Raw genomic sequence first — 112,269 nt, 5'->3', positions numbered from 1 at the left:
TAGCCGTGCCCGCGCAGGGTGGTGATGCGGGGCAGGCTGACGGGGTGGACCGAGGCGTCGGCGGCCTGCGCGAGGCGTCGGCGCAGGCCGGCCATGGTGACGTCGAGGGTCTTGGTGGAGCCGAACCAGTTCTCGTCCCAGACCTCGGCCATCAGGGTTTCCCGGGAGACGGCCTCCCCGGCGTGCCGGGCCAGGGCGGCGAGCAGGTCGAACTCCTTGGGACGCAGGTCGATGTTCTCGTCGTGCAACGTGCAGCGGCGGGCCACGACGTCGAGGACGAGGTCGGCCAGCCGGACGGGTTCCTGTGGTGGTGCGGCGACGACCCGGCGGCGCAGATGGGCGCGGATCCGGGCGAGCAGCACGGTCAGGCTGAACGGCTTGACGAGGTAGTCGTCGGCCCCCGCGTCCAGCCCGGCGATGACGTCGATGTCGTCGTTGCGGGCGGTCAGGACGACGATCAGCAGGTCCGGGTGGCGGGCTCGCAGGGTGCGGGCGACGTCCAGACCGTCCATGTCGGGCAGCCCCAGGTCGAGCAACAGCACGTCGTACGGGGTTCGCGCGGCCTCGGTCAGAGCGGCGGAACCCGTCCGGCTCCAGGTCGGGGTGTAGCCGTTGCCGCGCAGGCCGGTCTCCAGGTGGCGGCCGATGGTGTCGTCGTCCTCGACGACGAGGACGCGGTGGCGGCTGGGGTCGGCGGTCGCGGGCGTACGCATGCTGGACAGCGTAGGAGCGGGCGACGAGCTCGGCCCGCCCGCTCCCGGCCGCTCACAGGTCGCGCAGCTCCTCCACGGCGGGTCGGCCGGCGCTGCGGATGCCGTTCAGCGCGGCCGCCAGTACGGCGACGACGGCCGCGCAGGCCGTCAGGGCCAGGTAGCCGCCCGGCACCGACAGGCCGGCGGGCGGCGGATCGAAGACGCCCGTCAGGACCTTCACGAGCATGTCGGACAGGGCCCAGCCGATCAGGGCGCCGCCCCCCAGGCCGCCGGCGGCCAGCAGCAGGGCCTCGGTGAGGACCATGCCGCGCAGCTGGCCGCTCCGAGCGCCCAGGACGGTGGCCACGGCGAAGGTACGGCGACGTTCGGCGAGGCCCAGGGCGAGGACGAGCCCTCCCGCCCCGGCGGCCAGCAGCACCGCGAAGCCCAGCTCGATCCGGGTGAGCCCGGCCAGGTCGACGGAGGTCAGGCTGGTGCCGACCGTGCCGCGTGTCTGCGTCAGGTCGGTGACCGTGGCGCCGGTGCCCAACTGCTTGCGCAGATGTCCGGCGATCTGCTGCTGGTGGCTGCCCCCCGTGTCGAGCAGGAAGGCGCCGACCGCGTCGCTGCCGGTCGCCTTCGCCACGTAGGCGGCGTTGGCGACGAAGAAGCTGTCCTTCGGCGCGGTCGGGAACTCCTTGACGATCCCGGCGTAGTGGAAGGGCACGGTGCGCAGGGCCTTCGTACGGGCGTCCTGGACCCGGAGGTTGACGGTGTCGCCGGGGGAGAGCTGGAAGTCGTGCACGGTCTCCGCGCTGACCAGCAGGTCGTCGGGGTGCTGGGCGAGCCGGCGCATCAGCTGCCCGGCCGTGCCGCCCGCGAAGTAGGCGTCCTGGAGCGAGGTCGCCTCGGCGACGGTGGCGGGCCGGACGCCGTAGAGGTCCTGGAGGTCGGAGCCGACGTAGGCGTAACGGTGCTGGAGGGGCTCGACGTGCCGGACGCCCGAGACCTTCAGCGTGCCCGCCGCGCTCGCCCGGACCTGGGCGCCGGGCGGTTCGGTGACGGTGACGTCCGCGCCGTTGGTGAGGCGGGCGTCGACCTCGGACTGCTGCCGGTAGGTGGAGTTGAAGACGGCCGTGGAGATCGCGAACGACACGGCGAGGGCGAGCAGCACCACCGAGCGGGCGAGCGGACGTCGACGACGGGACAGCACGGCCGCCGTGGTCGTGGCGAGGGTCGCGGTCAGCGGTCGGGCGAGGCGGGCCAGCGCCGGGCGGCCGTGTTCGAGGACCAGCAGGGCCAGCCGCCACAGCAGCAGGGCCGCGCCCAGCCACAGCAGGGCCGGGCCGAGGAACGCCCAGTAGGAGACGGAGACGCTGGGCACGCCCTCCGGGGCGAGGACGAGGGCGTACTGGTTGCCGGAGGAGGCGCGGAAGACCAGCCACGAGCCGATCAGCAGCGCGAAGTCCAGGCCGTACCACAGCCACCAGGGCGAACGCGACCCGCGCGGCTCCCGCCTGGTGTCGGCGACGGTCACCGTGCGCAGATCCCGCAGGGCGGGCACGAGCACGGCGGCGGCGGCGGCGGCCACGCCGAGGACGAAGGCGACGGCGTACCAGACCACCCAGGCACCCGCGCTCGCGCCGTAGGAGGTGGCGCCGAAGGCGAGGCGGCCGGTCAGCGCGGCGAGCCCGAGACCCGCGAGGCCACCGACGACGCCGACCAGCGCGGCCTCCAGGCCCGCGAGCGCGGTGATCTGGCGGGGCCGCAGCCCGCGCAGCCGCAGCAGGCCCTGTTCCCGGCGGCGCCGGTCACCGCCCGCCGAGGCGACCGCCACGGTCAGGGCGGCGGCCAGGACGGCGCCGGGGACGCCGAGGAAGAGGAAGAGGATCTGGGCGTAGAGGGCGTCCTGGCGGGCGGAGTCGAGGGCCGCGGCGAGGTTGTTCCCGACGAGCACGGTGCCGGCCGACTTGGCTTCCAGGTGGTGCGCGGCGCCGGTGACCGAGGTGAAGGCGGCGGCCGGGTCGGCCGGCGGTCGCGCGTCGCGGGCCACGTGGATCTGGGTCGTGACGTCGGTGGCTCCCCGGGTGAGGGAGGCGAACCGGGCGGCGGGCAGGAGGACGACGTTGTCCGGGGGCGCGGCCGGCTGGGACTGTGGGGGCGCGCCGACCTTCTGGAACAGCGAGTCGGCCTGGGGCAGGTCGACCACGCCGTCCACCCGCACCTGCCGCGGTCCGGCGCCGGGCAGTCGCACGCCGATGGTGTCGCCGGGGGCCGCGTGCAGGTTGGAGGCGGTCTGCTGGGCGAGCAGGACGCCGGCGCCGGAGCCGGAGAGCGTGCGCAGTTCGTCGGGGAAGCGGCTGCGGTAGTCGGCCGGAAGGCCGAGCGCGACCCCCGGTCCGGTGGTCTGGGTACTGCCTCCCACGGTGGCGGTGAAGCCGGTGGTGCGGGCGAAGCCGACGGGCAGTGCGGCCCGGGTGCCGGCAGCGGCCCGCACCAGCGACCGGACGGCGTTCGGGTCGGCGCCCGGCTCTACCTCGACCTGCCAGTCCACGGCGACCGAGCGGACCGCGCGCTGGGTCATGGTGGCCTTGGACGCGGTGAGGAAGGAGCCGAGCGCGGCGACCAGTGCGACGGCGAGGGCGATCCCGGCGACGGCGGCGAGCAGCCGTCCGATGCGGTGGCGGGCCAGTCCGCCCGCCCAGGCGGTGATCATGACAGGCTCCCTCCTGGGTCCGGAACTCCCACTGCCTCGGCTGCGAGCAGCCGGCCGTCGCGCATGCCCCGCCGCACGGTGAGCCGGGCGGCGACGGCCGGATCGTGGGTGGTGACGACGAGGGCCGCGCCCGTCCGGTCTGCCGCCGCGAGCAGGGCGTCCAGGACGCGGGCGCCGGTGGCATGGTCGAGGCGGCCGGTGGGCTCGTCGGCGAGGATCAGCCGCGGAGCCTGCGCCAGTACGCGGGCCACGGCCACCCGCTGGGCCTGGCCGCCGGAGATCTCGTCCGGCAGCCGGTCGGCCAGCCCGGCCGCGCCGACCGCGTCGAGCGCCTCGGCGACCGGCCGGCGGGCCTCCTCCTGCGGGCGTCCTGCGAGGACGAGCGGCAGCGCGGTGTTCTCCGTGACGTCCAGGGCGGGGATGAGGCTGTCGGCCTGGAAGACCAGGCCGATGTCCCGGGGCCCGTGGAGTCCGGGCCGGGTGATCGTGCCGCTGGTGGGGCGTTCGAGCCCGGCCAGCAGATGCAGCAGGGACGACTTCCCCGACCCGGACGGGCCGACGATCGCCAGCCGGTCGCCGGAGCGGACGTCCAGGTCGGCGCCGTGCACGGCCACCACGGCGGTGGGGCCCCGGCCGAAGGTGAGCGCGACGCCCCGGCAGGAGACGAGCAGATCAACGGAGGACATGGCCGTACTCCCTGGCATGAGCAGTGCCCTCGGGTCCCTCGTTTCCCTCGTGCGCCCGCCCGTCGTCCAGTGTGATCACTCGGTCGGCGCCCCGCACGGCCGCCGCGCTGTGCGTCACGATCAGCACCGCGCCACCGTCCGCCGCCCGGTCCCGCAGCATCCGCAGCACCAACTCCTCGGTCACACCGTCGAGTTCACCGGTCGGCTCGTCGGCCAGCAGCACCGCCGGGGAGTTGGCCAGCGCGACAGCCAGCCCGGCGCGCGCCAGCTCACCGCCGGACAGCTGCCGCGGCAACGCGCCCGACCGCCGCCCGAGCCCCACCTGCTCCAGCAGCGTCCCGGCCCTCACGGCTGGACGGCCGCGCACCGCGTGCTGGGCGAGCCGGATGTTGTCGCGCACGGTCAGATGCGGCAGGAGGTTGCGGGACTGCAGAAGCACCCCCACGTGCCGGGCGCGCAGCCGGGCGCGTTCGGTCTCGGGCCGGTGGCTGATGCGCACGCCCGCCACCCGGACCTCGCCGCCCGACGGCTCGTCGAGACCGGCCAGGCACGCCAGCAGGGTCGACTTGCCCGCCCCCGACGGACCGACGACAGCGACCGTCTCCCCCTGCCGCACCCGCAGTGACACCCCGCGCAACGCGAGCGTCTCCTCCTCGCCGGCCCGGTAGAAGCGGTACAGCTCCCGTGCGGCCAGCACCACGTCGTCGTCCGGCGGTCCGGCGGGCATCGCACTCACCGCCACGCGAACGAGTCGCTCACGGTCCGCCACGGATCGACGTTGTCGGCGTTGACCGGGCCGGACAACGTCAGGTCCACCTCATGGCCCTGCCGGTAGAAGGCGTACCGCTCGAACGCGTCCCGCACCACCTTGCCGGTGACCGGGTCCTTCGCCGAGTCGCCCCGATAGGTGAGAAGGACGACGCGGCCTGCCTTACGGGTGACCTGCGACACCTTCGGCGATGCGAACTTCTTCACGTGGCCGCTCAGTTGGGGGACGACAGTGTTCTTGACCGAGGCGACGGTCGGGGCGGTGGAGGCGGTGGCCGTCCTGATCGTGACACTGTTGAGCTTGTCCGTGAACACGGTCGTACCGCCCCTGTCGGTGCGGGCCCAGCCCTCCGGCACCTTCACCGTGAACCCGGTAAAACCGCCAGTGGGCCGGTAGGCCACGAACACCTGGTTGTCGGGGATGTCCCCGGGCGGGTTCGACTCGGTGGGCGCCGCGGCCACCGGTGCCGGGGCCGTCGAACCCGACCCGGAATGCGCCCCGGACGACGATCCGGAGCACCCCGCGATCACCGCGGCGATCACCGTCACTGCGACGACGCCTGCGGAATTACGTACGTACGACATGCCTACCGCCCTCCCGAGGAACTGCCGAGGAGCTGTCTTCCGGTCATGCCACCGACGCTAGGAAGCCGTCGGTTAACGCCCCGCCCGCCGACGGTTAGGCGACGGCAAAAGCGCGTGGCGGACCGTCCTCGGGCCGGTCAGGGGCCAGCAAGATGGGGGCATGAGACAGCGCGTGGTGCGAGTCGCCCTCACCGCCGCCCTGGTCGCCGTCGTCCTCCTCGCCGTCCCGCTGGCCCTGGCGATCAGGTCGTCCCTGTACGCCGACCAGCGCGACACCCTGGAACGGGCGGCTCTGTCGGGGGCCGTACGCGTCAGCCCGGACTACGTGACAGGCGACCCGGTGGAGCTGCCCGCGCCCCCGCCCGGCGGACGCCTCGGTCTGTACGACCCCGCGCCGCGCCTGCGGGCCGGCACCGGTCCCCGCGCCGGCGACGCGGCGGTGCGCAGGGCGCTGGGCGCGGTGGCGGTGCGCGGCCGTTCGGGCGGTGACCTGGTCATCGCCGTGCCCGTGTCGCACGCCGAACGCGTGATCGGCGTCGTACGGGCCTCCTCGCCCGCAGCCGCCGTACGCGACCGTGTCCTGACCGCCTGGGCGGTCCTGGCCGGGGTCTGCGTCCTCGCGCTGACCGTGGCCGTCCTCGTCGCCCGCCGACAGGCGCGGGTGCTGGCCGCACCGCTGGAGGACCTCTCCCGGCACTGCCGGGCCGTCACCGCCGGCGACCTGAGCGCCCGGGCCGCGCCCAGCAGCATCGCCGAAATCGACCAGGTCGCCCGCACGCACAACGAGATGCTGCACAGCTTGACCGAACTCCTGCGTTACGAGCGCGACTTCACCGCCAACGTCTCCCACCAGCTGCGCACCCCGCTCACCGGGCTCCAGCTGACGCTGGAGGCGGGGCTCGCCCAGGACGACGCTCGAACTCGGCCCGCCCTGGAGGAGGCCCTGGCCACCTCTCGCCGCCTGCACACCACGGTGGAGGAAGTGCTGCGTCTGTCCCGCTTTCACGGCCTGCCGCGTAGGCCCGCACCGGACACGCCCGTGCCGCAACTGCTGCGCGAGGCCGAGGAGCGCCGGCACGGACTGTTCGCCCGCGACGGCAGACGCCTGGAGTGCGGGACTCTCGAGGCGGCGGACGACATCCGTGTCCCCGGCGCCCCCGTCACCGAGATCCTCGGCGTCCTGCTCGACAACGCGCGCGTCCACGGGCGCGGCACTGTACGCCTCACGGCCCGCGACCTCGGCGAAGCCGTCGCCTTCGACGTCACCGACGAGGGTGCCGTCCACGGTGAGGCGGCTCAGCTGTTCGACCGCGGCCGCACGGGCGCGGCACCGGGCTCCGGCATCGGCCTGTCCCTCGCCCGCGACCTGGCCGTCTCTCTGGGCGGCAGACTCTCCCTGACCGGCCGCCGTCCTGCCACGTTCACTCTGCTCGTTCCCGTACGCCAGGAGGAGGCCCACCCGGCGGGCGGCGGCTGAGCATCGGTCAGGGGCCTGCGGCGGGAACGGGGTCGCGCCGCAGGCGGGCGACGATGCGGCTCGCGGCGGTTTTCTGGAGCAGGCCGTAGGCGAGGACCGGCAGCAGCAGGTGGGGTTTGTCGGGCAGGGACGCGGTGATCAGGACCGCGCTGGCGCTGCTGTTGTTCATGCCGCAGGCGAGGGTGAGCGACGAGGCGGTGCCCGCCTCCAGTCGCAGGACGCGGGCGGCGGCCCGGCCGAGGGCGAAGGAGAGCACGCAGACCAGGGCGGCCACGGCCAGGGCGGCGGCGAACAGCAGAGGGCGGGGCCGAGTGAGGACGGAGCCGAGGGCCCCGCTGGCGTTGACGTAGGTCAGCAGCAGCGAGCCGGTCAGGGCCAAGGGCGTCACCGCCGACAGGAGACGGTGTAACGGGCGCGCGGGCAGGACGAGCGCGCCCAGGAGGCCCGCGGCACAGGGAAGAACCACGGCGGTGAGGGCGAATCCGCCCTGCGCCAGCCGGCCGGTGACGGCGAGGGTGTGCGCGTAGCCGCCGCTGAGCAGCGGCGACAGCGTCGCCAGCAGCAAGGGGGTGGTGAGCGGACTGAGGAGAGTGGAGGCCAGGACGAGGCCCACCATCGTCGGCTGGTCGCCGTCGCCCTTGTCGGTCCACACGGTGGCGCCGGCGGCGACGGGCATAGCCACGACGAGGATCATCGCGGTGAGCAGTCCGCTGCCGCCGTCGGTGTCGGGGGTGCGCCGCAGCAGGAAGGCGACGAGCGGCACGACCGCCAGCGGGATCGCGAGGTGCAGCACGAGTCCGGCGAGCAGGGCCTTGGGCCATCGCAGCAGGCGGCCCAGCGCGCGGACAGGTACCTGGAGCCCGGCCGAGAACAGCACCAGGGACAGCAGCAGCGGTGGGGTGTGCAGCGTCAGATGCGTCGGCGGCAGCGGTAAGGGATGGGGGCGGCGCAGCCACAGGCCGGGGCCGGGCAGGAACAGAGCGAGGGCGTAGGACATGACGACGACGCGGCCGAGCCGGTGCCGCAGCCAGGCCGCGGCGCGAGTGTGCATGGCACCATCGTGATCAGGCCGGACCCGGCGGGCGGGGAAAGCCGCGCGGCAGTCAGGATGCGTTCAGGTAACCGCTGGCAACGTCCTGCCCATGACCTACGAACTCTCCGAGACTCCCGAGGCCGAACCGGGCACGAGTGCCTCCGCTCGCCCCTCCCACCGTCTGCGCTGGAACAAGGTCCCCGAGGTCACCGCCTACTTCTGGATCATCAAGGTGCTGTGCACGACGGTCGGCGAGACCGCTGCCGACCTGCTCAACGAGAAGGCCGGCCTGGGCCTGACCGGCGTGTCCGTGCTCATGAGCGCGCTGCTCGCTGTGGTCCTCGTCGTCCAGTTCCGCACCACGGCGTACCGCGCGGGCGTGTACTGGCTCGCCGTCGCCCTCATCAGCGTCGTCGGCACGCTGATCAGCGACAACCTCACCGACAACATGGGTGTGCCGCTGGAGACGACCACCGCGGTGTTCGCCGTTCTTCTCGCCGTCGTGTTCGTCGTCTGGTACCGGCGCGAGCGCACCCTCTCCATCCACAGCATCGACACCACCAGCCGCGAGGCGTACTACTGGCTGGCCGTACTGTTCACCTTCGCCCTCGGAACGGCGGGCGGCGACCTGGTCTCCGAACGCATGGACCTGGGCTACTGGCTCGCGGCGGTCCTGTTCGCGCTGGCCATCGCCGCCGTGGCGATCGCGCACTTCGCGCTGGGCCTGGACGCGGTGTGGAGCTTCTGGATCGCCTACATCCTGACCCGCCCGCTCGGCGCCTCGATCGGCGACTACCTGTCCCAGCCGGCCGGCGACGGCGGCCTCGGGTTCGGCACCGTCGTCACGAGCGTGCTCTTCCTGGCGGTCATCCTCGGCCTGGTGGTGTACCTGATGGTGACCCGCAAGGACGTCGCGGACCCCGCGCGCGTGACGCGGCAGACGGCCTGACTGCTGGGAACGCGCTCGTCCGGCGGGCGCGGGAGAGCGTCCTGCGCCCGCCTCGGCATCTGACTGCTACAACGTGGCGCGAGGGGATGCGCCTGCCGGACGCGTCCGGTGAAGAGGAGAGCGCCACAGGAGGTGGGCCGATGTTCACGAGGCCAGGTCCGGCCTGCCAGGCACGCGAAACCCGGGGGAGGAGTTCGTGAATCCCGCCCGGAGCACGTCTGCCGGGCCAGAACCCTCGGGCGGACCCGCCCGGGGGCTCTCGGCGTGGCGGTTCGTGTTGGTGTTCGGGGGCGTCAGTCTGCTGATGGACTTCGTCTACGAGGGCGCTCGCTCCGTCACCGGCCCGCTGCTCGCCCACCTGGGCGCCTCCGCGGCCGTCGTCGGCGTGGTCACGGGGGCGGGCGAGGCCGCCGCGCTCGGACTGCGTCTGGCCTCGGGACCGCTGGCCGATCGCAGCCGCCGGTTCTGGGCGTGGACGATCGCCGGTTACGTGCTGACCGCGGCCACCGTCCCGGTTCTCGGTCTGACCGGCGTGCTGTGGGTGGCCTGCACCCTGGTGATCGCGGAACGCGTCGGCAAGGCCGTGCGGTCCCCGGCCAAGGACACGCTGCTCTCGCACGCCACCGCCGCCACCGGACGGGGCCGCGGCTTCGCGGTCCACGAGGCGATGGACCAGGTCGGCGCGCTTGTCGGTCCGCTCACGGTGGCCGGGGTCCTCGCTCTCACGGGCGACGACTACGCCCCGGCGCTCGGGGTGCTCGCGCTGCCCGGCGTGGCCGCCGTCGCGCTGCTGCTCTGGTTGCGTGCCAGGGTTCCCGATCCGATCGGCTACGAGACGACCGTCGGCACGGCGGCGCCCGAGGAGCAGTCGCCTCCCGCCGGATCCCGCGAGAGGAAGCTGCCGCGGGCCTTCTGGGCCTATGCGGTATTCACCGCGGCGACCCTGACCGGTTTCGCCACCTTCGGTGTGCTCTCCTACCACCTGGTCGCCCGGCACCTGGTGCCGACCGCGATGGTGCCGGTGGTGTACGCGGCGGCCATGGCCGCGGACGCGGTGGCGGCGCTGGCCACGGGCTGGCTGTACGACCGGTTCGGCGCCCAGGTCCTGGTCGTCCTGCCGCTGCTGTCCGCCGCCGTTCCGGCCCTGGCCTTCACCGACACGGTGGGAGTCGCCGTGGCGGGCGCCCTGGTGTGGGGCGCCGCGGTCGGCGTTCAGGAGTCCACGCTGCGTGCCACCGTCGCCGACCTCGTACCCGTGGGCCGCCGGGCCACCGCGTACGGCGTCTTCGCCGGGATCATGGGTGCGGCCGCGCTGGTCGGCGGCGCCTTGGCCGGGGTCCTGTACGACGTCTCCGTCCCCCTTCTGATCGTCGTCGTCGCCTGCATCCAGGCCGCCGCGCTCGTTCTGCTGTGGGTCACCCGAGCCGTGCGCTCCACGCCCGCCCACTGAGCGGCGAACGCGCGGGCATGCACGGGGCGTTCTCGTCACCACGCTGCGGCGAACGCACATGTAGCACGACGTGAGGTTCGGGGCTGGCCTCTCTCGCAGGGCCCTCGGTTGATCACGCCGGCGTCGATCGCATGACGGGCGGGGCTGAATCGATGATCGCCCGACAGATGCGGGCCGTCCCCACGGTGGAGGGGCTGGTGACGGAGCCGCTACCTGGTTGCGGAGGTGGGCTGCTCGGTCACGTCGGCGGCTGTGGCGTGGACGGGCAGGAGTGAGTCGACACCGGTCATCCTGAGCATGCGCATCAGGCGGTCGGGGACGGCGGCGAGGCTGAGCGAGCCGCCCGCTCCCTGGGCCGCGTGCCAGATGCCGATGATCGCGCTGAGACCGGCGGAGTCGCAGAAGCCGACCTGTGCCAGGTCCAGGGCCAGGCACGGGTGTCCTTGTTCGATGATCTCCAGGGCCCCGGAGCGCAGGGTGGGCGCGGTCCGCACGTCCATGTCTCCGACGATCGTGGCGATGGCGAGGCCGGGGTGAGGGTAGTGAACGGTCAGGTGAAGTGTATGGGTCACGTCGGTCATCGCTTCTGGCCGAAGTGTTCGGGTGCGGCGGTGCTGTGGGCGGTTGCGGCGCCGCCGGTGTCGGGCGCGATTTCGGAGTCAGGCACGGACAGGGCCAGCAGGGCCACGTCGTCGCCGACTCCGTCGGGCAGTGAGGCCAGCAACGTGACGGTTTCCTCGACCAGGGCGGTGGCGGTCACGGGCCCTGTGCGCTGGTGGAGGAAGCCGGTCAGGCCGTCCTCGCCGAGCATGGCGCCCTGGGGAGTGTGGGCTTCGGTCAGCCCGTCGGTGTAGAGGAACAGACCCTCCCCGGGGGCCAGGGAGAAGGTGGCCTGGGCGAAGTGTGCCTGGGGAAAGGCTCCGATGAGCATGCCGCCCTTGGGGCGTACCGACTTGACCCATACCGCGCCGCTGTCGTCGGGGCGCAGGTGGTAGGCCGGCGGGTGGCCGCCGGTGGCCACTGTGACGCTGAAGCCACCGTCCTCGCGGGGTGCCAGGAGGCCGAAGACGGCGGTGCAGAAGCGGCTTCCGGCGGTGACGTCGGTGAGCAGGGTGGTATTGAGTGTGCTCAGGACGGTGACCGGTTCCGGGTCGATCTGGGCCGCGACGCGCAGGGTATGGCGGGTCAGAGCAGTGACGGTCGCCGCCTCGGGGCCCTTGCCGCACACGTCACCGAGGAAGAACGCCCACCGGCTGGCGTCGACGGGGAAGACATCGTAGAAGTCGCCGCCCACATCGTGTACGGAGGCGGTGTGGTAGTGGCAGGCCAGCTCCAGGCCGGGCACCACGGGAAGCGCCGGGGGCAGCAGGGTTCGCTGGAGAGTGGAGGCGAACGCGGCGATGGCGGTCTTGTCCTTCTCCGCCTGTTCCCGCGCCGCCCGTTCCACCTCCCGCCGCTTCTGCTCGTCGCGCAGTGCGCGCAGCGCCGAGAGCCGCAGCTCCATCTCGTCCAGCACGATCGCCGCGAGGTCGGCCAGTGTGGCGGTGTCGTCCTCGCTGATGGAGCGCGGCTTGGTGTCGAGGACGTTGACGGTGCCCAGTCGGTGACCGTCGGAGGTGGTGATCGGCGCGGCGGCGTAGAAGCGCACCCCCATCTCTCCGGCGACCAGCGGATTGTTCGCCGCCACGGGATCAAGAAGGGTGTCGGGAATGACCAGCGCGTCATCGCGCAGAATCGCTGAGCCGCACAGGCCCGGATCGCGGCCGATCTCCTGGACGCCCTCAAGACCGTGTGCGGCCTTGAACCAGATGCGGTCGCTGTCCACGATCGTGACCGTGGCCACAGGGACATCGAAGAGGCGGGCGGCCATCGCCGCCACCCGGTCGAACGCCCCGTCGGGCGGAGTGTCGAGGATGTCGTAGCGGCGTACCGCAGCCATACGGGCCGCTTCCACCCCAGGGTCCGGGACCAGCTCGGGCCGCCGCCCGGGCACCAGGGCTGCCGCAGCAGCGTGCTGGGTCATCGGCTTGCCTCTCCGTCGATGGGCCGCGGCGAGCGGCACGAACCGACGCAGCCTAGATCGAGTACACGTCCGAACGCCAATGCCGCATAAATGCCGGATTTGGGCGGTGTCCTATGGGGTGAGGCGGACGTACCGCATGTAGCAGCAGATGGCCGCGGCCTCCGAGAAATGCCAGCCGGCCGGCTTCAGCCGTTGGGGCGGTGTTGAAGCAGCGGCCGTCAGAGGGGTCGTGTCTCGTTTGGTGGCCCTCGACCCTCGACCCTCGACGCTCGACCCTGGGCTTGAGGCCTTCGCTGTCGTGGACGCAGGCGCCGGGGACGCCGACGAGCAGGGGCAGCCCTTCCCAGGGCTACCTCAACCTTGCCCTCGGTGCTTTCGAGCCGTAGCTGCCGCACGGTCGGCGCGGGGCAGCTACGGGCCTCCGCTGCTGGGCCCGCACCGCGGTTTCCGATCGCCGCGAAGCGGGCCTGCCCCGCCAACGGGCCGGGGTCTCCGCCGAAGGGCGGGTCCGTCAGGGGTGGTCGCCGGTGCCGCCGTCGGTGGGGGCGGAGGTGCGCTGGTGGCCGCCGGGACGTGGGGCCTGGCGGGTGTCGCGGATGCTGTCGTGGGCGGCTTCGGCAACCGCCTGTGGGGTGATGCCGAACTCGGCGTACAGGCGCTGGTAGTCGGCGGAGGCGCCGTAGTGCTCCAGGCTCACGATCCGCCCCCCGTCGCCGACCACCTCGCGCCAGCCCTGTCCGACCGCGGCCTCGACGCTGACCCGGGCGCGCACGTCCGGCGGCAGGACCTGGTCCTGGTAGGCGGGCGGCTGGGCGGCGAACCACTCCCGGCAGGGCATCGACACGACGCGCACCGCGAGTCCGTTGGCCGCCAGCAGCTCGCGGGCGTCCAGAGCGATCTGCACCTCGGAGCCCGTCGCGATCAGGATGACGTCCGGTTCGGCGCCGCCCGCCGTGTCGGCGAGGACGTAACCGCCTCGGGCCGCCTCCCGCGCGGGGGCGTACTGCCCGCCGTCACGATCCAGGACGGGCAGGTTCTGCCGGGTGAGGATCAGCCCGGCGGGCCGGTCCCTGTGTTCCAGGACGGTGCGCCAGCAGACCGCTGTCTCGTTCGCGTCCGCGGGACGCACCACGTCCAGGCCGGGGATGGCGCGCAGGGCGGCCAGGTGTTCCACGGGCTGGTGCGTGGGGCCGTCCTCGCCCAGGCCGATGGAGTCATGGGTCCACACGTAGATGGCGGGCAGCTTCATCAGCGCGGCCAGCCGTACGGCGGGGCGCATGTAGTCGGAGAACGTCAGGAACGTGCCGCCGTAGGGGCGGGTCAGGCTCTGCAGGGCGATGCCGTTGAGGATGGCGCCCATGGCGTGCTCGCGGATGCCGAAGTGCAGGGTGCGCCCGTACGGGCCGCCCTTCCACTCCTTGGTCTGCCGATCGGCGGGAACGAAGGAAGGCTCGCCGCTCATGGTGGTGTTGTTGCTCTCCGCCAGGTCCGCCGAGCCGCCCCACAGCTCCGGCAGCACCGGTGCCAGCGCACTCAGGACCTGGCCGGACGCCTTGCGGGTGGCCATGCCCTTCGGGTCGGCAGGGAACGTCGGCAGCGCGTCGGCCCAGCCGTCGGGCAGTTCCTGCGCCTGGAGTCGGTCGAGCAGGGCTGCGCGGTCCGGGTTCGCCTCGCGCCACGTCGTGAAACCGCGCTCCCACTCGGCGTGCGCTGCGCGACCCCGGTCGGCCACCGCCCGGGCCCGGCTCAGCACCTCGTCCTCGACGGTGAACGTGTGCTCCGGTTCGAAGCCGAGCACCCGCTTGGTGGCGGCGACCTCGTCGTCGCCGAGCGCCGAGCCGTGCGCCTTGCCCGTGTTCTGCTTGTTCGGAGCAGGCCAGCCGATCAGCGTGCGCAGCATGATCAGCGACGGGCGGTCGGTGCGGCGCTTGGCCTCCTCGATCGCGGCCAGTACCGCGTCGACATCCTCGACATAGGAGCCGGTTCGGGTCCAGTCCACGGTCTGCACGTGCCAGCCGTAGGCGGCGTAACGGGCGGGAACGTCCTCACTGAAGGAGACGTCGGTGTCGTCCTCGATGGAGATGTGGTTGGAGTCGTAGAACGTGATCAGGTTGCCCAGCTCCTGATGGCCGGCCAGCGAAGCGGCCTCGGAGGTGACGCCCTCCATCATGTCGCCGTCCGAGGCGACCACGTAGACGTGGTGGTCGAACGGACTGTCGCCCGGGGCGGCGTCGGGATCCAGCAGGCCGCGCTCGCGGCGGGCGGCCATCGCCATGCCCACCGCGCTCGCCAGACCCTGGCCCAGCGGACCGGTGGTGATCTCCACACCGCGGGTGTGCCGGTACTCCGGGTGGCCGGGGGTGGCCGAGCCCCAGGTCCGGTACGCCTCCAGGTCGGACAGCTCCAGCCCGTACCCGGACAGGTAGAGCTGGATGTAGAGAGTCAGGCTCGAGTGTCCGCAGGAGAGCACGAACCGGTCCCGCCCCAGCCACTGGTCGTCGTCCGGGTCGTGTCGCATGACGTGTTGGAACAGCAGGTACGCCAGCGGGGCCAGGCTCATCGCCGTCCCGGGATGGCCGTTGCCGACCTTCTGCACCGCGTCGGCCGCCAGCAGCCGCGCGGTGTCGACCGCTCGCACGTCGGTCGCGTCCCAGCCGGCCTGGTCCGCCACCGGCATGGGGACCGACCTGCTCCGCTGGATGCTCGAGTACTTGCTTGCCATGCCAGTTGCTCCTAACGAAACGGTTTACCGGATTTCCCGTCCGGACTTCCTGCAAGTGACGAAAAGCCGCTCTCCGTATGAACAGAGAGAAAGCCCGCCTGGCGCTTCGCGTCGGGAGGCGAGCCTTGTACGTGGTAGGCGGGAGGCCGTCCCCGCGTCCTGGGTTTCTGCGGCCATGACTGGTGAAGGGGCGCTCACCGGTTGTCGTCGTAGGAGTCGCGGCTGCCGGGCCTGGCCAGTCCTCGGCTGATCATGTGACCGACGGTCAGGACCACAAGGTACGGCCACGCCTTGTCGGCGCGGAAGTAATCGGCGTGACCGTCGTCGTCTCCGACGACGATGGAGGCGATCAGCACCGCGACGACGGAAGCCAGGCAGATGAAGAACCCGGTGGCCTTCAGCGCTGGTTTCGTTTCGGCCGAAAGCCTGCGGACGGCGTGGGCCGTCGAGTCGTTGCCTGCGCGGTGGGCCGGGTGGCCGGCCGGGTTCACAGTGGTCATGGGCCGCGTCCTCAAAAGGTTGTGAAGTACTGGCTGCACTCCACCGGGGCACTGCCGAAAAGATCGGCGTGCCCCCTCCGAGTACCCCTGAACGGGGGCGGAAACGACACTTGTGCCGCGGGCGGCCCTCCGGCTCCCGGGGTCACGGCCGTCCGGGCCGTCCCCTGTCCTTCTTCGGTGGGTGGCCGGTCGGCGGGCGAGGGGGGTCAGTCTTCGGAGAGGACGTCCTTGACCGTCTCGTGCAGGGGCAGGACGGAAGTGAGGCGGGTGAGTTCGAGGATCCGTCTGACCTCCGGCTGGACCCCGGTCAACGCGAACCGGCGCCCGGCGCCGGAACGGCGGCGGTGGATGTCGACAAAGGCTCCCAGAGCACTGGAGTCGCAGAAGTCCACACGGGTCAGGTCCAGGATCAGCAGCGGGACGTTCCGCATCTCGGTGGTGGTGAGATGGCCCAACAGCTGGGGCGCGGTGTGGTAGTCGATGGGACCGTCCACGGTGACGACCGCGTGTCGCGGACCGCGGTGCGATGCGAGGGTCAGCGTCGGGCCGGCGGGGAGCAGGCTGTTGGAGTCGACCTGTGGTGCGCTGTCGGTGGGCTTGTGCGCCTCGGGGCCGGGGGAGGGGGTCATCGGGGGTGGCTCTCCTGTGTCCGGGGCGAAGGGGTGGGCTGGTTGTCCTGGTGCCGGTCGAGGAGTCGACCGGGGTACGTGGTCATGAGGTCTTGACCTCCGCCCACACGACTTTCCCTCCGTCGATCAGACGGGTGCCCCATCGTGTCGCGATGGCGTCGATGAGGAAGATGCCCCGGTGTCCGAACTCCCCGGGCTGGGAAACGATGAGACGAGGCTCCTCGCGGCTGCTGTCCGTGACCTCCAGGACGACGCGTTCACCGGCTCTGCGCAGCTCGACGCGCAGCGGTGTCCTGGCGTGGCGGACGGCGTTGGCGACCATCTCGTCCGCGATGAGCATCATGTCGTTCGCCAGGTGCTGCAGGCCCCACTCGCGCATGACCTTGGAGACCAGGTCGCGGGCGTCGGGGACCGCGCTGGAGACCGGCGGGTAGTCACGTGCGACCGCCACCACCTGGTGCGCGGCATCCTCGGGCCGGTGCAGGTACAGCAGGGCGATGTCGTCGTCGTGCTGACCGCCGGCCAGCGCGTCCAGCCAGGAGTCGCAGTCCGCCTCGATCTCGCCCACGGGCCCGCCCAGCAGCTCCCGCAGGTGCCGCAGCCCCTCGTCGATGGGGCGGCCGCGGCGTTCGACCAGGCCGTCGGTGTACAGCAGCAGCCGTGATCCGGGCGGCAGCGAGACCTCCTGCTCCGCATACCGGCGCCTGCCCACTCCCAACGGCGGTCCGACCGTCTCGTCCAGGAACGTCACGCCGCCTGCCGGGTCGCGCCGGGCCGGCGGCAAGTGCCCGGCGACGGCGGCGCGCAACCGGTCCCGGCGCGGGTCGAGCACCGCGTACACGCACGTGGCGATGGAGCCGGGAGCGATGTCGTCCACCAGGACGCTCAGCTGCTCCAACACGTCGGCGGGAGCGAGACCGAGCTGGGCGTAGGCCCGGCAGGCCGTGCGGATCTGACCCATGACCGCCGCGGCCCTGACGCCCTTGCCCATCACGTCGCCGACGGCCAGCGCCACCTCGCCGTCCGGGAGCGGTATGAGGTCCACCCAGTCACCGCCGGCGCCGCGATCCCGTGCGGCGGGCAGGTAGCGTGACGTGCTGGCGATCCCGTCGACGTGTGGCAGAGCCGGCAGAAGGTGGCGTTGCAGCTCTGCGGCCGCCTCCCGCTCCTGGCGGTACGTCTGCGCGTTCTGCAACGCCACGGCGGTCTGCGCGGCGAGGCCGGTGACCAGGCGTTCGTGTCGCTCCGTGAAGACTCCCCGCTCGGGATGGCCGAAGAAGAACCCGCCGAGCACCGTCCCCCGGGACATCACCGGAACGGCCAGATAGCTGCGTACCGGCAGATGGCCTTCCGGCATGCCGTGGTGCGGTGCGTTGTGCCCGTACCGCGGATCCGCGGTGATGTCCTCGGATCGCACCACGCCGAGGCCCCGGAAGGTCTGCTCGAACACCTGGGTGTTGCGCGGCATGGGGAACTTGTCGAAGGCCGACCGGTCGACGCCGGAGATCACGTAGAGCAGATACGACTCCCCGGTCTCGCCCAGGACGTTGTAGAAGAACGCGCCGAACGCCGCTCCGGCCAGGCGGGTGGCGGCGTCGACCGCGCGCTGGACCAGCGCGTCGAGGTCGAGTTCCGCCGCCAGGACACTGCCGACCTCCTGCAGCAGCTCGACGATCACCGCCTCCTCGCGCAGCTCGCGCCCCCGCTGCTCCAGCTCCTGCTGAGAGCGGCGCAGCTCCGTCGTGGCGGAGCTCAACTCGGCCACGACCGTCTGCAGGTGGGCGGCCCGCTGCCCCACCAGGCTCTCCATGCTCTCCAGGAGAAGGCGAGCCGCGTCCGCCTCCTCCGCGGGCGAGGTCCGGCCGGCCGACAGCAGGGCCAGACGCGTTCCGGCGGTCACGGTGCGGAAGAGCGCGGTGACCTCGGCGGGCAGGGGAACGCGGGAGAACAGCACCACCGCGAACCCCTCGCCCGGCGACAGGGCGCCCCCGAAGGCCAGTGCGCACCGGACGCCCTGCCCCGGAAGAAGCTCCTCCAGCCCCTCCACCTGACTGCCGGACAGACGCACGACCTCGACGTCGTCCCCCGGTGGCACCGCGCCGTCCGCCTCCCGGGGTGCGACTCCCAGGCGTTCGAGCAGCCGGTGCACCCACGGTGTCGCGCGGGCGGCGCCGGACGACGGCAGCGGACCGGAGCCCTCCGCGCCGGGCCAGCGGACGTCCGCGCCACCGAATCCGGCCAGGGTCAGACGCCGCGCGTGCTCGGCGGGGGCTCCCGCGGCTGCCGGTGCCCCGGTGACGGCGTTCCATGGCCCCGCGAGAAAGACGCCCACGGCAGGACAGGCCCGTCCGTCATGACCGTCGTCCAGGCTGTCGTAGAAGAAGTCGGCGACGATCTGCGCCGCCGCGTGCGGTGACGGCGCACCACTGACGGCCGCCCGCAGCAGGGCACTGCATCGGGCCGTTTCGCTGAGACCGAAAGCCGACAGGTCGAACCGGACGTCCTGCACGCTGTGTCACACCTCGAATAGCTGAAGAGGGGGTAGGCCATGGATGAGAGCAGGACCATGGGCATCAAAGATTAACCTCGGGCCGATTCTGGTTCGTCCCGGTCCGTGCTTCCCTCGCGTACCCCGGCCGATCCGTGCCGATGCGGTGTGAGTCGAGGTCAGTGGCGTGGTGCCGTGACGGCGTCCTCGACAGTGGGGTGGACGGTGAACACCTGATCGAGGCCCACGGTCTGGAAGAGGCGGGTGAAGTAGAGACTGAGTCCGGTCAGGCTGAGGGAACAGCCGGCGGCCTCAGCGCGATGGTACGCGGTCACGAGGACGGTGATGCCCGTGGAGTCGCAGTAGGAGACACCGCCGAGGTCGATCACCAGGGGCGCGCCCGGAGCGAACGGGACGCCGTCCAGCGCCTGGGTGAGCTGTGGTGCGGTGTGGTGGTCGAGTTCGCCGGTCACCCGCAACACGACGGGGCCGGCCTCGTGGATCTGCTGTACGACGGTCAGAATGGGCTCACTCACCGGTTCTCCTGATGGGGTGATGCGGGCGGTACGGGTTCGGACAGGGCGAGCAGAGCGGTGTCGTCGCCGCGTGCAGACCCGGGACCACGGGCAGAGCCGGGGCAGGAGGGGTGATCCACGGTACGTGGATCGGTGGCGGCATCGGTGATCACGTAGGGGTACGGCTGCGGGACGGCGGAGGCCGGCAGTCCCGGGACGCGGACCGTCTGGGTGGCTCCGACGGGGCCGTGCGACGCGATGAGCCGCACCCGATCGCTGTCCACGATCGCCACACCGGCCATCGGGGCGCCGAAGATCCGGGCCGCGAGGCAGGCGATCTTGTCGAGGGCATGGCCGGACGAGGTGTCGATGGAGTACTTGCGGACGGCGGCTGTGCGTCTGTCCTCGTCGGACATCGGGGCGAGCTGACGCGGCGGCGCACTCGAAGCCACAGCTTGCCTCCCGCGTCAGTGGTTTCCTCGCCATGCCGAGTTCTGGTGCCCCACCTGGTGGGCCTATCCTACGAAGCGATCGTTTTCCGGAGGACAGGACCATCACGCTACCAAGCGGAAGAACGTGCCCGATGGGCGCTGCCCGTGCCGGAGGGCCTGCGGAAGTGCCGCCCCGGTTCGGACGGGGACGAAGTGGGCCTTCGGGGGCGGCGGACGCGGCGGGTGGTCTGGACGGCGTGAAGGAAAGGTGTGGGCTGTGGCGGGTTCCGCGGACGCTGAACACGCGCCGCCGACTGCGGCGGCCGGTGTGTTCGCCGCCGACGCGGAGGTCGGCGAAGATCTCGCCGCGGTGGACTGGACCGCGACCCCGCTCGGGCCTCCGGACGGCTGGCCGCAGAGCTTGCAGACGGCCGTCAGCATCCTGTTGTCGTCCCGGTTTCCCATGTGGATGGCCTGGGGGCCCGAGCTGACGTTCTTCTGCAACGCCGCCTACCGCCGGGACACCCTGGGGCAGAAGTACCCGTGGGCGCTGGGCCGTCCGGCGAGCGAGGTCTGGGCGGAGATCTGGGACGACATCGGCCCGCGTATCGACGCCGTGCTGGCCGCGGGCAAGGCCACGTGGGACGAGGCGCTGCTGCTGTTCCTGGAGCGCTCGGGCTATCCGGAGGAGTCGTACCACACCTTCTCCTACAGCCCGCTGCGGGACGATTCCGGCGCGGTGGTCGGGATGCTGTGCGTGGTGAGCGAGGACACCGAGCGGGTCATCGGTGAACGGCGGATGGCGACGCTGCGGGACCTGGGCTCGGATCCGAGCGTCGTGCGGACCGAGGAGGAGATGTTGGCCTTCGCCGGTCAGCAACTCGGTCGCAACCTGCGGGACCTGCCCTTCACCCTGACGTACCTCTTCCAGTCGGACGGCGCCGCCCGACTGGCGGGATGCACCGGGCTGACGGCGGGGCACGCCGTGGCGCAGGCCACTGTGCCGGCTGACGCGGAGGACGCGCTCTGGCCGACCGCCGCCCTGGCACGAGGGGAGTCGGCGGTGACCGACCTCGACGGAGCCCCGTTCACCACGCTCCCCGTCGGGCCGTGGCCAGAGCCGCCGGCCCGGGCACTGGTCGTTCCCCTGCTGCAACAGGGCAGTGCCCCTTACGGGTTCCTGGTGGCCGGACTCAACCGCTACCGGCCCCTGGACGCGGGCTACCGCGGCTTCGTCGAACTGGTAGCCGGCCACATAGCGGCCGGGATCTCCAGCGCGCGCAGTTACCAGGCCCAGCAGCGCCGGGCGGAGGAACTGGCGGAGCTGGACCGGGCGAAGACCACCTTCTTCTCCAACATCAGCCACGAGTTCCGCACCCCGCTCACACTGATCATGGGGCCGGTGGAAGAGCTCCGCACGCAGTTCGCCGGGGGCGATTCTCGGGTGCGCGACGAACTGGAGGCCATTCATCGCAACGGCCTCCGGCTCGGAAAACTCGTCAACAGTCTGCTGGACTTCTCCCGCATCGAGGCGGGACGGATGCAGGCCAGGTACGAGCCCGTCGACCTGTCGGCGGTCACCGCCGAGCTGGCCAGCGTCTTCCGCTCGGCAGTGGACAAGGCAGGTCTCGCCTTCGAGGTCGACTGCCCCGCGCTGCACGAGCCGGTGCACATCGACCGGGGCATGTGGGAGAAGGTGGTCCTGAACCTCATCAGCAACGCGCTGAAGTTCACCTTCGAGGGGTCCATCCGCGTCTCGGTCCGCGCCGAGGGCGAAAACGCGGTGATCACGGTCGCCGACACCGGCATCGGCGTGCCCAGCGAGGAGATGCCGAGGCTCTTCGAGCGTTTCCACCGCATCGAGAGCGCCCGCTCGCGGTCCAACGAGGGCAGCGGTATCGGTCTCGCGCTGGTCAGGGAGCTCGTCGGCCTCCACGGCGGGACGATCACCGCGGACAGCACGCTGGGTCAGGGCACCCGCTTCACCATCCGTCTGCCCTTCGGCGCGCAGCACCTGGCGGCCGACGCGCTCGCGCCGGCCGCCTCCACCCCCGCCCCCTCGGCCACGGCCGAGCCGTATGTGCTGGAGGCGCTGCGCTGGCTCCCGCCGGACACGTCCGGCGCGGAGACACCGGTGGCGCCGACGCCGAGCGACACCGCCTACACCTCGGGTCCGGCGGTACAGGCGCGGGTGTTGATCGCGGACGACAACGCCGACATGCGTGAGTACCTGACGCGGATCCTGCGCAGCGCCGGATACCACGTACAGGCGGTCCCCGACGGGCAGGAGGCGCTGCGAGCCGTCCGCGCGGACGCTCCCGACCTCGTGGTCAGCGACGTCATGATGCCCCGTCTGGACGGGCTCTCCCTGGTGCGGGAGCTGCGCGCCGACCCGCGCACCGCTGCCGTGCCCGTGCTGCTGCTGTCCGCCCGGGCAGGACAGGAAGCCTCCATCGAGGGCCTCCAGGCCGGTGCGGACGACTACCTCGTCAAGCCGTTCGCGGCGGCTGAACTGCTCGCACGGGTGCGGGCCAACGTGGAACTGGCCCGGCTACGCACGCACCACGTCCGCTGGCGCACCGCGCTGGTCGACTCCCTGCAGGAGGCGTTCTTCGTCTGTGACGAGGAGGGCGCGGTGGTCGAGATCAACGCGGCGTTCACCGACATCCTCGGATACGGTCCCCAAGAGCTGCCCTACCAGCCGATCCATCCCTGGTGGCCGGAGGCCGGCAGTGATCCGGAGGGCCACGCGGAGGTCGCCCGCGCCTTCGCCGGACTGATGGAGGAGGGACACGGCCGCTACACCATCCCCGTCACCCACCGCGACGGGCACCGGCTGTGGATCGACGTCGCCTTCAACCACGCCAAGGACCCCGACACGGGCCGACGTGTGGTCGTCGGCACCTTCCGGGACGTCACCGCCGAGCACTACGCCGTCCAGCGCGATGGCGCCCTGGCGGCGCTGAGTCTGCGCCTGTCCCGGGCCACCAGCCTGTCCGAGGCTTTGAACGGTGCCCTGAGTGAACTCAAGGAGCTCTGGCGAGCACGGCAGGTCCTGGCCGTCGTCTTCGGCCATCACACGGATCCCCTCCTGGCCGCCACCGACCCCGCACCCAACTGGCCGGACCTTCCGGCCGACCGGCGAGAGGCGCTGACCTTGCTGCGCGAGCGGCCTGCGCTCACCCCGGTCACCGATCACACCAGCGCGGGCATCTCCCTGGAGCATCCCGACGGCCCCATGGTGCTGTGGGTGGACCTGGGCGCCGACCGGCCGTTCACCGCCGAGGATCAGTTGTTGCTGTCGCTGCTGGCGGGGCACCTGGCCCAGGGCATGGTCCGCGTCCACCAGATCGATCAGCAGCGCGAGACCGCCATCGCCCTGCAGCGGGCCATCCTCGGCCCCTCCCGCCTGCCCGAAGGCTTCGCCGTCCGCTACGAACCGGCCACCCCACCGCTGGAGGTGGGCGGCGACTGGTACGACACCGTGGCGCTGCCCGACGGACGCATCGGCATCGTCGTCGGGGACTGCGTCGGCCGGGGACTGGAAGCGGCCACCGTCATGGGCCAGCTGCGCAGCGCCTGCCGGGCGCTGCTTTTGCAGGACGCCAACCCGGCCCGGACCCTCATGGCGCTGGACCACTTCGCGGCCGGCATTCCCGGAGCGCTGTGCACCACCGCCTTCTGCGGGGTCCTCGACCCGGAGACCGGTCATCTGGCCTATGCCAGCGCCGGGCACCCGCCGGGCATACTCGCCCACCACGACGGCACGCTCCGCCTGCTGGAGGACGGGCGGTCGCTTCCCCTCGCTGTCCGCCCCGGCCGGCCACGCCCTGAGGGCGAATGCACCATCCCGGCCCGCGCGACCCTGCTGCTGTACACCGACGGTCTCGTCGAGCGCCGCCGACGCCCGCTGAGCGTGGGCATCGATCAGGCGGGCGCAGCCGTTCAGGACGGCAGGGACGCCACCGTCGACGAACTCGCAACCCAGGTGATGACCCGCCTGGCCCCCGAGAACGGCTACGACGACGACGTCGCCCTGCTGCTGTACCGGCACCCCGCCCCGCTGGAGATGACCTTCCCCGCCGAGTCCTCGCAGCTCGCACCGGTCCGCCAGGCCCTGCGAACCTGGCTCGAACGGTGCCAGCTCCCTCCGCAGACCGCGCAGAGCGTTCTGGTCGCCGCCGGCGAGGCCTGCGCCAACGCCATCGAGCACGGCCACCGTCACACCCCGGGCCGGCCCGTCCGGCTGCGCGCCGAGGCGTACGTGGACGACCTGCGCCTGATCATTGCCGACACCGGACAGTGGAAGACCCCGCAACCCGAGTCAAACGGCCACCGCGGTCGCGGCATGACCCTGATGAAGGCCATGATGCAGGATGTCACCGTCAGCTCCGGCGCCGCCGGCACCACCGTCCAGATGCGCACAAGGATCGCCTCATGACCACCCCGCTCGCCCTGACCCCGGGCCGGCGGCCCGACGGCACCCTCCTGCTCACAGCCGTCGGTGAGATCGACATGACCAACACCGGCGCCCTCTGCGAGGCCCTGGACGCCACCCACGGGCCGGTCGTCCTCGACCTCACCGGCGTCGAATACCTGGACAGCGCCGGAATCAACGCGCTGTTCGCCCGCGCCGACCGGATCGAACTCGTGGCGACGCCTCTGCTCGCTCCCGTGCTGACGATCTCGGGACTGGCCGAGCTCACCACCGTCCACGGCCTGTGACGGACGCCGACCCACGGGTTCACGTACCCGTGGGTCGAAGGGGCCTGGTATGTGTGTACGAGGCGGTCTTGGTGTGCTCCGGCTCGCCGTTCTCGACGGCGCGGGGATGTGCCCTGGCCACCGCGAGGTGTATTCCGGACCCGCTGCCTGACCACCAGCGAAAGCAGCGGGTGCGGCGGCGCACGACTTACGGTGAGAGGAGGAGGTCCCGCGTTCGGCGGTGACCCCGAAGCCCGCAGACAGGCGGACACGCCATGAACGAATCCGACACCCCTCGCGCCCCCGGGCTCCTGCCGGACGCGATCCATCGGGCCGCGAAACCCGGGACAGTTCTTGTGCGGCTGGAGACGACACAGTCCCGGGAGGGCAACCTCGACGGCGCGTGGTGGCCGCGTTCCCGCGACATCGGCGCTGAGTTGCCCGACCTCATCCACGTGCTGACCGGGCACCTCGGCCCCATCACGCGCGTCGGCCTGGACGCCACAGCATGGGATGAACTTCCCACGCGCCTGGTCATCGACGACCAGGTCGTCCATATCGACTCCTGCCCGGTCGGTGACGACACCGTCCTGCTCACTCGGGGCGACCAGGACCACTTCTCCCTTCTCGTGGTCCCGCCGCACGCGACACCCGATGCCGCCCGTGTCGCGATGGCCAGGGCCGTCCGAGCCGACAACGTCACCGACGCCGCACAGATCCTCATCGCCACCGGCACCCATCAGACACACCCGATCCCCACGGAGGACCCCCGCACCGGCGAGCAACGTCACGTGCCCGAGGCATGATTTCCGCAGGTCCGGGCGCCCGTGGGGCTGTCTTTGCTGGGCGGCCCCCCGAGTTCAACGCGATCCAGGCGGTGCCGCCCGTCGGAGTGGATGCCCGGCAGCGCCGTCCGCTGATGTTCCGCCAGTGCCGTTAGGGTGCGCGACATGGCCCGTACTCGGCTGTACCGCGACGGTTCCCTGGTCGAGGAGGACTTCCCGGTCCGGGACATCTCCCAGCATCTGGCGGACCGGTCTTCGACCGTGTGGTTGGACCTGTACCGCCCCGACCGCGCCGAGTTCACGGCGGTCGGCGAGGAACTCGGCCTCCACGAGCTGGCTCTCGAGGACGCGCTGCACGAGGGACAACGGGCGAAACTCGACAACTACCGCACCCATCACTTCCTCAGTGTGTACGCGGTCGCCGTCGACCCGGATGGCGCAGGACTGACGATGAGCGAGCTCGCGGTCATCCTCACGCCACAGGCGCTGATCACCGTCCGCAAGGACGCCGCGTTCGCCCTCGACGAGCTGGTCGCCCGCTGGGACCGTACCCCGGCTCTGGCGGCACACGGGGTCGCCTTTCTGCTCCACGGCCTGCTCGACCATGTCGTCGACGGGCACTTCGCCGCGGTACGGCAGCTCGACGAACGCATCGAGGAACTGGACGCTCTTCTCTTCGCCGAAGGCGGTCGGCAGATCCAGACCGTACAGCGCCAGTCCTACGCCCTGCGGAAATCACTGGTCCGGCTCCGTCGCGTGGTCCTGCCCATGCGCGAGGTCGTCAACGCCCTCATGCGCCCCGACCTCGACGTCGTCGACGGTCCCTTGCTGCCTTACTACCGAGATGTGTACGACCACGTGCTGCGGGCCGGCGAGTGGACGGAGTCGCTGCGCGACATGGTGGCCTCGGTGATGGAGACCAACTTGTCGGTGCAGGCGAACCGGATGAATCTGATCATGAAGAAGGTGACGAGCTGGGCCGCGATCATCGCCGTGCCCACGGCGATCACTGGCTTCTACGGACAGAACCTTCCCTACCCCGGCTTGGGACACCAGTCGGGATTCATCGTGTCCAGCGCCGTCATCGTCGTTGCCTCTCTGACGCTGTACCTCGCTTTCAAGCACTGGGACTGGCTCTGACCACACGCTCCCGCGCTCTCGTCGGCGGACGGGGGTGGGAGCCGGTACCAGAAGTCGGCTCCCAAGCGGCTCCCCGAGACCGCGGGCTGTGTGCCCGCGGCGCGGGATCGCCGCGTCGACGTCCTTTACGGCGACGGCGACCCGGAATCGGGGGGACTTCGATAGGTCGACCCTCACCATGTGCCGGGTGATGATGCAGCGATGACGCCCTGGAACTGGGTAGGCATGGTGGCGCCTTGTTCGTCGACAACCGGGGCGGGGTGCCGACGAACGAGAAGTACGAGCCGCACGTTATGACGGCTGCCTCACCTGCCGATGACCAGGCGGCCGGCGTCACCGGCCTTTGCCGGCACCGCTGCGGGCGTCAAGCAGGAACCGCCCTCGTACTCCCAAGCCTCGTCCGGATCGAGTGACCGGTCGGCCGCGGAGACTGCGCGCCCGGCTCGCTCCGCGGCGATGAGTGCGCTCGCGGTCAGCGGCGGGCCGTCGTAGTCGGATGCGGCGGCCATCAGGCGGGCCGCCGACCGCGCCCCGGTCTCGGGTGGGATGACGAGCAGATCCCAGCGTCCGGTGCCGTAGGAGAGCAGCAGCAGCTTGTGCGGGTCGATCTCCCGCGTGAACCAGCCGACCTTCACGACGTGACCGTTGACGGGAACCTTGCGCGGGATGACCGGCCAGTGCTCGGGGTTGACGGCGACACGGGTGATGCGGCCCCAGACGGGGTCCAAAGCGTCGGTCAGTGCGGGCAGTTCGCGCAGCAGGTCGCGCGAGCGCGGCCACCAGGCGCCGTCCAGGAGTCCACGGGAGGGGCCGTCCGTCTTCAGTACGAGGCGGGCGGGAGGGACTGCGACGGGTACGGGCCGCGGCAGGGTCGCTTCGAAGGTCGCGGTCATGATGCGGACCCGTCTCCGGGCCGCCCCTGGGGTTACGGCCCGGGTTTCATCTCTCGCCGAGAACGACCCGGCGTGGAAGCCGGTGTGCGAAATGCCCTCGGTTTCTCCATCCTACTCCTGGCACCGCGCGCCGCGGCGGCCTTCGTACGGGGCGGCTGCCCCGAACGGCAGGAGTAGGCTGGAACCGTCGAGGGCACGTCGTACACCAGGTGTCCGGACCGGTCTCGTCCTCGTCGCACGACAGATATGGGCCGCTCAGGTCCGGGCCAGGTTCCGCCCTATGACATCCGAAGCCCCGCACCGCAACGCCCGTCCCGAGGCCGAGGCCGAGCACGAACCGAGCGGGCAGGTCCTCGTGGAGGTCCGCCTGGTCTCCGCGGACCCCGAAGCGGCCCGACGTGTCGCGGACGCCCTCCGGCTGCTGTTCGCCGCCGATGAACAGCGCAGCTATCCCGACTCCTCGGGAACCGGCACGCGGCTGCACCTCACACTGGACGCCTGTCGCGCCGCCAGTCCGCTCGGCTCCTGGCTCGACTCGAGCAGACCGCGCGCCGATCGCACCCATCAGGGCGAGACCGCCTGACGGCCCCGCCGCCCACTCTCCACGTCCTCACCAGCCCAAGCCCCCGCAGCTCCCGTATCCACCGTCCGTGCGACTCGCATCCGCTCTCAGCGATGCCGTCACGCACCCACGTCGAAGAGGCGCAGCCCAAGACCCCGGCCGCACTGCCGTCACCGAGGTCAAGGACCGCGCATGCACCTCCGTAACCTCCGCTCCCCGTCCGCCGCCGTCCCGCCGGAAGGGCCCCCGCCGTGCCCGGAGTACGACGGGAGAGCAGCCTTCCCGCGCCAGGGAACGGCTGCCGGGCGCACCGGCGGCGAGCGACCGTCCCCTGAGATCACGGGGTTGATCGTCCTTCTCCCGTTCCTGACACTCGGTCCGGCCCTCTGGCTGCTGTGGGGGCGCCTGACCCACCCCGTCGAGGTCCTTCTCGTCCTTCTCGCCGCGGTGCTCTACCCGGTCACGGGCCTCGGCGTCACGGTCGCATTCCACCTGCGCCTGACACAGCGTCGAGCGCGGCCGGCTCGATCCGTCCGCCGCCGGGATCCGCTTCTTCGCGGCCTCGGTCGGGTCAGGGACGTGCGCTGGCCCATCCCGGACCGTATCGCCGCCCGCCGCGTGTGAACCCGCGCGACCGCATCCCCTTCAGGAGTCTCCATGACACTCGCCCCACCGCCCCCGCTCTCCTCGACGTCCGCCGTCCGCCTGCGCCTGGTGTCCCAGCCGGCACAGGGCCACATGCCCCGGCTCATCGACGGCGCCTGGTGGCCACGCTCGCCCGATCTGGCGTCCGAACTGCCCAGGCTGCTGGCCGGACTGCCGCCCGCCTGGGGACAGGTCACCAGCGTCCTCGTGGACGAGGCCGTGTGGTCCCCGTTCCCGGGCCGGCTGCTCGTCGCCGACCAGGTGGTACGCCTGCGCCGGACGACCACCCAGCACTCCCCGTCCACCGTCTGCCTGCTGGCGCCCGGCCGGGGCCGTTGGGACCTGCTGGTGGTGCCGCCCGCCGCCACGGACGCCGAGGCCGGACGGCTCATGGAGCGTGCGGCCACCGCTGTGAAGGACGGCATGGGGCGGGGAGTTGCGGTCCGTTGACGGTGGCAGTCGGACCACTCGCGGGTCCGCCCTCCGGGTGCGGGCCTGGGAGTGTCGCGGCCGGACCCGGCTGGGCAGGCCCACGTGCCCGGTCCCGGCCGGCCGGGCGTCCCGGGCCGGCCGTGCTGCACCGACGGGGAGTCCGCTCGGACCGTCGGCGGAGTAGGCTGGTGTTACCGAGGGTATTTCGTACACCGGCTTCGACGTCGTTGTCGCTTTCGGCGATCTGACAACGCCGGGCCGCCTCCGGTCGGCCCGGAGCAGGGTTCGCGTCATGACTGCGACCGTTCCCCCCACGCCGATCCGCGGAAGCACGCCCTCCACCTCACTCCGGATCTCTTCCGCGCCCCTCGGGCCCTCGCCGACGGCCGTGCTCGATCCGCTGTCGGGGCTGATCACCGGGGGCCTGTCGAACCACGCGTACCGGCCGCCCGCCCCGGGTGCGGGACCCTACTGCGGACAGGCGCAGCCGACCCCGGTCTCGGCCCTCTGGCTGATGGCCGCCGGCCGGGACTGCCTGCGCACCTCGCACGTGCACCGGCTGATGGCGGAGGCGGCGCTCCTGCGCACGATGCCGGAGACCGACTCGCTCGTTCAGGCGGCCTGGGACTCCGAGGAAGACCACGAAGTCCGCGATCCCGCGGCACGCCCGCAGATCCCGGCCGTTTCCGCTCCGCCGACGGCGAGGTGAGGGCCGTGCGCACCCCAGCGGCCACCGGGGCCACGGTCGGCGGAGCCCGGACCGGCCTACCGCGGAGTTCTTCCGGCTGAGCCGGGCCGACACACCACAGCCTCAACAGCAGCCCGAGACCCCGGCCGCACCTCAGACGACAGGCCGGGGTCCTCCCGTGCCGTGCGCTTCCCGGACCGCTCGGGTCCGGGACCGTCATCGACGTAAGGAAAGTGAGAACCATGGGTGTTCTGATCACCGTGCTGGCGGTGTGCGCCGTGGCCGGGCTGGTGCTGCTCGCGCTGAGCGTGCGCAACGTCCAGCAGTACGAGAAGGGCGTGGTGTTCCGCTTCGGGCGGCTGCTGCCGGACATCCGCGGGCCGGGCCTGCGGGTCATCCGGCCGATCGGGGACCGGATGCGGAAGGTGTCCGTACAGACCGAGGTCCTCGGCATCCCGCCACAGGGGTCCATCACCGCCGACAACGTGACGCTCACCGTCGACGCGGTCGTCTACTTCAAGGTCATCGACCCCGTCAAGGCCCTGGTGAACGTGCGCAACTACCCCGCCGCCGTCTCCCAGATCGCCCAGACGTCGCTCCGCTCGGTCATCGGCAGGGCCGACCTGGACACGCTGCTCTCCGACCGCGACCACATCAACGCGGAACTGAAGAAGGTGATGGACGCCCCCACCGAGGAGCCCTGGGGGCTGCGCATCGAGCGCGTCGAGATCAAGGACATCGCTCTCCCGGAGTCGATGATGCGCTCGATGTCCAAGCAGGCCGAGGCCGAGCGGGAACGCCGCGCGCGGGTCATCGCGGCCGACGGAGAGTTCCAGGCGTCCCAGCGGCTGACCGACGCCGCCGCGACCATGGCCGACACTCCCGGAGCACTCCAACTGCGCCTGCTGCAGACCGTGGTGGACGTCTCCGCCGAGAAGAACAGCACCCTCGTGATGCCGTTCCCCGTGGAGATGCTCCGCTTCTTCGAGCACCAGAGCAGGGACAGCGACGGCGAGTCCGACGGGCGGCTCGTGCGCCGGAGCGACCGGCACGCCGCGCTCTCCGCAGGGGCCGTGATCCCCGAGCCCGTGATCCCCGAGCCCGCCATCCCCGCGCCGGCCCTCGCTCCGTCGGTCTCCGTGTCCGGAGAGCGGGTCGGCGGTCGTGCGGAGGTGGCCCGGGAGCGCCGGGACAACTGGCCGACCCGGCGGGACGCCGAGGAGGCACTGAGCGGCTGATGGTCCCGGCTGCCCGGGGCGACAGGATCGTCCCGGTGCGGCGCGGTGCCGCTGATGGCCCCGGTGACGTCCTGTCACCGGGGTCGCAGCGGTCCGGGGTGGCTGAAGCGGCCGGCCCGGCGCTGGATGCGGTGACGGCGGGTGCGGCGGCGTACCGGCGGCTGTGCGGCCCGCGCGTCGAGGCGGGCGTAGAAGACGTGCTTGGCGCCCTCGATCAGCACCAGGTAGCTCACGACCATCAGGGCCAGGGCGAGGAGGAGCCCGAGAGGCAGGGTCTGGAAACCGAGCGGCCCCGCGAGCGGGGACATCGGCAGCGCGACACCGACGGCGACGACGCCGATGGCGCTGACCAGCAGGGGGCGGCTGGGCCGGCTGCGGTAGAACGGCACCCGTCGGGTACGGATCGCGAAGACGACCAGCGCCTGCGTGGCGAGGGACTCCACGAACCAGCCGGAGCGGAACAGCGAGGCGCCGGTGTGGAAGATCTCGATCATGACCGCGAAGGTGAGGAAGTCGAAGGCGGAGCTGACAGGCCCGAAGAAGAACATGAAGCGACGGATGAAGGCGATGTCCCAGTGTGAGGGCGCGCGCAGCTGCTCCGCGTCGACGTGGTCGGTGGGGATGGTCAACTGCCCTGCGTCGTAGAGGAGGTTGTTGAGCAGGATCTGCGAGGGCAGCATCGGCAGGAAGGGCAGTACCAGGGAGGCTCCGGCCGCGCTGAACATGTTGCCGAAGTTGCTGGAGGTGCCCATCAGGACGTACTTGATGGTGTTGGCGAAGATCCGGCGGCCCTCGGCGACGCCGTCGGCGAGGACGCCGAGGTCCTTCTCCAGGAGCAGCACGTCGGCCGCGTCCTTGGCCACGTCGGTCGCGGTGTCCACGGACAGCCCCACGTCGGCGGCGTGCAGGGCCAGCGCGTCGTTCACGCCGTCGCCCAGGAAGCCGATGTCCCGGCCCCGACGGCGCAGGGCCCGTACGACTCGGGCCTTGTCCTGGGGCGAGACGCGGGCGAAGACGGTGGTGGTCTCGGCCGCCCTGGTCAGCTGGTCGTCGTCCAGCTCCCCGATGTCCCGGCCGGTCAGGGCGCGGCCTGGCGGCAGGCCGAGGTCGGCGCAGACCTTCTGGGCGACGAGCGCGTTGTCGCCCGTGCAGATCTTGACGGTGATGCCGAGGTCGGCCAGGCGGCGCAGTGAGGCGGCGGCACCGGCCTTGGGCGGGTCGAGGAAGACCAGGAAGCCGGCCAGGTGCAGCCGGTACTCGTCGGCGGGGGTGAGGGACGTCTGCCCGTCCGCGTCCCGGGTGGCCACGGCGACCACCCGGCTGCCCGCCGCGAAGTGCTCCTGGAGCACCGCCGCGGCCGCTCCCGGTACGTGACCGCAGCGGGCCAGGACGGCCTCCGGCGCGCCCTTGGCGACGAGCAGGCGGCTGCCGTCCGGACGCTCGACGAGCGCGGAGCCCAGCTGCCGGTCGTGGTCGAAGGGCAGCAGCGCGAGCCGGTGGTGTCTGGCCGGGGGTGTGCCCGTGGCCTGCCACAGCGCGCTGTCCAGCGCGTTGCCGCCGACGTGGTCGAGGTCGCCCTCGGTGGCCAGCAGGCCGAGCTTCAGCACCGTGTCGGAGAGTGCGCCGGCCGGGTCGAGGGCCGCCTCGAAACGGATGCGGCCCTCGGTGAGCGTGCCGGTCTTGTCGGTGATCAGGACGTCCATGTCACCGAGGTCCTCGATGCACACCAGCCGTTTGACGAGGACCTTGCGCCGCGCCAGCCGGCGTGAGCCGGTGGCCAGGCTCGTGCTCACCACGGCGGGCAGCAGCTGTGGGGTGATGCCCACCGCGATGGCCAGCGAGAACAGCAGGGCGTCGAGCAGCGGCCGGTGGAGCAGGAGGTTGATGACGAAGATCCCGGTGGTGAGGGCGGCGGCGACTTTGAGGAGCAGCATGGAGAAGCGGCGCAACCCCGCCTGGAAGTCGGTCTCCGGCTGCCGTTCTCCCAGACCCAGCGCGATCCGCCCGAACTCGGCACGGCCCCCGGTGGCGACGACCACTCCGGTCGCGCTGCCCCCGTGCACCACCGTCCCCATCAGCGCACAGGAGGTCAGCTCGGCCAGGGCCGCCCCCGCGGCGACCGGCTCCGGTTTCTTGTCGGCGGGGGCGGACTCCCCGGTGAGGACGCTCTCGTCGCAGGTGAACGCGGTGCATTCCAGCAGGCGCAGGTCCGCCGGGACCACCTGTCCCAGCGCCAGGCGTACGACGTCTCCCGGTACCAGCTCGGTCACGTCGACCTCGGTGGCCGCGCCGTCCCTGACCACGACGGCCGTGTGCCGCACCCGCGAGTGCAGGGCCTGCGCCGCCCTCTCCGCCCGGTACTCGTTGACGAATCCCAGCGCCACGCTCAGCACCAGAATCCCCGCGATGATGAGCGCGCCGGTCCGCTCGCCGAAGAAGTACGAGACCCCGGCCGTCACCGCGAGCAGGATCAGCAGGGCGCTGCGCAGCTGCCGCCCCAGAACCGCCAGGACGCGGACGTGGTGCGTGCGCACGGCGTTGGGCCCGACGGCTGCGAGCCGTTCGGCGGCCTCACCCGTCTCGCCCCCCGACAGGCCGTCGGGGCTGCTCGCGAGCGCGGCCAGCACAGCCTCCGCGTCCTCTGCGGCGGCGTCCCCCACCCGCAGCTCAGCCGCACGGGTGGTCACCGACTCCGTGGTCACTGACTCCAGGTCCATTCGGCGACCTCGGGCAGGTCCGCCCCATGGGCGCGGATCCAGTCGTGATGGCGGTAGCGGACGTCGACCATCCGCTGCCGTAGCGCCGCCGCGCGGACCGCGAGGCCCGGCACCCGGTCGATGACGTCCATGACCAGCCGGTAGCGGTCGAGGTCGTTGCGTACGACCATGTCGAACGGGGTCGTGGTGGTGCCCTCTTCCTTGTAACCGCGCACGTGCAGGTGCGGGTGGTTGGCGCGGCGGTAGGCGAGCCGGTGGATCAGCCACGGATAGCCGTGGTAGGCGAAGACGACGGGTTTGTCGGGGGTGAACAGGGCGTCGTACTCACTGTCGGGCATGCCGTGCGGGTGTTCCTCCGCGGGCAGCAGCCGGGCGATGTCCACGACGTTGACCACCCGCACCGCGAGTTCGGGCAGGTGGCGCCGGAGCAGCGAGGCCGCGGCCAGCACTTCGAGGGTGGGTACGTCGCCCGCGCAGGCGAGCACCACGTCGGGCTCGCCGGGCTCGGACTCGGTGCCGGCCCAGTCCCAGATGCCGGCGCCGCGGGCGCAGTGCGCGCGGGCGGCGTCGAGGTCGAGCCAGTCGAAGCAGGGCTGCTTGCCCGCGACGACGACGTTGACGTAGTCGCGGCTGCGCAGCACATGATCCGCGACGCACAGCAGGGTGTTGGCGTCCGGCGGATAGTAGACCCGCACTACCTCCGGCGACTTGTTGAGCACGTGATCGACGAAACCGGGGTCCTGATGCGAGAAACCGTTGTTGTCCTGGCGCCACACGTGCGAGGTGAGCAGGTAGTTGAGGGAGGCGATCGGGCGCCGCCAGGGCAGCCGACGGGCGACGCGAAGCCACTTGATGTGCTGGTTCGCCATGGAGTCGACGATGTGGACGAATGCCTCGTAGCAGGAGAACAGGCCATGCCGGCCGGTGAGGAGATAGCCCTCCAGCCAGCCCTGACAGGTGTGTTCGGACAGGATCTCCATCACCCGGCCGCCGCGCTCCAGGTGCTCGTCCGTGGCCAGGACCTGGGCCTCCCACGCCTTGCCGCTCGCCTCGTACACGGCCTGGAGCCGGTTGGAGGCCGTCTCGTCCGGGCCGACCAGCCGGAAGTCGCGCCGCTCGCCGGTGTCGGCCATCACCTGAGCCAGCAGGTCGCCGAGGACGCGGGTCGGTTCGTGCGCCGTCGCGCCGGGCTTGTCGACCGGGACGGCGAACCGCTCCAGGGGCGGCACGGGCAGGTCGCGCAGCAGCAGGCCGCCGTTGGCGTGCGGGTTGGCGCCCAGGCGGTGTGCACCGCCTGGGACACAGGCGAGGACCTGTTCCCGGGGACGGCCGTGGTCGTCGAAGAGTTCCTCAGGACGGTACGAGCGCAGCCATCGCTCCAACTGCCGCAAATGGTCCGGGTTCTCGCGCACGGCCGGCAGCGGCACCTGGTGCGCTCGCCAGGTGCCCTCCACCGGGAGGCCGTCCACCTCGGCGGGCCCGGTCCAGCCCTTCGGCGTACGCAGGACGATCACCGGCCACCGTGGGCGTTCGGCAGCGCCCTGCGTGCGGGCGGCGTGCTGGAAGGCGGCGATACGGTCCAGGGCCTCGTCCATGGCACGAGCCATCGTCTGGTGGACGGTGTGAGGGTCGTCCCCGGTGACGTGGAGGGGCTCGTGGCCGTATCCCCTGAGCAGGGAGTCGAGTTCGGGCTCCGGTATCCGGGCCAGGACCGTCGGGTTGGCGATCTTGTAGCCGTTCAGGTGCAGGATCGGCAGGACGGCACCGTCCCGTACCGGGTCGAGGAACTTGTTCGAGTGCCAGGACGCGGCCAGCGGGCCCGTCTCGGCCTCACCGTCGCCGATCACGCAGGCCACCAGGAGCCCCGGGTTGTCGAACGCGGCCCCATAGGCGTGCGAGAGGGAGTACCCCAGCTCGCCGCCCTCGTGGATCGATCCGGGGGTCTCGGGCGCGACATGGCTGGGGATGCCGCCCGGGAAGGAGAACTGCCGGAAGAGGCGGGTCATGCCGGCCGCGTCCCGCGTGATGTCCGGGTAGGTCTCGGTGTAGCTGCCCTCCAGCCAGGAGTTCGCCACCACGGCCGGCCCGCCGTGACCGGGCCCCCAGACACAGATCGCGTCCAAGTCTCTTGCCTTGACGACCCTGTTGAGGTGGGTGTGCACCAGGTTCAGCCCCGGTGAGGTGCCCCAGTGCCCGAGCAGCCGCGGCTTGACGTGCTCGGGCGTCAGCGGCTCGGTCAGCAGTGGGTTGGACATGAGGTAGATCTGCCCGACGGCCAGGTAGTTCGCCGCCCGCCAGTGGGCGTCCAGCGCGCTCAGTTCCTCCTCGTCGAGGGGGCCGGGGGTGTCCGGAGTGTCGAGGGAGGTCTCGGTAGTGGGGCCGAGCGGCATGACGAACCCTTCTCGCAGGAGGCTGATCAGGAACTTCTGGAACTGAGGCCGGGGAGGTGCTCGGTTTCGTCGACGAAGGCGCGGGCGACGTCCGCCAGACGGCGGTTGTGGGCGCGGGCGTAGGCACGCAGCGTCGTGAAAGCCCGCTCCATGTCCGTGTTGCGGCGTTCGGCGAGCTTTCCCTTCGCCTGTTCGATCAGGACCCGGCTGTTGAGGGCGGTCTGCAGCTGCTCGTTGAGGAGGGTGCTGCGCTCGGTGGTGCGTTGTTGCAGCAGGCTGATGGTGGCGACGTCGGCGAGGGCCTGGGCGAAAGGGGTGGCGGCGGGGCTGATGGGCGCGGGGGTGGTGTGGAAGAGGTTGAGGGCGCCGACGACCTCGTCACGCAGGCGCATGGGCAGCGCCTGGACGGCGGTGAAGCCGGTGCGCTGGGCCTGGGCGGTGAACTGGGGCCAGCGGGCCGCCTCGTCGCGCAGGTCGGGAACGGAGACGGCGATCCCGCTGTGGAAGCAGTCCAGGCAGGGGCCTTCGTGGTTCTGGAGCTGGAAGAGTTCGAGGAGGCGCACCCGTTCGTCGGAGGCGGCCATGACGCGCAGCACTCCGTCACGGTCGGCGAGCAGGACGCCCGCCGCACTGGCGTCCAGCAGATCGACGCAGCGGTCGGTGAGCAGCCGCAGGAAGTCCATGAGGTCGAAGTCGGCGACGAGACTGTCCGCCAACTCGACGAACGTCCGGGCCATCAGCTGTTCCTTCATCGTGCACACCTCTGTTTGTGGGGCGTGAGCATCAGGGCTCCTCGTCGGGCGGGCGCGGATCCGCCGGTCTCGAGTCGTACGGTGCGGTCTCCAGGGGGAAGCGGAGCCGGTGGGCGACCACGTCGGCGGCGACCACCGAGATCCGTGTCCCCCGGGCGAACGCGTAGGCACGCAGCCGGAGGAACGCCTCCTCGACGCCGACGCCGAGCTGGACCACGAGGATGCCGGTGGCCTGGTCGATCTCGGCCCGGTAACCGCCCAGGTCATCGAAGGGCACGGCGTCCGGCCGGCCCGTGCCGGCCATGTCGGCGCCGGCCGCGCCGGTGCCGGCCGCGCCGGTGCCGGCCGCGCCGGTGCCGGCCGCGCCGGTGTCGGACGGGACACCCGCCTCGCTGATCCGGGCATCGAGCAGAAGCAACGTGGCAGTGTCGGCGAAGGCCATCGCGTCGGCCACCTCGTCCGCGTCCAGCTCGACCGAGCTGCTGGAGTACAGGTCGAGTACGCCGGGGCTGATGGCCCCGATCTGCAGGGGGAAGGCGAAGACCGCCCTGGCTCCGGCTTCGAGGGCCGCGTCGGCGAACACCATCCAACGCCGCTGGAGTTCCCCGGCCAACAAGTCGGTGCAGAGGACCGAGGAGCCGAGGACAAAGGCATCCACGCACGGCCCCTCGCCCAGTGTCAGCTGGAGTTCTTCCAGCTGCTGACTGACGGAGTCGGTGCTGCACAGCGGATGACTCGCCCGGCCGCGGAACATCGCGGACACCCCGGCCCCACCGACCGGCAGCGCCGCCACCGCCGCCGTACACACATCCAGCAGGCCGACCCGGGCATCGCGCAGGGCCGCCTGCTCGGCCACGAGAGCCTGGATCCGCGCCGACCGGCTGCCGGGCGTCACGGAGACCACCCGGTCCAGTCGTGGCGATCAAGCCCGCCCGCCCTCCGCGCCGTATGCATTCTCGAGGGACGAATCGGCGCCAGGAACACGGTGTCGCCGGCGGCCGGCCAACACACGTTTCCGACACCCTTGCGGGACCGGGACCGGGACCGGGACCGGGACCGGAACCGGAAGCGGAGGGAGGCCAGGATCGGCTTTTCGGCCCGATCCGCCAAGGTGACACCGGGTGGTGCGGGTGGTGCCTGGCGATCGGAGAGGAGCGGTTCCCGCAACCGGGCCGCATCCCGGTGCCGTACGCGGCTGAGCCGTGGCAGGCGCGTCATCTCCACGGCGGGCTGCTCACAACTTCCACCGCTCCAGGGCTGACCGGGGGCCGGCGGGGCGGTCACGGCGTACCCCCACCCGCAAGAGGCGGCGAAAGCGGCCCTGGCGGACGCGAGCCCTGCCGATGGATGAACAGCCGCAGAATAAGCATGACACCTCCGTTCCAGCTCAGGTGTTCTCGGGACCGACCGCTACCGGGCACCGTGAAGCGATGCGCCCGGGTTCTCCTCGGCGGGGCGACCGAGGCCGGGGCGTACGAGGGCGTGAGTACGTCACCAGACCGGGGTTCCGTGCTACGGGGCTCGGCGCCCGAAAGGACCGCGTCGAAGATGCGACGGGTCCGGACGAGACTCCGCTCCCGTGACATCGAGGTCAACAGGCCGTGTGCGTCCACCGGGGTCCTGGGCGTCCGCTCACCAGCATAGTCCCCGGGCCTTCGCCGCGGTGGGTTCGAACGGGCCGGAATCTGGCCACCCGGCGGTGCGCAAGGGCGTGGGGGAGAGATCCGGGGGCGAGCCGATCGTGACGTCTGGTCCACAGAGAGGGCCCGGGCAGGCGCCTGCCGGTCGGCACGTACGCGTCGCCCGCGTCTTGCTGTTCGCATGCACCGGGCTCATCCATGGCCGCCGTCCGCGTATCCTGCTGGCCGCCCGCAAGATCTGCGCAGTGCCGTCGCTGCGGGAGTGAGACGGCAAGACCGGGGGAGGGGCACGTGAAACCGGTGGAGGCTACCGATCCGGCTGCTGTCGGGGGATATCCGATCTTGGCACGTTTGGGCGCCGGAGGCATGGGCCAGGTGTATCTGTCCCGTACGACGGCCGGACGACCGCTCGCATTGAAGACCGTTCGCCCGGATCTGGCCGAGGCGCCCGACTTCGAGGCACGGTTCGCCCGGGAACTCCGCAACAGCGATCTCGTCCGGTCGCCGTTCACCGTCTCGGTCATCGACTTCAGTCCGCCGGGCCACCACCCGCAGTGGCTTGCCACGGAGTACGTTCCCGCGCCATCGTTGGCCGACTGGGTCGTGGCACACGGACCGCTCCCGCCGGTCACGCTGCGTGCGCTGGCCGGCGAACTGGCCGCCGCTGTCGCGGCTGTGCATGCTTGCTCGCTGGCGCACCGGGACATCAAGCCGTCCAACATCCTCCTGGGCCGCGAACGGCCCATGCTCATCGACTTCGGTATCGCCAGGGCAGCCGACGACTCACGGCACACCCACAGCGGCGGCGTCATCGGCTCTCCGGGCTACCTGGCCCCCGAGCAGATATCCCGGGGCATCGTTACCGAGGCCGGCGACGTCTTCTCCCTCGGCTGCGTCCTCGTGTTCGCGGCGTCCGGACGCAGCCCGTTCCAGCATCCGGGAGAGGACGTCTCCGCGGCCTCGCTGCTGTACCGCATCGTGCACGAGCAGGCCCACATCAAGGCCCTGCCACCGGAGCTGCTGCCCGTCGTGAGACGCTGTCTGGCCAAGCAGCCCGAGCAGCGCCCCTCCAGCAGGGAACTCACCGACCTGCTGCCCCGCGGATCCGGCTCGAGCTGGAGACAGGCCCCGCCGCCCGGCCTCGGTGACGAACTCGCTGCCCGCGAGGCGCAGGTGGCGCGCCTGGTCACGACACCCGACGTCCCAGCACCCACGGTCACGGCACCCACCGTCATGACGGCTACACCGCCGCCCGCCCGCACCGCCGCTCCGCCGCCCGCCGGTGGAACTGCCCCGCCACATCCGGCCGCGGTCGGTCCGGTAGGCGTTTTCGGACCCCCGCCCTCCCTTGGCGCAGGGCCGAGCGGTCCCGCCGGCGTATCGCCTGCCGCCAGCGGCACCGGGCAGTCCACGACGTCCGCCTCGCGCGCTTGGTGGATTGCCGCCGTGGCTGCAACGGCCGTCGCCGTGACCCTGGTCGCGTTGTTGCACCCGTTCGACGGACGCGGTGACCCGGCGGGGACGGACGCGAAGGACAGCGAGCGCCCCACGTCGTCCGCATCGGCGACCGCGCCGACGCTCCCGCGACAGTGGACGGGAGTCTGGACCGGCATCGGCTCGGGCAACCCACGCGCCGACGGACGACTCACGCCCCGCACCACTTCGTTCAAGGTCACACTGACCCTGCGCACCGCCGCCGTCGGAGAACTCGCCGGCAAGCAGGTCAGCAACGTCACAGAGGCCGGCACTCGACGCGAGGTGGGCTGCACCGAAGCTCTCGAACTGCGGGGCGTACGCGGAGCGACCGTCACCCTCGAGGCGGTCACAAGCCACCCCACCGACCGCTCAGCCTCCCTGCTGACCTGCGAGAAAGGGCACGTGTACGTCGTGGAGCTGTCGAACGACGACACGATGACCCTCGGCGAGGAAGGCGCCCAGTCCGCGGGCGCACCCTCCAGCCTTCACCGCAGCCCAGGTGCCCCATGACGACCGCCGAGTTCGGATCGGGCCCCCGTCCGCAGGCCGCGGCGCCGGCATCAGGTCACCGTCGCACACCGCGACCTGCAACTCTTCCTCCTCGATGCACGCCGTAGGTGGCGAGATCGCCCGGGGACGGCTTCATCCCTCGATCCGGGGTCAGTTCGGACCGGAAAAAGGGGCCACTTCAAAGCGTTGATGCCAGTCCATGGACAGGCCGCGCAGCCCGGTGCTCTCGGGCCGACGGTGCTGGTGATGCGCCGCCGGCCCGTGGGCTCGGCCTGCCCCACGCTCATCGGCCGGTGGCCGACCACGCACGATCACGGCCGTGTCCCGATCCGGTGTCCCGGTCCGGTGGCCCGATCCGGTTACCGTCTCGGTCCCGCGAAGGCGTAGGCCGCGGTGCCGGCCACGGCGAGGACCAGGGCCGTCCAGGTGCCAGCTGCCGTGCCGGGTTGCAGCAGCATCCAGGTCGCCACCTGCATCGGCGCATTCGTCGGGGGTGGGGCGAAGAACGAGAACGAGAGCCAGGCGAAGGGCAGCGTCCATGCGTACTGGCCGCCCGCGAGCACCGCGCCCAGGGCGACCAGTCCCACCAGGCCCGCGCTGTCCCGGACGACGAACGCGGCGGTGGCCGGGTCCCCGCCCATCGCCTGCACGGCCGACATCACCGCGCCTACGACCGCGCCGGCCAGCAGCACGTGCGCCGCTCTGCGGGGCGCCCAGCGGATCGCGGCGGTCCGGTCCAGCGCGAGGTCCTGCCCGCCGAACCCGATCGAGGCCGCCATCGCCCCGGTAGCGAGAACGAGCGCGGTCGGCCGCGGACCGCCGGACCCTGCGCCGCCGTCCCGGGCGAGCGCGCACACCGCCACCGCGCTGATCACCACCATGGCGAGCGACGCGGGTACCTGGCGCGAGCGCGCGTACAGCGTCAGCCATCTCATCGGGACGCAACACCGGCCAGGGTAGCGAGCAGGTCGCCCTTGCAGGACAGTGCGGCGGCGTGCATCGCGCTGATCCGCGAGACCTGTTCGGCCCGCGGCAGCTCCTTGAGTCTCTTCCACGCCGGGCGGGCCAGGTCGAGTTGGTCACGCGAAGAGTGGACGGTGCCGCCGAGCGGCCTGAGGTCCCCCAGGACCCAGCCTGCCGCGATGCTCTGCGCGGCGATCTCCCCGAGCGTGCCGCTCTCGTTGTCGCTGCGAGGGGAACACGTCGGGGCCATGCCTTGGGCGAGCAGGGCCCGGGTCAGCTCCTCGCCCTTCGCGGTGGCGATCGTCCCGTCGTCGAAGTCGACGAGCACGGACCTGGGGGACCGCTCCGGCGTGGTGCCGAGCGCCCGTATGACGGTGGTCTCACGCACCGAGACCGGCGCCTGGTCGCCCAGGGCGTCGTGCAGCAGGCGCAGCGCCTTCCTGCCGGGAGCCGCCAGGTCGGCGAGCCGTGCCTGGTGCGCCTTCGCCACGCACACCGGGCCGTCGCACACCGGTGCCGCGGCGTCGTCGTCGACGACGTACGTTCGCCGCGGGTCGGAGGGGAGGACGAGCAGGGCCAGCGCCGCGCCCGCCAGGACGGGCGTCAGGGCGAGCAGTCGGGCGCGCGGCGTCGTGGCGGCCAGCAGTGCGAAACCCGTCGCGGCCATGCCGAGCAGCCAGAGCGTCTGCCCGAGGTGCACGGAGGCGGAGAGCGTGAGGAACACGTCCCGCACCTCTGCCACCCCCGGTGACAGCAGCGAGACCCGGTTCGGCACCGAGGCCGTCGGCACCGCCGAGTCCGACGTCCACTGGCGCAGAAGATTGGTGACCACGAAGGCGCCCACGGCCAGCGCGGGAGGGGTGAGCGGGGACGGCAGCGCCCGCCCGACTCCCATGCCCAGCACGGCCCCCGCGACAAGGGCGAGTGCCCCCACCAGCGAGATCGGCAGCCAACCGAGGTGCGTGTACTCGGCGTCGGCGAGCACCTGGACCGCGCCCTGGAGGACGAGGAGCGCGAAGGCCGAAACCAGCGTGATCGCCGTCGTGCCCGCCAGCATGGCCGCACGGTGCCAGGCGGGCCTCGGCGTGCTCGTCAGCAGCTCGGACATCTTCGAGCGGTGGTCACGCAGTCCCTGAAGTGCCCCGAACCCCACGGCGAGCGGCCACAGAATGACCAACAGGGAGCGTGTCCACAGGGCCATGGACGTCCACTGAGCCGTCCACAGCGCGGTGCCCTTCCACCACGGACCACTCAGCAGGTACAGGAACGCCAGCGCGCTCGTCAGGACCACGACGCCGGCCCATGGGGCGACGGAGCGCCTCAGCTCGATGCGCAGGACACGGACGTTCACCAGGTGCCCCTCCCCTGCTCGGGGCCCAGTAGCAGCGCCGAGTAGCCGCGCTCCAGCGGGCTGTCGCCCACATGCTCCGGGCCCCCCGCCGCGGCCAGCTCGTCCGGGGTGCCCTGGAAGACCAGCCGGCCCTCGGCGAAGAGCACCACATCGGTGCAGGCGGCGGCGACGTCCTCCACCAGGTGGGTCGAGACGAGCACACAGGTGTCCGTGCCCAACTCCTGCAGCAGCTCGCGAAAGCGCAGCCGCTGTGCCGGGTCGAGACCGACGGTCGGCTCGTCCAGCAGCAGGATCGACGGATCGTTGACGATGGCCTGGGCGATGCCGACCCGCCGCACCATGCCGCCCGACAGGGTCTTCAGCCGCTCGTCGGCGCGGTCCGCCAGACCCACCCGCTCCACGGCGCGCTGCACCGCCGCCGGTATGTCCGCCTTGGGCACCTCCTTCAGCCACGCCATGTACTCGACGAACTCGCGCACCGTGAAGCGCTTGTAGTAGCCGAAATCCTGCGGCAGATAACCGATCCGGCGGCGCAGCGAACGGTGCTCGCCCATGCCGCCCACGGACTCGCCGAGCAGCTCCAGGGTGCCCTCGGTGGGGTGCAGCACGGTGGCCAGTGTCCGGATGAGGGTGGTTTTGCCCGCCCCGTTGGGGCCGAGCAGGCCGTGTACGCCGGTGCCCAGGGACAGGTCGAGGCCGTCGACGGCCATCCGTTTCCTGCCGACCCTGACCTTCAGCCCGGTGGCCTGGATCTCCCAGGCGTAGGCCGTCGGCGCGATGTCGGCCGCGCTCACCGCGGACGTCATGTCGTGTTCCTTTCCGATGGTCATCGATGGGCTCCCAGCACGGAGTAGGCGCCCCTGCGGGCGATCACGACACCGATGCCGAGCGCGAGGATCAGCGCCCACACAGGAAGGCCGCCCGACCTCAGGGCGAAGGTCGTACGGCTGGTGGCCAGGGTCGGCGCCACGATCACGGTGGCCCATACGGCCGCCAGCGCGGCCGCGGCGCGGGTCACGCCGACGACAGCGCCGAGCGCGAGGGTCGTCGAGGTGAAAGCAAGACAGGGCAGCAGCCACTGGGCGGCCGTCACCCCCGTCACGCATCCCCCCACCAGCAGTGCGGGGACGACAACGGCGAGCACGGCCGCGGTGCGCCGCAGCACTAGATGGAGCCCGGCCCTCGCCGCGGAGGCCGTCAGCTCGTACGCCGGGTCCAGGCCGCGCGACCAGGACGCCGCGACGCCGAGCACGGGCAGGACCGGCGCGAACAGCAGCACCAGCGACACCTCACCCGAACCGGTGTCGACCAGGTCGAGCAGCAGCGCGAGCAGCGTCACGCTCACGACCATGGCCAGCCACGGCACCATCGTGGGCGTCATCCACCTCGACAGCCGGGCCGACCAGCGCCGTCCGCGCGGCATCGTGGCGGTGGCGGCCAAGTGGGGTTCGAGGTCGGACCACACCGTGTCGACCAGCGCCGCCACAGCCGGCGCCTGCGCCGCGACGGCGGCCGACAGCCGGTCACGGCACACCCCGCACGCCTCCAGATGGGCCTCCACGGCCCACACCTCGTCGGCGGCGAGGTCCGTGCCACCGCGCGCATAGCCGTCGATGATCCGCATCGACGCGTGTTCCACGCTCATGCCAGCGCCTTTCGCATCGCGAGCCGGGCCCTGCGGGCACGGGTCTTGACGGTGCCCTCGGGCAACCCGAGCAGGACGGCGGTCTCCCGGACGGACAGCCCGTCGAGCACCATGGCCTGCAGTACCTGTCTGAGTTCCGGCGCGAGGCGCCGCAGCGCGTCGCCGACGTCACCGCCGACGGTCGCCGCGAGCGCCTCCTCCTCGGCGGCGGGCACCGCGTCGGGGAGAGCGGCGGCCGACGGCGGCTCGGCATGGTGGGCCCGGCGCCGGAAGGCGTCGACGAGGCGACGCGCCGCGATCGTCCACAGCCATCCGACGGCCGTCCCGCCCACCGAGGCCCCCGCGAACGCGCCCGCCGCGCGCCACACCGCCAGATACGTCTCCTGCATGACCTCGGCGACGACCTGCTCGTCCGCGCAGCGACGGCGCAGCCGCAGCGCCATCCACGGCGACGTACGCCGGTACAACTCCTCGAACGCCGCCCGGTCGCCCCTGGCCACCAGCCGGACGAGACGCTCCTCGTCCATCTCCCCCGGTGCCTTCCTCACTGATCTCACACCCGCTAGACGCCCGTCCCCTGCGGCAGGTTTTCCCCTCGGTGTGATCCCCGTCATACATAAGGCCCTCTCCGGTTCCGGCGACCAGGAGCAGGGGCCGTGCGTCGCGAGCCGCTCGGCGACCAGGACGGCGGAGCGGCTGAGGCGGTCGAGGCCGGAAATCGCTCCGGCCACCACTTGGGCCGTGCCGACGGTGGTCGGGCCGGTCAGTCCGGCGACGGCGGCGACCAGGCCCTGTCCCTGCGCTCGGGCCGTGCCGACGGTGGTCGGGGCCGGTCAGCCCGGCGACGGCGGCGATACGGCCCTGTCCCTGCGCTCGGTCAGCTGCGCCAGGGTCTCGACTCCCAGGATGGTGAGCGCCGTGCGCCTCGCCCCCACCGAGCGGACGCAGGCGGCGGCGTGATGGTCCACGTGGCGCCGACGACGCCAAGGGCAGGCCCGCCTGAGTCATGGTCGACGAACCCCCTCAGCGGGTGGTGGCCGTAGGTCCACTTCCACGTCGGTACGGCGCCCTCCTAGCTAGTCCGAGTCAGCGATCACCAGCACCCCGTCGAGGTCGACGGTCACCGTCCCGCCCGCATCAGGCGCTTCCCGGTCGACCAACCGCCGGACACGTTGGCGGACTTCACCACGCGCGGCACGGACGGCCCGCAGAGTCTTCTCCCCGGAGGCTGCGAGGGTGTCGATGAGGCGGGAGACCGTCGGGTCGTAGGCCACCGGGCCCGAACAGGACCGGCGCGGCCCGCAGATGGCGAGCATCCGCGAGGCAATCCCCGCCCAGCGCGACTGCCAGGGCCACATCCAGCAGGATCTTGCCCGGATCGTGCACCGGCCGAGGAGCAGGACGGTGTCGTCGCGGGCGCCCCGAGGACGAGCAGGTCAGCGGAGTGATCTCGGGGACCGATCCGAGGGCCCGCCAGGGGGAGACTCCCGGCCCGTACGAGGCGAAGCGTCGCTCTGTGGCCGTATCCATGATCCGTCGGCACCTGCGGCCGTGCGAGCCGGCGATGCGCGGTGTTACCTGGGAATGGGTGTGAAGGGCTGTGAGAGGAGGCGTACCGTCATGCTGAACAAGGTGTTGGTCGCCTATGGGACGACGAACGGGTCGACCGCGCGGATAGCGGAGGCCATCGCCGACATCCTGCGCAAGGAGGGACTGTCGGCCGAGGCGATGCCCGCCCGGTCAGTGACGAGCGTGAGAGCGTACGACGCCGTGGTCGTCGGTGGTGGCCTGTATGCGGGGCGGTGGCACAAAGACGCGCGTCGCTTCGTCCGGCGTCATGCCCGGGAGCTGTCGGGGCGTTCGCTGTGGTTCTTCAGCAGCGGTCCTCTCGACGCTTCGGCCTCGGAACGCGACATCCCACCTGTCCCTGGCGTCCGCCGTGCGATGATCCGGCTCGACGTCCGGGAACACGTCACGTTCGGCGGCTGCCTCGAAGAGGGAGCCAAGGGATTCGTCGCCCGGAAGATCGTCTCCTCCGGGAAGGGCGGGGACTTCCGCGATTTCGATCAGATAGCGGCGTGGGCCGCGCGGATCGGCAGCGAACTCGTGAGCGAGTCGCCGAGAAGCTGAACCCTGCAGGCCGCTCGCTGACGAGGGGTAGAGCAGGGGACGTATACGCGTCGGACCGGTGGCGCATTTCGTGGCGCGGTTGTGGAGACGGCGAAGGTGACCAGATCACCCACCCTTTTGGGACGGCTCAAAGGGCCCGTTGGCCCCCGTCCGTGGCGCTCGGGCCGATAGCCCGGTCCACTCGGGGACGGGACCGCTCGGCGGACCGTTCGGCCCAAGCGAACCATGGCCATTCGGGACATGCTGGAGCTGCGGGGTTTCTCGGGTACTGCGCTTTGCAGCCTGACCACACCGGTCCTTTCTGCGGCACGCCGCAGAAGGGGAGCAAGGAAGGAGCGGCCATGAAGGGCTTCGTGTTCCACGGCCCCGGACAGTCCGCCTGGGAGGAGGTCCCGGACCCCGCGATCAAGGATCCCACCGACGCGATCGTGCGGGTCGATGCGGTGACCATCTGCGGCACGGACCTGCACATCCTCAAGGGCGACGTTCCGGAGGTGGGCGGCGGCACGGTGCTGGGGCACGAAGCGGTCGGCGAGATCGTCGAGACCGGCAGCGACGTCCGCAGTGTCCGGCCGGGTGATCGGGTGCTGGTCTCGTGCATCACGGCGTGCGGCCGCTGTCGCTTCTGCCGGGAGGGTGCGTACGGTCAGTGCCTCGGCGGCGGGGGCTGGATCCTCGGCCACCGGATCGACGGCACACAGGCCGAGTACGTGCGCGTGCCGCACGTCGACCTGTCCGTGCACCCACTGCCCAGCGCGCTGAGCAGTGAGGACGCCGTACTGCTCGCCGACATCTTCCCCACCGCGTACGAGGTCGGCGTCATGAACGGCCGGGTACGCCCCGGGGACACGGTCGCCGTGGTCGGCGCCGGACCCGTCGGGCTGGCCGCTATCGCCACCGCCCGGCTGTACGCGCCCGAACGGATCATCGCCGTGGACCTCGCCGAGTCCCGGCTCGAAGCTGCCAGGGGGCTCGGCGCCGACGCCGTGGTCACCGTCCGCGACGACCCCGAGCGGCTGGTCGCCGATCTCACGGGCGGGCTCGGTGCCGACGTGGTCATCGAGGCGGTGGGCGTGCCCGAGAGTTTCGAGATGTGCACGCGCATGGTGCGGCCCGGGGGACACGTGGCGAACGTCGGCGTGCACGGCAGACCTGCGACGCTGCACCTCGAAGACCTGTGGAGCAAGAACGTGACCATCACCACCGGCCTGGTGAACACCTCCTCCACCCCCACTCTGCTGCGCATGGCGGCCGTCGGCCGTCTGCCCACCTCGTCGCTGGTCACCCACACATTTGCTTTGGACAGCATGGAGGAGGCGTACGACGTCTTCTCCCGTGCCGCCGACACCGGCGCGCTCAAAGTGGTTCTCGGTGCACGGCGCCACGACATCCTGGCTGTTCCGGCGGCCTGACACGAGGAGATGAGGGCTGTGCCCGAGCACACATCACCCGGCATGGCGAACACGCCGCCAGGATCCGCACGGGGCGACCTCGGGCGCCGTCTCGCCTGGCGACGCGGGGAACTCGGCCTGGCGATGCAGGAAGTTGCCGACCGGGCGGGCATCGATTCCGGCTACCTCCAGTACCTGGAGGAATCGACCGTTGCGGCACCGGCCAGGGGCACCGTGCTCAGGCTGGCCGGTGCCCTGGAGACGACCGTGACGGCGCTCACCGGCGGTGAGGTCGACCTGCCGCCCGGACTGGGGCAGGCCGGCCGCCATCCCGAGTTCGTGGAGCTCGACGTCGAGGAGTGCTGGAGGCGGCTGTCGACACATGGGGTGGGCAGGCTTGCCGTTGTCAGTGCCGACGGGCCGATGGTCCTGCCCGTCAACTACAGCGTCGTCGACGGCGTGATCGCCTTCCGGACCGCTCCCCGCTCCACGGCCGCGCACGTTGTCGGTACGTCCGTCGCCTTCGAGGTCGACCACATCGACGAGGTGTTCAGCCGGGGCTGGAGCGTGCTGGTGCGCGGCCGTGCCCGAGGGGTGACGGATCCCGACGAGATACGCCGACTGGCAGACAAGGCGTACAGCACGCCGTGGGCAGGCGGGCGCCGCGAGATGTGGGTGTGCGTCGACCCCGTCGCCGTCACCGGCCGCGCGATCATGGAGCGCTCCTACGACGGCACATGAGGAAAGCTGGTCACTCGGCCGCAGGGCCCTGTGTGGACTGGACTCAGCGTCTGGACTGGACCGGGCCCCGCCCCGCCTCGGGATGGCAGAGGAGCCACTCTCCCCCCGTGCGACCACGACCGCCCCTGCTTGTGTGACGGACGTCCGCGTTCCCGGGCCGTTCTCCGGCGGAGGGGGGGACTGATGGCCCGTCACCGCCTGCTGCTGCCGGCCTCAGGATGAAGTGGACGAGGCCGCAGCGGAGGAAAGACGTACTGGCCATGTATGCCAATGTCTCCACGGTCTTCGGCACCTACCGCAAGACCCACAACGACGGCGTGTTCGATGCCTGCACCCCCGGAGATGGGTCGAGGACCCGGCACCGCGGCACCGCTGAGCGGCCGTAGGCAAGGGGCGGCGACCGGTCTCGATGAATGGCGCATGACAAATCGGAAGCCATCGTCGAAGCATGTTGAATTTGCAGAGCAAACATGAACTGTGTCACACCTCAGGTTGTGCTGATTGGTGATCGCTGGGGGCTATGCCCGCTTGTGAGTCTCTGGTTAGCGGCGCGGAAGTGGCTTTATGTTGCGACCTGACAGGTGATCGAACACGTCCGGTCACAGTCCAATGCGGCTTTGTGGGGGAGCAGTTCATATGAATACGTACGGGGGGAGACGTCGGCTGCGCGCAGCGGGCGTCGCGTTCTCCGCGGCCATGGTGCTGGCGGCGAGCGCGTTCAACGGCGGCATGGCGATGGCCGGTGAGAGAGCCGGAGCCGCGGCCACGGACCCTGCAAAGGGAGCAAAGGACACAAAGGCCGCCTCGGCCGCCGAATCCGGCGGGACGGCCCAGGCCGCCGGAGAAGGCGGCGGGGGCGAGGACACCAAGGCCCTGGCCGAAGCCGCGCGCACGGGCAAGCCGGTGGAGATCACCTCGATGCGCGGCGAGAGCAGCGAGGTGTATGCGACCCCGAAGGGGCACCTGGAGGCGCGGGAACATCTGCGTCCGGTGCGCACCCGGGTGAACGGCGTGTGGCGGGCCATCGACACCACCCTGACCCGTAACGCGGCCGGAACGGTCACGCCGAAGGCCACGACAGTCGGGCTGACGTTCTCCGGCGGGGGTTCCTCCCCGCTGGTGCGGATGACGAAGAGCGGCCGTGAACTGGCGTTGTCCTGGCCCGGGGCGCTGCCGTCCCCGGAGCTGATCGGGAACACGGTCACCTATCCGGAGGTGCTGCCCGGCGTGGATCTGCGGATGACGGCGCAGCAGGACGGCTTCACCCAGCTCCTGGTCGTCAAGTCGGCCGAGGCCGCGGCGAGCAGTGCACTGAGCACGCTGCGGCTGAAGCTGGACGCCGACGGCATGCAGGTCAAGGAGACCGCCGGCGGCGGTCTGGCGGCGATCGACGAGGGCGCCAAGAGCGCGGTCTTCGAGGCACCCCGTCCCGTGATGTGGGACTCCAGCACCAAGGCGCCCGGCACCGCGACACGGTCCGCCGCCGCAGGCACCGGCGCCGCGCTCGCCCCGACGGCCTCGCCGAGCACCTCCAACACCTCCAACGCTTCCCACACCTCCGCCAGCGCCTCGAAGCGCTCGCCAACGGCGGTCGCCGCAGCCCCCGCCTCCACGACACCGTCCCCCTCCGCGCCGGCATCCGCCTTCGCCTCCGCGCTCGCGGCGGCCAAGGGCGGCGCGGACCCGGAGGCCGTCGCCGCGGAGTCCGCGAACGTCGCGCCGGTCGGTGTGGACGTCTCCGCTGGGCAGGACGCGCTGGTCCTGACGCCGGACAGCGGCGTGCTGAAGGGCAAGGACACGGTGTACCCCGTGTTCATCGACCCGCAGTGGTACTCCCCGAAGGCCTCGGCGTGGACGATGGCCTCCAAGTACTGGGCCTCGTCGCCGCAGTGGAAGTTCAACGGCGACTCCGACGCGGGCCTCGGGTACTGCAACTGGTCGTACTGCGCGCCGTACGACACCAAGCGGCTCTTCTACCGCATCCCCACCTCGAAGTTCGCCGGCCGGACCGTGCTGCAGGCCGAGTTCGTGGTCCGCAACACCTGGTCGGCGTCCTGCTCCGCCCGGAGCGTGGAGCTGTGGCGCACCAAGGACATCTCCTCCTCGACGACGTGGAACTCGCAGGACAACGACGCCTTCTGGATCGATCGCCTCAAGACGGAGTCCTTCGCCTACGGGTTCACCGGCTGTGCCGCGAAGGACGCGGAGTTCGACGTGAAGTCCGCGGTGCAGCAGGCCGCGGACAAGAAGTGGTCGACGATGACCTTCGGTATGCGGGCGGCGAGCGAGTCCGACGGATACGCCTGGAAGCGGTTCTCGGACGACGCCTATCTGCGCGTGCAGTACAACCGTCCGCCGCCGCAGGTCAAGATGTCGCAGTTGAGCATGGAGTACGGCGGCTCGTGCAAGAAGCCCGCCGCCGCGGCGCGGGTGCGCTCGCTGGGCAAGATCTACGCGAACGACGTCACCGACCCCGACGGCGACTCCGTCCGTGTGGAGTTCCGGGCCAGCTGGGACACCGGTGACGGCAAGGGAGTGGTCACCCGCTGGAAGTCGGGTCTGACGACGGCCAAGAAGTCCGGCTCGGACTTCGCGATCACCCTGCCCTCCGTTCCTGCCAACAAGACGGTGAACTGGTACGTCCAGTCCTACGACGGGGCCCAGTACTCGCCGTGGTCGTACACGGGCGACGCGACCGCCTGCTACTTCGTCTACGACACGAGTGTGCCCAAGGCGCCCACCATCTCCTCGGCCATCTATCCGGCCTCCAACCCCGAGGACCCGGACGATCCCTGGTACGACGGAGTGGGCCAGTACGGCGACTTCGTGATCACCGGCGCCGTCTCCGACGTGACGAAGTACTGGTTCGGCCTCAACGGCGACCCGGTCTCCGCCAACACGGTCGCCACCTCGGGCGGAGCGGCCAGAACCGTGCCCGTACTGCCGCTCAAGCCGGGGCTCAACACCTTCACCGCGCGGTCCTTCGACACCGCCGGCAACGGCTCCGAGATCCGCACCTACCAGTTCCGGGTCAAGTCGGGGCAGCTGGAACGCGCCGACTGGAGCATGGACGAGGCGGCGGGCGCCACCCAGGCGGCGGGCAGCGCGCCCGAGCAGACCGCCACCCTCTACAACGGCCCGACACCCGACGTGGAGGGCAAGTTCGGCAAGGCGGTGCAGTTCGACGGCGTCGACGACTACGCCGCCACCGACATCGCCACCATCAACACCGATGTCAGCTTCTCGGTGTCGGCCTGGGTGAAGCTTTCCGCCATGCCGGGCGGAGCGGCCGTCGTGGCCTCCCAGCGCGGCAACAACACCCCCGGCTTCGAGCTGTACTACTCCAAGGGCTACGACCGCTGGGTGTTCAACCAGTACAGCGCCGACAAGGCCGACGCCACCCCCGTGCGGGCCATGCAGGCCGCCGCGGGCGGGGTCAAGGCCGGGGAGTGGACGCACCTGGTCGGCATGTACGCAGCCGGCGAGAAGCTGCTGAAGCTGTACGTCAACGGCGCGCTCGCCGGATCCACGGCCTACTCCACGGCCTGGAACGCACGGCGCGGCATGGTGATCGGCGGCAGTTTCCTCAACGGCACGCCCGCCTCGCCCTTCCCCGGCGCCATCGACGAGGTGAAGACCTTCGAGAAGCCGCTGTCGGCGGCCGAGGTGTCCAGCCTGTACAGCTCGAACAGCACCGGCGGCGGCCGTCCGGCCCGCGCGGTCTTCCACATGGACGACGCCGCCGACGCGACCGCGCTGAGCGGCCGGGCCGATGTGAACCCCGCGGTCCTCAAGGGCGGCGCCACCACGGGCACGGCCGGCGTGGACGGCAACGCGCTCACCCTGGACGGAACCGACGACTACGCCGCCACCGGCGGCTCGCACGTCAACACCTCGTACAGCTTCGCCGTGTCGGCCTGGGTGAAGCTGTCGAAGACCAAACCGACCCATGCCGCCACCGTCGCCACGCAGATCGGCGACACGGTGACCGGCCCCGAGCTGTACTACTCCAACTCCTACGATCGCTGGGTGTTCAACCAGCACAGCGCCGACACCGCCGACTCGACGGTGGTGCGGGCCATGCAGCCCGACGGCACCACCGCCTACGGCGGCGAGTGGACGCATCTGGTCGGCGTCCAGGACACCGAGGCCGACAAGATCTCGCTCTACGTCAACGGAACCCTGGCCGGCACCGCGGCCACGTCCGCGAGCTGGTACGCCGGGGGTGGAGTGCAGATCGGCGCCAGCGCGTTCGAGGGCAAGGCCACGTCGTTCTTCCCCGGTCAGATCGACGACGTGCGGCTCTTCGACCGTCCGGTGTCGGCCGGCGAGGTGCAGCAGCTGTTCAAGCAGCGTGCGGTGGTCAAGGGCCGCTGGAAGTTCGAGACGTCCACCGGCACCCCGCTGACCTCGCCCGACGCCTCCGCCTCGGGCAACGCCATGACCCTTTACAACGGCGCTCAGACGGGTTCGGGCTGGGTGGACGGTGCCGTCGTCCTGGACGGTGCGAACGACTACGCCGCGGCCTCCGTGGTGCCGGTCGACACCAGCACCAGCTTCACCGTCAGCGCCTACGTGCAGACGGCCGCCGTCCCGACGGCTCCCGTCACCGTGCTGAGCGCGCCCGGGGCCAAGAAGAGCGCGTTCGCCGTGCGTTACGAGCCCAGTGCGACGCCGGCCACCGATCCGGGCCGCTGGCGGATCGCCACCGCCGAGTCCGACAGCGACTCCGCCGCGGGCTCCGACATCGGCAACGGCATGTTCTACAGCCCCACCGACTGGAACCACGTGGCGCTCGTCTACGACGGCTTCTCCAAGGAGATCCGCCTCTACGTCAACGGCGAGCTCCAGGAGACCGCCTGCGCCGACGCCGACGACGACGGTGTGCAGGACGACGCGAGCTGCGCCGACACCGTCTCGTGGTCCGACGACGTGCTCACCTACAAGGCCGCCAGGACGCTGCAGCTCGGCCGGGACACGACCGGGACCACGTCCGGCCAGTACTTCCCGGGTTCGCTGTCCGACGTCTGGGTCTTCCAGGGTGCGCTGACCGAGGCCCAGATCGACACCCTCGCCGTCGGCATGCCGGGCGTGGACACCGTCGTCCCCAGCGGCGACTGATCGGCTTCACCGCGGGAAGGGGGCGGCCGCAGTACCCGGCCGGCCCCCTTCCCGGGCAACTGCTTCGCTCCGCCGTGCGCGGCTCCTCGCTGCCTGCGGAGCATTCAACGGGAGGAAGACGGACCAGCATGAGGACCAGAGCACGCATACGAACGGGCCGGCCCTGGCGCCGGGTGGCCGTGGCCACCGCCGCCGTGCTGACCGCGACGCTGATACAGGCGTCGGGAGCGCCCGCCGTCGCCGAGGGCTGGCGCAAGCCGGCGCTGCCGCAGGCCGAGTCGCCCGTCGACGGCGGTCCGGCGGGCAAGGCGATCGCGCGCAAGGTGACGAAGGGGCCCCGCACGCCCGCGAAGGCGCCGGCCACCGGCTGGCCGAAGGCCGGCGCGGCGGCGGTGACGCTGCAGCCACGGACGACCAGGGTCAAGGGGCTCCCGCTGACCCTGGACACCAAGGTCAAGCGCTCGGCGGACGCGGCTGCGGGCACCTACACGGTGGGCACGCTGTCGCGCGAGGCGTCGCGGAAGGCGGGGGTCGACGGCCCGGTCTTCACCCTGACGCCCCGGCCGGGCGCCGGGCAGCGCGGCGGCACCGTCCGGGCCGGCCTGGACTACTCCTCCTTCGCCGGGCTGTACGGCGGCGGCTACGCGTCCCGGCTGTCCCTGGTGCGGCTTCCGGCGTGTGCGCTGACGACGCCGCAGAAGGCGCAGTGCCGAACGGCGCAGCCGGTGGCGAGTGTCAACGACAGTGAGAAGCAGACGCTGACGGCGAACTCGGTGGCGCTCAGCGCGAGTACGGCGACGGTGCTGGCGGCGACCGCTGCGGCGAGTGGCGACAAGGGCGACTACAAGGCGACGTCGCTGTCGGCGTCGTCGACCTGGTCCACGGACCAGAGCAGCGGATCGTTCGCGTGGTCGTACGACATGGCGGTGCCGCAGGTGCCCGGCGGGCTGACTCCGCAGGTCGGCCTGTCGTATGCGTCCGGCGGCATCGACGGCCGTACCGGCAACACCAACAACCAGTCCTCGTGGGTCGGTGACGGCTTCGACCTGGCGCCCGGCTTCATCGAGCGCAGCTACAAGAGCTGCTCGGACGACGGAGCGACCAACGCCGACGGCAACAAGCCGGGCGATCTGTGCTGGGCGTACGACAACGCCACGCTGTCGCTGAACGGCTCGGGCGGGGAACTGGTGCCCAACGGCGCCAACTCCTTCAAGCTGCAGAACGACGACGGCACGAAGGTCGACCGGATCTACGGCACTTCGTCCGACGTACGCTCCAACGGAGCCCGCAACGACGAGTACTGGCGGGTGACGACCCCCGACGGTACGCAGTACTTCTTCGGTTACAACCGGCTGCCGGGCTGGGCGAGCGGCAACGAGACGACCGACTCGGCGTGGACGGTGCCGGTCTTCGGCAACAACGCCGACGAGCCGTGCAACGCCTCGACGTTCGCGGCGTCCTGGTGCCAGCAGGGCTGGCGCTGGAACCTGGACTACGTGGTGGACCCGCACGGCAACGCCGTCGCGTACTACTACGACAAGGAGACCAACTCCTACGGCCGCAACCTCAAGGCGGCCGACGACACCCCCTACGTGCGCGGCGGCACCCTGGACCGCATCGAGTACGGCCTGAAGTCCACGGCCATGTACTCGGCGAAGGCCCTCGCCAAGGTCGACTTCACCAGCTCCGAGCGGTGCATCGCGGACAGCGCCACCGACTGCTCCTCCATCACCAAAGACGCGTTCTACTGGTACGACACGCCGTGGGACCTGAACTGCGAGGCGGGCACCGACTGTGACGACGGCCGGTTCTCCCCGGCGTTCTTCACCCGCAAGCGGCTGACGGACGTCACCACGCAGGTGCTGCAGTCGGGTGCCTACGGCAATGTCGACGGCTGGAAGCTCGCCCACCGGTGGGGTATGGCCGACACCGACTACCAGTTGCTGCTGGACTCCGTGCAGCGTACGGGATATGACGGCGCGGCCTCGATCACCCTGCCGAAGGTCACCTTCGCCTACACGCAGCTCGCCAACCGGCTCGACAAGATCGGTGACGGCTACGCGCCGTACATCAAGTCGCGGCTGTCGACCGTCGCGGACGAGTCGGGCGGTCAGATCGACGTGGGTTACTCGGCACCCGTGTGCGACGCCGCTTCGCTGCCCACGCCGGAGACCAACACCACCCGGTGCTTCCCGCAGTACATCGGGGGCAGTTCGACCGACGACCCGGACCGGCAGTGGTTCAACAAGTACGTCGTGAACACGGTCACCTCCACCGACCGTACCGGCGGGGCGCCCGACCAGGTCACCATGTACGACTACCTGGACGGCGCGGCGTGGCACTACGACGATGACGACGGGATGACCAAGGAGAAGTCCAAGACCTGGTCGCAGTGGCGCGGTTACGGCCACGTCAGGGTGCGCACGGGTGGTCAGGGCGGCGCGTCGGCGATGAAGACGCAGACCGACAGCTACTTCCTGCGCGGCATGGACGGCGACCGCAAGGCGTCGACCGGCGGCACCAAGAGCGTCTCCGTCACCCTCGACTCGGGTGAGGGTGATCCGATCACCGACCACGAGTCGCAGGCCGGGTTCGGGTACAAGACGGTCACCTTCTCCGGTCCGGGCGGCAAGGTGCTGTCCAAGTCGGTGAGCCGGCCCTGGTACAAGCAGACCGCGAAGAAGGTCCGCACCTGGGGCACCGTCACCGCCAACCTGACCGGCTCCGCCTCCACCACGTCGTGGGCGTCGCTCGACGACGGCGCGGGCGCGAAGTGGCGCACGACCTCGACGTCCGACACCCACGACACCACCACCGGCCTGGTCACCCAGAGCGAGGACCTCGGCGACACGGCGACCGCGGCCGACGACCAGTGCACCCGCACCACCTACGTCCCCGGCAGCGTTCCCGTCGACGCCGTCGCACGGGTCGAGACGGTCGCCAAGGCGTGCGACGCCGCCACCAGCCGTCCGGCCGACGTCATCTCCGACGTCCGTACCGCCTACGACGGCGGGGCCTACGGCGCCGCGGCCACGAAGGGCGACGCCACCAGGACCGCCAAACTCAAGACCTACAGCGGCTCCAGCGCGCTCTACCTGGAGTCCACCTCCACCTACGACGGCTACGGCCGGGCGCTGGCCACCACCGACCTGACCGCCGACGTCACCGTCACCTCCGCCGGCGCGCTCACCCGCAGCGCCCGCAGCGACGGCCGGACCACCACCACCGCCTACAACCCCACCACGGGCTTCCCGACGAGCAGCTCGGTGACCACCCCGCCCGCCACGGCCGGCGACACCAACACCGCCCAGACATCGACCACCGCCTACGAAGGCCTGCGCGGCCAGCCGCTGACGGAAACCGACACCAACGGCAAGGTCATCACCTACGCCTACGACCCGCTGGGCCGCAACACCAAGGTATGGCTCGCGGACCGGCTCACCGGCCAGACCCCGACCTACGAGTTCAGCTACACCATCGCCGACGGCAAGCCGGTCGTGGTCGGCACGAAGACCATCGGCAACAACGGCGTCCAGGACACCACGTACGCCTTCTACGACGGGTTCCTGCGCCCCCGCCAGACTCAGGCCCCCGGCCCGAACGGCGGGACGCTGCTGGCGGACACCTTCTACGACGAACGCGGCCTGACCGCGAAGGAGTTCGCCACCTACTACACCGACACCACCGCGCCCTCCACGACTCTCTTCAAGCCCGAGAACGCGCTGAGTGTCGAGACCCAGAACCGTTACACCTACGACGGTCTGGGCCGGGTGACCGAGCTGAAGCAGATCGCCGGCAACGGCGACGGCGGAGCCGTCCTCGGCGTCACCAAGACGGTCTACGGCGGCGACCGCACCACCGTCATCCCGCCCGTCGGCGGCACCGCCCGGACCACCCTCACCGACGCCCGCGGAAACACCACCGAACTGCGCCTGCTGCACGCCCGTGCCGCTGAGGCCGCCTACGACACCACGTCGTACGGATACTCGCCGCGCGGTGAGCTGACGAAGGTCACCGACCCGGCCGGCAACGCCTGGACGTGGACGTACGACCTGATGGGCCGGCTCACCGACACGACCGACCCGGACAAGGGCGCCAACCACAGCGAGTACGACGACCGGTCCCAGCTGACCAGCACCAAGGACGCCCGCAGCACGGTCCTCGCCTACGTCTACGACGGCCTGGGCCGCAAGACGGAACTGCACGACACCTCCGCCACCGGCGCCCTGCGTGCCAAATGGGTCTACGACACCATCAGCGGCGCCAAGGGCCAGCTCACCTCCAGCTCGCGATACAGCGGCACCCAGGAGTACAAGTCGAGCGTCGTCGCCTACGACCGGCTCTACCGGCCGCTGCGCTCCTCGGTGACGATCCCCTCCTCCGAGGGAAAGCTGCAGGGCACCTATCTGTCGACGACCTCGTACAACGACTCCGGCACGGTTCAAGGCGTCGGCTATCCCACGGCGGGCGCGCTGGCCGCCAACTCCGTCACCTACACCTACGAGGACGGCACCCTGCGGCCGCTCAAGGCCAGCGGCCCGCTGAACCTGACCGCGACCACCGCCTACAGCCTCACCGGCAAGCCGCTGCAGTACTCCTTGGCTGCCAACGGCGGCAAGGCCACATACGAGACCGACACCTACCAGTGGGGCACCCAGCGGCTGGCCACCTCGCGGGTGGACCGTCAGGACGTCGCGGGCGTCGACCAGTACAACACCTACTCCTACGACGAGGCCGGCAACGTCCTGTCCGTCTCCGACACATCCCGCTCCGGCACCGACAACCAGTGCTTCGGCTACGACTACCTCGGCCGGGTGACCGAGGCCTGGGCCCAGCCGGCCACCGCTTGTGCCACCACCCCTTCCACCAGTGCGCTGGGCGGCCCGGCCCCCTACTGGACCTCGTACACCTACGACAAGGTCGGCAACCGGCTCTCCGAGACCCTGCACGGCACCACGACCGGCACCGCGGACACCAACCGCAGCTACCACTACCCGGCCCCGGGCGCCGTCCGGCCGCACGCGCTGGGCTCGGTGGACACCACCACCGGCACGGTCAAGTCGACCGACAGCTTCACCTATGACGAGGTCGGCGACACCCAGACCCGGCTGCTCGGCAACGGCACCTCCCAGACCCTGGACTGGGACGCCGAAGGACATCTCGCCAAGGTCACCCAGCCGGTCGAGGGCGGCAGCGACAAGGTCACCGACTACCTCTACGACGCCGACGGCAACCGCCTGATCGGCCGCACCCCGACCGAGACCACGCTCTACCTGGGCGCCACCGAGATCACCCTGGCGAAGGGCGCCACCGTCGCGAAGGCCACCCGGTACTTCGACGTCGGCGGCGGCCACCAGGCCGTCCAGTCCGACGACGGCAAGATCTCCTTCACCCTGGCCGACCACCACGGCACCGCCCAGCTGTCCGTCAACGCCGACACCCAGGCGCTGACCCAGCGCCGCACCCTGCCCTTCGGCGGGGCGCGCGGCACCGCGACGAACACCTGGACGGGCACCAAGGGCTTCCTCGGCGGCACCACCGACACCGCCACCGGTCTCACCCACCTCGGCGCCCGCGAGTACGACACCGCCACGGGCCGTTTCCTGTCGGTCGACCCGGTCTTCACGGCCACCGACCCCCAGCAGATGAACGGCTACACCTACGCCAACAACAACCCCCTCACCTACTCCGACCCGGCGGGCACGGAGATCGGCTCCAAGCCCAACTCCTGCCAGTACGACGTCAAGTACTGCAGCAAGCACGAACAGCAGGAAGTCGGCTACGACGCGAAGACCGGCACGTCCGACTACCACCGCGGCAACATCTACAAGCGCGCCCACGCGGCGAAGAAGCACTGGGTGGCCACGAACACCCCGGTCACCAACGACGTCGACAAGCTCCAGAACTACTGGGCCAGCATGATGGACGGGGAGTTCACCGACGACTTCTGGTACAACCCGGTCCACGAGTCGGCCAAGGAGGGCTCCGCCTGCTACGGGCGCGAGGGATGCCGTCAGGCCTACCTCTACGTGCTGCACACGGGCGACGCCGCCGACGCCGAGACGGCCAAGGAGATCGCGGCGACCTACTGCGTCTACCACGCGAGCCAGTGTGCGGACGAGGCCAAGGAAGTCGCGCGCGGCAGGGTCATCGAGGGCATCACCAGTGAGTTGTTGCTGGCCTACCTCGGTGGCGCCGCGGGAGCCGAGGAGAAGATGGCGGGTGGCTGCCGGAACAGCTTCGACCCCCGCACCGAAGTCCTCATGGCCGACGGCACCACCAGGCCCATCGCCGACGTGAGGATCGGCGACAAGGTCATCGCCAAGGACCCCAAGACCGGCAAGCGCGGTCCGCGTACGGTGACGGCCGAACTTCTCCACCACGACGACGACCTCGTCGACCTCGAGATCCGCGGTCCCGACGGCAAGACCGTCACCGTCCACACCACCTCCCTGCACCCCTTCTGGGACGCCACGACCCTCACCTGGGTCGAGGCCGCCCGGCTCACGCCGGGCCACACCCTCAAGGGCGCGGACAACAGTCAGGTCACCCTGACCCGCGTGGTGCCCCGCCCGGGCGCGGCCGACATGTACAACCTCACCGTCGCCGATCTCCACACGTACTATGTGCTGGCGGGCGAGACGCCGGTGCTCGTGCACAACTGCCCCCGGAGAGTGACGGGGGGCAACCCCGTCCCGGAGACTCCGAACATCGTCCACGAAGGCGTTGCGGACATCCAGCTCAACGGACGCCCGCAGCGGGTGGACGAGAACGGGGACCTCGACTTCTTCACGGTGCGCAAGGAGACGCCGGCGCGCATCGGCCGGAAGTGGGGTGGAGCCAAGATCTACGACATCCCGAACGGCGGCAACAGCTACCGGGTGCTGATCAACGGTCATGGTGACATCGGATGGGTCAGGAACCACGACTACACCAGGATCTACCCCTACACGCCGCGCGCGTAGCAGGAGGCAGGTCGAATCCACCGTGAGCGTCACGGCGGTGCCCGGCCGCCGGGGAGGCAGGAGTCTCCGCGGCGGCCGGGCGCGGGTGGTTCCGGGTACCCCGGGACCGGGGCGAAAGGTTGGCTCCCATGGAAGAAGCAGAGCTTGCGGCGTCGCTTGCCGACGCAGGCCTGCTGTGGTGCGCGGTGGAAGGCGCGGGCGGCGCACTGCCTGTCGCGGCCGCCTGGTTGGCCACCAGCTGTCGGAGAGAGGACGGACGGCGCGACGAGACCGTGGCCAGGGACGATCCGCGGTTGATCGAGAAAGCGAACGAAGCGTGGTTCCGGCTGGCGGTCGACCACGGGTTCTTCGGCGGCGACCGGGAATTCCTGCTGGGAGTCAACTACGCCGATGACGACTCGGCGCCCATCCTGCGCTGGGCGAGGGTCCGGCTGTCGCAGGAGTGGGACATCATGGGGGCCGGTGCAGCATCCGGAGTCCTGGGCTCGGCGGCCGGTTTCCCCGAGTTCGCCATGCTCTCGCTCGACGGCGACGTCATCCTGCGAGGCACCACATGGCAGCGGTCCGTCGGCTCACTGGTGGTTCCCCATCCCCACCGGGTGAAGATCATCCGCGACTACGTCGTGCGGCGCTCCGCCAATCCCCGGACCTCCGCGGCGGAGCGGGCCGAGGGTGAGGCCTGGCTCAGGAGTCACCCTGCGGAGCCGGTGCCCGAACAGGAATGACAAAGGTTCCAGCCTGGCCCCACCCCGCGCCGCTGGGCCGCCGCCCGGCCGTTCAGCGGAGGGCGGTGGTCCACTCGAGCTGGCGGACGAGTTCGCCGTCGTGGCCGGGCCGGGGCACGACCGTGCCCGCCTGGGTACGCGGCGGCACGTGGACGCCGCGGGGGATGTTGTCGCTGACGGACTGCTGGTGGCCGCGCTCGTCGTCCAGGCGGCCGGCATCGCGCTGCCCGCGCTGGTCGGCGGTACGGCGGCGGGCCTGGTGTCGGCCGTGCTGTTCGGCGCCACGTTCCTGGGCGTGAGCACCCTGGCCCTGGCCTCCGGGGCTCATCTGGGGCTTCCTCGCTCGGTGGCCCTGCTGACCGCCGCGTACTCCGTCGGCCAGATCCTCGGCCCGCTGGTCGTCGCCCCGCTGCTGCACCACGGCTACCGGCCGGCCCTGCTGCGGATCGGCTTCCCGCACCACCTGGTCGTAGAAGGACACACAGCAGGCGCAGGGCGGCGAGAATGGAGCAAGGACGCGGACGCTCTCGTCCCGCACTCGGCCAACTGACGTGGAGTCGCTCATGACCACCGCACGGGACCTCGCGATCGTCGCCCTGGGGGCGGCACCGGACCGGCCCGTCGAACAGGGCGACCTGTCGCTCGCGCTCGCGGGAGCCGAGGTGTTCGACCTCATCGAGGCCAAGGCACTCGTCCTGGACGGTGACCGCATCCTGCCGAGCGCCCAGGCGCCCACCGGTGACCCGCTGCTGGACGAGGCCGTCGGGACGCTCGTACGACAGGAACCGTACGAGTCGGTCGAGGACTGGCTGTGGCGCCGGGGCCGCGGGCTCTCCTCCGCCTACGTCGAGGACTTCGAACGGGGCGTGCCGACCACCCGGTCGCGCGGTCACCGCATTCCGCTGCGCACGTCCCGTACGGAGTTGGCCGACTCGGCGGCCCGGCGAGAGGCCGAGGACCGCTGGGCGTCGGGCGAGCCGATCCTCGCCGCCCTGGCGGCGGCGGCCGGCATCCGCGACGAACCGTCCGAGGACGCCGAGGCCCTCGCTGGCGAGACGGTCACGACGGTCCTGGCCGCCGTAGGCGACGCGGTGATGGAACTGGAGGCCGTACGCCAGCGCAAGGCGATCGAGGACGCCGCGTTCGACAACGTGTGGCGGGGCTTCTAAGCGGCCGTCGCGCCCAGCAGCGCGCGGCAGTTGTCCCAGAGCGGGGTCAGGCGGGCGGTGTTGTTGTACAGCTTGGCGAACATCACCTGGCCCTCCATCTGGGCCACCACCGCACGCGCGGCCTGGCGGGTTTCGGTGGCGCGCACTTCGCCGCGCCGCCGGGCCTCGGCGATCACCGACTCGACCATGTCGACCTGCGCCTCGAAGATTTTCTGCAGGCGCAGGCGGACGCTCTCCGTCTGGGAGCTCAGCTCCAGGGTGAGGTTCCCGAACAGACAGCCGGACACGGTGCCGCAGCCGTCCTGGACGGCGCGCTGACCGGCCTCCGTCTCCTCGAAAAGCCGCCGCAACCGCTCCAGGGGCCTTCCCGTGCCGCCCAGCGCGCGCTCCCAGTCCGGTTTCTGGGCCGCCCAGTGCTCGTCGACGACGGCGAGCGCGAGGGACTCCTTGGACTCGAAGAAGCAGTAGAAACTACCCTTCGGCACCCCGGCCGCCTTGCAGATCTCGGCCACGCCCAGCGCCGAGTAACCGCGCCCCTCGATCAGCCAGCGCGCGGCACCGAGGATCTTCTGCTTGGCGTCACTGGTGCGTCCCGTACCACGAGAGTACGGCGGTACTAGACCGGTCGGCCAGCGATCGGGACGCGCCCCACACCAGCGGCAGCCCGTCGGCCCCACGCCGCCTGGCCAGCGGCTTTGCCGCCGAGGACTTGATGGCCTCCAGACCGGGTTTGCCACAGGGCCGCGGCGCGAAGTCGGCCACGCACAGCGTGTCGAGCGTCATCCCCGAGCGGGGCGCCGAGGCAGGAGCGGATGCCGAACTCGTCCACCATCGGATGCCCGCGAACCGGGGGAGTCGCAGACGTCCTCCAGCACCGATGCCTTGCGCCGGACCACTACATGGGGACAGAAGCCGTGGTCCCGGGCGAGTTCACGGCCCAGCACGGGTGTGGTTCCGTCGGGCTTCACGAAGGGCGATGCACGTCCGGCAGATGCAGGCCCGAGACGAACCGGCGGTGCCGGTCGAAGAAGTTGACCATGGCGTACGGCACCCCGGCGAGCCTGGCGAGCCGGTCGGCGTAGGCGTCGTAAGGAGCCTGGAGTCGGTGCTCCCTTCCGTGAGCACGATCAGCGGGGCGTCACCGGGCAGGGCCGCGAGCTGCCGCTCACGTGTCGGGGCTGTGGTGGGCTGCACCGTGGCCAGGCATACGCAGCAGCCTGTCAGCCCGCTCAGATCCAGCCCGACCCGTAGGTGACCAGGCGCCTGGTCGATGAGCAGCTCCTGGACGCCGACACCCTGGAAGGGTGGCACAAGCCGCGTGAGGTCGACTGGGTCTTCGGCGTCCTGCTGCGGGCGGCTTCTTCTTCCTGGTCTTCGGCGTCCTCGCGGCATCGCCCAGATCAACTCGATCTGGGCCTTCGGCCCCTACCGGGCCGACCAGGTCGCGGCAGGCTCCCAGCCCGACTGGTACATGGGCTTCGCCGAGGGGCTGTTGCGGATCATGCCGGGCTGGGAGATCAACTTCTGGGGCCACACTGCCTTGCCCGAGGTGACTGGGGTCGCCCGTCGCATGCGAGAACGAGCAGGTCAGCACCTTCGGTGGCGCGACGACCTCCCGCTCGACGCGGCCGGTGCGCTCCGTGTGGGTGCACGGGCACCCCAGCTGATGCGCGGCCTCGGCCAAGAGCTGCTCGGCGGAGGTGGTGGCCAGGTGATCCAGTCCGAACCGGCCCCCGCCGGGAAGGCGGCGCTCCGCCTCGGCATCAGCGAACCCGGCGGCGCCCTGGAACCAAGATCCAGCCGTACGTAGGATCTCCGTCGTGGCAGGCAAAGTAATAGGCAAAGGACCCTTGCGTGGCTACCTCCTGGAGGAGGTGCTGGCCTGGCTGTTGCGGTCCAGCGGCTTCGAAGTCCTCACGGCCGACGACGACAAGGACATGGAGCCGTGGAAGGTGCTGAAGGAGGACAAGAACGGTCTGTTGGTCCGTGGACGCGGAGCGTGGCACCAGGTCGATGCGCTTGGACAGTTCCGGTACGTCCCGCCGTTTTCCCTGCCTGTCCGCTTGTTCGTCGAGGCAAAGTACTTGACCACGACTGCAGTTGGTCTGCCCACCGTACGCAATGGCCACGGTGTGATCCACGACGTGAACGAGGGTGAGACCACCACACTCACCGCGCCAGGGACCGGCCGGCCGAGGACGCGATACCGCTATAGCTACGCGATCTTCTCTACGTCCGGCTTTAGCCCGGAGGCCCAGGACTACGCGCTGGCCCACCAGATATCCCTGATCGACCTCTCCGCACCGGACTTCGCTGTGCTGCGGAATCTCGTCAAGACCACGGCCGACACGATTCACGCAGTGCTCGAAGCGGCTCCGGCGGCCGATCGACCGAAGGTGCGCGATCTACGTACGTACCTTCGCGGCCCGCTGCTGGAAATCGACCCGGGCGACATGGAACTGCCCGATGCCATTCGCAATCCTCTCGATCACCTGGCGCAGGGCCTTTACAGCCGATCGCAACTCGGTCTTGTTCTGGCCTTTCCTGCAGCGCCGTTCGTTCTGGGGCTGGCCTCAGATGATCTATACGCCTTCGTTGCCTACGCAAGAGAACGTCCCACGCATGCGGTCCGCCTGCGCCGCATCAATCAGGCAGCGTCACACCCCGTTTGGGAGCTGCGGTCCGCGGAGCACCCCGAGGCATACGCGTTGAGGTTCGGTCTGCCGGAGCGGGTGGAAAAGTGGATCGTCGAGCAGGACGAAGGAATGCCCGCGCGAACTCGATACGTCAAGCGCAGCATGCTGTCGACCATGACCCTGTACTGGATGCACGGGGAACACGCTCAGACCTTCCAACTTCGCTACGAGCCAGGCGAACTCCGCCTCGACGGCTGATCTGCGCAGATGACGACGCCCCGGTGTCCTGGCCTGCCGGATGGACAGGCCAGGACACGGGGCAGGTGCGGGAGTGGCTCAGCGGGTGGTGCGCGCCTTGTCCAGGTGGGCTTCCATGAGGCCCGGTGAGCCGGAGACGATCATCAGGATGTTGCTGTGTGGATCGCCGTCTGCTTGACGACGCTCACCTTCTCCGCCGGCGGAGAAGGTGAGCAGCTGGCTCCACTGCTCGTCACCGAGGTTCGGCGCGGCCGACTTCGCGGTGCCCATGTCGACGACGATGCTGCCCGACGTCACCTGGTACGTGGGGCAGGACAGCATCGCGTCGAAGACCTTCGAGATGCCCGTGGACAGCTTCGTCGGGGTGTCGCGTACAGCTCCTCGCTGACCTCGGAGGAGCTGCTCTCGGTGTAGGTGAAGGACGCCTTCGCCTTGCGGGCGAAGTCGAGGCTGGAGCCGGTGGCCGCGTCGCCCCCCGAGCTTCTCCAGCGCCGGGCCGCCGATGCCGGTGACGTCGGTGGCCTCTCACCCATGTCCTCGGCGGCGGTCGATCTCGTTCTCCCGAGCAGCGTCGCGCCAACCGCCGACAGCGCCAGACTCCCGGCACGGAGCCCGCTATCACGCGGGCCTGCGGCCGGAGCGGCACGACGTCGTACTGGGGCTGGGGGAGGGTGTAGAGCATCGCGGCGCGGTGGGCGATGTGGGGGTGGCTGGGGTCCGGTGGTTTGGAGGCGCAGGTTCCACTGCTCACCGGGCCCCAGCTATGAGGCCCGGTTCCCGGGAGGGTGGTAGTTACACCGTTTGCCCGGAGAGATGGCCTGATCCGGGACATGCCTGGGGCCCCGGGTGTATCCGGGGCCCCAGGCATGCTGTTGTTTGGCGGTTACCAGCGATACCAGCGTCCCTTGCGGCCGCCTGTGCCCGCGGAGCGCATGACGAAGCCGAGCAGCCAGACGACCAGCACGATGACGGCGATCCACCACAGCGCCTTCAGCGCGAAGCCCGCGCCGAAGAGGATCAGAGCCAGCAGAAGAACGAGTAGCAGGGGAACCATAGTTATCAACCTCCGTCGCTCCTGGTGCCCGGCGAATGCGAGAACACACGGTCGATTTCCCTGGTTTCTCCACTGCTCTTGCGGGCACTGCACCCAGTTCCTCCACGGCGTGCACCTCTGCGCCGGGTCCCCGGGGCGAGTTATCCGTGCTGCGCGTCGGGCTGCACGGGGCGGTGCCCTAGCCATCCCCGAGGCCGGCGAAGAGCCATTGCTCATGTGCTGATCTTCACGCCTCGGTGCGGGTGTCTCGCCGTCGAGGTTGGGGGCAGGCGTACCAGGGATGCCTTGCCCCTGTACGGAGACCAGCATGACGACTTCCCGCGTGCCGCGTCCTCGCCCGACGGGACAAGTGACGACGCCAGAAACGCCCGCCTGGAGGAGGAGAACGCGCAGCTGCGGCAAGCCGTCGACTCACACGCGACGGTGGACCAGGCCATCGGGGTGCTTACCGCCATCCACCGGCTTGCGCCGGCTGCCCCGGGTTCGAGGTGCTGCGTGAGGTGTCCCAGCGCACCAACATCAAGCCGCACACGGTGGCCGAGTCGGTGATTGCCTGGGCGCTGGGGCAGACGCTGTCGGAGCCGGTGGGGCGGGAGCTGGGGGCGGTTATGCACCGGCGGTCACGCCGGCAGGAGGCCTCAGACGGGGAAGCCGGCTAGAACGCCGCGGCCGGGCACGCCGCAGGTCAGGCGGTCAGGGCCTGCTCGACGGTGGCATGGCAGCCGATGACCTGGTCCAGACCGACGAGCTGAAGGAGGCGCAGCACCGACTCCTGGACGCAGGCCATACGCAGCCACCCCTGAGCGTCGCTCATGGCCTGGTGGGCGGCGACGAAGACGTTGATGCCGCTGGAGTCCATGAAGGTCACGCCGCTGAGGTCCACCACGGTCCGTGGCGTCGCGGCGTCGAAGGACAGCAGGGCCTCGCTGAGCACGTCCTTGACATCGTGGTCGATCTCGCCGCGCACGGTGAGCACCCGCATGCCGTCGACGGCGGTGCGATCGATCGACAGGCCCGATGGGGCCGCTCTGTGGGTGTCTGTCACCGTGTCCTCGGCTGCGCTCGGTAGATGGGGGGCTCAAGGCTCCGACACGATAGCGCGCCGGTAACCCGCCTCGATGCTACGGCGAACGCGTGTGCGGCCCGCTACGCGGTCCTCACGGGACATGTGCTGCATAGGGCGGGGTACGCGCGGCGTGTGAACGGGGGAAGTAAGGGTGGACCGGGCGAGAGCAGTCCCCGATGGCGAGGACGGCGTGATGTCTGACGCCGATCCGACACAGGGGGAACCATCGCTCTGGATGGTGACGGATCCTGCATTGCCGAGGCGCGCCACCGCGCGGTGGACTTCCTTGCCCGCGTCCAGGCCGAGTACGGCCTGCCGGTGTCCGCGCGCGCCATGGACCTGACGCAGCTGGTGGTCAGCGAGCTCGTCACCGACGCCCGCAAGTACGCGCCCGGACCGGTGGACCTGCGCATCGTCGGGGACCTGGTGGAAGTGGTCGTGTGGGACAGCGATCCTGTCCTGCCGGTGACCCGGGCCGCTGATGCGGGCAGAGCCGGCCAGCACGGCCTGGAGATCGTCATGGCCGTCGCGCAGGGCTTCGAGGTCCAGCGGGAGCCGGTCGGCAAACGCATCACCGCCCGCATCGCCCTGCCCGACGACCCCGGCGGCGGCGTCACCGGTCGCCGCCCTCGGTAGCAGGTCGGGCCGATGCCCAGCGGCCCTTGCCGCCCTGCGGGAAGAGCGCTTCGGCGAGCACCACCAGGCCACCGCCATCAGGTGTTTCGGTCACGGTGCGCGGGTGCGGTCTTGCTTCACGCCCGGCGTCGAATCGTGGACCCCTGGCTGCCGGGCAGCCGAAGCCGTGGAATTTCATCGCCTCGCAACCGCTGCCGCAGCACCTGGTTATGCCCGCCGGCGCCCCCCGGATGCCCAGACTTGCTGCTGCCTGAATGCGCCTGGGAGCCCGTGCGCGGAACGAGGGACAAATGGCGCCTGGCCCTGGCATGCCGCAGCGCCGGCTGCGTGGGGCGTAGTCCGCCCGGAAAGCCATTCCTCACAGCGGCCCAGTGCAAAGACAAGGCACAGCGGCCCAGGGGGCAGCAGGAAGGCGGCGATGACCACGGCAACCCCTCCCGGAGATGGCTTTTCCGTTCGGGTAGCCCCGCCCGACCAGACGAAAAGCCGGACAATGTGGAGGAAACGTGACCGTCACGTGTAGACGGCATGCCGGGCGGCTGGATGTCGATGGCCGGCAGGCATGTAATCGCCCCAGCGGTGCAGGCGTGAAGCATGAGGTGCGTCATCTACCGTGAGTCAGCGGACGAGCCGGAGCAAGTGGACTGCCGACAGGCCGACGGTGGCTGTGCGGGGGTGCTGGACGGTCTGAAGCGGGTGGGGGAAGGCGAGTTCTGCTGGGTGCATCTGGACGAGCCCGCCCCGGGTGATCTGGAGGAACTGGCGGGGCCGCTGGGGCTGCATCCGCTGGCGGTCGAGGACGCCGGCGAGGCGCACCAGCGGCCCAAGCGGGAGCGGTACGGGGATGTGCTGGTGGTGGCGCTGAAGACGCTGTGGTACGTGAAGGACGGCTGCGAGGTGGAGACCGGTGAGGTGATGGTCTTCACCGGCCCGCGTTTCGCCCTGACCGTCCGTCACGGCCCGGCCGATCCCACCGGCGAGGCGGCCCGGCGCCTGGCTGCGGATCCGCAGATGCTGCGGTTCGGGTCCGTCGCCGTGCTGCACGCCGTCCTGGACACCGTGGTCGACTCCTACACCGAGGCCGCCGCCCAGGTCCGTACCGACCTGACCGCGCTGGAGCGGCGCGTGTTCTCCCCGGAGCGCGAGGACTTCACCGAGCAGATCTACTCCCTCAAACGCGAGGTCCTGGAATTCCGCGACGCCGTCCAGCCCCTGGTCCCGGTGGTGCAGGATTTCGCCGGCCCGCACGCAGGATGGCCCGAGGAGCTGCTGCCGTACTTCCGCGACGTCGCCGACCACCTGCACCGCACCGATACCGAGGTGCGCTCCCTGGACGAGCTGCTCAACTCCGCCCTCGACGCCCACCTCGCACGGGTCGGGACCTGGCAGAACGACGACATGCGCCGCATCTCCGCCTGGGCCGCCATCCTGGCCACCCCCACCCTCGTCGCTGGCATCTACGGCATGAACTTCGCCCACATGCCGGAACTGAGCTGGACCTACGGATACCCGCTAGCCATCACCGTGATGGTCGGCACCGCTGCCCTGCTGCACCGGACCTTCCGCCGCAACGGTTGGCTCTGAACGGCGGGGCGCCGCCGTCGCCCGGCCACTTCCGGCGCCGCCCTCGCAGGGGTCAGTCCTGGACAAGCTGATCCGCCAGTCGGCGGGCCCTGTGCCGGCAGTGCGCCGTGGGTCGCCAATGCATCGGTTTCGCGCTCTGCACTGTCGGTCTGGCTGACCTTCAGCCGTCGATGTGACTCCTCAGGGCTGGTTCCGTACGCGGCCGGTCCGCTGCCCCTGACCGGCGAGCTCGAAGCGATCCGCCTGGCCGTCTCAGTCTGACCCGACGAATTTCACCAGGGCGGCGGCGAGGGCTTCGGGGGCCTCCTGCGCGACGAAATGCCCGACGCCCTCGATGTGGACGGCGGTGACCTCACCCGCGGTCACCTGCCGGAGGGTCTGCGCGGTGAACGGCACGTTGACGCCGTCCACGGCGAGAACCGGGACGGCCAGCGGGTGGGCTTCGGCCAGGGCCTTGGTCGCGCCGCCCTCGGTGAAGATCGACCCGCACGGCATCCTGCGCCGCGGGTCGCCGCTTCGCCTCCGGCATGGTCGGCACCACCGAGGTGCCGGGCGTGTGGGTGGCAGGCAACGCCACCGACCTCTCCGCCCAGGTCGGCGCCTCCGCCGCGGCCGGCGTCCTGGCCGGCTCCCACATCAGCGCCGTGCTGGTCTCTGCGGACACCGACGCCGCGCTCGCCGCCGCGCGGGGTGAGACGCCCGCCCCCTGACATCCCCCTGGGGCCCGGCTGGCCGACCGAACCCGCCCCGCGCCCACTGGGCCCCCGCCCACCCCGTTCACCCGCCGACCGGCCCTGCCCGGCGTCGGCTCGGCATGCCCATTTTGTGAGGAATCCACCGTGTACGCGGGCGGGCGGGGGCTGCTGCGCTCACGGCGCGGCACGGACATGACGGCCTCGTTCCCAGAGATCCGGGCGGCGGCCCTGGCGCAGCTGCCGGCGGACACCGGGATCGATGGCGAGCTCGTGGTGTGGGAGCGGGACAGGCTGGCGTTCGAGCGGTGCAGCAGCGGCTCGCCCAGCGCGGGGCGGCTGCCGCTCAGGCGGTACGGGAGTGGCCGGCGCACTTCGTGGCCTTCGACCTGAAGGAAGTACGGGATGACACCGCGGATGGTGGTGGGTCGCCATTCCTCGCCTTGGGAGTGGAAGAGCAGGTCGGGGTTGGCGACCTCGTTCTGCGCTTGGAGGCAGAAGAACAGAGCGTGGGGGATGGACGGGGCGATGGTCTGGGCTCGGCCAAAGGCCGGTACGCGGACTGTGCGGTCGATGCCGCAGAAGTCGCTGAGCATGTCCTTTGCCGCGTCCAGTGGGTAGCGAATTCGAGCTCTTGCAGCGGTGGAAGCGGGGTGCCGGGGGCTTGCGAGACGTCAGGATCCGGCAACGGACACGTGGCGAGCCAACTCGGTGGCCAGACGTCGCATGACAGTGCGGTTGGCGCGCCGCATCGTGGCCCGGACAACGGGTGCCAGCAGACGGTCGGCGACCGGGGCGCGCACCCAGGCGTACGTGAACGCCACGTGGCTCCCGCCGGCCCGCAGAGGTTCGATGGTGTAGGTGCCGTGGGCCAGGCGTCGGCCTGCCGCGCTGACGTTCCGCTCGACGATGCGCCGCGGCGGGTCGGCCTTGACGACCTCGATGGTGACGTCGGTCTTGGTCCCGCCCAGCGCGGCTGTGACCGTGGCGCGCGCTCCGGTGCCGCGGCCGGGGCCGCTGTAGCGCCAGTCGGTCAGGTAGTGGTTGGTGAATCGCTCGTGGTGAGCCATGACATCGAGGAAGTCATAGACCTGCTCGGGCGTCTGCAGTACGTCGATCGACACGGTGACAGACCTCATGTACCACACGGTACACAGGGCATGTACCGATTGGTACACTCGCGACGTGGTGAACACGGACGGCTCGCATCCCGAGGGCGAGGGCACGCCAGCCGCGGACGGGGGCCGGCGTGCTCACCTGGTGAACGCGGCCGTTGACTACGTCGCGGCACACGGCCTCACGGACCTGAGCCTGCGCCGCCTGGGCGCCGCGATCGGCGTCAGCCACCGCATGCTGATCCACTATTTCGGCTCCAAGGAACAGCTGCTCGTCGAGATCGTCCGGACGTCGGAGCAGCGCCAGCGTGATCTGCTGTCCCGGCTCCGCCTGGAACCCGGTCTCTCGCCTGCCGACGCTGCGCGGCTCCTCTGGCAGCAGCTCACGGACCCCCGGCTGGCTGATCAGGAGAGGCTCTTCTTCGAAGTCTGTGGGCACGCGCTGCGGGGCCGCCCCGAGGCCGCCCCGGTCCTCGAAGGGCTCGTGAACGACTGGCTGGAGCCGCTCGTGGCCGCCGAGGTCGCCGCAGGGGCGGACCCTGCCGTGGCCCGGAACCGGGCCAGGCTGGGACTCGCCACTGTCCGCGGTCTGCTGCTCGACCTGCTCGCCACCGGTGACCGCGTCGGCGTCGATGCGGCGATGGGGGAGTTCCTCCGGCTCTACTACGGCTCGAAGTGACCAGGTCACCGATCAGGCCAAACGGCTGGACCATACGACGACAACCGTTGAACGGTCGCCGAGGAAGACAAACGCCCTGACCTGCTTCGCAGGCTCTCTGAGATACATACGAGGTGTCTGGAGAACCCTGGGAGCGGTGCCCGAGCCGTCGCAGGTCGGCGGAGCGGGTGCCGGCGGGCCGGAGGTCGGCGTAGGGGTGCAGCCGGGCCCCGGCGGTGCCGTCGGCGAGCGTGCGCACAACCGCCTCCAAGCGCTCACCGCCGACGTCCAGGGCATCGCCATCGCGGTCTGGGTGAACACCCTGCCCCGGCTGAAGCGCGACGAGCCCTGGTACGAGATCGGCGTCGACGACCCGGACCGGCGCCGCCAGCCCTACCCCGAGCCCGCCGGCCGCTGAACGCCGCCCACGACGCCGGACACGTCCTTGCGTGCGAAGGGCCTGCCCGGCGGCCGCCCCGGCGTAGGGCTGATGGCAATCGACCTCTGCAGGTCATGAAGAGGCGCGGTGGAAACGCCCTTGCGCAACGACGCGAGGAGGCGGTCGAGGTCCCCGCGTGCCCTGTACGTACGGATCGGGTCGATGTAGTCGCGAGACTCGATGATCTGACCGTCCCGCACACGCATGACGAAGACGCAGGGCACCTTGGACCTGGAGTCGTCCGGCAACGTGAACTCGTAGGCGAACTCGGCGACGATCACTTCAGGATCGGCGGTCTCGTGGACGAGGACATCGACGACACTCCTCTTCGGCAAGGACTCCCGCATTTCCGGCGGCACCGTGAAGTGCTCCCGGAGCGCACGCCGACTCGTCAACGGCTCGGACTCCGGCGTCGCCATCGGATGCCGGACGTCGGTAACCTCGCCGTACAGGGCAGGCAACTCGCTTGAGTTCCCGTCGGCGACGCCATGAACAAGGCGGAGAAACACCTCACGCGGACTCAGACTCACAAGACCCCCCAAGTGATACGCACAGGCATCTAACGATCATCATCGCCTGATGCGAGCCGGTGTTGCGGACTGTCTCGACCAGCAGCACTCACCCGTCTGATCCCACGGCCGACGCGCTGGACGCGACATGCAGCTACAGGTCAGCACTCTTCATCCGAGAAGTGCGCTTCCGCAGCAACGTCCAGGACCCTCCACAGGTCCCATCTGTGCAGTTCAGGAGCGCTCCTCGCATCTCTGATCAAGCGGTAGACGGCACTGCTCGTGAAAGCCCGAGGCTAACCGGCCCGGACAAAGAGCACTTCGAGACCTCGATGCTCGCCCTGCACCTGCTCCAGTCCGCGCTCGTGCATGTCAACACCCTGCTGGTTCAGCAGGTTCTGGCCGAACCAACCTGGGCAAAGAGGCTCAGCGACGAGAACCGACGCGGCCTGACCGCGCTGTTCTGGTCCAACGTCAACCCGTACGGCACCTTCCGCCTGGACATCGACAAGCGCCTCAACCTGAGGCCGGCCTCTGCCGTGCCTCGCCCCCGCACCTCGGCGGAGGCTGCTACTCGGTCGACTACGGAGACACGATGACGGGCTCTGACGACTTCAGACCTCACCGGCGCCCGATCGAACAAGACAGCGTGGCGGTGGTCGGACGGGTTCTCGTCGTCGAACGTGGAGAACGAAGCGAGAGAGGCCGCACCGCTCCGGAGAAGGCGCGTCGGACTGTGTGTGTTCGGCCGATCGTCAGGCGGGTACTGCCCCGACCAGGCCGCCGTCGATGACGAGATCCTGACCGTTGACGTAGGACGCGTCGGTCGAGGCGAGGAAGGCCACAGCCGCGGCGACCTCTTCCGGGCGTCCGAAGCGGCCGGCGACGATCTGGTCGGTGACCGCCTTTGCCTCCGCTGCGGTCAGCGCGTCGGCCGGGTACATCGGGGTGTCGATATAGCCGGGGCTGACGGAGTTGACGCGGATACCGCGCGGGGCGAGAGCGGCGGCGAGGGTTCGGGCCAGGTTGTGCACGGCGGCTTTGGTTGCCGAGTAAAGGGTCAGGACGCTGTTGCCCCGATGAACGGTCCAGGAGGCGTTGATGACGATCGAGCCTCCGTCCGCCAGCAGCGGCAGTGCCTTTTGGACGCTGAAGAACACCCCCTTGAAGTTGACGTCGATGCCGTGGTCGAAGTCAGTCTCCGCGATGCTCTCGAACGGCAGGAACGTGCCGGTGCCCGCGTTCGCGAAGAGGCCGTCCAGCTGGCCGTGACGGTCCCGGACGGCCTCCATCAACGCGTCCACCGCGCCGAGGTCGGCAGAGTCGGCCACGATTCCCGAGGCGCTCGGCCCGAGCGCCTTGACGGCGGAGTCCACCCGTTCGCGGGTGCGGCCGGTGACGATGACTTGGGCATCTTCGGCGACGAGGCGGTGGGCGGTCGCCAGGCCCATGCCGCTGGTGCCACCGGTGATGAGGACGGTCTTGTCGGTGAAACGGTTCATACCAGTGCTCCCATCAGGGTGCGCGTGAGGTGGTCACTGAGGTGGGGCAGCCAGTCGGGCCGCGCGTTACCGAGGAGGTGGTCGCCGTGTGGGACGGACAGGTAGCTGCCGCGCGGTGCCAGGCGGGCCAGGGGCTCGCCGTTCGTCACGCCGGGGATGACGTCTTGACCGCCGTCCACGACCAGCAGCGGGGCCGCGATGCGGGGCGCCAGGGCGGCGAGGTCCACCTGCCGTACGAACTCGCGGGCGGCGTCGGCTCCTCCGGTGCGCTGGGCCATGATGCCCCGTACAGGCTGGGGTAGTTCCTCCCAGTCGAGGCGGAAGGGGCCACTGACGGTGGCGACGGCCGCCACGCGTGGCTCCAGCGCCGCGGCCCGGGCCGCGAAATAGCCGCCCAGGCTCAGTCCGACGAGCCCGATGCGGGCGACGCCGAGGGCGTCGATGACCCGGCCTACGACCCGCTCGTAGTCCGGCACGAAGGCCGTGGTGGCCGCGAGCACGCCCTGTCCGGAGCCGTCCATCGCGAACACCGCGAGACCCCTGGCCAGCAGCGCGGACACCAGGTCGAGGAATTCCTCCTTGGCCGAGTCCAGGCCGGGGATGACGACCACGGTCCCCGGGGCGTCGGCGGGGCCGCGCAGCCAGCCGGTGAATCCCTCGCCGCTCACCCGCCGCGCAGCGGGCTCCAGCACGGTCAGCGCCCGGCTCAACGCGTGATCCGCCTCAACAGCGGCCCGCGGTGTTTCCGCGTACGGTGCCAAGGTGGCCAGGTGGAACCACCGGGCCGCCATCAGCAGGTATTCACCCGCTGAGAGGGGTGATCTCGCGTGCTCCGCACGCTGGAGGTAGCTATGTCCGGTGCGCAGGAAGGACGGGCCCCAGTCGGTGACGGAGGTGAGGCCGGCGGTGACGCGCTGGTACTCGTGGGGGTCCACGCCCGCACCGGTGGCGCGTGTCCACTGGGCGGCGGCGAACTCGGTGGCGTTCATCGTGCTCCTCCGGTCAGCAGCACGGCCTTGCCGCGTATCCGGCGCTCTCGTAGGTCGACCAAAGTGTCGGCGGTCTGTGCCCAGTCGGTGATGCGGCCGATCTCCGGGTGCAGTCGGCCCTGTTCCACGAGGCGCACCAGTGCCGAGAGGTCGGAGTCGTACGGCGCGCCGGCGTAGTGGAAGTGCTGGATGGTGACCCGCTCAGGTCCGCCGAGAAGCTGGAAGAAGTCGAGGGTCACCGGGGTACGGCTCGCCTGACCGAACCAGACGAGCGTGCCGCCCGGGCGCATCTTCGACAGGGCGAGGGGCAGATCCGGCCCGCCCGTGGACTCCAGCACGACATCGAACGGTCCCTGGGCCGCCGCGACCTCGTGCACCACCTTCGCGCCCAGCTCCGCGAGCCGCTCACCGCGCACCGGCGTGGCCGTCACCGCGGTCAGCTCGGCTCCGGCACCGACAGCCAGCTCGGTGACGTAGTGACCGACGCCACCCGAGGCGCCGGTCAGCAGCACCCGCCGGCCGGCCAGGGAGCCAGCCCTACGCAGCAGCCGCAGGGCAGTTATCCCGGCCAGCGGCAGGGCCGCCGCCCGTACGCTGTCGATGCTGTCGGGGAGCACCGCGAGCGAGTGCGTGGGCACGGCGGCGTACTCGGCCCAGCCGCCCTGCGCCGGGTGCCCGACCACGCGGGTGCCGATGCCGGGGCCGGATCCGTCGGCTGCCGCCTGTACAACGAGCCCTGCGACGTCCTTGCCGGGCAGCAGCTCCGGCCGGGGCTGTTCGAGAAGAAACGTCTCCCCCCGGTTCGGGGCGAACGCCTCGACCTTGATCAGTACCTCACCGGACTCCGGCTCGGCCTGTGGGACCTCGGCGAAGGCGACCGGGCACGCCGCTTCTCCCGTGGGAATCAGTCTCTGCATGAGGAGGATGCAACCTCCGCGGCCCCCCTGCGATCCAACAACGAACAAGCACAGCCGACAACCCTTGGTTGTCACCTATGGTGGGAGCCATGGATCTCGACGTGGCGCAAGTACGTGCCTTCGTGCGCACTGCCGAGGAACTGCACTTCGGACGGGCGGCCGGACAGCTCGCCATCTCCCAGCAGGCGCTGTCCAAGAGGATCGCGCGGCTGGAATCTCTGCTCGGCACCGAACTGTTCCAGCGCGGCGGCAACGGCCTACGCCTCACCGAGGCCGGACAGCGTTTCCTCCTACCGGCCCGGCAAGCAGTGGCCGCCGCCGACGCCGCCGTCGCGGCAGTGGTCGTCACGGATGATCCGTTGCGCGTAGACGTCTGGGGTCACCTCTACGCGCCGATGCGGACGCTGGCCCAAGTCGCTGGACAAGCCGGAAAGCTGACGTTGGGGCACGGGCGCGATCTGCCGTCGGTGACGACGGCACTGCTGCGCGGCGACATCGACGCGGCCTTCGGTCGCGTTCACCCCCCGCTGCCCGTCGGCCTTGCCCACCGCCTCGTCCGCCTCGAGCCGGTGGATGCCGTACTGAGCGAGGACCATCCGCTCGCAGCCGAGCCGGCGCTGCGACCGGACCAGCTGCGCGGCAGCATGCTGTGGGCGCCCGGTCCGCTGAACCGACTCGACTTCCTCCACCGGTTCGCCGACCGGTTCGCCATCCAGAACACGGCGACGAGCGTCAACCTGGGGCTGGCCCACTTCCTTGCCGAGGTGACGGAAGACCCGCGACGCTTCTCGCTGGTACCTGCGGATGTGCCACTGCCGGAGGTCCCCGGACTGTGCTCCGTCCCCCTGGTCGATCCCACGCCGCTGTACGCCTGGTCACTGCTGTGGCGCACCGGCAACGGGCACCCGGGACTGAACAGCCTCACCGCCGCCTGCGCGGGAGAAGCTGGGCGCAGGCGATGGCTGGAGTACGACCCTGCTCGCGACTGGCTGCCCGAACCACCCACAAGCGATCCTGGGTCCGGATCAGAATGACCTCGTTGCAGACAGCGCCAGTCCGTTTCATAGGTGGTCGCTCCCAAGGCACTCAGCGTGCCGACCCCTGCCGTACGCAAGCCGGGGGCGGTGTGGACCGGGCTGCCCCGGCCCGCGAGCTCCGGCGCCAAGCCGGTCGGGCACGTCCGCCCCGGCTATGCCCGAGCCTCGACCGCCCGGCAATCCCTCGACGCGCAGCTCGACTCACTCGCCGAGACCGGGGTGACGCGGGTCTGCTCGGAGAAGATCTCCACCCGCGCCGCCCGGCGCCCCGAGCTGGAGGCCGCCGTGAGGATCGCCGGAGAGATCCGCTCCTCGGGCGTTGCGGTGACCCTGGTCGTCCACGAGCACAAGCGTCTCGGGCGCGGCATCGAACTTGCCATGCTCGCCGAAGAACTGAAAGCGAGCGATGTCGGGCTCCGGCTCAGCAGCCCCGGAGGAAGAGGCAGCAGGCGGCCGTCCGCCGGGGACCGCGTAGTCCTCTGTCCAAGGACTCGGGCACGAACGGGAGAACGACGGCGGGCTCCTCGCCACCTGTAGCCGGGACGGCACGGTGCGGCTGTGGGACCCGGTCACCCGCACCCCCGTCGGCCAACCCCTCACCGGCCAAAGCGAATTGGTCGCGGTGGCGTTCTCACCCGACAGAACCCTCCTCGCCACGATCAGCCACGACGAAAACGGCCTCGACGACGACGGCACCGTGCAGCTGTGGGCTGTTCCCGCAGATGCTGGATAGGCGCACGTTGGGTGACGGCGACAAGCGTGCGCTTCGTGTTGTTCACGCCCCGTCAACGACCTTGACCCGCCGGGGTCATGCCCGGATCACAGGCACCGGCCTTCACGAGCCCGATTTGGCGGACAGTCTCTCATCCAGCCCAGCCCGATCCCTCGACAGCCATCTTCACCACGGCCGACGGCGTGCGCATCGTGAGCTTGCGCGGTGATCTGGACAAGGATGCGCGCGAGCCGGTGCACGAGACGCGGTGAGCGCAGCGGGCCGGGCCTCCACCCAGGCTGGGCCTGCTGGTTCTGCCCGGCTGTCGGTGGAGGCCGTGGCGAACTCGGTGCCGGGCTCTCAGCCGACGACGACCTCCTCTTCGGAGATGATGCTTCCGAAGCTGTTCAGGTCGACGAATTTTTCGTGGTCCGGGTCGACGGTCTTCAGGAAGTTCTCGCAGGAGAAGAGCGCGCTGAGGTCGTCCATCGTGTCGAACCATGTCTCGACCACCGAGCCGTAGTCCGGTTCGGGATAGTTCGGCGCGGGGACGGGATACGACACCACGAAGCGGCGGATGTACTGCTTCGCCTCCGGGATGGACATGAGGAGCGGCCTGTGGATGTTCCGCTGGTAGTGGGTGAACTCGTCATGAGTCATGCCCTCGCGACGCTTCAACGTGATGACCATTTTGATCATGATGCCTGTCCGTTTCTGTTCGATGAGCGATGATTCGCCGGCCCGGTATCACCAGTCAGGAATGCGCCGATACGCGCGCCGGGACCGGTCGGGTGCACACCACCGTTGACGGCAGGCCCTCGGCGGCGGGGACTGCGGTATCGGTGATCTGCGCGTTGTCCATGGCAGCAAACCTGCGCCCGGCTGCGGAGCCGATCCAGGCACCGGCGGTACCTGGATCGGCTCCGTAGCACCCACGCACACTGGAGGTCTGGACAGACAAGAGCTGGCCGGCTTTCTGCGTGGCAGGCGCGAGCACATCATCCCTGCCGACGTGGGTCTGCCCGCCGGGCCGCGCCGCCGCACACCGGGGCTGCGCCGCGAGGAGGTGGCGCAGCTGGCGTTCATTTCGACCGAGTACTACACGCGCCTCGAGCAGGCCCGCGGCCCGCGCCCCTCGCGCGAGGTACTCGCCGGCCTGGCCCGGGCCCTGCGCCTGTCGGACGCCGAGCGCGACCACCTGCACCACCTCGCCGGCGCCCCGCCCGGTCCGCCGGCCGGTCCCTCACGCGAAGTACCGCACAGCATCCTCGACCTGTTGCGGCGACTGCCGCACACCGCGGCGATCGTGCTCTCCGCGACCTACGAGGTGATCGCCTGGAACGATCTGGCCGCCGCCCTCCTGGAGGATTTTTCCCCTCTGTCCCGGCGCGAGCGCAACCTCGTGCGCCGTGCCTACCTCGCACCGCCGTCGCGCGAGCGGCCGCCGTACGACCCGTTCGACGCGGAGGCGTTCGCCCGCGCCGCGGTCCGGCGCCTGCGCGCCGCCGCCGCCCGCTACCCCGACGACCGCGAGGTGGCCACGCTGGTGGGGGACCTCCTCGCCGGCAGCGCGCAGTTCGCCCGACTGTGGGCCGCGCACGACGTGCGCCCCGAGCCCACCCTGCTCAAGACCGTCGATCACCCGCTGATCGGTCCCATCACCCTCAACTGCACCTTCCTCGACATCGCCGGCCGGGACCAGCAGATCGTGCTCTTCACGGTCGAGCCCGGCTCTCCCGCACAGGAGGCGCTGCGGCTGCTGTCGGTCATCGGCACACAGCGCATGGATGTATCCGGCTGAGGAGTCCTCGCGGAATAATCGTCGTGTCCCATGGCGGAGGGGCAGGTGACCTCGTCGGCTGCTGGCCGAACAGCTGAACACCGGACTGTGCGGCGAAACCGGCGACGCCGACGTGCACGACCTCGAGCCGAAGAAGACGGCGGTGGCCAAGAAGAGCACGAGGAAGACGCCGGCCGAGAAGACCGCGGCGACGGGCGAGTCGAAGAAGACGACCGCCGCCAAGAAGACTGCGAAGAAGACGGCAGTGCGCCGACCACGCAGCGCCTGACGCATCCACGCGGCCCCGCGGCCACGATGCGGGGAAGATGGGAGGCAGGGCTCCCGTTCCGTGTTTCCCCCGAGCCGGGACGGGAGCCCGCCCGGCAGTCGGCTGGGTCGGAAATGCCTGCGCGTGCGGTCCCGTTGTGGCCGGCGGCGTGGAGGGGACAGTGTCCCCGGGCCTCGCCTCTAGCCTGCGGGGACGATCGTTCGGCTGAAGCCCCGCAGAGCCTTTCACCGCGTAGGCGACCGCCCTCCACCGCCACCACTCTTCACCCTGCTCGGCTTGGCCGCCTCCACCATCCGCTCGAGCAGCAGCAGTGCGGGCACCGCCAACAGGCCGAGCGTCATCAGGAACACCCACGGCCACGCGGCGCCCAGATCGAGCAGCAGGGTCAGCAGCAGGGGGGCGACCGTCTGCCCGAAGGTCCAGGACAGCTGGTAGACGGCCAGGTAGCGGCCGCGCAGGTGCTCGGGGGCGAGGGAGACCGACAGGTCCTCGGAGAACGGGGTCGCGGCGGTCTCGGCGAAGTTGTAGAGGACCATGGCGACGAACAGGCCGACCACCGCCGCCCAGGCGGGGGCGAGGCCGAGGGCCGCGAAGATCCCGAACGCGAGGGCGTTGATCAGGCTGCCGGCGGCGATCACCCGGATCGGCCGGTACCGCTCGAGGCGCCGGTTCACGAGCGTCTGGGTCGCCGCGACCTGCACGCTGTTGAGGACGAGCAGGACACCGCCGATCCACGCCGCCTGCCCCAGGCCCTCGGTCACGAACACCGCGATCAGCAGGCTCAGCACCAGCGCCGCGAACACGAAGTTGATGTTGATGCCGACGAGCAGCATGTACCGCTTGTCGCGCAGCACGGTCCCGTAACCGCCCTTGGCCTTGGGCTTCGCCGCGTCCTCCACCCCCTCCTGCCGCTGCTTCTTCCGCTCCTGCTCCTCCTTCTGTCGCGCCGCGGCCTGGACGACGGCGAGCGGCGGCCGCCACAGAGCGAGCAGCAGCGCGGCGACCAGATAGCTGGCGGCGTTCGTGACGACCAAAAGCTTCAGCCCGGTGGTGCCGTCGAAGCCGACCAGCAGGGCGCCGAGAGCGCCGCCGAGCCCCAGGCCGCTGTTCCGCAGCATGTGCAGCAGCGCGAACCAGCGCGGCCGCCGCTCCGGCGTCGAGGCGAGCACCACCAAGCCGCTGCTGGACGTCCAGTACGCCACCCCGCCCACCTGCGTCAGGAAGGCCACCGCGACGATCTGCCAAAGGTCCCCGGCGACCAGGAACCCGGCGTAGCCGACGGCCGAGATCAGGTTGCCCACCAGAGCGACGACCCGCGCCCCCCACCGGTCGATCAGCGGCCCCACCACCATCGCGGTGGGCACGGCCAGGAACCGGGCCAGGGTGAGCGCGCCGCCGATCGCGGGCAGCGAGAGGTCGGTGGTCTTGGCGAAGTAGACGAGGACGAAGGCGAGGATGAGGCCGGAGCCGATGCTGTCGATGACGGCGGCGTTGACCATCTTCCGGTTGCCGCGCATATCGGGCAGGGCGAGCCTGCGCTGCAGGAAGCCCTCGCGTTCCGGGGCAACTGTTTCGGACATGGGTGTGGAAGCCTTTCGGGCGGAGCCGCGCGGGGCGGCGCACAGGACGGGAGGGGGCGCGGTCGCATGAGGCGTGGACCGACGGGGCGCGGTGGCGATCTGCCGACCAGCCTGTGGCTGTCCGGAACGCAGGCCAATAGATTTCATCTGAGTCGAATCCACGGGCGGAACACGGAAGGCGGGGAGGGAACGTGCTGACGCTCGAGTTCTCCGCCGGCGACCTCGCCCGCTCACGGTTCGCCCGGTCACCGCTGTGGGAGGTCGTCACCAGCATCGAGTCGCTGAAGGACCCCGGCCGGCACCCCCTGCACCTGGCGTGGGCCCGCGACGTCGGCGACCGGCTCGCCACGGACCGGATCCGGTTCCCGCTGCTCACCGCACTGGTGCCCGTACCGGCCGCCTACGTGCCGGACTTCCTCACGCCGGTCCCGGAGTCCGGCGAGCCGACGCTGGACGACGAGATCGACCGCCTGCTGCGGACGGGGCCGGAGGCGGTGCGGGCCGACCTCGATCGCATCTCCGCCCCGTTCCCCCCCGAGGTCGCGGAACTGTACGAGGCCCCGGCCCGCGGTCTGGCCCGGCTCGCCGACGAGATCCGCGCCTACTGGCAGATCGCGCTGGCGCCGCACTGGCCGCGCATCGTCCGCCTCCTGGACGGTGAGATCCTGCGCCGCGGGCGCCTGATCGCCCGCGGCGGCACCGAAGCGCTCTTCGCCGACCTGCATCCGTCGGTTGGCTGGGACAACGGCATCCTGCGGGTGGCCCACCCCGGGTACGAGGCCAGCCGCGCCCTCAACGGCGGGCAGGGCCTGGTGCTGATCCCCTCGGTCTTCGTGTGGCCGGGGGTCTTCTCCCAGAGCACCCCGCCCAACCAGCCGGGCCTCGTCTATCCGGCACGGGGTGTCGGCACTCTCTGGGAGCGCGGCCGCGTCCTGGTGCCGGAGGCGGTCGCGGGCGTCCTGGGCCGCCCCCGGGCCCTGCTGCTGACGGAGCTGGGCACCCCGGTCTCCACCACGGAGCTCGCCGCACGCACGGGCATGCCGACGCCGACCGTCTCCCATCACCTCACGGCTCTGCGCGCGGCCGGCCTGGCCGTCTCGCACCGGGCCGGCCGGAGCGTGCTCTACCTCCGCACGGACCTCGCCGAACGGCTCCTGAACAGCTGACGCTCGGAGGGGGCTTGTTGGTGTGCGGGGAGGCGGCTGGCCCGGTGTGTTGCTGATTGGTTGAGAGGAAGGGCGGGGAGGTTGGTGTGTGTGAGCTGGGGTCCTGCAGGTGGGGCGACGGCCCAGCGGCTGGTTCCGAGGAAGTCATGCCAGGGTGACGGCGGGCTGTCGTGATACGGCGGTCCCTCATGGTCATGCCCATCGCATGCCGATGGTGGAGAGCTGCTCCATCCGCTCGGGTGTCAGCGTCGCGGCTCTGCTGCGCTGGTTGCTGATCCATGCGCCGAGTCGGAGCTCCCGTTCCTCCTGGTCCTCGCCGTCCCCGTCGCTGACGACGATCGTCTCGAGGTGTTTTCTGGGCACCTTCAGATGTCCTTCGCGCTGGTAGTACTGGCGGGCGGCGGCGTAGTTCATGGCCCAGTTGTCGGCCTGGGTGCGGCGCGGGCGCGGCTTCTGGTCCTCGGCCGCGGGCTCGATGCCGAGGATGTGCTCGCACATCCACTGTTGCACGGTGGTGAGCTTCTCCCAGCCCAGCCGGACAGAGCGCACCCACCGCCCCAGGTCCTCGCTGGTTCGCGCGTGCTGTGGGCCAGCGCACCATGTGACAGCGCACCTACAGGCCGAGCCACCCGTACAGGCGCGGGTGCTGAGTTTCCGCCTGGCAAGGGTCGTCGCCGCCGGAGCCGAACGCAGCGCTCGTACTGGAGCCCTTGGCTTCGGCCGGGTCGTAGGTGGACCCGTACGGGTCGGAGGACAGTGTGCGGCCCTCGGTGGGACAGTCGTCGCCGACCGGCTGCACGGCCCACCAGGCGAACAGGCACAGTCCTGCGACGGCGCCGAAGGAGGCGAGCTGACGGCGCGGAATCGATATGAAAGGCGAGGTCACCCCGGGATCGTACGGACCGGCATCGCGCCCGCCATGGGGCACCCCTCCCCTGTCAGCATTCGAACGAACGACGACAGCGGCCACCGCGATCCTCTGAACTGCGGTGATCAAACTTCGATGACACAAACTCGCGTCCATCAAAGTTTGCTGACAAACGGTCAAGGTCCGATGACACAGGAGTGCGCCACGAGGCGCTACGCAATCGAGTGGAGGTGGAAGACCTTCTCCTCCAGGCCGTCGCAGCGGTCTGGTGAAGCTGGGGGCAGCCTGACCCGGGGAACGCCGGGGAGGGTAGCAAGCGGCCCCGACAACGGCGGGACGTGCCGGGACTACCGGACGGTGCGGGTCCGTCTAGCGAGGTCAGAAGGTGTAGCGAGAGCGAACCAGTGGTTGAAGCTCCGTAAGCAGCGAGCCGGCTCAAACCTGGTGGATACGGGCCGGTATGCAGCGCGTGATCCGCTTGTCCTCGGACGGGTGGATCAACTCCGAAGCCGGATTTCCTGTTCCGGCGGGGAGGTCACGTTGAAAGCCTGCGGCGTAGGCGTGGCGATGCTGCCGGAGTAGAGCTGGGCACCTCCCTGACCGATCGATTGCGTGGCGAACGTGGGAACCGTCCGCGGTCGCCCGAGCCGCCGGACAGCCGGTTCGGTGGTGGGCAGGTCCGTTGCCGACTGATGGCCGTGGGTGGGGCGGAGGCCCCGTAGTAGTCGCGGGAGTAACGACCCGTCGTGGAGCCGGGAAAACCGGTCGCAGGGCAAAGGGGGCCAGCAAGTCAGTGGCCGAAGTACTGGAATGTCGGGAGGGTCGCCGGTGAATACCGACGAGCTGGAGCACGCCTTGTATGAGGCGGAGCGCCGGGTACCGAAGATCCAGACCAAGCTGCACCGTTGGGCTCGTGATGATCCTCATCGCAGGTTCGACGACCTGTTCAATCTCGTTGCCGATCCCGGCTTCCTGCTGGTCAACGACACCGGAACCCCGCAGGGTTCGATCCTCTCGCCGTTGCTCAGCAACGTCGCTCCGAAGCGACTACCGTTATCGTTGCCTGTTGGGTGCCGGGTTCACGGTCGCCGCCGAGCACCTCCTCAAGGCCTACCTCGCGACGCTGCACCCGGCCCTGATAGCGGAGGCCCGGTTCGGCGTACTTCTTCTTGAGTTTCTCGTGCTCGCTGAGCTCGTGGGCGAACGCCTCGGGTGTGCTGTTTTGGGCTTTCACTCGGGCTTGGAAGAGCTCTTTGAGGTCGATGAGCTGGTGGGTGAGGTGCCAGCGCTTGACATCGGAAAGTCCCCAGGCAGCACCTGCGACGGGCGCTCCAAGTCGTACCGATACACCTGCCAGCCAACGGAGTTGGCCGCAACGTCACTCTCTTTGAAGTTTCCCCGTGATCTCGGACACGTGATCGTTATGCCGCGAGGGCGTTTAGATGCCGCTGCCTGGTCGGGGTGAGGTAGCCGAGAGTCCGGTGCTTGCGCAGGCGGCGGCGGTTGTAGAAGGTCTCGATGAAGGAGAAGACCTCGGCGCGGGCGGTGGCCCGGTCGGGCCAGGTCCGGGTTCCGATCTCCTCCTTGAGCAGGGCCCAGAAGCTCTCCGCGGCAGCGTTGTCGGAGCATGGTCCGGTGCGTCCGCAGCTCTGCCGCAGCCCCAACTTCCCTATTCGTGCCCGGAACTGGGTCGACGTGTATTCACTGCCATGATCGCTGTGAACCACGCAGCCGGGCTCCAGTCCCGCCCGGCCATCGGCCATGTCGAGAGCGTCGACGACGAGTTCGGCGCGGTGGTGGTCGGCCATGGCGTAGCCGACCACCTCGCGGGTGGCCAGGTCCAGCCAGCAGGCGAGGTAGAGCCGGCCCTCGGCGGTGGGCAGGTAGGTGATATCCGACCAGCTTCGTGCCGGGGCGCTGGGCATGGAAGTCGCGGCCGATCAGGTCTGGGGCCGGCTTCGCCTTCGCATCCGGCCGGGTCAGCGAACGCCGCCTGCGCCGGGTGACGCCGCGGATGTCGCGCTCACGCATCACGCGGGCGACGCGTTTGCGGTTCACCCGCCGGCCCAGGAGGCGCAGTTCGGCATGGATGCGCGGGACACCGTAGGTGTGCCCGGAAGCGATGTGCACAACGGCGATCTCGTACGCGAGCGCGTCGTCGGCGGCCTGCCGGGCACGGCGGGCGGCCTCGCCCTCGCACCAAGCGTAGTAGGAGGAGCGGACGACCTTCAGCACCCGGCACAGCAGGACGATCGGATAAGTCGCCTTCTCCGCATGGATCAACCGGTACAGCTCGTTCACCGGTCGCTCTCCTTCACGAAGAAGGCCGTCGCTTCTTTCAGGATCTCGATCGTCTGCTGCTGCTCGCGGACCTCTTCGCGTAGCCGCTTGAGCTCCTCGCGCTCGGCGCTGGTCAGCTCACCGGACTCGCCCTCGCCCCGGTCTGCCTTCACCCGGCGGTACCAGCCGCGCAGGGACTCGGAGCTGACGCCGAGTTCCCGGGCGACGGCCGTGACCGTCTTGCCCGAGGAATCGACGAGCGCGATCGCGTCCCGCTTGAACTCCTCGGTGTCCGCTTCATGTACTTGCTGCCCACCTGGTGCTACTTCCTCTGGAACCTCAAGATCCCAGTCTCCAGGTGTCCACGATCAAGGGGAAGCTTCAATGCTGTCCTGCACCGACTTGCCCCAAGCCACACCTTCAGCGTGGGTGTTGGCGAAGTCCGGGTCCACGTAGATGTGGATTCTCTTGATGAGTTCATCCTCGAACTCGAACACATTGCAGAACAGCCCGAAGGAGGAAACGCCGTCAGGGAAGTCCACGCCTGACATCGTTGTGCCCCTTTCCGCACCCTCGACGATCACGTAGCTCCCGGACGTCAACACGGTGAAGCTCTCGATCTCGTGCTCGAGCGACGTGATTTCCCGGCCGAGACCCTGAGCGAACGCTCCGATCTGCGCCTTCCCGCGCGCGATACCGAACTTCGGGTAGAACATCTGAGCATCTTCAGTGAAGACGTCGATGACCGCGGGGTCGCCCGCGTCCACCATGCGGAAGTAGTTGACAGCAATCTCTTCGCGAAGCTTCTGGATATCGCTGATGGCGTTCACTTTTCCTCCTGGTGCGGGGTGTGTAGCGCGCTCTCGCGCTGGTTGAGGGGCGCGGTCAGACCTGCGCCTGGCCTCCGTCGACGAACCAGTCGGCACCGTTGACGAAGCTGGAGGCGTCCGAGGCCAGGAACGTCGCCACCGCGGCGATCTCGTCCGGGCGGCCGATCCTGCCGAGCGGCACCTGCGAAGCGAGCCGGTGGTCCGGGCCCACGGCGCCGATCAGGCCCGGCGTCTCGGTCGGGCCCGGGGTCAGCACATTCACCCGGAACTTCCGTTCCTGCGCGCTGAGCGCCCAGCTGCGCACCAGGTTGCGCACCGCCGCCTTCGATGCGCCGTAGATTTCCAGGCCCGGTTCGGTGCGCAGGGAGTTGGTCGATCCTGTCACCACGATCGAGGCGCCGTCCGACAGCAGGGGCAGCGCCTTCTGTACGGTGAAGATCGTGCCCTTCACGTTCGTTCCGAAGGTGGCGTCGATGGCTTCCTCCGTTATCTCGCCGAGACGCTGAGGGACAGCGCTGCCGGCGTTGGCGACAAGCACGTCGATGCGGCCCGCCTCCTCGCGCACGACCGAGTAGAGGTCGTCGAGGTCCGTCTGTACCGAAACGTCGGTCCTCACGCCGGTGGCCGCCGGCCCGATCTCAGCGACGGCCGCGTCGAGCGGCTCCTGACGGCGACCGGCCAGGAACACCCGTGCCCCCTCCGCGGCGAACCGCCTGGCGATGGCAAGCCCGATGCCGCTGCCGGCTCCGGTGACCACCGCCACCTTGCCTGCGAGTACTTCCGTCATGACGCGCCCACCCCTGGATTCTTGACTGGTTCGTCCATAACGCTAGCCGTTATGGACGAACCAGTCAAGAATGGGTAGGCTGACCCCATGGCACGACCCAGGAAGTTCGACGAGCAGCAGGTACTGGACACTGCCCGGGAGCGGTTCTGGTCGGGTGGGTACGCCGCCACACGCATGGAAGACATCGCCGAGGCAACAGGGCTCGGCAAAGGCAGCCTCTACGGCGCGTTCGGCGGAAAGCAGGAACTGTTCCACCGCGTGTTCGACGATTACTGCGGCTCCGTCGTCGACGCTGTGAGTCGGCAGCTGTGCGGCGATGACGCCACCGCCTACGCGCGGCTGTCCGCCCACGTGTACGCGGTGGCGGCGGCGACTGCCGCAGACACCGCCCGCCGCGGATGTCTGTTGGCCAAGGGCGCAGCCGAGCTGGCCGAACACGACGAGACGGTGGCCAAGCGGGCACGGGCGGCCATCGAGGCGCTGCAGGCCCTGCTGGAGGACGACATCACGGCCTGTCAGCGCAATGGCGATATCGCCTCGGACGCGGATCCGGGAAAGCTGGCTGCGCTGGTGCTCGCCGTACTGCGCGGCATCGAAGCGCTGGGCAAGGCCGGAGCGAGTGAGGAGACGCTGACCGATATCGCCAGGACAGCCCTTGCTGTACTGCCCCGCCCCACTCACTGAGCTCCCTCAGCGTTGCCGCTCCACGGTGGGGACGGCCCTGGCGATTGATGTCATGCGGTTGGGGCTGCATCGGGACCGGCGGAAGATGCGCCAGGACTTCAGCCTCGCCATGTCGCGTTCGACGGGCGCTCATGCTGCGGCCAGTGCCTGATTGCGGGGCTTTCCGGTGGGGGGAGTTCCCGCAGGGGCCTGCGCTTGATGCCCATGGCCGGCCACAGACCGGCGCCCTGGTAGGCGAGATCGCTGACTGACGGTGTTGTCCCGTGTGTTTGGGATGGTCGCCGTTCTCGCCACTCGCGCCGCGCATTCGTGCTGGCTCGGGGAGCTGTACGCGTTGTCTGGCGAGGCTTGTGGCCGGGTCAGGGAAGCAGGACGAGGAGCACTGCTGCTCCTGTGCCGGCGATGGTGAAATAGGGCGCGTTGATGAGTCCGTAGAGGAGGGGGCGGGCGAAGACGGGGTTGATCGCGATGTTGAACGCCATGGCGGTGAGGTAGCCGACGCTCGTCAGGAGGCCGAACGAGATGGCGGTTCCGACCGTGTCGACGTCGAGGGCGCTGAGCAGGATCGCACTGGTCAGGACGTTGGCGAGGGAACAGACGAGTGGACCGGCGATGAACAGCGGTGACGCTGGAGCGGGCGTGTCCGTGTCGCGGCCAACGGCCCTCGCATAGGGCTTGCTGACGACGGCGGTGAACCAGACACCGCCGAGGAGCGCGAAGAGGGCGGTGCCCGCGAGCACACCCCACCAGTGGATGTGCGCGAATGCGTCGAGGATCATGTGCTGCTTTCCGGCTTGGTGCTGATGTTCGTGTGGTGAGGAGGGGCCGCACGGGTGCAGGGTTCACACGGTGCCGTGAGGCCCTGCACCGGTGCGGGGGGAGTCAGCCGGCGTAGGGGGCCTGGACGTCAAGGACCCAGGTGACGCCGAACCGGTCGGTGAGCATGCCGAAACCGGGAGTCCACGCCGACTTGGCGAGGGGCTCGATGACGGTGCCGCCCGCGGCGAGGGCGCTCCAGTAGCCGGTGATCTCGTCAAGAGTGTCGGCGCGAACGGACTGGAAGAATGTCCGGTCGGTGATCGTGGCACCGTTCTCCCGGCGCGTGGAGCCGGCCGTCACCGTGATGTCGGTGTCGTCCTGACCGGGGATGTCGTAGGCCATGACGCGGAACCCGTCCTCGTTCTCGACCTGCCCGAACACGACCTTGTCAGCGCCGGGAACCTCTTTCGGCACGCCGAGGTCGCCGTAGGTGGCGATGACGGTCCGGCCGCCGAACACGGTCGCGTAGAAGTCGAGCGCCTGGCGAGCGGTACCGCGGAAATTCAGGTGGGTGGTCGTGCTGATAGTCATGATCTGCTCTTCTCCTCGATGGATGCGACCGGCGGGTGCCGTCAGGGATGAGCATCACGAACGAAGAGGTCAACGACGGTCCTCTACTCGGAGCACACTGGATTCATGATCGGAAGTACTTCGCGGATGCTCGCTCTGCTGTCCCTCCTGCAGACGCGACGGGACTGGCCGGGGCAGGTCCTTGCGGAGCGCCTGGAGGTGAGCCCGCGCACGGTCCGCCGTGACGTGGACCGCTTGCGGGAACTCGGCTACCGGATCGGGTCGACGAAGGGACCCGACGGCGGGTACCGGCTCGAGGCCGGTTCAGAGCTGCCACCGCTGCTGTTCGACGACGAACAGGCGGTCGCGATCGCGGTCGCGCTCCAGAGTGTGCCCTCCACCGGGGTCGACATCGACGAGGCGGCAGCCCGCGCGTTGGCCACCGTCCGCCAGGTGATGCCGTCGAGGCTCCGTCACCGCATCGACGGCATCCGCTTCACCGGAACCGAGACCTCCTCCCGTGTCGATCCGTCCGTGCTGGAGAGTGTCAGCGTCGCCGTCCGGGACCGGCACACTCTCCGATTCGACTACGGCGGGAGCAATGCCCCTGCACGGAGCGTGCAGCCGCACGCGGTCGTCGCCCGGCACAGCCGCTGGTATCTGATCGCATGGGATCTGGACCGGCACGACTGGCGTGTCTTCCGCATGGACCGTATGGCACCACGCACCCCGACGGGGCCGGCGTTCACGCCCCGCACGCTTCCCGCGGCCGATGCCCGCTCCTTTCTCGCCGCCCGGTCCAGGGGATCGCAGAGCGAGGATCGCTGGCCCTGCGTCGGCGACGTCGTCATCGAGCTTCCCGCGCGTGACATCACACCCTGGATCGGTGACGGTGAGGTCGAAGAGCTCACCGAGCGGTCCTGTCGTGTCACGATCGGGTCGTGGTCCTGGGCCGGCCTGCTCGCATCCGTGCTCCGGTACGACGCTCCCTTCACCGTGGTGGGCCCGGACGCCTTGGCCAAGGCCGCGGCGAAGCTCGCCGGGCGGGTCCAGTACTCCGTCTCTCCGCCGTCGCCGGAAGATTGACCGTCGAGCGGGGAGATCCCGTGCGCGCTGAAAGTGTGGGGAAGCGGAGGGAAGTACGGGAAAGTGCCGGGGAGTACAGGACAGAAGGTGACCGCTTCATTTGCGAGGCTCACCTCATGACGAACATGACAGACATGACGAAAGAGGAGCAGACAGACCGGTTGATCGTGGCCGACGCGCAGGCCTGGCGGACATGGCTCGATGCTCACGAGAGCTCATCTGCCGGGGTGAAGCTGATTCTTGCGAAGAAGGGCATCACGGAACCGACCTCTCTGACCTACGCCGAGGCCCTCGAAGAGGCGCTCTGCAGCGGCTGGATCGACGGCCGCCGCAACGCCGTCGACGCCCGCACGTTCCAACAGCACTTCACCCCGCGTCGAACGGCGTCGATCTGGTCCCGGCGAAACGTCACCATCGTCGCGACGCTGATCGAGCAGGGACGCATGCGGCCACGGGGTTTCGCGGAGATCGAACGGGCCAAGGCGGACGGGCGCTGGGACCGGGCCTATGCCGGACAGGCCGGGGCCGAAGTGCCCGCCGATCTCGCCCAGGCGCTCGCCGCGTCGCCCACGGCGGCGGCTCGTTTCGCCGCGCTGACCCGCGCGCAGCGCTACGCCGTCATCCATCAGGTGATCACGGCTCCGAGCGGGACCAGTCGAAGAAGCCGCATCACGAAGTCCCTCACGCGTCTGGAAGGCACCCCGGAGGCCTGACGTTGTCTGGCCGGGCTTCCGGGGCGGCAGGGAAGAGGGATCAGGTTTGTTTCCCAGGCTTTCCGGACTCCCTAAGCGGCACTACGGTCGGCCGCCGGGCGACGCCGTAGGTCGGCGCTTTCGATCGCGGGCGGCCGATGGCCGACGTCCATCACACCGATATCGGTGCCGGGAGGGGCGATTCGGTCGATGCAGTCGAGGACATCGTCATCGAGGCGTGTCTCCGCTGCGTCGAGCAGGTCTTCGAGCTGGTCGAGTGTTCGGGGTGCGATGATCGCGGACGTGACCTGCGGGTGCGCGACAACGAACGCCATCGCCAGGTGCGTCATCGGCAAGCCGGCCGATTCCGCCAGCGGGACCAGTTCCTCGTTCGCGTCGAATTTGTGCGGATCGGTCATATGGCGGGGTCCCCACGCCATACGGCCCGCCGTCACGGGGGTCTGCTGATCCCGGCGGTACCTGCCGGTGAGAAGACCCCATGACAGCGGGCTCCAAGTCAGTACTCCCATGCCGTACTCGCCGCACACCGGCAGCACCTCGTTCCCGACGATCGTCTCCGTCTCGCCGCCGCCATAGACGTCCGACGTGTCGATGAAGTTGATCCCGCTTTCCAGGGCCCGGTCCACGATGCGTCGGCAGTCGTCAGGGTCCGGGTTCCCGGCGGGACCGAACAGCCGGGCAGGGCGAGTTCGACGAGGACAAGGTGTTCGACCTCCTCGGGGTGGAGGCGGGCGTAGGCGAAGGCGACCATGCCGCCGATGTCGTGCCCGACGATGCGCACGCCGCCCTGGATGCCGAGCTGTGCGAGGAGTTCGCGCATGTCCTCGGCCTGTGTGTCCTTGTGGTATCCGCTGGGGGGACGGTCGGAGGCACCGGTGCCGCGCAGGTCGGGTGCGACAACGCGGTAACCGTGCGCGGCGAGGGCCGACATGAGGTGTCGCCATGCCCGCCATGTCTGGGGCCGGCCGTGCAGAAGAAGTACGGGTTCACCGGCCCCGCCGACGACGGCGTGCAAACGGGTGCCGTCTGCCGGACCCGGGAGCCGGTCAGTCTGTCCGAGGTCGTCGCAGCCTTGGCCAGCACCGCCGGCGGACGCAACGGCAGGGAACTGACCGTCGGGACGAGCGTGATGTCGCGTGTGTGCGGCCAGGAAGGTGAGCAGCGTCCAGGTGTCGTCGAACGCTGCTTGGTACGGGTGGTTCTGGGGGGTGAGAAGGTCGAGGCCGAGACTGTCGATGGGTAGGGCCTGCTCACTGGAGCGGCCGACGGGGAGGGCGTTCGGCTCTCCGTTCGCGCTGAACAGGAGGGGAATGCCATGAAGGTCTCCTGAGCGACCGGCGCTCGACGCCGGTCGGCGGTGGTCGCAGGTGGGGAGGGGAGCGGACCCGCTGTCGTCTCGGGGGCGGCGCCTTCGGGAACAGGCGGTAGCGGAGGGCAGTGGCTGTCCCGGCACGGGCGCTCGGGTCCGTGAGCGGTTCAGCGCGGCGGGCCGAGGATGACGCCGCCGTAGAGTTCGGATGCTTCCGCCAGGAGGGACTTGGCGATCTCGAAGCCGTCGGGGCGTGGGGTGGTGAGGTCGCGTCCGGCGTGGCGGAACATGCCCTCGATGCCGCCGGGCGTGGTGATCATGAGAAGGTCGGCGCGGTCGGAGGTGATGCGGTAGCCGTGCGGGACGTTGCGGGGCAGGTAGACGATCCCGCCTTCGCTCAGTTCGTGTTCCTCCTCCCCGGACCACACCAGGGCCGTGCCCTTGATCAGCATGAACACCTCGTCCTCGCGGGTGTGCAGGTGGAACGGCGGGGCTTCGCCCTTGGCCACGTCGAAGCGGCCCACGGTCAGCTTGCCCTCGGTGGCTTCCTTGTCGAGCAGCACGGAGAACGTTCCCCCGTCGAGCCATTCCAGCTTCTGCTGCTGTTCGGGCTGCGCCAGATAGGCCATGGTCATCGGGGACCTCCAAGGAAACTCCGGCCTTCAGACCGGGGCGGAATCGGACTCCTGCGGAGCGGGGCGAGGGGTCGGAACACGCCTTCCGGAGCGAATCCCGGTGCTCTGACCGGCAGGCCTGAACTTGACCGGTGATGCTGTGCGTTGGTGAGTGCGACGCACACTGTGTGAAGCGGGCGTTCACCTCCGGTGGGGGAGGGGCGCAGGGGGACATGGGCGGAGCGGGGGACGGTGTGGGCCGCACCCGACGAATCCGGATATCGCGTGGGTACGGACCGACTGGAGATGGAGTTGACCGGCTGGTCGCAGGCGGCTGTGCGGGGCCGGCCCCCGCGGGGGGAGGTCAGCCGATGGTGAGGACGAGTTTTCCGCGGCTGTGGCCGGCGTCGCTGGCCTGCTGGGCCTTGGCCGCGTCGGTGAGCGGGTAGGTCGCGCCGACCGTGATCGCCAGTGTGCCGTCGGCGGCCTGCCGGGCCAGTTCGGCCAGCCGAGCCGCCGAGCGGCGCTGCGGGCCCTCGGCGAAGACGATGCCGAGTTCGCGGGCGCGGAAGTCGGCGGTGGTGACGATCCGGTCGGTGCCGCCGCGCAGGGTGATGGAGTCCTCCAGTACGCCCTTGCCCGCGGCGTCGAGCACCGCGTCCACGCCGTTGGGGGCGAGCGCGCGCACCCGCTCGACCAGGCCGTCTCCGTAGACCAGCGCGGTGGCGCCGAGCGAGGTGACGTACTCCTGGTTGGTGGGGCCGGCGGTGCCGATGACATGGGCGCCGCGGGCGACGGCGAGCTGGACGGCGACGGTGCCCAGCGCGCCGGACGCGCCGTGGATGAGCAGGGTCTCGCCGGTTTCTCGCCGGTTTTGATGTCGAGCAGGTCCAGGACGCGGTCGGCGCCGTCGCTCGCCACCGGCAGTGCGGCCGCGTGCGTCCAGTCCAGGCCGGCCGGCTTGAGGGCGAGCACGGTCGCACTGGCGAGCGCGTACTGGGCGTAGGAGCCGGTGTCGGACCAGCCCAGCACCTCGTCGCCCTCCTTCAGATGGTCGACGTCCTCGCCGACGGCGTCGACGATCCCGGCGATCTCACCCCCGGGGACGGCGGGCAGGGTGGTGGGGAAGATGGCTTCCATGGTCCCGGAGCGGATCTTGCCGTCCACCGGGTTGACACCGACAGCCTGTACACGCACGCGGACCTGGCCGGGGCCGGGCTCGGGGATCTCGGTCTCCGCCTCGTGCAGGACCTCGGTGCCGCCGAACGTGTCGAAAACGATGGTCTTCATCACTGCTGTCTCCTTGATGAGCTGATCCGGTGCAATCAATGGGGTGGCTGAGCACCCTCAAAACGCGACGCCAGTCATGTGGCTGGCCGAAGATCTGTTGGGTGGGCTCGTTCGTGGGCTGGAGCCGCGGAGATTTGGGCCGTCACGCGGTCCGGAGCGGCGCCTGCTCACTGTTTTCCGCTGTTTCGATGACATGGACGCACCGGTCGAGGGCGGCGACCATGTAGCGGCGCCAGAGCGGGGCGAAGGGGCCGGCGAGGATCCAGCGGCGGCCGGGCAGCGGCTTGAACTCGTAGGTCCAGCGGATGAGTGTGCCGTCACCGTCGGGATTGACGTTGAACTCGCCCCGTACACCGGCCGCGAGGCGGGAGAGGACGTTGGTGAAGCCGGTCAGCTGGTAGGCGAAGCTGGAGCCCGGTACGTACTCGGTGAGTTCCTCGTCGGCCTGGGAGCCGTCGTCGAACTGCGGGTTTCTTCGCGGGCCCACGTGGTCCCAGGCCTCGGTCTGGTTCTTCACGCTGCTGATGCCGGGGAACGGGGCCACCGGGCGGAAGACGGTGGGGAGGTCGATGGGCACCAGGACGCGGAAGGCGTCCTGAGGTGCCGTGCGGGTCCGCTGCTGCACGGTGATGGTGACGGTGTTGTCGGCTGGGCCGATGAGGAGTGCGGTCATGGTTCAGCTCGCAGTCGTGGTGGTGATGGGGAGGAGGTAGTCGGTGTAGCCGCAGTGGTCGCCGCCATGGAAGGTGGTCGGGTCGGGCTCGTTGAGCGGGGCGCCCGGCGGAGGCGGTGGGGCAGGCCGCAGTTGGCCAGTGCCGTGGCGCCGGCCGAGACGGCGTCGGCCGGACCGGAGTCGAGGTCGGCGAAGCGGGCGCCGAGCGGGGGGCCGCCGCCGTTGACGATCAGCGCCGTCGACCACTGAAGGCCATGTGCTGCGCGATTCCTCGTCCGGGCCCTGGATGAGGTGGAGGTAGGCGAGGCCGAGCGGGTGACGGCGTCGAGCAGCGCCGGGTAGACGTCGCGCATGTCGGGGTAGGGGTGCAGCGCCTCCCGCATCAGCTCGTTGGTCACACGCGAGGCCCGTAGGCCCCGCTCGTGTCGATGTGCGTGATCCCGCGCTCGACCGCCTCACGCAGGACGGCCGGAGCGCCCTCGTGGTCGGCCGGAGGCCATGACGCCGGGGCCGGCCAGTTGCATGGCGCCGTAACCGAACCGGGTGACCGCCGCGTCACCCAGTTTCCAGGTGCCCCCGGGAAGGGGAAGAGACGGCGCATCCGCGTCCGCGCCCGCCCCCCAGTGGGTCATGGCGCTGTGTCACGACTGTTTCCCTTCTTGAGGTCAGTGGGACGGGCCGGGGGCACGGTGGTGAGGCCGTGCCCTGCGGCTGGAGGGTCAGGAGCGGTAGCGGGTACGGCGCGCCGCGAGGTCGCCTACGGCCGGTGGTGTGGCGTCCGCCATCGCGCCGGCCATCGGGGCCGACGCCGCGGCGATTCGGGGTCCAAGCTGAATGCGCCCTTTCCTCTCGGTGGAGGACCGGCGTCAGACGGCGGACGGGACGACGATGACCTTGCCGTGCACCGCGCCCTCGGCGGCCCGGGCGTGCAGCGCAGGCAGCTCGGCCAACGGCACCCGCTCGGTGACATCGACGCGCAGCTCGCCGCTGTCGATTGACGCCACCAGCTTCGCCAGCTGGTCGGCGTCGCTGCGGACGAACAGGTCGATGCCCCGCACGCCGCGCTCCTCGTCGCTGGGGGCGGGCATCCACACCGTGGTGTTCACCAGGACACCGCCGGGACGGACCAGGGTGACCAGCGCGGCCAGCTCGGCCGGGTCGACCGGTGCGAGGTTGAGCACGACGTCGACCGGTTCGGTCACCGCCGCGGTCACGCTGGTGGTGGTGTGGTCGATGACTTCGTCGGCGCCGGCCGACGTGACCGCCTCGCTGCTGCGTGGGCTGGCCGTGGCGATGACGTGGGCACCGGCGTTCTTGGCCAGCTGCACGGCGTAACCGCCGACCGCGCCGCCCGCGCCGTTGATGAGCACGCGGTGCCCGGCCGTCAGCTTGCCGTGGTCGAACAGCGCCTGATACGCGGTCAGGCCCACGAGCGGCAGCGCGGCGGCGTCGGCCAGCGGGACGTCCTTGGGCGCCGGCGTCAGGACCTCGGCCGGTGCGAGGACGTACTGGGCGGCGGCTCCGGTCCCGTCCATCGGCAGGAAGCCGACGATGTGGTCGCCGACCGCGACGCCGTCCACGCCCTCGCCCAGCGCGTCGACCGTGCCGGCGACGTCGATGCCCGGGGTGTGGGGCAGCACCACCGGGATGGGGCCTTGCATGAAGCCGGCGCGGATGTTGCCGTCCACGGGGTTGAACGACGTCGCGGCGACGCGGATCCGGACCTCACCGGCACCGGGGGCGGGCTGCTCCACGTCCTCGTAGCGCAGGACGTCGGGGTCGCCGTACTCGTGGAAACGTACTGCCTTCATGTCGGTTCTCACCTTCACTGTGATCGATGTTGCTTCGAATTCGAAGCAACTGTTGACGACTCTACATCTGCTTCGAATTCGAAGCAAGTGTTGTCGGTCACCGCCGGTGCGAGCGCATCGCAGCGGCGAGTTCGGCGGCGGCTTGGTCGATGCAGGCCCGCAGCCGCGCCGCGTCGCTGCCAGCCGTGGCCGGCCAGTCGGCGGGGCCCGCGACGACGATCGTGGGCACGGGGTCGGCGTGCACGTCGGTCAGGCGCCCGCGTATCACCTGTGTGGTGTCGGGTGGCTGCCGGTCGGAACTGCTGTTGAGCGCCAGCAGCACCGGCATGCCGGCCAGGACTCCGCCCCCGAGGACGGCGAAGAACGAGTCGAACACCTCGCTCGGGGACGCGGCGAGCACCGGGGTCGCCACCACCAGCCCGTCGGCCGCCACGACCGCCGCGATCGCCTCCCGCAGGTCGAGGCTGGCGCGGTCGTAGGTGGAGTGCTGCGCGAGGTCGGCCGCCAGCCGGTGCAGTTCCAGCACCTCCACCTCGGCGCGTGCACCGCCGGCCGCCAGCGACCGGCACACAGCCTCCGCGACCCAGTCCGCGAGCAGGCGAGTGGGACGCGGATGGCCGGCACCGGCGCTCACGACGGCCAAGGACACCGGAGCCCACGCGGCGGTGCTCATCCCGGCATCATGTTCAAGGCTCTTTCTTCCCCGCGGCCGGGCCGTGGTGCCGTCACCGGGGAGGACCGAGAAGGACGTTGCCGGACAGTTCCGCGGCTTCGGCGAGCAGTTGCACGGGGGTGCTGCTGGTCCTCACGTCGTACGAGGTAGGGAATGCTCATGGCCGGTCCTCGGGATCCTGGGCGGCGGCGCCGTCCTCCTTCACCCCACCCTGCGCCGCACCACTGCCCTATCTCCATGTTCTGGAGTGCTCAGTGGGGCCCAACACTGCCCACACCGTGCCCTCATGAAGTCACGACGTCGGGCCAGTGAGCCCTTCGCGTCCGGCTCGCTTCGCCCGGGACGGCACCGGCATTCGCGGAGGAGTTCAAGTCCGGCTCCGCCTGCGGTGGCTGGAAGGGCCGCACGCCACACGGCACACCACACTCTTCGAATTCGAAGCAGTAGACTGCGGTCATGCCTGATTCACCGCCGTCGCTCGACCCCGTACAGCTCGGCGCCTACTTCGACCTCATCGAGGTGACCAGCCTGCTCCGGCATGCAGTCGAGCAGCAGTTGCGCGAGGCCGGCGATCTCAGCTACGTGCAGTTCCAGCTGCTGGCCCGCCTCGGAGACTCGCCGACAGGCAGTCACCGCATGACCGACCTGGCCGACGGCGTCGTCTACAGCCGCAGCGGCCTGACGTACCAGGTGGGTCTGCTCGAGAAGGAGGGCCTGGTCGTCCGCGCTCCCTCGCCGGACGACGAGCGGAGCGTCACCGTCACGCTCACCGACGCCGGACGTACGCTGCTCGCGAAGGTGCTGCCGGGTCACGTCGAGGTGGTCAGCGGTCTCCTGTTCGAACCGCTGTCACGCGACGACGTCAAGACCCTCGCCGGCCTGCTGGCGCCGGTACGTGAGCACATGCGCTCGACGCCGCCTCGCTCCGCCGCGTCTCGCCGCCGCAAAGGCGGAGCATAAGGACTCGACAGGCGTCGGGGCCGCGGCGACCGCAGCGGATCAGGACACGGCAGGACGCCGGGCAGCCCGCAGTCGCCGGTGAACGGGAACGGGGGCGGAGTCAGGCCGAGTCGTCAGGCCGGTCGGCGTGCGAACTGCGCCGGTGTCGCTCGGTACTGCTTCTTGAAAGCGCGGATGAAGTGGCTGCTGTCGGTGAAGTGCCAGCGCGCGGCGGCCTCGGAGACGCTGAGCCGTGATCCGGGGGCGGTGAGCGCCGCGGCCGCTTCCTCCAGACGCCGACGGCGGATGTAGGCACTGCACGACTCGTCCAGACTCGCGAAGGCCCGCTGCAGGGTGCGCACGGAGACGTGCAGGTGCGCGGCGATCGTGGCCGGCGACAACATGGCATTTGTGAGCCGAGCGTCGGCCAGGTCCTTGGCGGCTTGGGCCAGTGCCGGGGTGAAAGTGGGCTCGTGGTCGTCGAAGTGGTCGAGGACCAGTCCCTTGGCGAGTTCGAGCAGGGCGTTGCGGGACGCGTGCGCGGCCGCCGGGCCGAGGCCGCTCACGGTCCGCTGGACCATGGTGGTGTGTGCCATGAGGATCTGCGCCGCGGGCGAGGTGGCCTGGCCGGTGCGTGGTTTCCCGGCGACCAGGGAGCGCAGGGCGTCGCCGGGGAAGATGAAGATGCGGGTGCCGATCACGGGGGTGGTGTGGAAGTGATTCTCCGTCACGACGTGGTGCATGAAGTAGGCGCCGGCCGAGACGTACGCGTCACCGCCCTGATCATGTGGGTCCTGCAGGGCCACCGCGCCGCGCAGCCCGACGTACAGCCTGATCTGGTCGTGCTCGTACGTCCCGACTGCCCGGGTGCTCACGGGCGAGGATGCCCAGAGTTCGTTGATGGCGGTGTCTTCCAGGGCCACCGAGCGCATCGTTCCCTGGAAGCCGTCGACCGTGGAAGCGCTGAATTCCGGCAGCGGGTACAGGTCTCCCATGCGGTCGTTCCAGGTGTCGATGAACGGTTCCCACGTTCCCCGGCCGGGGCCGGTGGAGTCCGCGTCGACGTTGAACGTGCCCACCTTGTCGCCCGGTCCGAGGAAACGAGATCCGCTGCTCATGTGCCCTCCGTGCCGGTGAAGTTGTCGCCGGGATCCTGTCTGGTGTCGCAAACGTACACGCTTCCTTCGCACGGCCGTTCCTAGTGTTGGCTGCACTTCAACCGTTGACGATCTTCCACTTGCGGGTGCCGCCGGCCGTGCTGCCACCGTGCACGCCGGCGCCGCCGCGGGCGCACTGCCCGGTGGCGAAGTCGTCGTCACGCCGGCGGCTGATTCCCACCTGACCGACCTTCGAGGAGACAACCGCGATGATTCCCGATGACGATCCGTCCCGGTCGCTGACCGTGGCGCACCCGGACGACCCCGGCACGACGTATGTCTCGCTGGTGGGCAACACGTACGCCATGCTGATCACCGGCGAGCAGACCGACGGCCGGTACTGCCTGATCGAGATGCGCGTGCCCGACGGCGGCGGCCCGCCGCCGCACCGGCACGACTTCGAGGAGATGTTCACGATCCTCGAGGGCGAGATCGAATTCACCTTCCGAGGCGAGAAGCACACGGTGCGGGCCGGGTCCACGATCAACGTTCCGGCCAACGCGCCGCACAACTTCCGCAATATCTCGGGTGCGCCGGCGCGCATGCTGTGCATGTGCACCCCCGCCGGCCAGGACGAGTACTTCCTGCGCATCGGCGATGTCGTCGCGGGCAAGGACGCGCCGCCGCCGCAGCTGTCGCAGGACGAGCTCATGGAGCGTCGCCGCCGTGCGGCCGAGCTGGCCGCGACCTACAGGAGCGAGTTTCTCTAGCCCGCAGGCAGGCGGGCCCGGGAGGCCCGCCTCCGAGAGTTCGACATGACCGGGGACCCGGGCCCGGGCCTGGACCCGCACCGGTCACGGCTGAGGCCGTGTCGAGTGGTGTGACCGTGATGAGCTGTCCGTCGGCGCGACCGTGGACAGGCCGACTGTTACTGCTATTTCCGAGGAGCGCGGATTGGGAGCGGTGGGACTTGCGGACCGGCTGGCCGCGGCACGAGCCGGTGCGCTGGTGGGCAGGGAGCCGGAGCGGGCGGTGCTCGACCGGATACTGTCGGGGGCACCGGACGCCCCACTCGTGGCGTACCTGCACGGCCCTGGCGGTATCGGCAAGTCCTCGCTGGTGCGCTACGCCGCCCGGCAGGCCGAGCTCATCGGCCGCCGCGTCGTGCGCGTGGACGGACGGTTCCTCGACGCCGACCCGCGCCGGCTGGAGGAGGCCGCGGCCCCGGCCCGCGCCGAACCCGGTGCGGTGCTGCTCATCGACACCTTCGAGCAGTGTCAGCCCCTTGAGGCGTGGCTGCGTGAGAGCTTCCTGCCGCGGCTCGCGGACCATGCGATCGTGGTGGTGGCCAGCAGGGTCGCCCCCGACGCCGAGTGGTCGCTGGACCCTGGGTGGGCGCAGCTGTTCACCGCACTCGCCGTGCGGCCGCTCGACGCCGCCCAGTCCCACGCCCTGCTCGCCGCCCGGGGTGTCCCCGCCGAGCAGCGCAGCGCCTTCGTCGCCTTCGCCGGAGGCAGCCCGCTCGCCCTCTCGCTGGCCGCCTCCGTACCTGCCGCGGCACCCGGCGCACCGTGGAACCCGACCGGTGACGTCCTGACGACCCTGGTCGAGCGGCTGGTGGGAGACCTGCCCAGCGCCGTCCACCGACGCGCCCTCGAGGTCGTCGCGCAGGCATACGTCACCCGCGAGCCCCTGCTGCGCGCGGTGCTGGGTGACGAGAACACCGACACGGTGTTCTCCTGGCTGCGCCAGTTGCCCTACATCGAGGCCACGCCCGAGGGGCTGCACCCGCACGACGCGGTGCGGGCGACCCTCGAGGCCGACCTGCGCTGGCGGGACCCCGAGCGCTACGACGACGTCCGCGTCCGCGTCTCGCTCGCGGGCCTGCGGGCCGTGCGCGGCGCCGCCGACGACGACGCGCTCCTGCGGGTCGCGGAGTGGATGTTCCTCTTCCGCGACCAGGGCGGATCCGACAATCTATACAATCACCGTACGCACCCACACATCGAGGACACCCCACTTCGCCCCGAGGACGTACCCGGCGTGCTGCGCATGGCCCAGGAGGCGGAGGGCCCGGCATCGGCGGCCTCGGTCGCACACTGGCTGCGCCGCCAGCCGGAGGCCTTCCGCGTCCACCGCTACGCGGGCTCCTGCGCACCCGTGTCGTTCATGGCCGTCCTGCGGCTGGACGCACCACTGCCCGAGGACCGTGCCGCGGACCCGGTGATCGCGGCAGTCTGGGACCTCGTGGAGGCGGCGGCCCCCCTCGGGCCGGGCGAGCATCTGGGTATACGCCGCTTCGCGGTGCAGCCCGGCGGGCGCCAGCGGCCCTCACCCCTGATGGAGCTCATCAGCCGGCGCGCCATCGCCGAGGAGATGCGCGCCCACGGACGCGCGGTGACCTTCACCGTCTTCGAAGACGCCGACCGGTGGGGACGTTACCTCGCCGAAGCCGGGATGCCGGAGCTCGCGGCCATGGACGTCGACGGGAGGCGACAGCACATCTTCGGCCGGGACTGGCGACTGCAAACCGTGGACCAGTGGGTGCGACACCGGGCTCGCGCCACGGTCACGCCCGTAGCGACATGGCCCACGACTGCCTCAGCGGGTGGCCCGGGCGACCAACTGTCGCGCGCCGGGTTCGAGGAAGGAGTGCTGGAGGCGCTGCGCACCTGGCACACCCCCCGCGCCTTCGCGACCTGCGTCCTGCTGCACTCCCATCTCGTGCCGCCGGGTTCACCCGACCCGGCGGCGAACCTGCGCGGCGCCATCACCGCGGCTCTCGCCGCACTGCAGACGGACCCCGCGGGTGTCAAGGCCCAGGAGGCCCTCACCGCCACCTACATCGGGGCCTCCCGCACCCACAAGGCCGCCGCCCGACGACTCGGGGTGCCCTACGGCACCTACCGGCGCCACCTCGCCCTGGCCAAGGAACGCCTCACCGAACACCTGCTGCGACAAACGGCCACGCCATCCACACCGATCCAGCCACGATCGTTGCCGCAGGAGTGACCCGTGGGCGGCGCTGAACATGGTTGAGCAGCACAGGCCGTGGCGACCGGACAGCGGGGCGGCGCAGGGTGTCCTGGTCCACATGGCACAGGTGGTACCGGCCGTCCGGGGGAGTCCAACCGCTCTGGCGCGGGCATGAAATTGCAGGTCAGTGCCTCACGCTCTGGGGGCGTTGGCCCAGTTTGTGACAGATGTGTGAGAGCAGGTGAAACGGTGAGGCGCCCGCCGGTAACCATCCCTGGGCGGGCGCCGAGGGAGAGCTCCGACCCGACGGGACCGGTGGTCTGTCCGTCACTATGTGCCAGCTCCGCCGGAGTGCTCCCGACTCTGGCGGCTCACGTCGTGGCGGGTGGCGGCCCGGTCGATCAGGGGGCTGCGATGCTGTTGAGGCCGGCGCCGGCGAGCTGGAGGAAGAACGCCTTCTCGCCGGGCACCTGCGCGATGCCCGCGGATTCGGGAGTTGCGGGAGAGGACGTGGACGCTGTCCCTCGGGGGTTCAGCGGCGTCGCAGTGACGGGTCGAGCAGCGCGGGCGGAGTGTCGTTCTTTTCGTGTGCGGCGAGGTCGGTGCCAGGGGCGACGATCGCGTCGATCGCGTCGAGTACGTCGGCGGAGAGCACGGTGTCCGCGGCGGCGAGCTGCGAGTGCAGGTGGTCCAGTGTGCGGGGGCCGATGATCGCACTGGTCACGGCGGGATGCGCGGTCACGAAGCCGAGCGCAAGCTGGATCATCGTCAGGCCGGCCTCGTCGGCGACCTTGGCCAGCTGCTCGACCGCGTCGAGCCTGGCCCGGTTGGACGGGATGGTGGTGTCGAAGCGTTGCGGCATGAACGTTGAGCGGTTGGTGGCGATTTCCTGGCCCTCGCGGATCGCACCCGACAGCCAGCCCGAGGCCAGCGGGCTCCACGCCAGCACACCGAGCCCGTATTCCTCGGTCACGGGCAGCACATGGCTCTCGATCCCCCGCTGCAGGATCGAATAGCTGGGCTGTTCGGTGACGTAACGGCCCAGGTGGTGCTCGCGGGCGGCCCACTGGGCTTGCACGATGCGGTACGCGGGGAAAGTCGAGGAGCCGAAGTAACGGATCTTTCCCGCGCGTTGCAGGTCGCTCAGCGCCGACAGCGTCTCCTCGTCACTGGTGTTCGGGTCCCACCGGTGGATCTGGTAGAGATCGACGTGGTCGACACCGAGACGGCGCAGGCTGTTGTCCAGCTCGGTGACCAGCCAGCGGCGCGAACTGCCCTGTTGGTTACGCCCGCCCATCGGCATGCTCGCCTTCGTGGCCAGCACGATGTCGTCACGGCGACCGGCGATAGCCTTGCCGACCATCTCTTCCGACTCGCCGCCGCTGTACGCGTCGGCGGTGTCGATGAGGTTGATCCCGCCTTCGAGAGCGGCGTCGACGATGGCGGACACCTCGTCCTGGGTGGTGCGCCCGATCTTGCCGAAGTTCATCGCGCCGAGCGCGAGGGAGCTGGCCTGCACACCGGTGCGGCCCAAGGTGCGGTACTGCATGACTGTGTTCCTCCATTGCGGGTGAAGCGTCGGTGGCAATACGTGGCTGGGTTGCCGGTCCCTGCTCTGGCATCATGAGCAAACGGAACCTTGTTCCGTTAACGATACGGAACGATGTTCCGATTTGGCAAGCTCGGTAGCGGAGGGAGCGGCGCGGGCGGCGCGGAGCGTTCGTTGCGGTAAAGGTCCATCGGGTTGTGGTGGGCATGGGCCCGGGCACCACGTCGGACCAGCGGGAACGGATTGACCATCGGGCCCGACCCGACCTCGCGGTGAAAGTCGTAGAAGCCACGCAGCACCGATTCACCATGACCGCGGGTGGCAGGCGCGTACCGGCGACCCGGCCCCGTCTTGCCCGTCACCGGGTTCGGGGCCGCCGACGCCGCCGACGCCGCCGGGACACCGGCCCGCCCAGGCCTGTCGCTGATCTGGATCCAGCGCGAGAAGTCGCGGGCCTCGTCCCGAGTCGCCTGGTCCCAGGGGGTCTTGACCGCCCACAGAAACCGGAACCAGCGCAGCAGGTCCACCGCGTACGAACGCTGTGTCGTTGCGGGCCGCCCGATGCCCTGCAGATCCTTCAAGTACACCGCGACGGGCTCGACGCTCGCCCCTACCGGATCAAGCAGCTGGTACGGCTCCCACGCATCGCCGGTCATCAGGAGCGAACCGACCCGCGGTACGGCCAACGACCGCAGATCCTGGCCTTGCCCATCTCTCTCGATCATGAGGCGGGACCATAGCCACCCTCTTCACTGCCTGTCCGCTGAACTGCGTGAACTCTCCAGGTAGTTCAGTCAACAGGTAAACACGCTGCTGATGCAGGAAGTCCTGGCCGATCCGAAGTGGGCGGACCAGCTCACCGACGCGGACCGCCGGGCGCTGTCGCCGCTGTTTTGGACCCACGCGAATCCGTACGGCAGATCCGAGCTGGACATGAACAGCCGCCTCGACCTGGACCTGTCCATGCGGGCGACGGTGCCCGGCCCGCGCGCCCCGCAGGTGGAAGCGGCCGCAGTTCCGGCGTGAGACCTGGGCTCCGGTCCTGGCCGGAGCCCAGGCATCGTGCGTGAGCGTCACCAGGGGTGTTGGTGGCAGTCATGAGGGGGACGCGTCGCCTCTGCCGGCCGCGGTGGCGCTGTGGACGCAGTCGCGGAGCAGGGCGCGGCGCTGGTCATGTACGTCATCGGGTTCTTGTCTGCCGGCCGCATATACGTTGCTGACCGGTGACCAGGCCATGGACATGGCGATGACCACGGCCATGATGTCGAACGGGTCACCTGCGCGGACCCGCCCGGCGGCCTGGGCCTCGGCGATGGCCGTGAGCTTGCGGTCGTCGTAGTGCCGGTGGGTCTCGACAAGGTGCCCGGCAGGCCGGCGCTCCAGTCGCGTCCAGGTCGCCAGCCGGATGAGGTCGGGGCGGCGCAGGTATTCGTCGTAGAGGCGAACGGCCCACCCCGCGAGATCCTCGGCGTCGATGGGCACGACGTTGGTGAGGCGCTCCAGCGAGCTGAGGAAGATCGCGTCGAAGAGTCGCTCTTTGTCGCCGAAGTAGGCGTAGAGCCCGCCCCTGGCTCGCCGTGCCGCTCGCGCAGCGGGGCGGTCACGAGCGCGTACCACACCGGGCGCTTCACCAAGGTGCCGAAGCTGGCGAAGGAGCTGCGGGTGCCGACCCCGGCCAACCGAAGGCCGGGGCAGCCCTGGCGGCCCGGCAGCCGGTGCCCGCGGCCGTCGACCCCAGTCTGCCGAGCGCGGACATCCGCATCGGCTATGCCCGTTGCTCGCACCTCAGCCAAAAGCTCGACTCGCAGCTGAACGCGCTCGCCAAGCACGGCATCGGCAGAGACAAGATCTTCAGCGAGAAGATCAGCACCCGGATCAAGGTCCGCCCGCAGTTCGAGGAAGCACTGAAGACCGCCCGGGAGATCAAGGCGCACGCCCCGCACTGCCGGGTCATCTTCACCGTGTTCGGGATGAAGAGGCTGGGGCATGACGCAGCAGAACTCACCGCCCTCGCGGACCGTCTGACCGAGCACGGCCTGGTGCTGGAGATGCGCCGGGCCGCTGCCCGGCATTTACGACCCCACCGGCCCGGGCAAGCTGCTGTTCAGCTTCTTCGCCGCGATGGCGGAGACGGAGCGGGAGAACATCCGGGAGTCAACGCTGGAGGGGCTGGAGACCGCGGCCCGCAAGGGCAAGTACGGCGGCCGGCCCCCGGTCATCACTGACGACATGCTGCACACCGTGCTGCGGCGCAAGGCACTCGGCGAGTCCGTCGAGCAGATCCAGCCCGTCCTGATCATCCCCACCGGCAAGCGCAAGGGACAGAACCCGTCCGTCGCCAGCATCTACCGGGCGCTCGCCGAGCACGAGAAGACCCAGGCGTACCCGGAGGCCGTCGAGACGGCACACACCGACTTCGCCGCCCTTCAGCAGCGCGACCGCAGCCCTGAGTAGTCACTCAGCGCTACACGCCACCTGGCGGTAGCTATACGAGAACAGGGCCGACACGGGCGCCGTCGATGACCGTGCGCTGCGGCTGAGCCGGTCTGGCCGGTCGGGGTTGGGGTTGTCGGTCACGGTCTCCTCGACTGCGCTGAAGGGCGGGGAGCGTGACGATTGTGCCCCACCGCCCTGGCGGGCGACACGCCCGGTCCCGCGCGGACCGGGCCGGGGCCGGCGCACGCCCGGACGGCCTTCACGGGCGGCAGGGCGGTTCAGGGGCGGGTGCTGGTGGAGCGGGAGGTCGGGCCCCAGGCTTTCAGGACCGGGTCCATGCACCATTGGCACAGGGGGCTGCCGCCGTGGCCGTACTTCCAGGTCTTGCGCTGGCATGCGGAGCAGGGGCCGACCTGGCTTCCCAGGCAGACGAACGTCGAGGGGTCGGGGTCGGTGACCGGGGGCGGGGGAGTGCTCATCGTGCTGGTGTCCTTGCGGCGATGGACGGGTCAGGGGACCGGGGTGGGGCCGTGGGGTAAGTCGATGATGTCCAGCTCGGTGTCGGGGCGGCAATGAGTGCACGGCCGCAGACCGCCGGCGATGAGGCGGCGTGCCTCGTCCCGGCCGACGGGACGCCACCGCTTCCCTGCCATGCGGCACTCACCGGCGTGAATCTGGACGGGAGGGCGGCCGGTACCGATGCCCAGTTCCACCGTCCACTGCGGGGGCTCGGGACGGCGCAGCCGGCCGCGCTCCGCTTCTGCCTGGCGCTGTTGCACGGCGGCGATCTTCGCATTGATGCGGGTCAGCCATAGCGTGTGCCACACCCGCAAGGTCTCCAGGCGGGGCAGGTCCTCCGGCAAATCATCGAACACACATTTGATTCTAGGTGTCGGGGAGCATCACCTCGACTCCGGGCGTGGATACCGGCAGCAACGTCCGACCTGGCCTGTAGCTGCACCGGCCGGGACGAAAAAGGCCGGCGCCCTCAGTCCGCAATGCGGGTGGCACGGGCACCGGCCAGCCGGAATCCCTCCCAGGGGAAGAAAACCGTCGTGACTGGGGTTCGAGACCGTCACGGCCCGCGCGGCGCTGGCAGTCGCCCGCGCCGCATCCGGCGAGGCCGTCCACGGCCCCTTGAGCGCCATCCCGCGCCGGTAGGGCCGGGGGAGCGCCGGACTGCCAGGATGGCGCTGTGAGCACCCCCCGCCGCCCTCTGGGCACCGGTCCTCAGTCCCGCCCCCTCCCCGCCCCGGAGCCCGCCGACCGGCCCGGCACCGCCGCGCAGCGCGCAGCCGGAAAGCCACCCGCACCGACAGCGGACACCGACCCCGGCCCGCCCACCGCACGCCGCACCCTCGGCCCCGGCCAGCCCCCGCCACCGACCCGCTGACACACGGCGCCCAGAATCGCGCCCGGCTCGTGCGGGCCTCGTACGATCACAGCACCGGACCCCGGGCCTCAAGAGGCCCGGGGTCCGGTCGGTGCGTGATGGTCAGTAGTCGTCGCGTTCGGAGGGCGGTCCGTACTGCTCGATGAGGTCGCAGGTACACGTCCCGCCCTGGTACACCGACTTGTCGCACTCGTCATGGTGGTCCCACTGCGGCAGCTGCTTCGCCGGGACGGAACGTGCAGTGACTGAGGCGGACCGGGCCGTCGCGGGCCCGACGGAACCCTCGTCCACCGATGCCGGGCTGGTCGGGGCTGGCACCGCTGCGGCCTTCGCCCAGGGCACACCCAAAGCGGCGAGGGCGACCTGCTGCTCGGAGGTGAGCCTGTCCCATCTGGCGCGGGCGTTCGAAGTCCATACGCCCAGCTTCACGACCACCGGCTCTGCCTCGCCGTCGACGTCAATCTGTTCGCTGTGCCCCCTCGGCACCGCTCGGTCGCCTTCCCGCTCCACCCACTGCGCGAGGGCCGCCAGACCTCGCTGGAACGCCGCCTGCGCCTTGCTCGGGCCCTTCGTCGCAGGGACGGGGGACGGAGCCTCGGTGGGCTGCACGCCCAGCTTCGACAACCGCTCCTGCTGCTCGGCCGACAGCTGCGCCCAGATACCCGGATTCTTCTGCCGCTCCAGCCACTTGCCCAGGTCGTCGCCCTCGAACAGCACTCCGGGTTCGATGGCCGGCAGATGGCCGTCGGCGTCGACCAGGTCGGCGAGGACGCGGTAGTGCCGCTGCCAGTCCAGTGGCCAGGGGCAGTCCCAGTCCGGGTCGATCGCGGCCAGCTGCTGCGCGCGTGCCTCCGCTCGCTTCGGGTCCTTGCCGAGGCCGCCCTTCCGGCGCAGATTCGCGAGGTGCTGCCCGATGGGCGTCATCGTCTCGCTCTCGCCCCACACGGCGTCCTGACGCGGTGCGAGGTGCCCCATGGCCCGCCGGTAGGACCGGAGCGCGGCGAGCTTGGTCTCCCACGCCTCCTCGCCCGGCTCCCAGACCATCCCGGCCTCCGGGGCGTCAAGGAGGACCTTGCGCCGGTCCTCCAGCTCACCCGCCCGCAGCGCCTTGCGCTGCTGGTGGACCCACCGCCCGAGGGGGAAGTCCTTCGTGACGCCGACCTCGACCTCAACGTCATAGGGCACGGCGTAGACGCCGGTGATCTCGTTCTCCGCCCGCCAGCGCAGCAGGGCCTGATAGCCCTCCAGCCACACCAGCGACTCCGGCCGGTAGACCCGGGTGCGCAGGAACGCCGCGATCGTCGCCGCGTCGCGCGGGCTGGAGAAGTGCAGCAGCGCCGCTTCGGCAGCGGCCTGCGTATCGTCCTGGTCCTCGCCGTCACCCTCGCCGCCAACCCCGACGATCTGGCCGTCCTCGTCACGCCGGACGTGGACCTTGCGCTTGCCGCTGGTGAGCGCGCGGGAGGCGAGCTGCTCGACCAGGCGCTCATCATGCGAGCGCAGGCCCTGGAGGACGGCCACGAGCGGCTTGAAGCTGGCGGAGGCGATCATGTCGGTGGGGTCCTCGCCGGGCTCCAGGAACACCGGCACGATGATCCGTGCGACCTTGGTGGAGCCGTCCTTGTTGAGGCGGAGCGCGCGGCCGATGTTCTGCACGATCTCGACCTGGGAGCCGCGGGTGTCGGCGAAGCAGACGGCCTCGACTCCCCGCTCGCCGGTGATGTCGACGCCTTCCCCGAGGACGCGGCAGCTGGCGAGGAAGGCGCGGTGGACCCGGCGTCCGGCCGCGTCGATGCCGTTGGCGAACTGCCTCAGGACCTCGCGCCGTTCGGAAACTAGGTGGTCGCCGCACAACCATGCCGACCACACGCGGTCCGGCGGGACGTGGCGGCCGGCCTCCAGCTCGTAGAACTCCGCGTCGATCGACGACGCGGGGAGCCGGTCCGCGGCCGCCAGGTCGTCGTCGGAGGCGTTGTTCACGTACAGCTTGTCGGCGGTCTCCGGCATCTTCTCCGCGAACGCCGCCGCCTCCTCCACCTTCTGATGGAAAGTCATCACGGTGCGCAGGTTGTGCGCGGCGGCGTGCTCCAGGAGCGCGGTCTGCAGCAGCGCCAGGCGCCGGCCCCGCTGCGCCTCCTCCGATTCCCCCAGGTCGGGGGAGGGGTCGCGGATCTCCAGGACGTCGATCTCGAACCCGGCGAGGATCTCGCGTTCGATCGCCTCGCTCAGCCCGAGCTCCGCCAGCCATGGCCCGTAGGTTTCCGAGTCGTGGCCCATGGTCGCGATCTCCAGCTCCTGGCCGTCGGCGCCCTTCTGCGGCCGGGGCGCGGCGAGGATGCGCGGGGTCGCGGTCAGGTAGAGCCGGAAGTCGGCGGGGATGCGGGCGTTGTCGTGGATCGCTGCCCAGGGCCTGCCAAGATCACCCGCCGTACCGTGGGCCTCGTCCACGATCGCGAGCGAAAAACCGTCCATGCGCTGGCCGTACAGGCGCTCTCCGCCCGCCAGAGCGGCCTCCAGCGGCCCGCGAACGCGTCCCTGGCCCGTCGGGTCCTCGAAGTCCTCGCGGTCCACGAGAGAGGCGTAGGTGGCGAACACGATGACGGGCCCGTGCCCGGCCCACAGGGCGAGCTGGATCGGGTTGGTGGTGGTGCGCACCCCCAGCTCGTTCAGCACCGGGTCGTTCTCCAGCGAGCACACCGCGACCATGGGGGAGCGGTGACCCACTGCCCGCCACGCCTGGGCGGTCTGCACGAGCAGGTCCAGGGTCGGGACGGTGACGAGGATCCGGCCGTCCGCGAACGACTCCAGCGCGCACGCGGCGGCGGTGATCGTCTTGCCCGAGCCGGTCGCTGACACGATCGTGCCCCGGGCACCCTGAGGGGGCACAGATGACCTTGAAGGGAATCCCACCCACTGACGAAAAGCTGACTTCTGGTCGATCTGATGCTCTCGGAGCTGAACCACAGTCATAATGTCCATTTTTGGGGCGAGCTGGCATACATGGGACTTCGGGAAGCATTAGGCAGTCGGTTAACTCTTAGTTGCCTTACGCTCTCTGCGTGATCCGTCCCGTCTCAGGTCCTCCCACGTGGAAGCACTTACTCGCCTCCCTCATGCTCGTGCTCCTCATAACGGTCGGTTGGTACGGCATGCAGCCGGTCTACCCAGACTGCGCATTCTTTTCTTTCGGAGATCCGGTGAGTCCGAGTCTTGCTCACCAACAGGCAATTGAAAATGGACAGTGCGACCCGGCCTACCCTCGTTGGAAAGACTGGATAAAATAGGCGTTTCAACCCCCCAGGGCCTATCCCGCGTTTTCGCTAATGCTACATGCTGCATCAACACAAGGCACCCACCACACTGGAACCCATACGAGCGCCCCCACCCTCCCTCTCGCCGTCCCGACCGCAGTACGGCTTTCGTTGAGGGTGGTCCTGGGGGGTAGTTGACGGGTATGCAGAGACGGGACTGGTTAGCCGGGTGGTGGTCTCGGCGGTGGGTGCGTTGGATGGCCGTGGTGGCCGTGTGGCTTGCCGTCTATGGGGTGGGCGCGGTGGTGTGGCGCGCCCTGATGGACAAGACGTGGCCTGAAGCGCTCGCCTTCGCCGGCATGCTGGCCATAGGGAACGCGGTCGGACAATGGGTGGCGCGCCGGGTAAGAAGGCGACAGGGCCTGAAGCCTGAGTAAAGCGGCCCCGCTCCCCACCTTCCCCTTGCTGCTCGGGCCGCAGGCCCGTTGGTCGATCCGCGCAGCGGGGGCCGGCAGGCGCGTGACGCCTTTGGTGGCTGGAGCGCAGCGGATGCCACCTCGCGGGGGCGCCGCCCCCGCAGCTCCGGGAGCGCAGCGGACGGAGCATCAACCTGACTGCGCAGCAG

The 112,269-nt window shown here is 70.4% G+C and carries 101 protein-coding genes and 10 pseudogenes (1 of these 111 only partly in view); 48 read left to right on the top strand and 63 right to left on the bottom strand.

Going from position 1 to position 112,269, the window contains the following annotated elements; translation table 11 throughout:
* The 5 genes in view from ACFVYK_RS00555 to ACFVYK_RS00535 are tightly spaced (at most 52 nt apart) and all read right to left on the bottom strand, a layout consistent with a single transcriptional unit that may run on beyond the window.
* Positions 1–713, bottom strand: the 5' portion of a protein-coding gene (locus ACFVYK_RS00555; RefSeq protein WP_389766955.1) for a response regulator transcription factor. 16 nt of this gene lie to the left of the window's left edge; the window shows 713 of its 729 coding nt (coding positions 1–713); its start codon is at positions 711–713; its stop codon lies beyond the left edge, outside the window.
* A 52-nt stretch (positions 714–765) separates the two neighbouring features.
* Positions 766–3,408 carry an FtsX-like permease family protein gene (locus ACFVYK_RS00550; protein WP_389766953.1) on the bottom strand — a complete coding sequence of 881 codons (2,643 nt, stop codon included), beginning with the start codon at positions 3,406–3,408 and terminating at the stop codon, positions 766–768.
* Positions 3,405–4,094: an ABC transporter ATP-binding protein gene (locus ACFVYK_RS00545; RefSeq protein ID WP_389766951.1), complete on the bottom strand. Its 690-nt coding sequence runs from the start codon at positions 4,092–4,094 to the stop codon at positions 3,405–3,407. The genes ACFVYK_RS00550 and ACFVYK_RS00545 overlap by 4 nt, the downstream gene beginning before the upstream one ends.
* A complete protein-coding gene (locus tag ACFVYK_RS00540; RefSeq protein WP_389766949.1) occupies positions 4,081–4,821 on the bottom strand; it encodes an ABC transporter ATP-binding protein in 741 nt (246 codons plus the stop codon). Before ACFVYK_RS00540 ends, ACFVYK_RS00545 begins: the two co-directional genes overlap by 14 nt.
* Positions 4,822–4,826: 5 nt before the next feature.
* Positions 4,827–5,447, bottom strand: coding sequence for a hypothetical protein (locus ACFVYK_RS00535; RefSeq protein ID WP_389766947.1), 621 nt, complete (start codon positions 5,445–5,447; stop codon positions 4,827–4,829).
* Positions 5,448–5,607: 160 nt separating this feature from the next.
* Between ACFVYK_RS00535 and ACFVYK_RS00530 the strand changes: the two genes are divergently transcribed.
* A complete protein-coding gene (locus ACFVYK_RS00530) occupies positions 5,608–6,924 on the top strand; it encodes a histidine kinase dimerization/phospho-acceptor domain-containing protein (RefSeq protein ID WP_389766945.1) in 1,317 nt (438 codons plus the stop codon).
* A 7-nt stretch (positions 6,925–6,931) separates the two neighbouring features.
* Here the strand turns inward: ACFVYK_RS00530 and ACFVYK_RS00525 are convergent, their stop codons facing one another.
* On the bottom strand, positions 6,932–7,975 hold the full coding sequence (locus ACFVYK_RS00525) for a sodium-dependent transporter (RefSeq protein WP_389766944.1): 1,044 nt from the start codon (positions 7,973–7,975) through the stop codon (positions 6,932–6,934).
* Between the two features lie 91 nt (positions 7,976–8,066).
* Here ACFVYK_RS00525 and ACFVYK_RS00520 point away from each other — a divergent pair, with 91 nt between their 5' ends.
* Both ACFVYK_RS00520 and ACFVYK_RS00515 read left to right on the top strand, forming a co-directional pair.
* A complete protein-coding gene (locus tag ACFVYK_RS00520; RefSeq protein ID WP_389766942.1) occupies positions 8,067–8,906 on the top strand; it encodes a hypothetical protein in 840 nt (279 codons plus the stop codon).
* Positions 8,907–9,180: 274 nt separating this feature from the next.
* On the top strand, positions 9,181–10,356 hold the full coding sequence (locus ACFVYK_RS00515) for an MFS transporter (RefSeq protein WP_389766940.1): 1,176 nt from the start codon (positions 9,181–9,183) through the stop codon (positions 10,354–10,356).
* Between the two features lie 209 nt (positions 10,357–10,565).
* Here ACFVYK_RS00515 and ACFVYK_RS00510 read toward each other — a convergent pair whose 3' ends face one another.
* The 8 genes from ACFVYK_RS00510 to ACFVYK_RS00475 form a co-directional block, all read right to left on the bottom strand.
* Entirely contained in the window at positions 10,566–10,928 is a 363-nt protein-coding gene (locus ACFVYK_RS00510; protein ID WP_389766938.1) for an STAS domain-containing protein, read from the bottom strand.
* A 5-nt stretch (positions 10,929–10,933) separates the two neighbouring features.
* On the bottom strand, positions 10,934–12,379 hold the full coding sequence (locus tag ACFVYK_RS00505) for a PP2C family protein-serine/threonine phosphatase (protein WP_389766936.1): 1,446 nt from the start codon (positions 12,377–12,379) through the stop codon (positions 10,934–10,936).
* A gap of 511 nt (positions 12,380–12,890) precedes the next feature.
* A complete protein-coding gene (tkt, locus tag ACFVYK_RS00500; RefSeq protein ID WP_389766934.1) occupies positions 12,891–15,101 on the bottom strand; it encodes a transketolase in 2,211 nt (736 codons plus the stop codon).
* Positions 15,102–15,295: 194 nt separating this feature from the next.
* Positions 15,296–15,601, bottom strand: coding sequence for a hypothetical protein (locus tag ACFVYK_RS00495; RefSeq protein ID WP_389766932.1), 306 nt, complete (start codon positions 15,599–15,601; stop codon positions 15,296–15,298).
* Between the two features lie 206 nt (positions 15,602–15,807).
* The gene (locus ACFVYK_RS00490) at positions 15,808–16,230 is read right to left on the bottom strand and encodes an STAS domain-containing protein (RefSeq protein ID WP_389766930.1); all 423 of its coding nucleotides are present in this window, start codon (positions 16,228–16,230) and stop codon (positions 15,808–15,810) included.
* An 82-nt stretch (positions 16,231–16,312) separates the two neighbouring features.
* On the bottom strand, positions 16,313–18,739 hold the full coding sequence (locus tag ACFVYK_RS00485) for a SpoIIE family protein phosphatase (protein WP_389766928.1): 2,427 nt from the start codon (positions 18,737–18,739) through the stop codon (positions 16,313–16,315).
* 158 nt (positions 18,740–18,897) lie between these two features.
* Positions 18,898–19,254: an STAS domain-containing protein gene (locus ACFVYK_RS00480; protein ID WP_389766926.1), complete on the bottom strand. Its 357-nt coding sequence runs from the start codon at positions 19,252–19,254 to the stop codon at positions 18,898–18,900.
* Entirely contained in the window at positions 19,251–19,649 is a 399-nt protein-coding gene (locus ACFVYK_RS00475; protein ID WP_389766924.1) for a hypothetical protein, read from the bottom strand. Before ACFVYK_RS00475 ends, ACFVYK_RS00480 begins: the two co-directional genes overlap by 4 nt.
* Before the next feature lie 292 nt (positions 19,650–19,941).
* Here ACFVYK_RS00475 and ACFVYK_RS00470 point away from each other — a divergent pair, with 292 nt between their 5' ends.
* The 4 genes from ACFVYK_RS00470 to ACFVYK_RS00455 all read left to right on the top strand — a co-directional run bounded on the left by ACFVYK_RS00470 (position 19,942) and on the right by ACFVYK_RS00455 (position 26,293).
* Positions 19,942–24,105, top strand: a complete 4,164-nt coding sequence (locus tag ACFVYK_RS00470) for a SpoIIE family protein phosphatase (protein WP_389766922.1) — start codon at positions 19,942–19,944, stop codon at positions 24,103–24,105.
* Positions 24,102–24,389 carry an STAS domain-containing protein gene (locus tag ACFVYK_RS00465; RefSeq protein WP_389766920.1) on the top strand — a complete coding sequence of 96 codons (288 nt, stop codon included), beginning with the start codon at positions 24,102–24,104 and terminating at the stop codon, positions 24,387–24,389. Before ACFVYK_RS00470 ends, ACFVYK_RS00465 begins: the two co-directional genes overlap by 4 nt.
* 254 nt (positions 24,390–24,643) lie before the next feature.
* Positions 24,644–25,174 carry a DUF5994 family protein gene (locus tag ACFVYK_RS00460; protein ID WP_389766918.1) on the top strand — a complete coding sequence of 177 codons (531 nt, stop codon included), beginning with the start codon at positions 24,644–24,646 and terminating at the stop codon, positions 25,172–25,174.
* 144 nt (positions 25,175–25,318) lie between these two features.
* On the top strand, positions 25,319–26,293 hold the full coding sequence (locus ACFVYK_RS00455; protein WP_389766916.1) for a magnesium transporter CorA family protein: 975 nt from the start codon (positions 25,319–25,321) through the stop codon (positions 26,291–26,293).
* Between the two features lie 305 nt (positions 26,294–26,598).
* Here the strand turns inward: ACFVYK_RS00455 and ACFVYK_RS00450 are convergent, their stop codons facing one another.
* Positions 26,599–27,186 carry a DUF5994 family protein gene (locus tag ACFVYK_RS00450; protein ID WP_389766914.1) on the bottom strand — a complete coding sequence of 196 codons (588 nt, stop codon included), beginning with the start codon at positions 27,184–27,186 and terminating at the stop codon, positions 26,599–26,601.
* A 280-nt stretch (positions 27,187–27,466) separates the two neighbouring features.
* Here ACFVYK_RS00450 and ACFVYK_RS00445 point away from each other — a divergent pair, with 280 nt between their 5' ends.
* The 4 genes from ACFVYK_RS00445 to ACFVYK_RS00430 all read left to right on the top strand — a co-directional run bounded on the left by ACFVYK_RS00445 (position 27,467) and on the right by ACFVYK_RS00430 (position 30,751).
* On the top strand, positions 27,467–27,769 hold the full coding sequence (locus ACFVYK_RS00445) for a hypothetical protein (RefSeq protein ID WP_389766912.1): 303 nt from the start codon (positions 27,467–27,469) through the stop codon (positions 27,767–27,769).
* Between the two features lie 636 nt (positions 27,770–28,405).
* Positions 28,406–28,843, top strand: coding sequence for a DUF5994 family protein (locus tag ACFVYK_RS00440; protein ID WP_389766910.1), 438 nt, complete (start codon positions 28,406–28,408; stop codon positions 28,841–28,843).
* 274 nt (positions 28,844–29,117) lie between these two features.
* Entirely contained in the window at positions 29,118–29,534 is a 417-nt protein-coding gene (locus tag ACFVYK_RS00435; protein ID WP_389766908.1) for a hypothetical protein, read from the top strand.
* Between the two features lie 221 nt (positions 29,535–29,755).
* A complete protein-coding gene (locus ACFVYK_RS00430; protein WP_389766907.1) occupies positions 29,756–30,751 on the top strand; it encodes a slipin family protein in 996 nt (331 codons plus the stop codon).
* Between the two features lie 74 nt (positions 30,752–30,825).
* Here ACFVYK_RS00430 and mgtA read toward each other — a convergent pair whose 3' ends face one another.
* Genes mgtA through ACFVYK_RS00410 form a run of 4 tightly spaced genes read right to left on the bottom strand, consistent with a single transcriptional unit; the run spans position 30,826 to position 37,505 of the window.
* Positions 30,826–33,468 carry a magnesium-translocating P-type ATPase gene (gene mgtA / locus ACFVYK_RS00425; protein WP_389766905.1) on the bottom strand — a complete coding sequence of 881 codons (2,643 nt, stop codon included), beginning with the start codon at positions 33,466–33,468 and terminating at the stop codon, positions 30,826–30,828.
* A complete protein-coding gene (locus ACFVYK_RS00420) occupies positions 33,450–35,858 on the bottom strand; it encodes a phosphoketolase (protein ID WP_389766903.1) in 2,409 nt (802 codons plus the stop codon). The genes mgtA and ACFVYK_RS00420 overlap by 19 nt, the downstream gene beginning before the upstream one ends.
* 26 nt (positions 35,859–35,884) lie before the next feature.
* Positions 35,885–36,610: a GAF and ANTAR domain-containing protein gene (locus tag ACFVYK_RS00415; RefSeq protein WP_389766901.1), complete on the bottom strand. Its 726-nt coding sequence runs from the start codon at positions 36,608–36,610 to the stop codon at positions 35,885–35,887.
* A gap of 31 nt (positions 36,611–36,641) precedes the next feature.
* The gene (locus ACFVYK_RS00410) at positions 36,642–37,505 is read right to left on the bottom strand and encodes a GAF and ANTAR domain-containing protein (protein ID WP_389766899.1); all 864 of its coding nucleotides are present in this window, start codon (positions 37,503–37,505) and stop codon (positions 36,642–36,644) included.
* A 1,087-nt stretch (positions 37,506–38,592) separates the two neighbouring features.
* Here ACFVYK_RS00410 and ACFVYK_RS00405 point away from each other — a divergent pair.
* Positions 38,593–40,236, top strand: a complete 1,644-nt coding sequence (locus ACFVYK_RS00405) for a serine/threonine-protein kinase (RefSeq protein WP_389766897.1) — start codon at positions 38,593–38,595, stop codon at positions 40,234–40,236.
* A 359-nt stretch (positions 40,237–40,595) separates the two neighbouring features.
* Here the strand turns inward: ACFVYK_RS00405 and ACFVYK_RS00400 are convergent, their stop codons facing one another.
* Genes ACFVYK_RS00400 through ACFVYK_RS00380 form a run of 5 tightly spaced genes read right to left on the bottom strand, consistent with a single transcriptional unit; the run spans position 40,596 to position 44,722 of the window.
* Positions 40,596–41,171 carry a hypothetical protein gene (locus tag ACFVYK_RS00400; protein WP_389766895.1) on the bottom strand — a complete coding sequence of 192 codons (576 nt, stop codon included), beginning with the start codon at positions 41,169–41,171 and terminating at the stop codon, positions 40,596–40,598.
* Entirely contained in the window at positions 41,168–42,550 is a 1,383-nt protein-coding gene (locus ACFVYK_RS00395; protein ID WP_389766893.1) for a hypothetical protein, read from the bottom strand. Before ACFVYK_RS00395 ends, ACFVYK_RS00400 begins: the two co-directional genes overlap by 4 nt.
* Positions 42,547–43,380: an ABC transporter ATP-binding protein gene (locus ACFVYK_RS00390; protein WP_389766891.1), complete on the bottom strand. Its 834-nt coding sequence runs from the start codon at positions 43,378–43,380 to the stop codon at positions 42,547–42,549. The genes ACFVYK_RS00395 and ACFVYK_RS00390 overlap by 4 nt, the downstream gene beginning before the upstream one ends.
* On the bottom strand, positions 43,377–44,195 hold the full coding sequence (locus tag ACFVYK_RS00385) for a zf-HC2 domain-containing protein (protein ID WP_389766889.1): 819 nt from the start codon (positions 44,193–44,195) through the stop codon (positions 43,377–43,379). The genes ACFVYK_RS00390 and ACFVYK_RS00385 overlap by 4 nt, the downstream gene beginning before the upstream one ends.
* Positions 44,192–44,722 (bottom strand): RNA polymerase sigma factor, encoded by a 531-nt coding sequence (locus ACFVYK_RS00380; protein ID WP_389766888.1) that lies wholly within the window; start codon positions 44,720–44,722, stop codon positions 44,192–44,194. Before ACFVYK_RS00380 ends, ACFVYK_RS00385 begins: the two co-directional genes overlap by 4 nt.
* A 283-nt stretch (positions 44,723–45,005) precedes the next feature.
* On the opposite strand from ACFVYK_RS00380, the gene ACFVYK_RS00375 reads away from it, so the two are divergent.
* Entirely contained in the window at positions 45,006–45,155 is a 150-nt protein-coding gene (locus ACFVYK_RS00375) for a hypothetical protein (protein WP_389767182.1), read from the top strand.
* 34 nt (positions 45,156–45,189) lie between these two features.
* Here the strand turns inward: ACFVYK_RS00375 and ACFVYK_RS00370 are convergent.
* A pseudogene (locus ACFVYK_RS00370) lies at positions 45,190–45,590 on the bottom strand (transposase); the annotation flags it as partial.
* Between the two features lie 225 nt (positions 45,591–45,815).
* Between ACFVYK_RS00370 and ACFVYK_RS00365 the strand changes: the two are divergent.
* The 8 genes and pseudogenes from ACFVYK_RS00365 to ACFVYK_RS00330 all read left to right on the top strand — a co-directional run bounded on the left by ACFVYK_RS00365 (position 45,816) and on the right by ACFVYK_RS00330 (position 62,437).
* Positions 45,816–46,325 (top strand): flavodoxin domain-containing protein, encoded by a 510-nt coding sequence (locus tag ACFVYK_RS00365; RefSeq protein ID WP_389766886.1) that lies wholly within the window; start codon positions 45,816–45,818, stop codon positions 46,323–46,325.
* Positions 46,326–46,666: 341 nt separating this feature from the next.
* Positions 46,667–47,737, top strand: coding sequence for a zinc-dependent alcohol dehydrogenase family protein (locus ACFVYK_RS00360; RefSeq protein WP_389766884.1), 1,071 nt, complete (start codon positions 46,667–46,669; stop codon positions 47,735–47,737).
* A 9-nt stretch (positions 47,738–47,746) separates the two neighbouring features.
* Positions 47,747–48,457, top strand: a complete 711-nt coding sequence (locus tag ACFVYK_RS00355) for a helix-turn-helix domain-containing protein (protein ID WP_389766882.1) — start codon at positions 47,747–47,749, stop codon at positions 48,455–48,457.
* Positions 48,458–49,093: 636 nt separating this feature from the next.
* The gene (locus ACFVYK_RS00350; RefSeq protein ID WP_389766880.1) at positions 49,094–53,578 is read left to right on the top strand and encodes a LamG-like jellyroll fold domain-containing protein; all 4,485 of its coding nucleotides are present in this window, start codon (positions 49,094–49,096) and stop codon (positions 53,576–53,578) included.
* 128 nt (positions 53,579–53,706) lie between these two features.
* The gene (locus tag ACFVYK_RS00345) at positions 53,707–60,543 is read left to right on the top strand and encodes a polymorphic toxin-type HINT domain-containing protein (RefSeq protein WP_389766878.1); all 6,837 of its coding nucleotides are present in this window, start codon (positions 53,707–53,709) and stop codon (positions 60,541–60,543) included.
* 128 nt (positions 60,544–60,671) lie between these two features.
* Positions 60,672–61,268, top strand: a complete 597-nt coding sequence (locus tag ACFVYK_RS00340; RefSeq protein ID WP_389766876.1) for a hypothetical protein — start codon at positions 60,672–60,674, stop codon at positions 61,266–61,268.
* Between the two features lie 178 nt (positions 61,269–61,446).
* A pseudogene (locus ACFVYK_RS00335) lies at positions 61,447–61,818 on the top strand (YbfB/YjiJ family MFS transporter); the annotation flags it as partial.
* Between the two features lie 13 nt (positions 61,819–61,831).
* A complete protein-coding gene (locus ACFVYK_RS00330; RefSeq protein WP_389766874.1) occupies positions 61,832–62,437 on the top strand; it encodes a GPP34 family phosphoprotein in 606 nt (201 codons plus the stop codon).
* Here the strand turns inward: ACFVYK_RS00330 and ACFVYK_RS00325 are convergent.
* Positions 62,434–63,003, bottom strand: a complete 570-nt coding sequence (locus tag ACFVYK_RS00325; protein WP_389767173.1) for a TetR/AcrR family transcriptional regulator — start codon at positions 63,001–63,003, stop codon at positions 62,434–62,436. The two genes, ACFVYK_RS00330 and ACFVYK_RS00325, sit on opposite strands and share 4 nt — an antisense overlap.
* Before the next feature lie 783 nt (positions 63,004–63,786).
* Here ACFVYK_RS00325 and ACFVYK_RS00320 point away from each other — a divergent pair.
* From ACFVYK_RS00320 to ACFVYK_RS00310, 3 genes and pseudogenes are all read left to right on the top strand, one after another.
* Positions 63,787–63,974 (top strand): annotated as a pseudogene (locus ACFVYK_RS00320) (ubiquinol-cytochrome c reductase cytochrome b subunit); the annotation flags it as partial.
* Positions 63,975–64,079: 105 nt separating this feature from the next.
* Positions 64,080–64,247: a hypothetical protein gene (locus tag ACFVYK_RS00315; protein ID WP_389766872.1), complete on the top strand. Its 168-nt coding sequence runs from the start codon at positions 64,080–64,082 to the stop codon at positions 64,245–64,247.
* A gap of 10 nt (positions 64,248–64,257) precedes the next feature.
* The gene (locus ACFVYK_RS00310; protein ID WP_389766870.1) at positions 64,258–65,331 is read left to right on the top strand and encodes a hypothetical protein; all 1,074 of its coding nucleotides are present in this window, start codon (positions 64,258–64,260) and stop codon (positions 65,329–65,331) included.
* Positions 65,332–65,409: 78 nt separating this feature from the next.
* On the opposite strand, the gene ACFVYK_RS00305 is transcribed toward ACFVYK_RS00310, so the two are convergent.
* From ACFVYK_RS00305 to ACFVYK_RS00295, 3 genes are all read right to left on the bottom strand, one after another.
* Positions 65,410–65,601, bottom strand: a complete 192-nt coding sequence (locus tag ACFVYK_RS00305) for a hypothetical protein (protein ID WP_389766868.1) — start codon at positions 65,599–65,601, stop codon at positions 65,410–65,412.
* Positions 65,602–66,214: 613 nt separating this feature from the next.
* Positions 66,215–66,385 carry a hypothetical protein gene (locus tag ACFVYK_RS00300; RefSeq protein ID WP_020131495.1) on the bottom strand — a complete coding sequence of 57 codons (171 nt, stop codon included), beginning with the start codon at positions 66,383–66,385 and terminating at the stop codon, positions 66,215–66,217.
* 685 nt (positions 66,386–67,070) lie between these two features.
* Positions 67,071–67,430: an STAS domain-containing protein gene (locus ACFVYK_RS00295; protein WP_389766866.1), complete on the bottom strand. Its 360-nt coding sequence runs from the start codon at positions 67,428–67,430 to the stop codon at positions 67,071–67,073.
* A 246-nt stretch (positions 67,431–67,676) separates the two neighbouring features.
* Between ACFVYK_RS00295 and ACFVYK_RS00290 the strand changes: the two genes are divergently transcribed.
* Positions 67,677–68,087 carry an ATP-binding protein gene (locus ACFVYK_RS00290; protein WP_389767171.1) on the top strand — a complete coding sequence of 137 codons (411 nt, stop codon included), beginning with the start codon at positions 67,677–67,679 and terminating at the stop codon, positions 68,085–68,087.
* 675 nt (positions 68,088–68,762) lie between these two features.
* On the top strand, positions 68,763–69,671 hold the full coding sequence (locus ACFVYK_RS00285; RefSeq protein ID WP_389766864.1) for a magnesium and cobalt transport protein CorA: 909 nt from the start codon (positions 68,763–68,765) through the stop codon (positions 69,669–69,671).
* Between the two features lie 252 nt (positions 69,672–69,923).
* Here the strand turns inward: ACFVYK_RS00285 and ACFVYK_RS00280 are convergent, their stop codons facing one another.
* On the bottom strand, positions 69,924–70,166 hold the full coding sequence (locus ACFVYK_RS00280; RefSeq protein WP_389766862.1) for a hypothetical protein: 243 nt from the start codon (positions 70,164–70,166) through the stop codon (positions 69,924–69,926).
* An 11-nt stretch (positions 70,167–70,177) separates the two neighbouring features.
* Between ACFVYK_RS00280 and ACFVYK_RS00275 the strand changes: the two are divergent.
* Positions 70,178–70,381: pseudogene (locus tag ACFVYK_RS00275) on the top strand (NAD(P)/FAD-dependent oxidoreductase); the annotation flags it as partial.
* A gap of 656 nt (positions 70,382–71,037) precedes the next feature.
* Here ACFVYK_RS00275 and ACFVYK_RS00270 read toward each other — a convergent pair.
* Positions 71,038–71,502 carry an SRPBCC family protein gene (locus ACFVYK_RS00270; RefSeq protein WP_389766860.1) on the bottom strand — a complete coding sequence of 155 codons (465 nt, stop codon included), beginning with the start codon at positions 71,500–71,502 and terminating at the stop codon, positions 71,038–71,040.
* Positions 71,503–71,548: 46 nt separating this feature from the next.
* Between ACFVYK_RS00270 and ACFVYK_RS00265 the strand changes: the two genes are divergently transcribed.
* Positions 71,549–72,157 (top strand): TetR/AcrR family transcriptional regulator, encoded by a 609-nt coding sequence (locus ACFVYK_RS00265; RefSeq protein ID WP_389766858.1) that lies wholly within the window; start codon positions 71,549–71,551, stop codon positions 72,155–72,157.
* A 136-nt stretch (positions 72,158–72,293) separates the two neighbouring features.
* Positions 72,294–72,554, top strand: a complete 261-nt coding sequence (locus ACFVYK_RS00260; protein ID WP_389766856.1) for a hypothetical protein — start codon at positions 72,294–72,296, stop codon at positions 72,552–72,554.
* On the opposite strand, the gene ACFVYK_RS00255 is transcribed toward ACFVYK_RS00260, so the two are convergent.
* On the bottom strand, positions 72,530–73,105 hold the full coding sequence (locus ACFVYK_RS00255) for a nuclear transport factor 2 family protein (RefSeq protein ID WP_389766854.1): 576 nt from the start codon (positions 73,103–73,105) through the stop codon (positions 72,530–72,532). The two genes, ACFVYK_RS00260 and ACFVYK_RS00255, sit on opposite strands and share 25 nt — an antisense overlap.
* Positions 73,106–73,311: 206 nt before the next feature.
* Between ACFVYK_RS00255 and ACFVYK_RS00250 the strand changes: the two genes are divergently transcribed.
* Entirely contained in the window at positions 73,312–73,683 is a 372-nt protein-coding gene (locus tag ACFVYK_RS00250) for a Tn3 family transposase (RefSeq protein ID WP_389766852.1), read from the top strand.
* A gap of 156 nt (positions 73,684–73,839) precedes the next feature.
* Here ACFVYK_RS00250 and ACFVYK_RS00245 read toward each other — a convergent pair whose 3' ends face one another.
* The 3 genes from ACFVYK_RS00245 to ACFVYK_RS00235 are packed head-to-tail and all read right to left on the bottom strand — an operon-like array spanning position 73,840 to position 76,492.
* A complete protein-coding gene (locus tag ACFVYK_RS00245) occupies positions 73,840–74,586 on the bottom strand; it encodes an SDR family oxidoreductase (RefSeq protein WP_389766850.1) in 747 nt (248 codons plus the stop codon).
* Complete coding sequence (locus tag ACFVYK_RS00240; RefSeq protein WP_389766848.1) at positions 74,583–75,575, bottom strand: alpha/beta hydrolase family protein; 993 nt, start codon at positions 75,573–75,575, stop codon at positions 74,583–74,585. Before ACFVYK_RS00240 ends, ACFVYK_RS00245 begins: the two co-directional genes overlap by 4 nt.
* Positions 75,572–76,492 carry a zinc-binding dehydrogenase gene (locus ACFVYK_RS00235; protein WP_389766846.1) on the bottom strand — a complete coding sequence of 307 codons (921 nt, stop codon included), beginning with the start codon at positions 76,490–76,492 and terminating at the stop codon, positions 75,572–75,574. The genes ACFVYK_RS00240 and ACFVYK_RS00235 overlap by 4 nt, the downstream gene beginning before the upstream one ends.
* A gap of 89 nt (positions 76,493–76,581) precedes the next feature.
* Between ACFVYK_RS00235 and ACFVYK_RS00230 the strand changes: the two genes are divergently transcribed.
* The 3 genes from ACFVYK_RS00230 to ACFVYK_RS00220 are packed head-to-tail and all read left to right on the top strand — an operon-like array spanning position 76,582 to position 78,262.
* Positions 76,582–77,526 (top strand): LysR family transcriptional regulator, encoded by a 945-nt coding sequence (locus ACFVYK_RS00230; RefSeq protein ID WP_389766844.1) that lies wholly within the window; start codon positions 76,582–76,584, stop codon positions 77,524–77,526.
* Positions 77,527–77,559: 33 nt separating this feature from the next.
* Positions 77,560–78,066 (top strand): recombinase family protein, encoded by a 507-nt coding sequence (locus ACFVYK_RS00225; RefSeq protein ID WP_389766842.1) that lies wholly within the window; start codon positions 77,560–77,562, stop codon positions 78,064–78,066.
* A 13-nt stretch (positions 78,067–78,079) separates the two neighbouring features.
* Positions 78,080–78,262: a hypothetical protein gene (locus tag ACFVYK_RS00220; RefSeq protein WP_389766840.1), complete on the top strand. Its 183-nt coding sequence runs from the start codon at positions 78,080–78,082 to the stop codon at positions 78,260–78,262.
* A 339-nt stretch (positions 78,263–78,601) separates the two neighbouring features.
* On the opposite strand, the gene ACFVYK_RS00215 is transcribed toward ACFVYK_RS00220, so the two are convergent.
* Positions 78,602–78,931, bottom strand: a complete 330-nt coding sequence (locus tag ACFVYK_RS00215; RefSeq protein ID WP_389766838.1) for an EthD domain-containing protein — start codon at positions 78,929–78,931, stop codon at positions 78,602–78,604.
* 259 nt (positions 78,932–79,190) lie between these two features.
* Between ACFVYK_RS00215 and ACFVYK_RS00210 the strand changes: the two genes are divergently transcribed.
* Positions 79,191–80,042 (top strand): helix-turn-helix transcriptional regulator, encoded by an 852-nt coding sequence (locus ACFVYK_RS00210; RefSeq protein ID WP_389767169.1) that lies wholly within the window; start codon positions 79,191–79,193, stop codon positions 80,040–80,042.
* Positions 80,043–80,154: 112 nt separating this feature from the next.
* Positions 80,155–80,310 (top strand): hypothetical protein, encoded by a 156-nt coding sequence (locus tag ACFVYK_RS00205; protein WP_389766836.1) that lies wholly within the window; start codon positions 80,155–80,157, stop codon positions 80,308–80,310.
* 224 nt (positions 80,311–80,534) lie between these two features.
* Here the strand turns inward: ACFVYK_RS00205 and ACFVYK_RS00200 are convergent, their stop codons facing one another.
* Positions 80,535–81,890, bottom strand: coding sequence for an MFS transporter (locus ACFVYK_RS00200; protein WP_389766834.1), 1,356 nt, complete (start codon positions 81,888–81,890; stop codon positions 80,535–80,537).
* Positions 81,891–82,081: 191 nt separating this feature from the next.
* Between ACFVYK_RS00200 and ACFVYK_RS00195 the strand changes: the two genes are divergently transcribed.
* The gene (locus ACFVYK_RS00195; protein ID WP_389766832.1) at positions 82,082–83,056 is read left to right on the top strand and encodes a helix-turn-helix domain-containing protein; all 975 of its coding nucleotides are present in this window, start codon (positions 82,082–82,084) and stop codon (positions 83,054–83,056) included.
* A 192-nt stretch (positions 83,057–83,248) separates the two neighbouring features.
* Here ACFVYK_RS00195 and ACFVYK_RS00190 read toward each other — a convergent pair whose 3' ends face one another.
* Both ACFVYK_RS00190 and ACFVYK_RS00185 read right to left on the bottom strand, forming a co-directional pair.
* Positions 83,249–83,605, bottom strand: coding sequence for a helicase associated domain-containing protein (locus ACFVYK_RS00190; protein WP_389766830.1), 357 nt, complete (start codon positions 83,603–83,605; stop codon positions 83,249–83,251).
* A 64-nt stretch (positions 83,606–83,669) separates the two neighbouring features.
* Positions 83,670–83,942 (bottom strand): hypothetical protein, encoded by a 273-nt coding sequence (locus tag ACFVYK_RS00185; RefSeq protein ID WP_389766828.1) that lies wholly within the window; start codon positions 83,940–83,942, stop codon positions 83,670–83,672.
* Positions 83,943–84,990: 1,048 nt separating this feature from the next.
* Between ACFVYK_RS00185 and ACFVYK_RS00180 the strand changes: the two genes are divergently transcribed.
* Entirely contained in the window at positions 84,991–85,389 is a 399-nt protein-coding gene (locus tag ACFVYK_RS00180; RefSeq protein ID WP_389766826.1) for a hypothetical protein, read from the top strand.
* On the opposite strand, the gene ACFVYK_RS00175 is transcribed toward ACFVYK_RS00180, so the two are convergent.
* The 5 genes and pseudogenes from ACFVYK_RS00175 to ACFVYK_RS00155 form a co-directional block, all read right to left on the bottom strand.
* A complete protein-coding gene (locus ACFVYK_RS00175; RefSeq protein ID WP_389766824.1) occupies positions 85,346–85,849 on the bottom strand; it encodes an IS3 family transposase in 504 nt (167 codons plus the stop codon). The genes ACFVYK_RS00180 and ACFVYK_RS00175 overlap by 44 nt on opposite strands.
* A gap of 76 nt (positions 85,850–85,925) precedes the next feature.
* Positions 85,926–86,159 (bottom strand): annotated as a pseudogene (locus ACFVYK_RS00170) (IS3 family transposase); the annotation flags it as partial.
* 62 nt (positions 86,160–86,221) lie between these two features.
* Positions 86,222–86,482 (bottom strand): annotated as a pseudogene (locus tag ACFVYK_RS00165) (transposase); the annotation flags it as partial.
* A 90-nt stretch (positions 86,483–86,572) separates the two neighbouring features.
* Positions 86,573–87,034, bottom strand: coding sequence for a nuclear transport factor 2 family protein (locus tag ACFVYK_RS00160; RefSeq protein ID WP_389766822.1), 462 nt, complete (start codon positions 87,032–87,034; stop codon positions 86,573–86,575).
* 55 nt (positions 87,035–87,089) lie between these two features.
* The gene (locus tag ACFVYK_RS00155; RefSeq protein ID WP_389766820.1) at positions 87,090–87,821 is read right to left on the bottom strand and encodes an SDR family NAD(P)-dependent oxidoreductase; all 732 of its coding nucleotides are present in this window, start codon (positions 87,819–87,821) and stop codon (positions 87,090–87,092) included.
* 87 nt (positions 87,822–87,908) lie between these two features.
* Between ACFVYK_RS00155 and ACFVYK_RS00150 the strand changes: the two genes are divergently transcribed.
* Positions 87,909–88,505, top strand: a complete 597-nt coding sequence (locus ACFVYK_RS00150) for a TetR/AcrR family transcriptional regulator (protein WP_389766818.1) — start codon at positions 87,909–87,911, stop codon at positions 88,503–88,505.
* Between the two features lie 6 nt (positions 88,506–88,511).
* Here the strand turns inward: ACFVYK_RS00150 and ACFVYK_RS00145 are convergent.
* From ACFVYK_RS00145 to ACFVYK_RS00135, 3 genes and pseudogenes are all read right to left on the bottom strand, one after another.
* Positions 88,512–88,759, bottom strand: a pseudogene (locus ACFVYK_RS00145) (IS5/IS1182 family transposase); the annotation flags it as partial.
* Positions 88,760–88,864: 105 nt separating this feature from the next.
* Positions 88,865–89,284 carry a DUF1761 domain-containing protein gene (locus ACFVYK_RS00140; RefSeq protein WP_389766816.1) on the bottom strand — a complete coding sequence of 140 codons (420 nt, stop codon included), beginning with the start codon at positions 89,282–89,284 and terminating at the stop codon, positions 88,865–88,867.
* Positions 89,285–89,387: 103 nt separating this feature from the next.
* Positions 89,388–89,855: a VOC family protein gene (locus tag ACFVYK_RS00135; protein WP_389766814.1), complete on the bottom strand. Its 468-nt coding sequence runs from the start codon at positions 89,853–89,855 to the stop codon at positions 89,388–89,390.
* Positions 89,856–89,960: 105 nt separating this feature from the next.
* Between ACFVYK_RS00135 and ACFVYK_RS00130 the strand changes: the two genes are divergently transcribed.
* Together ACFVYK_RS00130 and ACFVYK_RS00125 are read left to right on the top strand one after the other, a co-directional pair.
* The gene (locus ACFVYK_RS00130; protein WP_389766812.1) at positions 89,961–90,920 is read left to right on the top strand and encodes a helix-turn-helix transcriptional regulator; all 960 of its coding nucleotides are present in this window, start codon (positions 89,961–89,963) and stop codon (positions 90,918–90,920) included.
* A 116-nt stretch (positions 90,921–91,036) separates the two neighbouring features.
* The gene (locus tag ACFVYK_RS00125; protein WP_389766810.1) at positions 91,037–91,633 is read left to right on the top strand and encodes a YdeI family protein; all 597 of its coding nucleotides are present in this window, start codon (positions 91,037–91,039) and stop codon (positions 91,631–91,633) included.
* Positions 91,634–91,704: 71 nt separating this feature from the next.
* On the opposite strand, the gene ACFVYK_RS00120 is transcribed toward ACFVYK_RS00125, so the two are convergent.
* Positions 91,705–92,307 carry an aldo/keto reductase gene (locus tag ACFVYK_RS00120; protein ID WP_389767167.1) on the bottom strand — a complete coding sequence of 201 codons (603 nt, stop codon included), beginning with the start codon at positions 92,305–92,307 and terminating at the stop codon, positions 91,705–91,707.
* Positions 92,301–92,564, bottom strand: a pseudogene (locus ACFVYK_RS00115) (alpha/beta fold hydrolase); the annotation flags it as partial. The gene ACFVYK_RS00120 and the pseudogene ACFVYK_RS00115, both read right to left, overlap by 7 nt.
* A gap of 36 nt (positions 92,565–92,600) precedes the next feature.
* Between ACFVYK_RS00115 and ACFVYK_RS00110 the strand changes: the two are divergent.
* Entirely contained in the window at positions 92,601–92,876 is a 276-nt protein-coding gene (locus ACFVYK_RS00110) for a hypothetical protein (protein WP_389766808.1), read from the top strand.
* Positions 92,877–93,109: 233 nt separating this feature from the next.
* Here the strand turns inward: ACFVYK_RS00110 and ACFVYK_RS00105 are convergent, their stop codons facing one another.
* The 6 genes and pseudogenes from ACFVYK_RS00105 to ACFVYK_RS00080 form a co-directional block, all read right to left on the bottom strand.
* The gene (locus ACFVYK_RS00105; RefSeq protein WP_389766806.1) at positions 93,110–93,577 is read right to left on the bottom strand and encodes a cupin domain-containing protein; all 468 of its coding nucleotides are present in this window, start codon (positions 93,575–93,577) and stop codon (positions 93,110–93,112) included.
* Positions 93,578–93,920: 343 nt separating this feature from the next.
* Positions 93,921–94,846, bottom strand: a pseudogene (locus tag ACFVYK_RS00100) (NADP-dependent oxidoreductase).
* 142 nt (positions 94,847–94,988) lie between these two features.
* The gene (locus tag ACFVYK_RS00095) at positions 94,989–95,519 is read right to left on the bottom strand and encodes an SRPBCC family protein (protein ID WP_389766804.1); all 531 of its coding nucleotides are present in this window, start codon (positions 95,517–95,519) and stop codon (positions 94,989–94,991) included.
* 356 nt (positions 95,520–95,875) lie between these two features.
* A pseudogene (locus ACFVYK_RS00090) lies at positions 95,876–96,151 on the bottom strand (aldo/keto reductase); the annotation flags it as partial.
* Between the two features lie 234 nt (positions 96,152–96,385).
* A complete protein-coding gene (locus ACFVYK_RS00085; protein WP_389766802.1) occupies positions 96,386–97,330 on the bottom strand; it encodes an NADP-dependent oxidoreductase in 945 nt (314 codons plus the stop codon).
* Positions 97,331–97,427: 97 nt separating this feature from the next.
* Complete coding sequence (locus ACFVYK_RS00080) at positions 97,428–98,003, bottom strand: NAD(P)H-dependent oxidoreductase (RefSeq protein ID WP_389766800.1); 576 nt, start codon at positions 98,001–98,003, stop codon at positions 97,428–97,430.
* Positions 98,004–98,459: 456 nt separating this feature from the next.
* Between ACFVYK_RS00080 and ACFVYK_RS00075 the strand changes: the two genes are divergently transcribed.
* Positions 98,460–98,963 carry a MarR family winged helix-turn-helix transcriptional regulator gene (locus tag ACFVYK_RS00075; RefSeq protein WP_389766798.1) on the top strand — a complete coding sequence of 168 codons (504 nt, stop codon included), beginning with the start codon at positions 98,460–98,462 and terminating at the stop codon, positions 98,961–98,963.
* A gap of 113 nt (positions 98,964–99,076) precedes the next feature.
* On the opposite strand, the gene ACFVYK_RS00070 is transcribed toward ACFVYK_RS00075, so the two are convergent.
* Both ACFVYK_RS00070 and ACFVYK_RS00065 read right to left on the bottom strand, forming a co-directional pair.
* Positions 99,077–100,060, bottom strand: coding sequence for a helix-turn-helix domain-containing protein (locus ACFVYK_RS00070; RefSeq protein WP_389766796.1), 984 nt, complete (start codon positions 100,058–100,060; stop codon positions 99,077–99,079).
* Between the two features lie 97 nt (positions 100,061–100,157).
* Positions 100,158–100,280: a hypothetical protein gene (locus ACFVYK_RS00065; RefSeq protein ID WP_389766794.1), complete on the bottom strand. Its 123-nt coding sequence runs from the start codon at positions 100,278–100,280 to the stop codon at positions 100,158–100,160.
* 28 nt (positions 100,281–100,308) lie between these two features.
* On the opposite strand from ACFVYK_RS00065, the gene ACFVYK_RS00060 reads away from it, so the two are divergent.
* Positions 100,309–100,809, top strand: a complete 501-nt coding sequence (locus ACFVYK_RS00060; RefSeq protein ID WP_389766792.1) for a cupin domain-containing protein — start codon at positions 100,309–100,311, stop codon at positions 100,807–100,809.
* Between the two features lie 193 nt (positions 100,810–101,002).
* Positions 101,003–103,051 (top strand): AAA family ATPase, encoded by a 2,049-nt coding sequence (locus tag ACFVYK_RS00055; protein ID WP_389766790.1) that lies wholly within the window; start codon positions 101,003–101,005, stop codon positions 103,049–103,051.
* A gap of 496 nt (positions 103,052–103,547) precedes the next feature.
* On the opposite strand, the gene ACFVYK_RS00050 is transcribed toward ACFVYK_RS00055, so the two are convergent.
* Both ACFVYK_RS00050 and ACFVYK_RS00045 read right to left on the bottom strand, forming a co-directional pair.
* Positions 103,548–104,564, bottom strand: a complete 1,017-nt coding sequence (locus ACFVYK_RS00050) for an aldo/keto reductase (protein WP_389766788.1) — start codon at positions 104,562–104,564, stop codon at positions 103,548–103,550.
* Between the two features lie 98 nt (positions 104,565–104,662).
* Positions 104,663–105,289 (bottom strand): hypothetical protein, encoded by a 627-nt coding sequence (locus tag ACFVYK_RS00045; protein ID WP_389766785.1) that lies wholly within the window; start codon positions 105,287–105,289, stop codon positions 104,663–104,665.
* Between the two features lie 85 nt (positions 105,290–105,374).
* Between ACFVYK_RS00045 and ACFVYK_RS00040 the strand changes: the two genes are divergently transcribed.
* On the top strand, positions 105,375–105,590 hold the full coding sequence (locus ACFVYK_RS00040; protein ID WP_389767165.1) for a transposase: 216 nt from the start codon (positions 105,375–105,377) through the stop codon (positions 105,588–105,590).
* 69 nt (positions 105,591–105,659) lie between these two features.
* Here the strand turns inward: ACFVYK_RS00040 and ACFVYK_RS00035 are convergent, their stop codons facing one another.
* The gene (locus ACFVYK_RS00035) at positions 105,660–106,181 is read right to left on the bottom strand and encodes a TetR/AcrR family transcriptional regulator (protein ID WP_389766783.1); all 522 of its coding nucleotides are present in this window, start codon (positions 106,179–106,181) and stop codon (positions 105,660–105,662) included.
* A 98-nt stretch (positions 106,182–106,279) separates the two neighbouring features.
* Between ACFVYK_RS00035 and ACFVYK_RS00030 the strand changes: the two genes are divergently transcribed.
* A complete protein-coding gene (locus tag ACFVYK_RS00030) occupies positions 106,280–106,789 on the top strand; it encodes a recombinase family protein (RefSeq protein WP_389766781.1) in 510 nt (169 codons plus the stop codon).
* Complete coding sequence (locus ACFVYK_RS00025; protein WP_389766779.1) at positions 106,686–107,018, top strand: hypothetical protein; 333 nt, start codon at positions 106,686–106,688, stop codon at positions 107,016–107,018. Before ACFVYK_RS00030 ends, ACFVYK_RS00025 begins: the two co-directional genes overlap by 104 nt.
* A 260-nt stretch (positions 107,019–107,278) precedes the next feature.
* Here the strand turns inward: ACFVYK_RS00025 and ACFVYK_RS00020 are convergent, their stop codons facing one another.
* The 3 genes from ACFVYK_RS00020 to ACFVYK_RS00010 all read right to left on the bottom strand — a co-directional run bounded on the left by ACFVYK_RS00020 (position 107,279) and on the right by ACFVYK_RS00010 (position 111,363).
* Entirely contained in the window at positions 107,279–107,479 is a 201-nt protein-coding gene (locus ACFVYK_RS00020; RefSeq protein ID WP_389766777.1) for a hypothetical protein, read from the bottom strand.
* Between the two features lie 30 nt (positions 107,480–107,509).
* Positions 107,510–107,875 (bottom strand): DUF6233 domain-containing protein, encoded by a 366-nt coding sequence (locus ACFVYK_RS00015; RefSeq protein WP_389766775.1) that lies wholly within the window; start codon positions 107,873–107,875, stop codon positions 107,510–107,512.
* Positions 107,876–108,495: 620 nt separating this feature from the next.
* Positions 108,496–111,363 (bottom strand): Helicase associated domain protein, encoded by a 2,868-nt coding sequence (locus ACFVYK_RS00010; RefSeq protein ID WP_389766773.1) that lies wholly within the window; start codon positions 111,361–111,363, stop codon positions 108,496–108,498.
* 538 nt (positions 111,364–111,901) lie between these two features.
* On the opposite strand from ACFVYK_RS00010, the gene ACFVYK_RS00005 reads away from it, so the two are divergent.
* On the top strand, positions 111,902–112,081 hold the full coding sequence (locus tag ACFVYK_RS00005) for a hypothetical protein (protein ID WP_389766771.1): 180 nt from the start codon (positions 111,902–111,904) through the stop codon (positions 112,079–112,081).
* Positions 112,082–112,269: the final 188 nt, after the last annotated feature.

Origin of the sequence: Streptomyces sp. NPDC058291, from assembly GCF_042880855.1 — a bacterium.
GTDB lineage: Bacteria > Actinomycetota > Actinomycetes > Streptomycetales > Streptomycetaceae > Streptomyces.
The sequence above is the reverse complement of the archived record's forward strand: the minus strand, read 5'-3'. Positions and strand labels throughout refer to the sequence as shown.

Coding starts and splice junctions, on each gene's coding strand:
- ACFVYK_RS00550 (WP_389766953.1), bottom strand. CDS start 3,408: ATGATCACCGCCTGGGCGGGCGGACTGGCCCGCCACCGCATCGGACGG.
- ACFVYK_RS00545 (WP_389766951.1), bottom strand. CDS start 4,094: ATGTCCTCCGTTGATCTGCTCGTCTCCTGCCGGGGCGTCGCGCTCACC.
- ACFVYK_RS00540 (WP_389766949.1), bottom strand. CDS start 4,821: ATGCCCGCCGGACCGCCGGACGACGACGTGGTGCTGGCCGCACGGGAG.
- ACFVYK_RS00535 (WP_389766947.1), bottom strand. CDS start 5,447: ATGTCGTACGTACGTAATTCCGCAGGCGTCGTCGCAGTGACGGTGATC.
- ACFVYK_RS00530 (WP_389766945.1), top strand. CDS start 5,608: ATGAGACAGCGCGTGGTGCGAGTCGCCCTCACCGCCGCCCTGGTCGCC.
- ACFVYK_RS00525 (WP_389766944.1), bottom strand. CDS start 7,975: ATGCACACTCGCGCCGCGGCCTGGCTGCGGCACCGGCTCGGCCGCGTC.
- ACFVYK_RS00520 (WP_389766942.1), top strand. CDS start 8,067: ATGACCTACGAACTCTCCGAGACTCCCGAGGCCGAACCGGGCACGAGT.
- ACFVYK_RS00505 (WP_389766936.1), bottom strand. CDS start 12,379: ATGACCCAGCACGCTGCTGCGGCAGCCCTGGTGCCCGGGCGGCGGCCC.
- tkt (WP_389766934.1), bottom strand. CDS start 15,101: ATGGCAAGCAAGTACTCGAGCATCCAGCGGAGCAGGTCGGTCCCCATG.
- ACFVYK_RS00495 (WP_389766932.1), bottom strand. CDS start 15,601: ATGACCACTGTGAACCCGGCCGGCCACCCGGCCCACCGCGCAGGCAAC.
- ACFVYK_RS00490 (WP_389766930.1), bottom strand. CDS start 16,230: ATGACCCCCTCCCCCGGCCCCGAGGCGCACAAGCCCACCGACAGCGCA.
- ACFVYK_RS00475 (WP_389766924.1), bottom strand. CDS start 19,649: ATGTCCGACGAGGACAGACGCACAGCCGCCGTCCGCAAGTACTCCATC.
- ACFVYK_RS00465 (WP_389766920.1), top strand. CDS start 24,102: ATGACCACCCCGCTCGCCCTGACCCCGGGCCGGCGGCCCGACGGCACC.
- ACFVYK_RS00460 (WP_389766918.1), top strand. CDS start 24,644: ATGAACGAATCCGACACCCCTCGCGCCCCCGGGCTCCTGCCGGACGCG.
- ACFVYK_RS00455 (WP_389766916.1), top strand. CDS start 25,319: ATGGCCCGTACTCGGCTGTACCGCGACGGTTCCCTGGTCGAGGAGGAC.
- ACFVYK_RS00450 (WP_389766914.1), bottom strand. CDS start 27,186: ATGACCGCGACCTTCGAAGCGACCCTGCCGCGGCCCGTACCCGTCGCA.
- ACFVYK_RS00445 (WP_389766912.1), top strand. CDS start 27,467: ATGACATCCGAAGCCCCGCACCGCAACGCCCGTCCCGAGGCCGAGGCC.
- ACFVYK_RS00440 (WP_389766910.1), top strand. CDS start 28,406: ATGACACTCGCCCCACCGCCCCCGCTCTCCTCGACGTCCGCCGTCCGC.
- ACFVYK_RS00435 (WP_389766908.1), top strand. CDS start 29,118: ATGACTGCGACCGTTCCCCCCACGCCGATCCGCGGAAGCACGCCCTCC.
- ACFVYK_RS00430 (WP_389766907.1), top strand. CDS start 29,756: ATGGGTGTTCTGATCACCGTGCTGGCGGTGTGCGCCGTGGCCGGGCTG.
- mgtA (WP_389766905.1), bottom strand. CDS start 33,468: ATGGACCTGGAGTCAGTGACCACGGAGTCGGTGACCACCCGTGCGGCT.
- ACFVYK_RS00420 (WP_389766903.1), bottom strand. CDS start 35,858: ATGCCGCTCGGCCCCACTACCGAGACCTCCCTCGACACTCCGGACACC.
- ACFVYK_RS00415 (WP_389766901.1), bottom strand. CDS start 36,610: ATGAAGGAACAGCTGATGGCCCGGACGTTCGTCGAGTTGGCGGACAGT.
- ACFVYK_RS00400 (WP_389766895.1), bottom strand. CDS start 41,171: ATGAGATGGCTGACGCTGTACGCGCGCTCGCGCCAGGTACCCGCGTCG.
- ACFVYK_RS00390 (WP_389766891.1), bottom strand. CDS start 43,380: ATGACCATCGGAAAGGAACACGACATGACGTCCGCGGTGAGCGCGGCC.
- ACFVYK_RS00385 (WP_389766889.1), bottom strand. CDS start 44,195: ATGAGCGTGGAACACGCGTCGATGCGGATCATCGACGGCTATGCGCGC.
- ACFVYK_RS00380 (WP_389766888.1), bottom strand. CDS start 44,722: ATGGACGAGGAGCGTCTCGTCCGGCTGGTGGCCAGGGGCGACCGGGCG.
- ACFVYK_RS00365 (WP_389766886.1), top strand. CDS start 45,816: ATGCTGAACAAGGTGTTGGTCGCCTATGGGACGACGAACGGGTCGACC.
- ACFVYK_RS00360 (WP_389766884.1), top strand. CDS start 46,667: ATGAAGGGCTTCGTGTTCCACGGCCCCGGACAGTCCGCCTGGGAGGAG.
- ACFVYK_RS00355 (WP_389766882.1), top strand. CDS start 47,747: ATGAGGGCTGTGCCCGAGCACACATCACCCGGCATGGCGAACACGCCG.
- ACFVYK_RS00350 (WP_389766880.1), top strand. CDS start 49,094: ATGAATACGTACGGGGGGAGACGTCGGCTGCGCGCAGCGGGCGTCGCG.
- ACFVYK_RS00345 (WP_389766878.1), top strand. CDS start 53,707: ATGAGGACCAGAGCACGCATACGAACGGGCCGGCCCTGGCGCCGGGTG.
- ACFVYK_RS00340 (WP_389766876.1), top strand. CDS start 60,672: ATGGAAGAAGCAGAGCTTGCGGCGTCGCTTGCCGACGCAGGCCTGCTG.
- ACFVYK_RS00330 (WP_389766874.1), top strand. CDS start 61,832: ATGACCACCGCACGGGACCTCGCGATCGTCGCCCTGGGGGCGGCACCG.
- ACFVYK_RS00305 (WP_389766868.1), bottom strand. CDS start 65,601: ATGGGCACCGCGAAGTCGGCCGCGCCGAACCTCGGTGACGAGCAGTGG.
- ACFVYK_RS00300 (WP_020131495.1), bottom strand. CDS start 66,385: ATGGTTCCCCTGCTACTCGTTCTTCTGCTGGCTCTGATCCTCTTCGGC.
- ACFVYK_RS00280 (WP_389766862.1), bottom strand. CDS start 70,166: ATGCCGTGCGGGTCGATCTTCACCGAGGGCGGCGCGACCAAGGCCCTG.
- ACFVYK_RS00270 (WP_389766860.1), bottom strand. CDS start 71,502: ATGAGGTCTGTCACCGTGTCGATCGACGTACTGCAGACGCCCGAGCAG.
- ACFVYK_RS00245 (WP_389766850.1), bottom strand. CDS start 74,586: ATGAACCGTTTCACCGACAAGACCGTCCTCATCACCGGTGGCACCAGC.
- ACFVYK_RS00240 (WP_389766848.1), bottom strand. CDS start 75,575: ATGAACGCCACCGAGTTCGCCGCCGCCCAGTGGACACGCGCCACCGGT.
- ACFVYK_RS00235 (WP_389766846.1), bottom strand. CDS start 76,492: ATGCAGAGACTGATTCCCACGGGAGAAGCGGCGTGCCCGGTCGCCTTC.
- ACFVYK_RS00230 (WP_389766844.1), top strand. CDS start 76,582: ATGGATCTCGACGTGGCGCAAGTACGTGCCTTCGTGCGCACTGCCGAG.
- ACFVYK_RS00215 (WP_389766838.1), bottom strand. CDS start 78,931: ATGGTCATCACGTTGAAGCGTCGCGAGGGCATGACTCATGACGAGTTC.
- ACFVYK_RS00200 (WP_389766834.1), bottom strand. CDS start 81,890: ATGTCCGAAACAGTTGCCCCGGAACGCGAGGGCTTCCTGCAGCGCAGG.
- ACFVYK_RS00175 (WP_389766824.1), bottom strand. CDS start 85,849: ATGCCCAGCGCCCCGGCACGAAGCTGGTCGGATATCACCTACCTGCCC.
- ACFVYK_RS00155 (WP_389766820.1), bottom strand. CDS start 87,821: ATGACGGAAGTACTCGCAGGCAAGGTGGCGGTGGTCACCGGAGCCGGC.
- ACFVYK_RS00150 (WP_389766818.1), top strand. CDS start 87,909: ATGGCACGACCCAGGAAGTTCGACGAGCAGCAGGTACTGGACACTGCC.
- ACFVYK_RS00140 (WP_389766816.1), bottom strand. CDS start 89,284: ATGATCCTCGACGCATTCGCGCACATCCACTGGTGGGGTGTGCTCGCG.
- ACFVYK_RS00135 (WP_389766814.1), bottom strand. CDS start 89,855: ATGACTATCAGCACGACCACCCACCTGAATTTCCGCGGTACCGCTCGC.
- ACFVYK_RS00130 (WP_389766812.1), top strand. CDS start 89,961: ATGATCGGAAGTACTTCGCGGATGCTCGCTCTGCTGTCCCTCCTGCAG.
- ACFVYK_RS00125 (WP_389766810.1), top strand. CDS start 91,037: ATGACGAACATGACAGACATGACGAAAGAGGAGCAGACAGACCGGTTG.
- ACFVYK_RS00105 (WP_389766806.1), bottom strand. CDS start 93,577: ATGACCATGGCCTATCTGGCGCAGCCCGAACAGCAGCAGAAGCTGGAA.
- ACFVYK_RS00095 (WP_389766804.1), bottom strand. CDS start 95,519: ATGACCGCACTCCTCATCGGCCCAGCCGACAACACCGTCACCATCACC.
- ACFVYK_RS00085 (WP_389766802.1), bottom strand. CDS start 97,330: ATGAAGGCAGTACGTTTCCACGAGTACGGCGACCCCGACGTCCTGCGC.
- ACFVYK_RS00080 (WP_389766800.1), bottom strand. CDS start 98,003: ATGAGCACCGCCGCGTGGGCTCCGGTGTCCTTGGCCGTCGTGAGCGCC.
- ACFVYK_RS00075 (WP_389766798.1), top strand. CDS start 98,460: ATGCCTGATTCACCGCCGTCGCTCGACCCCGTACAGCTCGGCGCCTAC.
- ACFVYK_RS00070 (WP_389766796.1), bottom strand. CDS start 100,060: ATGAGCAGCGGATCTCGTTTCCTCGGACCGGGCGACAAGGTGGGCACG.
- ACFVYK_RS00060 (WP_389766792.1), top strand. CDS start 100,309: ATGATTCCCGATGACGATCCGTCCCGGTCGCTGACCGTGGCGCACCCG.
- ACFVYK_RS00050 (WP_389766788.1), bottom strand. CDS start 104,564: ATGCAGTACCGCACCTTGGGCCGCACCGGTGTGCAGGCCAGCTCCCTC.
- ACFVYK_RS00045 (WP_389766785.1), bottom strand. CDS start 105,289: ATGATCGAGAGAGATGGGCAAGGCCAGGATCTGCGGTCGTTGGCCGTA.
- ACFVYK_RS00025 (WP_389766779.1), top strand. CDS start 106,686: ATGGCGGAGACGGAGCGGGAGAACATCCGGGAGTCAACGCTGGAGGGG.
- ACFVYK_RS00020 (WP_389766777.1), bottom strand. CDS start 107,479: ATGAGCACTCCCCCGCCCCCGGTCACCGACCCCGACCCCTCGACGTTC.
- ACFVYK_RS00010 (WP_389766773.1), bottom strand. CDS start 111,363: ATGACTGTGGTTCAGCTCCGAGAGCATCAGATCGACCAGAAGTCAGCT.
- ACFVYK_RS00005 (WP_389766771.1), top strand. CDS start 111,902: ATGGCCGTGGTGGCCGTGTGGCTTGCCGTCTATGGGGTGGGCGCGGTG.